Origin of the sequence: Prauserella alba, from assembly GCF_024171735.1 — a bacterium.
Taxonomy (GTDB): domain Bacteria; phylum Actinomycetota; class Actinomycetes; order Mycobacteriales; family Pseudonocardiaceae; genus Prauserella; species Prauserella alba.
The window spans coordinates 112,841-228,183 of sequence record NZ_JAMTCH010000003.1 but is presented as its reverse complement, the minus strand read 5'-3'; the positions used below and the strand labels follow the sequence as shown (position 1 = coordinate 228,183).

The window sequence follows — 115,343 nt, the reverse complement described above, 5'->3', positions numbered from 1 at the left end:
CGACACGGCCGTCACGCCGCGTTCGGCGAACAGCCGCTCGGCGGTCTCGATGATCAGCTGCCGCGTCGCGACGGCGCGCGACGTGCGTTCCACTCCGTTACCGGTCATCACGACTCAACACCTCCCGCCGGGTTCGCCGCAGCTTACGCGTCACACACCCGTCCCTCTCGAAGCGACAACATGCGGATGCAAAATTAAGGCATGTGACTGATTGCCGTCCGTCGTGACGACCGACGCACGGGGCGGCAGCATCGCGCTCCGAGTCTGACCTCGGACCGGACGGCGGACGACCAGCAGCGACGACCTCCCCGAACTGCAACACGGGCTCCGCAATCCGCAACACGGCCTCCGCAATCCGCAACACGCGCCCCGGGAAACGCAACACGGTGGCGGTGTGGCGCACGTCCGATTGACGCCTACCTCGACGGGCATCAAGATAGACGGATGTCGAAACAGCCGACGCGATTCGCCGTGTCAGCACCCCGCGGGACGCCCGGACCGCCGGCGCCGGCCGAGACCGCCGAACATTGCGGGACGTCACTGGCAGGCGACCCGTTGTCGCAGGAGCAGGCCACCGAACTCGCGCAGGCGTTCAAGGCGCTCGCCGACCCCGTGCGCCTGCGCCTGCTCTCCCTCATCGCCTCGCATGCCGGCGGCGAGGCGTGCGTGTGTGACCTGACCGGGACGTTCGACCTGACCGGGCCGACGATCTCGCACCACCTGAAGGTCCTCCGCGAGGCCGGGCTCGTGACGAGCGAGCGGCGAGCGACCTGGGTGTACTACCGCGCAGCGCCGGACGTCCTCGCGCGACTGTCCGCCGTACTCCGCCCCGCAGGCACGCCCGCGGAGTCTTCGGCCGAAGCGGGGGTCCCCGCATGACCGTGGACACGGATACGGCGACCGGTGACCGCGGCGTCGTCGGCAAGCTGTCCACACTGGACAGATTCCTGCCACTGTGGATCGCCGCGGCGATGGTGGCGGGCCTGCTCGCAGGCCGGTGGATCCCGGGGCTGAACACCACGCTCGAGGCGATCTCGGTCGGCGGCATCTCGGTGCCGATCGCGCTCGGTCTGCTGGTGATGATGTATCCGGTGCTCGCGAAGGTTCGCTACGACCGGCTCGACACGGTCACGCGCGACCACCGGCTCCTGTGGCCGTCACTGGTGCTCAACTGGATCCTCGGGCCCGCCGTCATGTTCGCGCTGGCGTGGGCACTGCTTCCGGACCTGCCCGAGTACCGCACCGGACTGATCATCGTGGGGCTGGCGCGGTGCATCGCCATGGTGATCATCTGGAACGACCTGGCCTGCGGCGACCGTGAGGCCGCCGCGGTGCTGGTGGCGCTGAACTCGGTGTTCCAGGTCGTCGCCTTCGGCGCGCTCGGCTGGTTCTACCTCGAGCTGCTGCCCGCCTGGCTCGGTCTGCCCACGGCGGACCTCGACGTGTCGGCGTGGCAGATCGTGGTGAATGTGCTGATCTTCCTCGGCATTCCGCTGCTCGCCGGTTACCTCACCCGCCGGTTCGGTGAACGCGCGAAGGGCAGGGCGTGGTACGAATCGCGGTTCCTGCCTCGTGTCGGCCCGCTGGCCCTCTACGGACTGCTGTTCACCATCGTCCTGCTGTTCGCGCTGCAGGGCGAGCAGATCACCGGCAACCCGCTCGACGTGGTGCGCATCGCGCTGCCCCTGCTGATCTACTTCGCCGTGATGTGGGCCGGGTCGTACGCGCTCGGGCGGGCGGTCGGCCTGAACTACGAGCGCACCACGACGCTCGCCTTCACCGCTGCGGGCAACAACTTCGAGCTGGCGATCGCGGTGGCCATCGCGACGTTCGGCGCCACCAGCGGCCAGGCGCTGGCCGGGGTCGTCGGGCCGCTCATCGAGGTACCCGTGCTCGTGGCCCTCGTGTACGTCTCGCTGGCGCTCCGCCGCCGCTTCGCCGGATCCACCGAAGCCACCGTTCCGCACCGGTCCGACCGGCAGTGATCCGCCGCAGGCAGAAGGAGGAGACCGTGTCCGACATTCCCGAGGTGCTGTTCGTCTGCGTGCACAACGCGGGCCGTTCGCAGATGGCCGCCGCGCTGCTCGACCACCACGCCGCGGGTCGCGTGACCGTCCGTTCCGCGGGCTCGGCGCCCGCCGAGTCGATCAACCCGGCCGTGCGCGAGGTGATGGGTGAGCTCGGGTTGGACCTGAGCAAGGAGTTCCCGAAGCCGTTGACGACCGAGGCGGTGCAGGCGGCCGACGTGGTGATCACGATGGGCTGCGGCGACGCCTGCCCGGTGTTCCCCGGCAAGCGCTACCTGGACTGGCAGCTGGCCGACCCCGCAGGCAAGGGTGCCGACGACGTGCGGCCGATCCGCGACGACATCGACCGCAGGGTGCGGGCGTTGCTGGCCGAGCTCGCGCCGACGCCGTGACGTCCCGCGCACCGGACGCGCCCGGCCGGCCGGCGACGCTGACCGGCAACCCCGGGATCAGCGCGCGGCCGGGGCGCCCTTCTCGGCGGGCGCGCTGCAGCACCCGCCGGCACCCTCGTCCGGCCGCTCGCCCACCTGCTCGTCGGCCTGCTCGTCGAGGAGACCGGAACCGCCGCAGACGCCGGTCTCGGGAAGGGTGAGTTCGACCCGTCTGGCGGATTCGGTGTCACCCGACAGTTCGGCGGCGATGCTGCGGACCTGTTCGTAGCCCGTCATCGCGAGGAACGTCGGCGCCCGGCCGTAGCTCTTCATGCCCGCCAGGTACACGCCCGGCTCCGGGTGGGCGAGTTCCGCCGCACCGTGCGGGTAGACGGTGCCGCAGGAGTGCACGTTGGGGTCGATCAGCGGTGCCAGCCGCACCGGCGCCTGCAGTGTGGTGTCCAGGTCGAGTCGCACCTCGGACAGCCACGACAGGTCGGGCCGGAACCCGGTGGCGGCAACGACCTCGTCGACATCCGACACGCGCCGCCTGTCCACAGTGACCACGTTCAGCCTGCCGCGACCGTCGCGTTCGACGACGTCGGTCCGGAACCCCGTCTCGACGGCGATGCGCCCCGCCTCGACGGCCGCCCGCGCGCGATCGCCCAGCGCACCCCTCGCGGGCAACTGGTCGGCGACGCCCCCGCCGAAGGTGTCGCCGAGCCTGCCGCGGCGCAGCAACCACGTGATCCGGGTGTCCGGCCGTTCGGCCGCGAGTTCGTCGAACATGATCAGCGCGGTCAGTGCCGAGTGGCCGCTGCCCGCGACGACGACGTGCCGTCCGGCGTAACGCTGCCGCAGCTGCGCGTCGCTCAGGTCCGGCAGGTGGTGGGTGATCCGGTCGACGGCGTCGCGTTCCCCCGCGGCCGGGAGTCCGTCGCCACCCAGCGGGTTCGGCGTGTGCCAGGTTCCGGATGCGTCGATCAGTGCTCGCGCCGTGATCCGTTCCTCACCACCGGCCGTGCGCACGTGGACGGTGAGCGGTTCGGTGTCCCGGCCCGCATCCACGACACGGTCCCGGCCGCGCCGTGCGACCCCGGTGACCTCGACGCCGAAGCGCACACGGTCACCCAGTGCCGTTGCCAGCGGCCGCAGGTAGTCGGCGGCCCATTGCGCCCCCGTCGGATACGCGTCGTCGTCCGGGCCGCGCCACCCACGGCCGTCGAGCAGTCGCCGTGCCGCCGGGGCCACGAGCTCGGACCACCGCGAGAACAGCCGCACGTGCCCCCATTGGGCCACGGCCGCGCCCGCGTGCTCGCCGCGTTCGAGCACGAGTGGTTCCAATCCCTGTTCCAGCAGGTCCGCGGCGGCAGCCAGGCCCACGGGACCCGCACCCACCACGACGACCGGCACCTCGTTCATCGACGCACTCCTCGTTCCGACGCTCACGACCCACGACTTTCATCGATGTGTATCGATCGATCTGCCGACGACAGTATCGATGCCGGTCGATGAAAGCAACCATCGATCGGCATCGATACACTCGCCGTATGCCGATCGCGCTGCGCCAAGCCCAGGTCCTGCCCACCGCGGATGCGAGCACGTACGCGGACTGGTTCGCGTGCCTCGCCGAGCCGGTACGGGTGCGCCTGCTGCACGCGGTCGCCACCAGCCCGAACGGCATCACGGTCGGGTCTCTCACCGAACTGCTCGGGACGAGCCAATCGACGTGTTCGTTCCACGTGCGCAAACTCGCCGACGTCGGGTTCGTCGAGACACACAAGGAGGGCACGAGCACGGTCGTCACCGTCAACGAGGCCTGCTGCAGCGGGCTCCCCCACGCCGCGGACGCCGTCATGGGCGCACTCGGCCCACGGCCCTGCTGCCCGGACGACCTGCCGGCCGACGTGACGGTACGGGCGCTGCGCGACGAGGACTGGCCCGCGGTGCTGCGCATCTACGAGGAGGGCATCGCCACCGGCATCGCGACGTTCGAGACGACGGTGCCCGGCAAGGAGTGCCTCGACGCGACCTGGCTGCCGGGCCACCGCTGGGTCGCCGAGATCGACGGCGAGGTGGCAGGCTGGACCGCTGCGACTCCCGCGTCCGCGCGCCAGTGCTACGCGGGCGTCGCCGAGACCTCCGTCTACATCGGAGGGGACCGCCGGGGACGCGGGATCGGGAAGGCGTTGCTGCACAAGCAGGTGACCGAGGCCGACGCCGACGGGCTGTGGACGTTGCAGACGTCGATCTTCACGCAGAACCGCGCGAGTGTCGCCCTGCACCACGCGGCCGGCTACCGCACCGTCGGCGTGCGCGAGCGCATCGCCCAGCGGGACGGCCGGTGGCACGACACGGTGCTGCTCGAACGCCGCTCACCGGTGAACTGAGCCGGCAGCGGGCCGGTGCGTGTCCCACGTCGGCCCGGCAGTCCGTTCAGCGGTGATCGCGAAAGCGATGGCCGCCCACGGGAGTCACGAGCCCCGGCGGGCGACGTCGTCGAGGCGCGAGCGCAGCGTCCCGGCGAACTCCTCGGCGTTGCGCAACCGTGAGCGCAGCTCGTCACATCGCTGTTCGGCGATCCCGGCGAACTCACGCAACCGCGCCTCCGGGTCCGGGACCTGGTCCCCCGGAGTGGCGTCCAGGATGGCAAGCAGCTCACGCATTTCGTCGAGCTGGAACCCGAGGGGCTTCATGCGCATGATCAACAGCAGCCGAGCCACATCGGGCTCGTTGTACAGCCGGAAGCCGCCCTGACTGCGCGCGCTGGGCACGACGAGGCCGACCTCTTCGTAGTAGCGGATGGTGCGCAACGACAGCCCCGTGCGCTCGGCCACCTCGCCGATCTGCATGTGCTCGGCCACACCACATCCTTCCCTCGGCCGAATTCCGACCGTAACGAGCCCGGCTCCGCACGCGCAGGCGCACGCGTCGTCACGAGATTACCGCGACGACACCGCAGGCCCATCGAGGTCGCCGTCCGGGAGCTGGGTCACATTCCGCGCAAGACTTCCCTTACGTAACGGTAGAGTCTTCTCCGTTCGGTACGAGCCCCGTCGACGCGGCTCCCTCCCCTTCCTTTCCGCACGCCTTCTGACGAAAGAAGCTGATGTCACTTCCTGCTGCCCTGCGCCCGAAACTCGGCCGCCCGGCCTGGCTGTCGCCGCGCATCCTGCGCACCGAGGCACTCTCCGGCCTGGTCGTCGCCCTGGCACTGATCCCTGAAGCCGTGTCCTTCTCGATCATCGCCGGGGTCGACCCCCGTATCGGCCTGTTCGCGTCGTTCACGATGGCGGTCGCGATCGCGTTCACCGGCGGCAGGCCCGCGATGATCTCCGCCGCCACCGGGGCGATCGCCCTCGTGGTCGCACCGCTGGCGCGCGAGTACGGCGTCGAGTACCTGTTCGCGGCCGTCGTCCTGGGCGGGCTGCTGCAGGTCCTGCTGGCCGGGGCCGGAGTCGCGCGGCTGATGCGGTTCCTGCCGCGCAGCGTCATGGTCGGCTTCGTCAACGCGCTCGCGATCCTCATCTTCACCGCGCAGCTGCCCTACCTGATCGACGTGCCGTGGCAGGTGTACCCGCTGCTCGCCGTCGGCCTCGCGATCATGGTCGGCCTGCCCAAGCTCACCAAGGCGATTCCGGCACCACTGGTGGCCATCATCGTGCTCACCATCTTCACCGTGAGCGCCGGCATCGCCGTGCCCACGGTCGGCGACCAGGGCGAGCTGCCCGACAGCCTGCCGATCCTCGGCATTCCCGCCGTGCCGTTCACCTTCGAGACGCTCACCATCATCGCGCCCTATGCCTTCGCCATGGCCCTGGTCGGGCTGATGGAGTCGCTGATGACGGCCAAGCTCGTCGACGACATCACCGACACCCACTCCGACAAGACCCGCGAGTCGTGGGGTCAGGGCATCGCCAACATCGTCACCGGCTTCTTCGGCGGCATGGGCGGCTGCGCGATGATCGGCCAGACGATGATCAACGTGAAGTCGGGGGCCCGAACCCGCGCCTCGACGTTCCTGGCCGGTGTGTTCCTGCTGATCCTCGTGGTCGCACTCGGCCAGATCGTCGGGCTCATCCCGATGGCGGCCCTGGTCGGCGTCATGATCATGGTGGCGGTCGGCACGTTCGACTGGCACAGCATCCACCCGAAGACACTCGTGCGGATGCCGAAGAGCGAGACGACGGTCATGGTCGCGACCGTCGGCGTGACCGTCGCGACCCACAACCTCGCCATCGGCGTGGTCGTCGGGGTGCTCGTCGCGATGGTGCTGTTCGCCCGCCGGGTCGCGCACCTGGTGTCGGTGGAGAGTGTGCTCGACCCCGACGGCACGACCAAGATCTACCACGTGACGGGGCAGCTGTTCTTCGCCTCGAGCAACGACCTGGTGTTCCAGTTCGACTACGCGAACGACCCGTCCGAGGTCGTCATCGACCTCTCGGACGCCCACATCTGGGACGCCTCCACCGTCGCCTCGCTCGACGCCATCACGACGAAGTACGAGGCCCGTGGCACCACCGTCACGATCACCGGCATGAACGACGACAGCGAGAAGCGTCACGCCACCCTGGCAGGCAACCTGACCGGCGCACACTGACCGGTCGGCGCCGTGCACCCCGGCGACCGGCGGCTGCCGGGGTGCACCAGCATGGTCATGTCGGGAACGCCCGAACGGCTTCCGACGCCCATCACCGAAAGTGAGCACGCGACCATGCGATTCCAGGAACTCGACTGGCAGCAGACCCCGATCGGCGAGCTGTCGCTGCGGGTGCGCCGGGACCCCGCGCTCGACCGCGAGGTGCACGAGATCAAACTCAACGACGAGTTCCTCATGTCCAGCCTGTTCACCGTGTCGGAGACGGAACTGGGCCGAAGCGCCGTGTCCCGGTTGGACGGAACGGATCTCGACGTGGCAGTCGGCGGGCTCGGACTCGGCTGCACCGCCGCCGCGGTACTGGCCGACGACCGGGTGCGCTCGCTGGTCGTCGTCGAGGCACTCGCCCCGGTGATCGACTGGCACGAACGGGCATTGCTTCCCGCGGGCGGGACGTTGGCCGCCGATCCGCGGTGCCGGTTCGTCCACGGCGACTTCTTCGCACTGGTCGCCTCCGACCAGGGGCTCGATCCGCACGAACCGGGCCGCCGGTTCGACGCCGTCGTCGTCGACATCGACCACTCCCCGCGGCACGTGCTGCACGAGAGTCACGCCGGTTTCTACCTTCCCGACGGTCTCGCCGCGCTCCACGGCCGGCTGCGGCCCGGCGGCGTGTTCGCCCTCTGGTCCGACGAGGCGCCCGACGACGAGTTCACCGCCGCGCTCGGTGAGCAGTTCTGCGACGTCACCGCCGAGGTCGTGACCTTCGACAATCCCCTCCGGCAACGCGAAGCGAGCAGCACCGTCTACCTCGCCCGCCGCCCGCAATGAGCGGCATCGGCCACCCCGACCACCGCGCCTGAGAACACCGCCATCGGAGAACCACCGCGGCGCCACTCGGGACGGGCAGCCTGGACGGCGTCCGCACCACGACGACGTTCCAAGGGGGCACTCATGCGCAAGCGTGCAGCGACAATGGCAGGCATCACCGGCCTGGCGTGGCTCCTCACCGCGGGAGCAGCGGGAGCCGCAACGACCGATCGGCCCGCGGCCGCACCGGTGCAGCCGGCGGCGAAGGTCTGCCACCTCGAGACCATCAACGGGGATCCGTACGTGTACAACTCATGGGGCGCCCCGACGACCTGCCGCGTCTCGTTCGCAATCGGGGGCCCCGCCGACCACTGCCTGAACGCCGAGGAGCGGCACCTGCTGCCTGCGGTGTCGGCCCCGCAGAGCACGTTCGCCCTGAACAATCCGGTGAGCTGCTGACACCACGAGCACGCCGGCCGGTGCCGACTCCCCGCCCCGGCACCGGCCGGTATCACCCCGGCAACCGTGCCGCACGGCCCATCACGCACCGCTGGTACCGCGACGGCGCCACCACTGTCGCCGCGACCGCGTGTGCGCGCGCAAGGCAGGGGCGTAGCGGTCCACGGCCGCCTTGACCTCTCGGACCGACGGGTTGACCAGCGCAGTCGGCCCCACGAACACCGTGGGCACCGTCTCGTTACCGCCCGCGGCCTCCCTGACACGCGCTGCCGCGGCGGGGTCCGCCCAGATGTCGACCTCGCGGATCGGCAGTCCCGATCGCCGCAGCCGGGGACGCAGCGCCATGCAGAACGGGCACCCCGGCCGCCAGTACACCTCGACCGCCTCCACCGCGGTGGCACCGTCCTCATCCATCCACTGCTCCGTTCCGTGCCTGACGACGTTCCGGGCCTGACGACGCCGCGGGCCACATCGTGACGCCGTACGGCGAGCTACGCACCGACGGCTCCCGGCCGCGACATCGTCACCTACCCAGCCTCGCACGACGCCCCGTCGTGGCCCGAGTGCCTCACGCCGAGATGTCCTCGAGGCGCTTGCCGGTCGTCTCCTCACCGAGCAGGGCGACGAGCGCGGCCGTGAGGCCGACGGCGCCGAAGACCGCGAACACCACCGGCGGTGTCGCACCCACGCCGACGAGCCACCCGACCACCACGGGCCCCAAGATCACGCCGATCCGGTTCCACGCCCCGCCGAGGCTGATGCCGAGCGCGCGCATCCGCGTCGGATACAGCTCAGCCGTGTAGAGGTACAGGCAGATGTTCACCGCGAAGATGAACACGGCCGACAGCGTCGCCCACAGGGCCACGGTGACACCGGTTTCGGCGCCGATGAGCGCCAGCACCACCAACAGCAGGCTGCCGAGGCCCAGCCCGCCGACCAGGCTGGCCCGCCTGCCGATCCGGTCGATGAGAAGCATGATCACGACGCAGCCGCCGAATCCGGCGAGGCTGGTGTACAGCGTGTACCGCAACGCCGTGTCGACGGGAACGCCGTAGATGGAGGTGTAGATGGTGGGAAGCCACGATGTCAGTCCGTAGTTGATGAAGTACCCGCAGAACCACAGCGTCGACACGATCGCGGTCCGGCGCCGGAAAGCCGGTCCGACGAGTTCACGGAAACGCCCGAGCGACTCGTTGCTCCCGGACCCCGTGACATCGGGCTCCGGCAGGGGCCGCCCGCTCGCCGATTCGACGCTGCGCTCGATCCACCGCATCTCCCGTTCCGCGCGCTCCAGGTCACCCCGGGTGGCCAGCCAGCGCGGGGACTCGGGCACATACTTCAGGATCGGCACTGCCATCAACGCGGGCAACGCACCGATCAGATACAACGCGCGCCAGCCGAAAGCGGGAACGACGACGGTGGAAACGACCGCCGCGGCTGCCAGGCCCGCGGGGAAGGCCAGCTCGTAGAGCAGGACGAACCGGCCGCGTCCCTTCGCCCTCGACAGTTCGCTGACGAAGGCGGCGGCGACCGGTACCTCACCACCGATGCCGAAGCCTTGGACGAATCGCAACGCGGTGAAGACCGCGAAGTTCGGGCTCACCATGAGAAGCAGGCTCGCCAATGCGGTGAGCAGGAGCGACGCGATGATGATCCGCTTCCGCCCGAGGCGGTCGGCGAGCACGCCGCAGCACAGGGCCCCGAGCAACATGCCCACGGAGCCACTGGTGACCGCGAGTGTCAGTTCGAATGCGCCCAGGTTCCACTCCTGCCTGATCAGCGGCATCGTGTAGGCGACGAGCAGCTGGTCGAAGCCCTCGAAGAACGTGACGATGCCGAGCAGGGTGAGGATCTTGCCTTGCCAGCGCGAGTTCGGGAGCCGCTCGAGGCGGGCGGCGATGTCGGCGGGTGTCGTGTGTGGGCGTGGTGGCAGGGTCGTCATGAAAGCTCCGTTGCTTGTCGGGATGACGATAAGACGGTTCGGGGCCGGCAGGTCAGCCGGTCGATTCGAGGAGAAACCGCCGGATCCGTTGTTTTCCCAGGTCCGGAGCGGTTCCGTGGTGTTGGCGGAAGAAGCCGTGTGCTGCCGACGGGACAGTCTCGACGGCCGCGGGCACCCTGGTGTCCGCGATGGCGGCACGCAGCCGCGGGACGTCGTCACCGGAGAGCCCGGTGTCGGCCTCGGCGACGATCCCCAGCCACGGGCTCCGCCTGTCCCGCACCAGGTCGATGAGCGGCGGCATACGCGGCACCGGGGCGGTGTCGGGCGGCCCCGGGCTGATCGACACGGCCGCGGCCAGCTCGTGGTTCCGGGCCGCCCAGGCCGCGAGGTAGCCGCCGAGGCTGAAGCCGACCGCCGACAGCGACCCCGGGACGAGCCGGCGCTGCCGGGCGAGATAGTCCAGCGCGCCGTCGACGTCGGTCCGCAACGTCTGCGCCGTCAGGCTCCGCAACGCGGGCAGAGCCGTTCCCGGCGAGCTGTAGGCCGTACCGCCGGTTTCGTAGTAGTGGTACGGGGCGACCGCGAGCCACCCGCCCTCTGCCAGCCACCGGCAGTACTGCTCGATGTAGCCGGTGAGCCCGAGGACGTCGTGCAACACGACGACGCCGCCCCGGATCGGCCCCGGCGGTTCGACGACGAACAGCGGAGCCGCGGTTTCCAGGACACGACGACGCCGGTTGGCAGGACCGTGTGAATGGTGGTGTCCGATATCGGTCGTGGGCGACATGAGGGGCCTCCCTACCGGGCGGGGACATGGACAGGGGGCACGAACGGGGTCGGCACGCTCAGCGCGGTGACGTCGACCTCGACGACGGCGGGGCCCCGCTCGGCGAGCGCCTTGGCGAACGCCTCGTCGAACCGTTCGGCCTTGTTGACCAGCTGGTGCGGCAGATCCAGCGATGCGGCCAGCTTGGCGAAATCGGGCGTGTGCAGATCCACTCCGGCCCGCTGCCCGGTGTGCGCCTCCTGCATGTTCCGCAGGACACCGTAGCCACCGTCGTTGAACAGAACGACGACCAGCCACGGGCGTTGCTGGGCCAACGTCGCCAGCTCGCCGAGGTGCACCGCGATGCCGCCGTCTCCGGCGAGCACCGCGGTCGGGTGGTCCGGCCGGGCCATGGCGGCACCGATTCCCATCGCCAGCCCCTGCCCGATGCCGCCTCCGACCGGGAACACATTGGTCTCCGGCCGGTAGATCTCCAGCAGGCGGTTGCCCCACTGGCTGGAGGGGATCGTGACGTCGCGCGCGATCACCGCCTCGCGGGGCAGCCGGTGCCGAAGCGACTCACACATCGGCGCGTACGGCCCGATCGCTTCGATCAGCTCTGCACGGACCCGCCGGCGGGTCGCCGGGACGCGCTCGCGCCAGCCGGGTGCGGTACCGCTCTCGCCCACTGTCTCCAGCAGCCGCGGGAGCACGGCGGCGGCATCGCCGACCACGCCGGCAGTCGCCGGGTAGGACCGGCCGATCGCTCGCGGATCGATGTCGATCTGCAACAGCCGCGAGGGCAATGCCAGCTCGTAGTGCTTCGTCTCGTTCGAACGGAAATGCGTTCCGATCGCGATGAGCAGGTCGGCCTCGGACAGCAGTTCGGCCGCCCCGGGGCTGCTGGCGAAGTTGCCGACCACCAGCTCGTGGTCCTCGGCGATCGTTCCCCGCCCCGAATTGCTGGTCACCACGGCCGCGTCCAGGTGTTCGGCCAGCAGGCGCACGGAGTCGCCCGCGGAGACGGCACCACCGCCTGCCCAGATCACCGGCCTGCGCGACGCGCCGAGAAGTTCGACGGCCGTGGCGACGTCGACCGGGTGGACACCCGTCGTGCCGTCCACCGAACGGTCCTGATCATCTACTGTGGACGGATTCGGGGCGGGCGGTTCGGCGGGCTGCTGCGCGTACTGGAGGTCGATCGGCCATTCCACACTGGCCGGACCGGATGCGGTGGCGGCCGCTTCGCGTGCGGCCTCCCACAGGACGGCAGCGGCCGCGCTCGCGGTCTCTATCCGCTCGGCATGAGCCGACACGGCTCGCAACATGCCCAGCTGGTCCCGGGTCTCGTGGATGACACCCCGTCCCGAATCGAGGTAGGCCGCATCGATCTGACCGGTGACGTGCAGGACGGAGCTGCTCGCGGTCTGCGCCTCGATCAGCGCACCCGCGGCGTTGCCGGCCCCGGTTCCGGTACTGGTCACCGCGATGCCCAGGCCGTTCGACACCCGCGCGTACGCGTCGGCCGCGTTCACCGCTGCGGCCTCGTGCCGCACCGGCACGAACAGGCCCGCGCGGGCGAGCGCGTCGACCAGCGGAAGATTGTGCACGCTGACCACGCCGAACACGGCGTCGACGCCGTGTTCGCGGGCGAGGCGCACCAGCAGGTCGCCACCATGGGGCATAGCGTTCTCCTCAACTACATGTAGCGGGCGACGCCGCCGCCCACATCGACGGTCGCGCCCGTGATGTAGGACGCGCGGGGGGACAGCAACGACACGATCGGATAGGCGACCTCCTCGGCGTCGCCGAGCCGCCCGAGCGAGATACCGCGGTCGGCCGCCAGGTGGGCGGACCACTGCTGGAACGAGTCCGCCGTGTCCGAGGACTCATAGCGGCGCCGCCACTGCCCGGTGTCGACCAGGCCGAGGCACACGGAGTTCACGCGGATACCGCCGGCGGCGAGTTCCTCGGACAGCGTGGCGCTGAGGTTGAGCAGCGCCGCGCGCGCCGCCGATGTCGCGGCCAGCCGCGTTTCCGGCTGGCGGGCCAGGATGGCGTTCACGTTCACCACGGCCGCCGAGTCCGAACGCGACAGCCACGGCACGGCGGCACGAACCGGGTTCAGCACTCCGAAGAGCTTCAGGTCCAGCTCGGCGCGCCACTGCTCGTCCGTCGTTTCGTCCCAGCGGGCGAGCAGCGACCTGCCCGCGTTGTTCACGACGCCGTCGATGCCACCGAAGCGCTCCCCGGCGTGTGCGACGAACTCCCGCACCGACGCGGCGTCGAGCACGTCGCAGGCGAACGTGGTGACACGTTCGGAACCGGGCAGGCGTTCGACGGCGTCGGCGAGCCGGGTGCCGTCACGTGCGCAGGCTGCCACGTTGGCTCCCTCTTCGAGGAGAAGCGCAACGGTGGTCAGGCCGACACCCGAACTGGCGCCGGTCACGACATAGGTTCGCCCGGCGAGGCGCAGATCCATCGTGGTCCTTTCGGTGCGGGCGTCAGTGGCAGACGAATCCGCCGTCGACCAGCATCGTCTGGCCGGTGATGTAGGCGGCGGCATCGGAGAGCAGGAAGGTCACCAGACCGGTCAGGTCCTCCGGCTGCTGCGCGCGATCGAGCGCCCGGTTCCGCCGGTAGAGCTCGTATCGCTCGGCCGGGATGGCGGCCGTGGCCTCCCCCTCGGTCAGGCCAGGGGCGACGGCGTTGACCGTGACGCCGTGCCGGCCCGCGTCGCGCGCCATGGCACGCGTCATCGCGACGACGGCACCCTTGGACGTCACGTAATGCGCCAGCCGCGGCGAGCCGTAGAACGCCGCGTCGGAGGAGAGGTTCACGATCCGCCCACCCTGCGCAGCGAGCTGGTCGTACAACGCCGCCGCGACGAGCCACGGACCACGGACGTTCACGGCCAGCACCCGGTCCCACTCCTCCGGCGGGATCTCGTCGAAGTACTTGCCTCCGACACCGTTGGCGAGGGCGGCGTTGTTCACCAGCCCGTACACCGGACCGATGTCGGCGGTTCGGCGCGCCAACTCGGCCACCGAGTCCGGGTCCGCGACATCGGTGTCGACGCGGTGCGTGACGATGCCGTCCTCGGTGAGTTCGGCGGTGGCCTCGGCCGCGAGTTCCGGCGAACGCTCGGCGACCACGAGGTGCGCCCCGGCCGCTCCGATCGCTTTGGCGAGTGCCAGGCCGAGCCCACGACCGGCTCCCGTGACGACGACGGTTCTGCCTTCGAGGGTGCTCATGACGTCCCTTCCGTACTGTTCGCGATCGCGTCGGCAACCGGTGGCCGCTCGGCTTCGGCGAAGAACTCCAGCAACAGCCGGTTGACCCGGTCCGGGTTCTCCTGGTTGGCCGCGTGCCCCGCGTGCGGCACGATCTCGAGCCGCGCGCAGGGAATCGCATCGGCGATCCGCCGGCTTTCGGCCACTCCCGTGACCCTGTCCTCGGCACCGACCAGCACCAACGTCCGGACGCGGAGTGCACCGAGCAGGTCACTGTGATCGGTTTCTGCCATCGACTCGGCGGCGAACCGGTAACCGGGCAGCCGAACCGTCGACATGATGCGCTCGACTCCGGTGCGCACCGAAGCAGCCGCACCGGGAGCGACCAGCCGGGGAGCTCTGCGACGAGCGAACTCCGCAGCCCCCGACCCGGCCAGCTCGGCCGGCCGCTGCCGCATCCGTGCGGCCGACTCGACGGTGAGCCCGGAACCACGGGTGGAGTCCGCCAGGGTCAGCGAGCGCACCAGCTCGGGGCGGTCCGCCGCCAATCGGGTGGCGATGACACCGCCCCAGGACACGCCGACGACGTGTGCCCGGCCGTGTTCGGCCAGGATCGCCGCCGCATCGCGCGCGTACCCGGCGATGCCGGGCGCGCCGTCCGGATCCGGCGAACGGCCGTAACCCGGCGCGTCCCACGCGATCGTCCGGTGAATGCGGCCGAAGGCCTGCAGTTGCGGGGCGAACGAAGCGCTGCTTCCGCCGATCCCGTGCAACAGCAGAACCGGCGACCCCGCCTCGCCCGCACACTCCAGGTGCAGCGCAGGTGCGTTCATCGGAACACCGTCCCGCCGGCGAGCGAACGGATGGCGCGCAGCACCGCGTGCGGCACGACGCCACTGGTCGTGGGCGTCTCGGCCGACGGATGGTTCCGTACCTCGAACCGGTAGCTTCCCGCACCGCCTTCGGCCGTGATGACGTGCGAGGTGAGCTCAGCGTTCGGATCTGCGACGACAGCCGCCTCGACGCGCTCCCAGTCCCCGACCGCCAACGCCAGCGACGCCGCCACGTTGGCCGACTTCGGGAAGGCGGATGCGATCGTGCGCGCGGAGCCACGCATCAGCTCGATCGGCTCACGTGCCGAGGTCAACCGCCGCGCCTCGGCCTCACTCATCCACGGCTGGATCAGCGAGACCGCGCGCTTCGTCGTCGTGAGCGTGGCACGGTCGAGGCCGCCCATACCGGTCGCGGCGACGACCATGTCGAGGCCGCCGATCGCACCGGTCGACAGCGACAGTTTCCCGCCGTCGGCCTCGGTCAGGGAGGTGAACAGCTCGTCGTCGACGAGTGCTCCGGTCGAGACGACGAGCAGATCGACGCCCGCCCGCAGCACCCGCGGGCCGTAGCTGCGCAGTGCCGGCTGCCCTGCGCACTCGACGACGAGGTCGGAGCAGCCGATCGCCTCCTCGAAGCCGATCACCGGCAACCCCGGCGGGTCGACGGGGTCGGCGTGGACGACGCCGACCAGATCGGCGCCCGCGACCGAGCCCGCCGCCAACGCGTGCGCGACGGCACCCCCGATCGCACCGCAGCCGAGGACGGCGACCTTCATGAGGCGATCCGTTCCCGGTAGCCGGGATCGGGTATCCCGGCCATGTACTCACGCACGTCCCGGGACGGCGGCCCTGCTGTCCCCCACAGGTCGGACAGTTCCGGGGTACGCCGCCACACCCGGCACAGCCACGAGTCCTCCTCGACCTGTTCGACCTCCGAGGTGTATTCGCACACGAGCCCCGCCGGATCGGCGAAGTACGAGAAGGTGTTGCTGCCAGGGCCGTGCCTGCCCGGCCCCCACAGCGGCGTCATCCCGTTGTGTTTGAGCCGGCCGATGCCGCGCATGAAATGATCGATCGAGGTCATCTCGTAGGCGACGTGGTTGATCGAGGCCCATTCCGCGGCATTGAACGCGATGACGTGATGATCGGAGTTGCATCGCAGGAACGCCATCTGGTGTTCCGACCAGTCGGAGATCCGCATCCCGAGAACCCGGGTGTAGAACTCGCACGCGCCGTCGATGTCGGCGGTGTTCAGCACGACGTGCGCGAGCTTGCGCGGAATGGCTGCGCGACCTTCCGGGTCACCAGGGGTCACGGCCTCGAGCTGCGCGACGAGCTCGACGAGCCGGCCCTCGGGGTCGATGAGCCGCAGCCCGTAGCCACCGCCGACCTGGTCGAGGTGACCGGGCTCGGTGAGCATGGGAACGCCCAGGTTCGCCAGCCTGCGGCCGGCCTCGTCGATCTCCTGCGGCGTCGCCACCGCGAACACGATCTTGCCGAGCGCGTTGTGATCGGCCCGGCGCAAGCCGAGAATGTGGTGTTCGGGTCCGGTACCCCGCAGCCAGGCCGCACCGTGGTCCGACTCGACCCGCTCGAGTCCCCACACCTCGGAGTAGAACTCGGCTGCGTCGTCGGCGTGCGGTGAGCAGAGCGTGACGGATCGGAGCGCGCGGAGACGAGCGACCGGTTCGCTCGCCTCGGGGAAAGAACGTAGCGCTGTCACTGTTGAGCCTCACATTTTGCGTTGCGGGACACGGTTCCTTCACAGGACACGGTCATCGGGCGTTCGCGGCCGCTCGAACGTCGGGCGATTCGGCCGCCGCCTCCAACTGCTTCTTCGCCGTCGCCCGCAACAACCGGCGCAGCCGCACCAGTGCGATGTCGTGCTGGTAGAGGTTCTCCCTGGCATAGGCATCCGGCGGCATGGCCTCGAGCATCGTGCGGTCCTGTTCGAGCACCTGCCAGTGCCGCTGTTCCAGCCGCATCCGGTAGAGGAAGCGCCAGCTGTCCCGCTGCCAGCCGCTGACGTTCCGGCAGCGCCAGAAGAACGCCGCGTGCTGGTTCTCGTTGATCGGAGTCGCGGTCGCCACGATCGTGAACGGGCCCCCGGGGCCTGCGGTGTCGGGGTACGGGATCTCGAGCCCGACCCACTGCAGTCCGGTGTCGACCCACTCCGACCAGTCGAAGTTGACTCCCCGCTGGTCGGTCTTCTCGAAGAAGAACCCGCGATCGGTTTCCCGTACCTGGAACATCGCTTCGCGTTTGCCCGCGGCCATGGTGTGGGAGTTGCGGTGGAGAAACGCGCCGTGCATCGGATCCATGAGGTTGTCGAGGGAGTAGAGCCACGGCGCGTCCCACTCGACGTAGCACAGGAAGCTGTCCCACTCGCCACCGGCGATCGGCTCGGGAACGTCGAGCTCGGGCGGTTCGGCGTCTTCACTGTCGCCGAACCACGCGAACACGGCCCCCGCCCGCTCCGTGACCGGGAACGTGCGCAACGCTCGGCGGCCCTCCAGCGCGCAGCCGGGGCTGCCGGGAACCGAGACCACCACGCCTGCGGCGTCGACCTGAACGCCGTGATAGTTGCAGGCCAGCCGGTCGCCCATGTGCACCCCGTGCGAGAGCCGGGCTCCCCGGTGCGGGCACCGGTCCTCCTGCACGTGGACCGTGCCCGCGGAGTCGCGCCACAGCACCAGCTCCTCACCGGCCCGCGACATCCGGGTCATCTCACCCGGCTGCACCCGGTCCGAACGGCACAGCGCGTACCACTTGTTCCGTGGCCCGAGCGCCACGCGCCCTTCGACCGTGTCCAATGTGTTCGTCATCGTTCACCCTTCGCGTGCGAGCCGGGCCAGTTCGTCCTGCAGTACGTCGTCCGTCCATTCGGCACCGCCCGCCGGGCGGACGCCGGTGTCGTTGAGCGCGGACACGACACCGGGGAGGTCGTGGATACCCCGCCCGTAGATCGCTTCGAGCTCGTCCGCGAAGGCCTCCTCGTAGCTGGTCGGGGGGCGCGTGCGGGTTTGATACGGGTTGAGTTCCAGTGGCATGGTCACTCCTCGGGTGCTGCTAGCTGATGTCGAGGACGAGTTCGGCGGAGCGACACCGGGAGACACACGGCAGGATCGTCTCCGCGGATTCCTTCTCGGCCGGGCTCAGCACGTGGTCGCGATGCTCGGGTTCACCGGAGAGGACCTTCGTCTCGCAGGTGCCGCAGATGCCTTCGCGGCAGGAGGTGGGCACGCCGACCCCAGCCGCCTCCAGTGCCTCGACGATGCTGGTGTGCTGCGGGACGGCGATGCGTGTCCCCGATCCGGCACAGACGACGTCGAAGGAGCTTTCCTCCGCCGGGTCGGGGCTTTCGGCGGGCTCGGCCCGGAACCGCTCGAGGTGCAGCTCCGGCGAATCGCCGAGCACGTCCCGCACCGCCGCGAGCATGGGTTCGGGACCACAGCAGTACACGTGTCCCCCGGGCGGCCGCCCGGCCAGCACGGACGCCAGGTCGGGTGGTCCGCCGCGCTCGTCGTCGCAGTGAATCGACAGCCGGTCCCCTGCGATCGCACACAAGTCGTCGAGGAAGGCCATTGTGGACCGGCTGTGGCCGCAGTACAGCAGTGACCACTCGGTGCCGGAACCCGACAACTGTTCGGCCATCGCCTTGATCGGTGTGATCCCGATGCCGCCCGCGATCAGGGTGACGTGCTCGGCCGGTTCGAGCGGGAAGTTGTTCCGCGGTCCGTCGACGTCGAGCAGCGCGCCGACCCGGAGGTCCCGATGCACGAACGCGCTGCCGCCGCGGGAGTTCGCCTCGTGCAGGACCGCTACCGTCCATTCCGAGTCACCGGCGGGACCTTCGCACAACGAGTACTCCCGCGATGTGCCGTTCGGCAGGTGCAGGGTGATGTGCGCGCCCGGCGTCCAGCCGGGCAGCGGTTCGCCGTCGATCGGGGCGAGGCGAAGCTCGATGATCCGCTCGGACAGCCAAGTCTGGCGCATCAGGCGCATCGTCCGGGTCAAGATGTCCTCCCGTTGACGGCTCCGCCGGAGCCGGATCCTCAGTCGCGGGTAACGCCGTAGACGGGCGAGGTCGTCGGATACGTGGGAAGTTGGGGTCGCTGCGTGCCGATGACCACGCAGAACAGGGCGTCGGAATCGCCGACGTTGCGCAGGCTGCGCGGCACTCCGGCCGGAACCCTGATCAGATCCCGGTAACCGAGAACCCGGCTGGCCGTTCGGGTCCCGTCCTCCGTGTCGTGCACGGTCACCTCGACCGAACCCTCGAGAACGTAGAAGACCTCTTCGACGTCGTGATGGGTGTGCTCGGGACCGACGCCGCCGATGGGGAGGCGCATGTTCGAGAACGTGAACCCCTCCGAGGGCAGGGTCTTGCCGTCGCCTTCGTGGTTCCCGGTCGCCCCGGAGCCGATGTAGCGGATCTGCGCACGGCGGAACTCCTCGCCCGCCTTCGCCTGAAACGCGAGCGTGTCCCAGTCCTCGATCCGCGTGTCACGGCTGGCGATGCACGAGTCGATGAGGCCGTCGAGATCGGCCGTCGCAGCAGTGGAGGTCATGCCGAATCCTTCCCGTAAAAATTTAGCTCTAAGCTAGTTCGCCATCGGTTTATAGCAACGCGCAGCCGCGGCAACAACCCCTTCGCCGTGAACAACTTGCGCGAGTCGGCGCATAAACTTCGTTGATCAGCGGATTTTCCGAGGAACTCGGCCTGATGCGCGGCGCTGATCCCGTGCCGACCTGAGCCACCGTCCCGGCGTCGAACCGTTCCATATAGCTTGCTTCGAAGATTTCTCTGTGCTTGAGTGAGCGCGCACGACGACCGCGGCGCGGTGTAGGAGACGAGATGGCCGAGGTACGAACTCCGACCCGGGACGGCATTCCCGACGAGATCCTCGTCGGCGGGGAATGGGTCACCGGCACGGGACCGGTACTGGAATCGATCGACCCCGCCAACGGCGAACCCGTCGCCCGGATCCGATCGGCCGGCCCCGCCGATGTCGACCGTGCCGTGGCCGCCGGCCTGACCGCGTCCGCCGATCCGAGTTGGCGGGACCGTCCACCCCATCAGCGAGCACGGATCCTCGCCAGGATGGCCGATCTGATCGAGCGGTACTCGGACGACCTGGCGCGGCTGCAAACCCGCGACACGGGCAAGACACTCGCCGAGACCACCGCACTGGTCGCCAGCGCGGCCGGGACCTTCCGGTTCTTCGCCGGGAGCTGCGAGACGTTCGAGTCGGAGGTGACGCCCTCACGTGGGCAGTACCTGTCGATGAGCGTGCACGAACCGATCGGCGTGGTGGCGGCGATCAACCCGTGGAACTCGCCGATCGCCAGCGACGCCCAGAAGGTGGCACCCGCACTGGCCGCCGGAAACAGTGTCGTGCTCAAACCCGCGGAGTGGACGCCGCTCGTGTCGCTGGCGCTGGGCCGGATCGCGACCGAGGCGGGGCTTCCGGCCGGACTGTTGTCCGTACTGCCGGGATCCGGATCCGAGATCGGTGACGCGCTCGTGCGGCATCCGGACGTGGGCAAGGTGTCGTTCACGGGAGGAACGTCAACCGGACGGGCCATCGGCCGGGTGGCGGCGGAGAAGATCATGCCGGTCGCGCTCGAACTCGGCGGCAAGTCACCCACGATCGTCTTCGACGACGCGGATGTCGAACATGCCGTTGCGGGCATTCTGTACGGCATCTTCTCGTCGTCGGGTCAGAGTTGCGTGGCCGGTTCGCGGATCTTCGTCGACCAACGGATGTACACGGACGTGCTCGACAGGCTCGTCGAGGCCACCCGGGCCCTGCGAGTCGGGTCAGGCACGGAGCCGGGCGTGCAGGTCGGCCCGTTGGTGCACCACGAGCACCGCGACCGGGTGGCGCAGCTGGTCGAGCGGGCACGCACCGAGGGCGGCCGGGTGCACTGTGGTGGCCGGATTCCGGACGACCCCTCACTCGGCGCGGGTGCCTACTATCTGCCGACGATCATCGACGGCTTGACGAACTCGGCGGCGACCTGCCAGGAGGAGATCTTCGGCCCGGTCGCCGTCGTGCTCCCGTTCACCGACGAGGAAGAGCTGGTGCGCGAAGCCAACGACACGGTCTACGGACTCGCGTGCGGTATCTGGACCTCGGACTACCGCAGGGCGTTGCGGGTCGCCCGGCGCATCGAGGCGGGCACGGTGTGGATCAACACGTACAAGCAGCTTTCCGTCGCGACCCCCTTCTCCGGAGTCAAGGAAAGCGGCCTGGGAACGGAGAAGGGGCGGGCAGGGATCCGTGCCTACACACGGCAGAAGAGTCTCTACTTCGGACTCAACGAGGACCCGCTGCCCTGGGCGGGCTGAGCCCGCGCGGCCCGTTCGAGCTCACTCGCTGCGCTCGGTCAGTTCGCACAGCTCCATCGAACGTTCGAGCCGGTGCAACAGGTGAGCCAGCTGTTTCCGTTCGCTCTTGGACAGGCCGACCAGCATCGCCTGCTCGTTGGAGAAATGCTCGTCGGCCAGCTTGTCGATCAGCGCCGCCCCTTCCTCGGTGAGCGCCACGTACACGATCCGGCCGTCATCGGTGTCCCGTTCACGGCGCACGAGACCGGATTTCTCGAGCTGGTTCACGCGTTGGGTCAGCCCACCGGTCGTCACCAGGGTTTGTTGAGCGAGCGCCCCCGCGTTGAGTCGCCCCTCGTCCGAGCTACGCCGGAGGGCTGCCAGGACGTCGAAGGCACCCATGCTGATCCCGTACTCGGCGAACGTCTCACCGATGAATGCTTGGTATCGATGGTAATTGCGATGCAGCCTGCCGAAGACGGCCAAGGCGGAGACGTCCAACTCGGGACGCGAACGTCGCCATTGGTCGGTGATCAGATCGACGGCGTCCGGCGTTGTCCAGGTGTCCTTCCGCGCCATGCGTACTCCTTCCGAACGGTTCGGCCCGATAGTTAGCTTAGCGCTAAGCTTAATTTTCTCACCGCACCGGGCTGCCGCCCGCACCGACCGGAGTTCGCACGGACCTGTCCGCACGGACCCGCCACTACGCGGGCGTGCCGGTGGCGGCGTCGAGGAAGTGCCGGACGAGCGCACCGGCCGTGGCCGGCAGGTACGCCAGGCGCACCGGCACCGGCGGCGCTCCGGCGAGCGGGACGAAGCGGACTCCGGAATGGTTGCTGCGGCGGGCCGCCACGACGGGCACGACGCCGATGCCGTGGTCCGCGGCGACGGTTTCGAGCCATTCGTCGTAGTTGGTGCAGGTCACGATCTCGACGGAGCGCTCGCCGCCGGGCCACGACCAGTTCCCGGTCGTGCCGGACACGGTGTTGACGACCAGCGGCCACATCGGGATCTCCTCCCAGCCGAGCCGCTGCCGGCCCGCCAACTCGGATCGGGTGGACACGGCGGCGATGCGGTCCTCGTCGAACAGCTGCACGTCCGCGGCGCCGCCGAGGTCGGGGTCGCCGCGCAGGAGCGCCACGTCGACGTCCGCACGGTGCAGCGCGGCCACCGGATCGTCTCGCCGCATCACCGTGACGGTGGCGCCGGTCGCGTTCTCGAACGCGGCAACGGTGTTCTGGGCCCACGGATCGGGCAGCAGCCAACTGAACCCGAGGCGCAGTGTCCGCTGGGCGCCGACCGCCGCGACGGCCTGCGCGAGCTCGCCGAGAACCCGTTCGGCACGGTCCAGGAACTGCTCGCCCACGCTCGTCACGCGGACGTGGCGGGTACTGCGCTCCAGCAGCCGCACCTGCAGGATCGCCTCCAACTGCTGGACGGTGCGGGACAGGACCGGTTGCGTGACGCGCAGTTCGGCGGCGGCGCCGGTGTACGAGCCATGCCGGACGACGGCGACGAACGCCCGCAAATGCCGCAGCTCTACATCCATGCCTGAGAAACATAGACGCACGGCAACGTGCATTTCACTCCGCCACCCCGACGTACTTAACGTGAACGGCGCCTGGCCGGGACGCCGGTAGGCCACGTCGCGGACTCGCGGCGGCACGTCGACGCCGGAGGTACGGATCGGTGGCAGCAGTGGACATCCACTCGGCACGGAGCGGCGCGCAGCACCGGCCGACCTGGCACGTGGTGGTGCAGGGCGGGTTCGCGCTGGCGGCGGCGATGGGCGTGGGCCGGTTCGTGTTCACCCCGATCCTGCCGCTGATGCAGGCGCAGGCCGGCATCAGCCCGCACACCGGCAACGCGCTGGCCACCGCGAACTACGTGGGATACCTCGCCGGTGCGGTCGCCGCCATCCTGGTGCCGCGGCTCGCGCGGTCGCGGCCGGCCCTACGGACGTGTCTGGTGCTGCTGACGGTCACGCTGGCCGGGATGGCGGTCACGACCGACACGGTGGTCTGGATCGGGATGCGCACGATGGCCGGTGTCGCCAGCGCACTGATCTTCGTGATCGCCTCGAACGCCGCACTGGAGCGGCTGCGCACCCACGCTCAGCACCTGACGGGATGGGTGTACTGCGGTGTCGGCGCCGGAATCGCGGTGTCCGGGCTGTGCGTGCTCGCCGTCGACGCGGTGGGCGGCTGGCGGACGGCGTGGTGGGTCGCGGCGGCGTTGACCACGGCGCTCGCTTCGGTGGCGTGGCGGCTGCCCGCACCGCAGACTCCGGCGGCGTCACCGGACACCGACACCGGCAACGGAAGCGGCCGCCGGTTGTTCGCGGCGCTGCTGGTCGGCTATGCCCTCGAAGGAGCCGGTTACATCGTCGCGGGCACGTTCCTCGTCGCGGCGCTGTCGCGCAACGGCCCGTCGTGGCTGGGTAACGGATCCTGGATACTGGTCGGGCTGGCCGCCGCACCGTCGTGCGCGCTCTGGGCCGCCGCGGCGCACCGCTTCTCGCGACCGGACCTGCTGATCGGGGCGCTGCTGCTCCAAGCGGTCGGGATGGCACTGCCGGCGTTGTTCGGTGGTGTCGCACCGGCGCTGGTGTCGGCGGTGTTGTTCGGCGGCACGTTCATGGGGGTCACCACCCTGACGCTCGCGACCGGTGCCCACCTGGGTGTTCCACGAGCCACGGCGCTGCTGACCGCGGGCTACAGCATCGGCCAGGTACTCGGACCGCTGGGCGTGGCGCCGTTGCTGACGCGGGGCTACGGACCCGCGCTGCTGGTCGCGGCAGCCCTCGCAACCGCGGCCGCGGCCGCCACCGCGCTCCTGCGGTTCCACTCCCCCGCAACCGGGCCTCCGAACGGTGGCCGCACCGGCGCTCACCGCGACTCCGAGAGCGCAACGGCGGGCGAACCTTCCCTCGGCCGCACCGCGACGTGAACGACGGGACCGTTCCCGGCCGATAGAGTCACCATCGTCCGGGCCGTCACACGAAAGGGACTCCACGTGCCGTCGTTCGCCCTACGCCGCACCGACTTCCACGGCCTGCGGGACGTCAGCGGCCTGCGCCTCAAGCTCTACGCCATCAGTGCCGACGGGGAGCCCACGGGCGAGGAGCTGCTGGAATCGGCCGTCGACACCGCGGGCACGATCCTGCCCACTGCTGCGGGCGACTGCGGGTTCGTGATCGTCCACCGCGGCGAGGACGCCGTCTGGCTGCTCGTGCACTGGTGGGACGGTGACATCCTCTGCCAGCGACTCCTCCGCGACGGCGAGAGCGGTTTCGTGCCCGCCGAGCCGCAGCTGTTCGCGTGTGTGTGGGAGCTGCACGTCATCGACCACGAACGGCGCTGCTGGGCCGCGTACGTGCTCGGGGCGGGCGACGTCGACGGCTACCTCGGCGACACGCTCACCGTACCCGCGGGCGCCGAGCTCACGACGAACTGACCCTCCGCAACCCCGGCTGCTCGCCCGTCACGCATCCGGGACCTCGGACGGCTCGGGGGCACACTCAGGTCAGCCGCAGCCCGGTGATGCAGGTCGGGTCGTCGCCGCTGCGCGTCGCGATACGTGCGGTTCCGGCCCTGCCCTCGTGCTCGACGGTCAGCGTCGCCTCGATACCCCGGGGAACCCACAGGCCGACGAAGCCGTTGTCGAAGGTCTTCCGGGTCTCGTCGACGAGTACGTCGCCGCCTGGACCGGTGAGCACGACCCGGACCGCCTCGTTGCCGAGCTCGCCCCGGCACGTGGTCAGGCTGTGGAAGTGACACTCGTGGGTCTCCTGCCGGTAGGGCGCGACGGAGACGTAGACCTCGTCGTCGGGCATCGGCAACTCGACCGCGCGTTCCCGCTCGTCGCTGAGGACGAGCGCGTCGGGCCGCACGGATGCGAGCAGGTCGGACGGGCGGTCGTCGACGTGCATCCGGTCCAGCCGTTCGATGATCTCGGGGGCGTCGAGTCCGGCTAGTTCGTGCTCGGCGAGCAGTCCACCGCCGGGGCTGCCGGCGGGCGGCGCGGACTCCGGACCAGGGCCGGAACAGCCCACGAGTACGAGTCCGGCGATCAGGACCGAGACGGCGGCGGTGGTCCGGTTCCGCCGCCGCGGCGCGGGATGAGCCATGCCGTCATCCTCGACGAGCGCCCGGCCGCGGCCGCAACCGGGTCACGAGTCAGCACACCGGTCGGCGGTTCTCGCCGACCGGCACGATTCACCACCGCCCCGCACCCGTGATCTGCGAACCGGCACGAGTACTGGACTACTACCCCCTAGGGGTATAGGGTATAGCAGGAGCGCCGCCGGAGACGACGCAGGGACTGCCGCGGGAACGCAGCGGCAAGAAGAACAGCGGCAACACAAACAGCGGCGACGACGCCGCGGCACAACACAGCCCAGCAACAACGGCGCAGCAACAACACGGCGCAGCAAGCACCCCGACAAGAACACGGCACAACAGCACGGCACCGGAGCGCGGGGGTCCGGATGCGACCTGCGGGGCCTGCGCCCTCGTACCACCCTCGATGAGGACACCGAAGGAAGTGACGAACATGAGCCACGAACCCTCGACGCGATCGCCCGAGGTGACAGCCCACGGGCATCACCACGAGTCGGGCCCGCACACCGGCCGCGGGTCCCACCACGACGGGCACGACGAGAGCCCCGCCGCCCAGGACCACAGTGGCCACGGCGGAGACCACGGCGATCATTCCGGCCACAGCGGCGGCCACGCCGGCCACGGCGGCCACGCCGGCCACGGCGGCCACGCCGGCCACGGCGGCCACGCCGGCCACGGCGGCCACGCCGGCCACGGCGGCCACGGCGGCCACGGCGGCCACGCCGGCCACGGCGGCCACGGCGATCACGTGGGCCAGTTCCGGCGGTTGTTCTGGGCCATGCTCGTACTGGCCGTCCCCGTGGTCGGGTTCAACGACATGTTCGCCGACCTCATCGGTTACCGGCTGCCCGACGCCGCATGGGTCTGGTGGGTATCGCCGGTACTGGGCACCGTCGTCTACTTCTGGGGCGGACGGCCCTTCCTCACCGGCGGCCTGGGTGAGATCCGCACCCGCACCCCCGGGATGATGCTGCTCATCGCCCTCGCGATCACGGTCGCCTTCGTCGCGTCCTGGGGCGCCAGCCTGCGGATCCTCGACCACGAGCTGAACTTCTGGTGGGAGCTCGCGCTCCTGGTGGTCATCATGCTGCTTGGCCACTGGCTGGAGATGCGGTCCCTGGCCCAGACCACGTCGGCGCTCGATTCGCTCGCCGCACTGTTGCCCGACGAGGCCGAGAAGGTCGACGGCGACCGTGTGGTGACGGTCGATCCCGCCGAGCTCGCCGTCGGGGACGTCGTCGTCGTCCGCCCCGGGTCGTCGGTACCGGCGGACGGGACGATCGTCGACGGCTCCGCATCGATGGACGAGTCGATGGTCACCGGCGAGTCCAAGCCGGTGCGGCGCGGCAGCGGCGACCACGTCGTCGCAGGCACCGTCGCCACCGATTCCGGGGTGCGCGTCGAGGTCACGGCGACCGGCGACGACACGGCACTGGCGGGGATCCGGAAACTCGTCGCCGACGCACAGGCCTCGTCGTCCCGCGCGCAGCGCATCGCCGACACCGCCGCTGCGTGGCTGTTCTGGTTCGCGCTCGGCGCGGCGGCGGTCACGGCGATCGTCTGGTCACTGACCGGACTGCCCGACGACGCCGTCGTCCGCACGATCACCGTGCTGGTCATCGCCTGCCCCCACGCGCTGGGACTGGCGATCCCGCTGGTCGTCTCCATCGCGACCGAACGCGCCGCCCGCGGCGGCGTGCTGATCAAGGATCGGCTGGCGCTGGAATCGATGCGCACCGTCGACGCGGTGCTGTTCGACAAGACCGGCACCCTGACCAAGGGCGAGCCCGCCGTCACCGCGATCGAACCAGCAGGCGACCGCGACGCCGGCGACGTACTGGCCCTCGCCGCCGCTGCCGAGGCCGACAGCGAGCACCCGCTCGCGAGGGCCGTGGTGAGCGCCGCCCGCACCCGGGAGCTGACCGTTCCCACGGCGTCCGACTTCTCCTCGTCGCCCGCGGTCGGGGTGAAGGCGACCGTGGACGGCGCAGTGGTCGAGGTCGGCGGCCCGCACCTGCTGGAACAGCGCGGAGCCGGGGAGATGCACGTCGCCGACCGGTGGCGCGGTGAGGGCGCGATCATCCTCCACGTCCTTTCCGACGGCGAGGTCATCGGTGCGCTGCGGCTCGCCGACGAGATCAGGCCCGAATCGCGCGAGGCCGTCGACGCCCTGCACGCCGCGGGCACCGAGGTCGTGATGATCACCGGCGATGCCAAGGCCGTGGCGGACACGGTCGCGGCGGAACTCGGCATCGACCGGGTGTTCGCCGGCGTCCGGCCCGAGGACAAGGCCGCCAAGGTGGCACAACTCCAGGAGGAGAACTACCGGGTCGCCATGGTCGGCGACGGCGTCAACGACGCCCCTGCGCTCGCCCAGGCGGACGTGGGCATCGCCATCGGCGCGGGCACGGATGTCGCGATCGGCTCGGCGGGCGTGATCCTCGCGAGTTCCGATCCGCGGTCGGTGCTGTCGGTCGTCGAACTGTCGCGAGCGACGTTCCGGAAGATGAAGCAGAACCTGTGGTGGGCTGCCGGGTACAACCTGGTGTCGGTTCCGCTCGCCGCGGGCGTGCTCGCACCCGTCGGGTTCGTGCTGCCGATGAGTGTTGGCGCGATCCTCATGTCCGCATCCACCGTCGTCGTCGCCCTCAACGCGCAGCTGCTGCGCCGACTCGAACTCGCCCCGGCGACGAGCGCCGCGAGGGTTCTCGAGCGTTCGAGGTGACCCGCCGGTGCGGCCGGCCCGGTCGGCGAGTGCTGCACCGCCACCGCGTCGCACGGCGGGAGCGGTCAGGTCGACGTGTCGACATCCAGGTACGCCGTGATCCAGTGGTCGATCCGGACGTCGCGGTAGATCACTCCCGCACGAACCGGATCCGGGAGACGCACGCACCTGCTGCCGGAGGTCGACGTCCGGTCGTCGGTGTCGCCGCTGAACACGACCCGGGTATCGGGCTCGTCGAAAAAGGTGATCTCCTCGGCCCGCACGGTGCTCCTGACCGACACGTCGGCCCTGCCCTCCGTCGTCACCGGCGCGACGTCCTTCCGGACGACCGGTCGCGCTGCCTACGCGACCGAGACGACGAGTCCCGCCCGGCGCCGCGCGTGCGCCGGGCGGGTTCTTGCTCGTCATCTCGCCCGCGGGACCCCCGGCCGCCTCTCCGCTGCCCGGTTTTCCGGTCGTCAGCGCTTCGATCGCCGGTACCGTCCCCGTCCTCGTCGCCGTCGTCCTCGTCGGATTCCTCGTCGTAATCGTCGTCGGCTTCCTCGTCGTAATCGTCGTCGGCGTCATCTTCCTCGTCGCCGGCTTCCGCGTCGTCGGTTCCGTCGACGAGATCGTGCGCACTGCGCCCCACCTGTTGGACGGTCTCCCCCGCGCCTTCACCGACGTTCTCGACGGCACCTCCGGCACCTTCGCCGACCGCGCGGGCGGCGTCGCCCGCTCCCGCACCCACCTTCTCGGCGGCTTCCCCGGCACCTTCACCGACACGCTCCACCGCACCGCCTGCGCCCGCGCCGACCTCCTTGACGGCTGAGCCGGCACCCTCGCCGACGTGCTCGACGGCCCCTCCGGCGCCCTCGCCGATCTCCTCCACCGCCGAACCCGCACCCTCACCGACCTCCTCCACGGCCCTGCCGAGGCCCTGGGTCAGCTGCTCGAGGATCTGGGGGTTGCGGTCGATCGTCGTCAGAACTCGGTCGAGGATGCCCGCGACGTTGTCCAGTCGGACGTCGAGCAGAGCCTGCGCCTCGACCCCCTTGATCTGGAGCGCCACCCGGCCGAGCTCGGCATCGACACCGACGTTGAGCTTGAGCAGGTCGAGCACCTCGGCCTGCAGTGACACCCTCGCCCGGAGATTCTCCACTTCCAGGCTGATCTCCTCGACCTTCACCACCGGGACGTCGAGGTGGACGTCGGGCTGTGCCGCGCCTCCCGCACGTGCCGCGACGGACTGCCGCGGCTCTGCTCCGGAGTCCGTCCCCTCGCCGTCGGCGTCATCCTGCTGCGATCGCTCGTCACTGCCGGCCATCCGTCCACCCCTCACTGCCACACCACCGGCGGAAGCGTCCACGTTTCGGTGCGGCCCGATCGCCGGGACATCCGGCGGGAACCCTCGACCCCGCATCCCGGTCTTCTCGTTCGCTCCCGGTTTCCCGTTCCTAGGTTCGGCTGCGGGCACCCGCCTGAAACGCCTGCGGCCGCTCGGCACCGGCTGCACTCGGCCGATCCCCGTGTCGTGGTGTGACGGCCCATGCCCGGGGGTAAGTCTGACCCGGAAGGCGGATCGAGAGCCGCCGGCAGGCGTGGCCCTTGAGCATCGACGGGCAGTCGCGTCGTCACCAGCAGGAGGCCGGGATGAAACAGGGACCTCGGATCGCCGCCGCGATGGCGGTCGGCTACACCCTCGGACGCACTCGCCGGATGAAACTGGCGCTCATGGCGGGCGGCGTTCTCGCCGGAAGGCGCATGGGAGACCGCAAGGAGCTGCTGTCCAAGGCAGACAACGCGCTGGCTTCCGCCACAGGGTCCGGTGAGTTCAGCGCGCTGCGCGACCGTCTCGTCGACGCGGCGAGGACGGCCGCCGTCGCCGCCGCGAGCAACAAGATCGATTCGCTGAGCGACAATCTGTCCGAACGCGCCGCCGATATCCGTTCCCCGCGAACCGATTCGCCGCGCGATGCCGACGACGGCGACACCGCCGAGACGGAACGCGACCAGGAGTCGCGCGGCGAGGAGAGCGGACGGGACGACAGCGGCGACGCAGCCGAACAGGAGTCGTCGTCCCGCGACGGGCAGGACGACGACGCTCCGGCCGAGGCACGGAAATCGAGCTCCCGCACACGTGCACCCCGCGAACCGGCCACTCCGAGCACGCCCGCGGCGGGCGGTGGCGGGGCGTCGCCGAAGAAACCGAAGAAGCCGAAGGCGTCCTCCTCGTCGCGGGGTTCGTCGTCGCGGGGCTCGTCGTCGCGGGGCTCGTCGTCGCGACAGCGCACATCGGGTGGCGGCGATGGGTGACGCCGAACAGCGCGAACGAGGGCCCGCCCGCGGCATGGTGGAAGAGCTGCCGCTGGAGCATCTGAAGGAAGCCGGCCAGGACCTGCTCGAAGCGGTGGTCTCGCGGACGGTCGGCTCGATCACCGACGCCGTCTCCGACCTGACGGGCCGGCTGACCCGCGTCGCCGACAACGGGGGTTCCGGCCTGAGCGCGGCACTCACGGGTGCGAAGGAGCTGGCAGAAGGCACATCACCGCTCAAGGCCGCGCTGAGTGCCGGGATCGGCGGGGCCAAGGACAAGGCCGAACGAGCCGTGGGAAGCGGAGGGAGCGGCAACGTGAAGGTCGTCAACATCGTCGAGGAGTGCGACGTGGGACTCCCGCTTCGCGTCGCCTACAACCAGTGGACCACGTTCGAGGACTACCCCGGCTTCACCAGGAAAGTGGAGAAGGTCGAGCAGGAGTCCGAGGAGAAGGTCCACTGGCGGGCGCGGATCTTCTTCTCCCACCGGGACTGGGAATCCACCATCGTCGAACAGGTTCCGGACGAGCGGATCGTGTGGAAGTCGACCGGCGCCAAGGGCTACGTCGACGGCGCCGTGACGTTTCACGAGCTCGCACCGACGATGACGCGCATCCTGCTCGTGCTCGAATACCACCCGCAGGGCTTCTTCGAGAAGACGGCGAACCTGTGGCGCGCGCAGGGGCGACGGGTGCGCTCGGACTTCAAGCACATCAAACGCCACATGATGACGCGCACCATCCTCGACCAGGACGAGGCCGAGGGCTGGCGCGGCGAGATCCGGGACGAGGAGGTCGTCAGGACCCACGAGGAAGGGCTCGACGAGGAACAGAACCGGGACGGGACGGCCCGGGACGAGGACGAACTCGACGACGCCCCCGGCGACGACTCCGATCTCGACGAAGGCGACTCCGACGAGGGCGACGCCGCTTCCGACGACAGCGACTCCGACAGGAGCGACTCCGACGAGGGCGAGCAGCGCGCAACCGCGCGGCGCAAGACAGCAGGGTCGTCGCGGTCGAAGTGAGGCGACCGCCGGCCGTCGTGTGGGACGCGGCGTCGGCGGTGGTGTTCAGTCGGCCAGCTCCGCGTGGGCGACGACCTTCGTGATGCGGGCGCGGACGAGCAGTTCGCCGGGGACCGCGTTGCGCTTCCCGAAGGTCTCCGCGTTCTCCTCCCCCATGTAGCGACCGCCGATCGTCGTCGCCCAGCCGAGCATCTCGTCGAGATCGTCGGACAGCGTCGCCTCGGCGGTGACGTGCACGTACGAGTACGGCGGGGCCTGGTCGTCGACCGTCATCGACAACCGTGGGTCGCGGCGCAGCGCCCGGCCCTTCACCGTCTCGGCACCGGTGTTGAACACGATCTCGTCACCGGCATCGCCCTCGTGGAGGACGAACCAGACCGGGGTGACGTGCGGCGAGCCGTCGGCGCGCACCACGCCCACCTTGCCCGTGCGCGTCCCGTCGCTCGCGAACCGCCACCATTCGTCGCGCGTCATCTCGTGCATGCACCGCAAGCTACCGCGCTCGGCGCCGGCCCGCCGGTCGGCGCCGACGCACCCCGACACCCGGCCCGGCGCCCGTCGATCATTTCTTTGCTTAGCACAAGCTATCAATTGTGGTGATTATTGTTTCCACTCACACGCGAGCAGTGAATCATTGTCGAGAATCTCTGCGTGCCGGAATTCGTCGTATGCATTCCGACACGCCTGGCTTATAGTGTCGGAATGTCCGCCGAGAAACGGCGCGCAACGGAACGGGCCGTCGAGCACGGCGAAGTACTCGACGGACTGTTGCGCCAACGCGACGACCTGCTGACCGTGCTGGACCGGGTGGTGGCGTTGAACGGCACGGCACGGCGCATCCGGGACACCCTCGGCACCGATTCCGGATTCGTCGCCGACCTCGAGAGTCCCGACGAGGCGGTGATCCGCTGGCTCTCGGGAAACCGCACCGACCAGTTGCGCAATCTCTCGGTGCCGATCGGCCAGGGCATCGGTGGCCGGGTCCTCGCGCTGGGCCGGCCGGTGCGCGTCACGGACTACGTGCAGTCGCCCACGATCACGCATCAGTTCGACGCCCAGGTGCGGGGTGAGGGCCTCGGCGCGATGGTGGCCGTGCCGATCCTCGGCTCGCGCGGCGGCGTGGAGCAGACGGTCGCCGTCGCCTACGCGGCCATGCGCAGGCCCGCCGATTTCGGCGACGACGCGGTCACGGCGCTCGAAGGCATCGCAGGGCGGGCCGCCAACGCGCTGCGCCTCGCCGACGCGGCCGAGGCGTGCCGGTCCGACGCCGTCGCCGGCGAACGGCAGCGGATGCGCAGCGCACTGCACGACTCCGTGGGCGCGCTGCTGTTCTCCATCGGCGCGCAGGTGCGCGATCTGCACGAGGCGATCCGGGACAATCCGGTGCTGGACCACCGGCTGCGGCGCCTGGAGGAGGACGTGTCGGCCGCGTCGAGCGCACTGCGCGAGTCCCTGCTCGCGCTGGCCGAGACCACGCCGGAGCGGGCGTTGCCGGTGGAGCTGGCCGAGCATGCCCGGTCGTTCGAGGCCCGCACGGGCGTGCCCGCACGGTTCGTACAGCTCGCGCCCGTACCGCCGATGGACGCCGAGCGCACCTCGTTGCTCGTCCAGGTGGTCCGCGAGGGGCTGCTGAACGTCGAGAAGCACGCGCGCGCCTACTCCGTGGTGGTGAGCCTCGGCCCGAGCGACGGCGGCATCCAGGTCGTGGTGGCGGACGACGGCGTCAGCGTCCACAACGGCGAGGGTGGCCACGACGGCCCGGAGGTCAGCACCGGCCTCGGGGTGCGGTCGCTGGCGCAGCGAGCGGTGCGCGTCGGCGGCAACGTCAGCCTGGTGCGCGACGACGACGGCGGCTGCACGTTGCGCGCCTGGATCCCCGACGTCGACGGTGCGGCGTCGTGACCGCCACCGTGCTCGTCGTCGACGACCACCCGGTGGTGCGCGACGGCGTCACGCTCCTGTTGCGCACCGACCCGACGTTGACGATCGCCGGAGCGGCCGAATCGGGGCACGCCGCCATCGAACGGGTGGCCGAGCTGCGACCGGACCTGGTCCTGCTCGACCTGCGGCTGCCCGACATGCTCGCGCCCGAGGTCGTGGCGGGACTGCGCGCCGCCCATCCCGGGGTGCGGGTCGTCGTGTTCACCGCTCACGGCGATCACCAGGGCGTGGTCGCCGCGCTCGAGGCGGGCGCGCACGGCGGGCTCCTCAAGGACGTCGCCGGTACGGACCTGGTCGCCGCGTTGCGCCGGGTGCTGCGCGGCGAACGGGTCATCGACCCGCGGATCATGCCCGACGCGGGGCAACGTTCCGACGCGCTCGCCCGCAGCGGCCTCACGCGCCGTGAATACGAGGTGCTGCGCCTCGCCGCCCAGGGGCGCACCAACCCGGAGATCGCCGACGTGACGGGGCTGACGCGCAACACCGTCAAGACGTACCTGCAGTCGGCGCTGCACAAGCTCGGCGCGCGCAACCGGGTCGAAGCGATCGGCAAGGCGAGCGAGGCCGGGCTGCTCTGACACCGGTTGTTGCCGGCATCGTGTCCGGTTCGTTGTGCACTGGCTCTCCACGTGGAGGTATGCGCCTTCCTCCCGGAGTCGCAGGATTACGCGTCACTGGCAGTGACGCCAGTCACTCGGCGGGAGGAGTGGCGTGCGCATCAACCCCCGGACCAGGGAGCGATCGTGCTGACCGTACGGAACCTGCGGGTGCGCTACGGGCGTTCCGTCTCCGCGCTCCACGGCATCGACCTGGACGTGCCCGACGACGGCGTGCTGGCAGTGCTGGGCAGCAACGGAGCGGGCAAGTCGACGCTGCTGCGCGCTGTCTCGGGCACGCTGGGGCTGCACCGCGGCTCCGTCACCGGAGGTGAGATCCACTACGACGGCACGCGTCTCGACAAGCTCGACCCGGCGGCCGTCGTGCGGCAGGGCGTCGTCGGTGTCCCGGAGGGGCGTCAGATCTTCGCGCGGATGAGCGTGGAGGAGAACCTGCGCGCCGGTGGGATCGGCGCGCGGTCGGCCGCCGAACGCACCGCGGCGAGCCGGCGTGTGCACGAGCTCTTCCCCGTGCTGGCCGATCGTGCGAGCCAGCGCGCGGGCCTGCTGTCCGGCGGCGAACAGCAGATGCTCGCCATCGGCAGGGCGCTGATGTCGAGTCCGAGACTGCTGCTGCTCGACGAACCGTCGCTCGGCCTGGCCCCCAAGATCGTCGAGCGGATCGCCGCGATCATCCGGGACATCCACGAGCAGGGCACCGCGGTGGTGCTGGTCGAACAGAACGCCGTCATGGCGCTCGGGGTCGCCGACCACGCCGCGGTGCTGGAGGTCGGCACGCTCGCGCTCTCGGCACCGGCGGACGAGCTGGCCGAGAGCGAGGACGTGCAGCGGCTCTACCTCGGCGGCCACGCGGAATCCGAGGCCGAGGCCGAGCGCCAGGTGGAGGCCGCACACGAGCAACGTTCGGCCAAGCGCAGGTTGTCGAGGTGGTCGGGATGAGCGGGGCCGAGCTCGCGGTCGAGAACGTGACGCTGCGGTTCGGCGGGTTGCGCGCCCTCGACGCCGTGTCGTTCGCCGTCCACCCCGGCTCGTTGCATGCGCTCATCGGACCCAACGGCGCGGGGAAGTCGAGCTGTTTCAACGTCATCAGCGGCCTGTACCGCGCGGGCGAGGGCCGGGTGCGGTTCGGTGAGCACGACATCACCGGCATCCGGCCGAACCGGCTCGCGAAACGCGGCATCGGCAGAGCGTTCCAGAACGCCGCTCTCTCTCCACAGTCGACGGTGCTCGACAACGTCATGCTCGGCAGGTACTCGCTCACCCGCGGCGGTTTCCTGGAGTGCGGGCTGCAGTTGCCGTGGGTGCGGAAGCAGGAGCGCAGGCACACCGAGCGGGCGGCCGAGATCTGCGAGTTCCTCGGGCTCGGTGCGGCGCTGCACACGCCCGCGGGCGCACTGCCCTACGGCGCGGTGAAGCGCGTGGACATCGCCAGAGCGCTGGCCGTCGAGCCCGCACTGCTCCTGCTCGACGAACCCGCGGCGGGCATGAACGCCGCGGAGACCGCCGAGCTGGCCGACACGATCCGCGAGATACGCGAGGAACTCGACATCTCGATCCTGCTCGTCGAGCACGACATGGGCCTGGTGATGGGTATCGCCGATCGCGTGACGGTCCTCGACTTCGGGCGCGTCATCGCCGACGGGCCGCCCGCCGAGGTGCAGTCCGACCCCGAGGTCGTACGCGCATATCTGGGCACCGACAGCAGTGACGGTACGGAGGCCGGGTAGTGGACACGTTCGTACAGCTGGTCGTCAACGGCCTCGGCAAGGGCGCGGTCTTCGCGCTGCTCGCCCTGGGCTTCGTGATCATCTTCAAGGCCACCGAGGTGGTCAACTTCGCGCACGGGTCGCTCGTGCTGTTCGGCGGTTACCTCGTCGTGGTCACCCGCGAGACGCTCGGGTGGGCCGGTGCCGCGGTCGTCGGTGTCCTGTCGGCAGGATTGCTGGCGCTGCTCGTGGAACGCCTGTTGCTGTCGCGGTCCAGGCTGGCCTCCCCGTTCAGCCTGGCGCTGTTGACCATCGGCGTGGACGTGATCATCACCGAGGAGATCGTGCGCAGGCTCGGCGTCTCGCTGCCGTTCATCGGCGACGCGTGGGACGCTCAGCCGCTCCAGGTCGGCGGCGTCACGATGTTCCGCACCCACCTGGTCGCGATCGTCGTGGCGACGGTGCTGATCACCCTGTTCTTCCTCGCCTTCCGGTACTCGAACTGGGGTATCGCGATGCGCGCGCAGGCGGAGAACAAGGAGGCGGCCGCCCTCTCCGGGGTGCGCAGCTGGGTCGTCACCTCGTCGGCGTGGCTGGTCGCGGGCCTGCTGGCGGGCGTGGCGGTGCTGTTCATCGCGACGCAGGACTTCTCGGGTGCCGGCCTGTCCAGGGGGACGCACTCGATCGCCCTCGCCGCGTTCCCCGCCGCGATCATCGGCGGGCTCGACTCCACCGCGGGGGCGGTGGTCGGCGGGCTCGTCGTCGGTCTCGTCGACGCACTGTCCACCGAGTACGTCTCGTTCGCCTTCGCCAAGAGCGCGGTGTTCCTCGTGATGCTGGTGGTTCTGGTCGTCCGCCCGTCGGGGCTGTTCGGGACGAAGGAGACGACCCGTGTCTGATCGCACCGACACCCTCGACGTCCCGGTCGCCGCACCGTCGCCGAAGCCGCGCCGGGACCTCGGCTGGTGGATCCGCCTGGCACTGTGGCTGGCCCTGTTCGTCGTGCTGCTCGCACTACCGCTGTACCTGGAGGCGCAGTGGCTCAAGGCCGGGCAGTACATGATGGTCGGCGCCGTCGGCGCGATGGGACTGACGCTGCTGACCGGACAGGCGGGGCAGCTGTCGCTGGCGCACGCCTTCTTCCTGCTCGCCGGTGCCACGTCCTACACCGTGTTGTCCGGGCCCACCGGTGATCCCGAACTGGTCGGCTTCGGTCTCGATCCGCTGCTCGCGCTCGTCGGCGCCGTCGCGGTCACCGCCGTGCTGGGACTGGCGTTCGCTCCCGTCGCCGCGCGGCTGCGCGGTATCTACCTCGGTGTCGCCTCGCTCGCGCTGGTGTTCCTCGGGCTCTACTTGGGACAGTCGGCCGAGTCGCTGACCGGTGGCACGTCCACCGGGAGGCCGCCCGCGTCGTTCGAGCTGTTCGGCTTCCCGTTCTCCAACGAGGGCGAGCTGGAGATCCTCGGCGTTCCCATTCGGGAGACCGAACGCGTCTGGTATCTGTTCCTCGCGCTCGTCGTGGTGGCGTTCCTGCTCGCGCGCGGCGCGGTCGGCGGCCGCATCGGCAGGGCGTGGCGGGCCGTGCGCGACAACGAGTCGGCCGCGGCGGCCATGGGCATCAGCGTGCCCGGGGTGAAGGCCGGCGTGTTCGCCGTGTCGTCGGCGTACGCGGGCCTGGCGGGTGTGATGACCGTGTTGTGGTTCGACATTCTCAAACCCGACGAGAGCGAGTTCGGCACCTACGGCATCAACGTGTCGATCGCCTACCTGGCGATGATCATCATCGGGGGCCTCGGGTCGGTCTCCGGGGCGCTCGTCGGAGCGGTACTCGTCAACGGCCTGCCGCAGGTGCTCGCGCTGTACTCCACGGATCTCGGCTGGTTCACCGGAACCGGCGAGAACGCCTTCACACCCATCCTGATCAGCTCTTTCGTGTACGGCGCGGCCATCGTGCTCGTCGTGCTCTTCGAACCGGGGGGCCTGGCGGCGATCGGCCGCCGAATCGCGGGACTCACGCGCCGTGGAAAGGATCCGACATGAGACGAACACTGGCGATCACGTGCGCTGCGGCGCTCGTACTGACCGCGTGCGGCACCAAAGGCGGTGGTTCCGACGGCGGCACCGAAGGGGCGGGCGGTGTGACGACGGATGTCGGCGTCACCGATTCCGAGATCACACTCGGCGTGATGACCGACCAGACCGGCCCGTTCAAGGCACTGTCGACCGGAATCACGCACGGCAACCAGCTGTGGGTGGAGGACGTCAACGCCGGCGGCGGCATCTGCGGGCGCGATCTGAAACTGGAGATCGTCGACCACGGCTACAAGGCCGACACCGCGAAGACCCTGTACCCGCAGATCGAACCGAAGGTGCTCGGGCTGGTGCAGCTCGTCGGGTCGCCGGTCACGGCCGCGTTGAGCGAGGACCTCGAAGCCGACGAGATGACGACCACCCCGACGTCGTGGTCCTCGGAGCTGCTGAGCAATCCGTACCTGATGGTCGTGGGGACCACCTACGACGTCGAGATGATCAACGGGCTGTCGTATCTGCAGGACGAGGGCATGCTCTCCGACGGCGACACCATCGGTCACATCTACATCGACGGCGAGTACGGCGCCAACGGGCTGCGGGGCGCGCGGTACTACGCGAAGCAACACGATCTGAACCTGAAGGAAGTCAAGATCACCTCCAGTGACAACGATCTGACGAACGTGGTCACCGGGCTGCGGGGGCAGGGCGTCGAGGCGATCACGCTGACCACGACGCCGACGCAGACCGGGTCGGTGGCCGCCGCCAACAAGGCGCTCGGGCTGAACGTGCCGATCCTCGGCAACAACCCGACGTTCGATCCGCTGCTGCACAACAGTCCCGCGGCCGGTGCCCTCGACAATCTCTACGTCGTGGCCAGCAGCGTGCCGTTCTCGGCGGACATCCCGAAGATGAAGGACGTCGCGCAGAAGTTCGACGCCGCGGGCTACACCGAGCCGCCGAACGCGGGTGTCCCCTACGGCTACGCGGTCGCCGAGGTGTGGGGCGCCGTGCTGGAGAAGGCGTGCGAGAACAAGGACATGACCCGCTCCGGCGTCCACGACGCGTTGCAGGAGACGACCTCGGCCGACACCGGCGACCTCGTCGCGGAGCTGGACTTCTCGACACCGGGCGCACCGGCGACCAGGGAGGTCTACGTGGCGAAACCGGACGCCTCCGTCAAGGGTGGCGTCACGTACGTCAAGCCGTTGTTCGAGTCCGAGGACGCGAAGAACTACAAGGCGCCGCATCAGGAATGACTCCGGCGCCCGGGGCCGTCTGCCCGACGACGACGGCGGCCCCGGGCCCGGTCACCGCGGCGCGGGCTGTGTCTTCTTCGCCGCCGTCGAACCGCGCACGACGAGCTCCGGCTGGAAGAGGTACTCCCCTGTCGGCACGCTGGCGCCCGCGATCTCGTCGAGCAGGGTGCGCACGGCGGCGGTGGCCATCGCGGGAACCTGTTGCTGGACGGTCGTCAACGGCGGGTCGGCGAACGCGATCAGCGGCGAGTCGTCGTAGCCGACCACGGAGAAGTCCCCCGGCACCGACAGGCCACGCTTGCGCGCGGCCCTGATCGCGCCCAACGCCATGAGATCACTGCCGCACACAACCGCGGTGCAGCCCTGCTCCAGCAGGTGCCACGCGGCCGAATGCCCACCTTCGACGGAGAACAGCGAATGCACGACGAGCGCGTCCGCGTCCTCCTCGCCGCCGACCGTGGGCGCCATCAGCTCCCGGAACCGGGCCGCCTTGCGCTGCGCGGGAACGAACCGTTGCGGGCCGACCGCCAGCCCGATGCGCTCGTGCCCGAGCGCGCGCAGGTGTGCCAGCGCGAGCTCGACCGCGGCCCCGTCGTCGTCGGAGAAGAACGGAGCCGCGATGTCCCGGGCGTAGCCGTTGAGGAACACCAGCGGCAGCCCGGACGCCACGAGCCCTTCGTAGCGGGCGTGACTCGCGGTGGTGTCGGCGTGCAGTCCCGACACGAACACGATGCCCGACACCCCTCGGTCCGTGAGCGTCTCGACGAACTCGTCCTCCGTGGCCCCTCCCGGGGTCTGCGTGCACAGCACCGACGTGTAGCCGCGCATGCTGAGCGTACGGTCGATCACCTGCGCGAACGCGGGGAAGATCGGGTTGTCGAGCTCCGGGATGATCAGCCCGATGAGCCCGGAGCTGCGCTGCTTGGTCCGGCTGGGCCGCTCGTAACCGAGCTCGTCCATCGCCGTGAGCACGGCTTGCCGTGTGGCGGGCGCCACACCCGACTTCCCGTTGAGCACCCGGCTCGCCGTGGCCTCACTGACCTTCGCCCGCTCGGCGATGTCGGTGAGGCGTACGGCGTCGAGGGGCTTGTCAGTCATCGAGGTCTCCGGTCCACCATGCCGCGCTCTCCGGCGGCAGGACGGTGGGGTCGGCGGTCGGGTCGGATGCGGCACTGGTCAACAGTAGTCGTCCCGGACTCTCGATCCTCGCGGGTACCGAGCCGAAGTTGATCGCGCAGGTGAACTCGCCCCTGCGGAACGCCAACACGTCCGGGCCGGATTCGAGCCACACCAGTCCGTCGCCGGGAATCCCGCGCCGCAGCCGCAACGCCTGGCGGTAGAGCTCGAACGTCGAATCCGGCACGCCTCGCTGCGCCTCGACCGTCAGGTCCGCCCACCGTTCCGGCTGCGGCAGCCACGGCGTGCCGCCGAAGCCGAACGGCGACGCCTCACCGGACCACGGGAGCGGGACCCGGCAGCCGTCCCTGCCACGGTCGGTGTGACCGGAGCGCTCCCACACCGGATCGGCGAGAACTTCGTCCGGCAGGTCGGTGACTTCCGGAAGGCCCAGTTCCTCCCCCTGGTACACGTATGTCGAGCCGGGCAGGGCCAGTGTGAACAGCGTCGCCGCACGTGCCCTGCGCAACCCGGCCTCGCCGCCGCCGAAACGGGTCACGTGCCGCTGCATGTCGTGATTGGACAGCACCCACGTGCTGGCCGCGCCGACCGCGTCCACCGCTTCGAGCGAGGCGTCGACGACCTCCCGGAACTCGGCCGCCGACCACTGCGCCTCCGCGTAGTGGAAGTTGAACGACTGGTGCAGCTCGTCCGGCCGCAGGTAGCGGGCCATGCGCTCGGCACTGCGCACCCACGCCTCGGCGACGCCGATGCGCATCCCGTCGTACGAATCGAGGATCTTCCGCCACTGCCGGTAGATCTCGTGCACGCCGTCCTGGTCGAAGTACGGCAGTTCCGCCTTCGTGAGCAGGCCGATCTGGTCACTCGTCCCGGTGTCGGGCAGCCCTGGTGCCTTGACCATCCCGTGGGCCACGTCGATGCGGATGCCGTCGACGCCGCGGTCGAGCCAGAACCGCAGGATGTCCTCGAACTCGGCACGCACTTCCGGGTGTTCCCAGTTGAGGTCCGGCTGGGCGGGGTCGAACAGGTGCAGATACCACTGGCCGTCGTCGACCTGTGTCCACGCCGGACCGCCGAACACGGACTCCCAGTCGTTGGGCGGACCGCCGTCACGGCCTTCGCGGAACAGGTACCGCTCGCGGGCCTCCGAGCCCGGCTCCGCACGCAGCGCCTCCTGGAACCACGGGTGCTGCGACGACGTGTGGTTGGGCACGATGTCGACGATGACGCGCAGCCCGTACTCGTGTGCCTCGCCGATCAGGGCCTCGGCGTCGGCGAGGTCGCCGAACAGCGGGTCGACGGTGCGATAGTCGGCGACGTCGTAGCCGCCGTCGGCCATCGGCGAGGCGTAGAACGGGGTCAGCCACACGGCGTCGATGCCCAGGTCGGCCAGGTAGCCCAGACGTGAGCGCACACCGTTCAGATCACCGACACCGTCGCCGTTCGCGTCGGCGAAGCTGCGCACGTAGACCTGGTAGATGACGGCGTGTTTCCACCACTGCGGATCCATCGAACTCCTAACTCTTGACTCCGCCGGCGGTGAGACCGGCGACGAGATGGCGCTGTACCAGGAAGAACACGGCCGCGGTCGGCAGCATCACGAGGACCGAACCGGCGGTGAGCAGGCCCCATTCGGCCTTGAAGTCACTGACGAACGTGGCCATCCCGATCGGCAGCGTGTAATGACCCTCGCTCTGCATGAACACGCTCGCGAACGCGACCTCGCCCCACGCCGTGATGAACGAGTAGAACACCGTCACCGAGATACCGGGCCGGGCCAGCGGGACGATCAGCCGCCAGAACGTGCCCAGCGGGCTGAGCCCGTCGATGCGGCCCGCCTCGTCGATCGAGACGGGAATCGTGTCGAAGTAGCCCTTGAGCATCCACGCGCAGTACGGCACGGCGATCGTGCACTGCGCGAGGATCAGCCCGCCGTACGAGTCGAGCAGGCCGAGGTCCGACATCACGTTGTACAACGGCACGATCAGCACGGCGGCGGGGAACATCTGCGTCACCAGGAACGTCCACATGAGAGGCCGCTTCCCCGGGAACCGCATGCGCGAGGCCGCATAGCCGGCACTGGCCGCGATCAGCACACCGAGCACGGTGGTGCCCGCCGCGACGACCAGCGAGTTGCCGAACCATGTCAGGAACCGCGTTTCGCCGAGAACCTGGGTGTAGTTGGAAACGCCCAGCGTGCCGAGCTTCTCCGGCCGGGTCCACGTCGCGCGGTCGGTCTTGAGCGAGGTGAGCGCGACCCACGCCACCGGGAACACGGCGATGACGCTGGCGAACACCAGTGTGATGTGCAGCCCCGCCGATGCCTTCCAGCTGCGCGTGCTCATCCGAACACCTCCTCGGACTGCTTGGCGAGCCAGCGCTTGTAGAAGAACGCGAACACCACCAGCATCGAGGCGATCAGCGCGCCGTACGTCGCTGCGCCCGAATAGTCACGGATGCCTTGGAACGCGCGCTCATACGCCTCCGTGACCAGGATGTTCGTGGATCCTCCCGGGCCGCCGCCGGTCAGCAGCGCGATCACGGGGAACTGGTTGAACGTCCAGATCGTGCCGAGCAGGATCACCGTGCCCGACACCGGCCGCAGGCCCGGCAGTGTCACTGCGCGGAACTGCTGCCACGCCGTCGCACCGTCCATTTCGGCCGCCTCGTACAGGTCCTTCGACACGGTCTGCAGCCCGCCGAGCAGCGCGACCATCATGAACGGCACGCCGAGCCAGACGTTCACCATGATCACCGAGATCTTGGCCGCCAACGGTTCGCCGAGCCAGTTGACGGCGTCGATGCCGAACAGTCCGAGCACCGAGTTGGCGACGCCGCCCTGCTCGTTGAGGATGAGCCGCCAGCCGAACGCCGCGACGAACGGCGGCACTGCCCACGGCAGGATCAGCAGCATCCGATACAACCCGCGCAGCCGCATCGCACGGTTGAGCAGCAATGCGAGCCCGAGACCGATCGTGAAGTGCAGTGTCACGCAGGCAACCGTCCACTGGACCGTCCACAGTAGCCGCGAGTAGAACGCACCGTCCGAGCCGGAGAGCACGTCGATGTAGTTCTCGAACCCCACGAACGAGTACGTCGCCGGGATCTCGTTGACACCGATCGTGCGGCCGCTGTTCATCTCGGTGGCATCCGTCAACGACAGGTAGATGCCTTTGACCAGGGGGAACATCACGAGTGCGCCGATCACGACCACCACCGGGGTGACCATGGCCCACGCGTACCAGTGACGCGTCAGCAGTCCGCGCACCCGGCGCCGGGGTGGCGGCACCGGCGGCGCCACCCCGGCCTGCGGGCGGGTAGTGGATGTCGTCATGACTGGAAGCCGGGCACTGCGCCCTTCGCCTTTCGCTGCGCCTGCTCAAGACCGTCCGCGACGGGCGTCTGACCGCCCATGATCTGCTCGTAGAAGGGCGTGAACATGTCGTAGAGATCGCCCGCCCCCGGTGCCGAGGGCCGCGGCTTCGCCGACTCCATCGGCCCCTGGAACTGGGAGACCACCTGGTTGTCCTTGACGCCCGGCATGTCGTAGACGGACTCCCGGGTCGGCAGCGTGCTGTTCTCCTTCGCCACCAGGGCCTGGCTTTCCGGCGAGTTCATGAACTTCACGAACAGGTAGGACGCGGCCAGGTCGGGCGAACCGGCGTACACCGTGAGGTTGTGGCCGCCGACGGGCCCTCCCCTGCCCTCGGGACCACCGGGAACCGTGGCGACACCGAGGTTTCCGGGGTCGGAGTACGCGCTGCCGGTGAGGATGTCCGACACCGACCACGGCCCGTTGAGCATCATGGCGACGTCGCCGCTCTTGAAGCCGTCGAGCATGTTGGTGTACTTGTTCGCGCTGGTGTCGGTCGTGCCGACACCGCGGGCGGACAGCTCCTTCGAGGTCTCGACCGCGCTCTTCATCGCGGGGCTGTCGAGGGTGATGCGCTTGGTGCCGGTGTCGACGACGTCGCCGCCCTCGCCGTAGAGGAACGGCAGGAGGAAGTACGAGTCGGCGTTGATGAAGATGCCGGTGGTGCCGGGCTCCTTCCGTTCGATCTTCTTCGCCACCGTCTCGACCTCGTCCCAGGTCTTCGGCGGTTCCTGCACGCCTGCCTCGGCGAAGAGCTTCTTGTTGTAGAGCAGGCTGAGGGTGTCGGTGACCTCCGGGACCCCGTAGGTCTTGCCCTGGTACTCGTTGCTCTTCATCGGCGTCGGCAGGTAGTCGTCGGCGCCGTCGAGCGCGGGCGTGCCGTCGAGCGGCTGGAGGTACCCGAGCGCGGCGAAGGTCGGCGTCCATCCGACGTCGGCACGCATCACGTCCGGTGCGCCGTCGCCCGACTGCGCCGCGGTCTTGAACTTGTCGTCGGCACCGTCGAAGGGCACGTTGACGTACTCGACGTCGATCTTCGGGTACTTCTTCTCGAATCGCTTGACCAGTTGCTTGAAGGCCGGCGACTCGTTGGTTGCGTCCGAGGTGTCCCACCACGTGACGGTGCCGGACACGGACTGCGGGTCGTTGGCCGCCTTCGCTGCGGCGTCGCTCTGGTCCGTGCCGCCCCCGCCGCAACCGGCCAGGGTCAGTGCGGTGACCGCGGCGAACGCCGTCGCCATGCGGGTCGCTGGTGTAGCTCGCGTCATGGTTCTCCTCGTTGAGACCGGTGGGGTCCGGAATTACCCGGGAGGCTAATCAGCCGATGACCGCTCCTGCAAGTACTTGCAGAAACTTTCAGTCACCTATGGAAAGCGACGGCGTCCTTGGCTTCGAGCGTGATCCGCGTCCAGCCGTCGGCGTTGACGGTGTACTTCTCGCACCCGTCGTGCACGTCGTCGCAGTAGGTTCCGGCAGGCAGGCCTGTGTCGAACCAGCGCGTGACCTCCTCGTCCGAGTTGTTGATGGTCACGAAGCCCTTGTCGCCGCGGTTGAACGCGATCAGGTTCGCGCCGTCACTCCACCAGTTCTGCACCTGCGTGCCCTTGACGGCGTTGTGCCAGCCGACCATGCCGAGGATCGCCGGGTCGTGGGTCGTGCAGGTCCACGCCTCGTCGCTGCAGTCGACGTCGGTGACGGTGCCGTCGGCGTTCGACGGCGGCGCCTGGTCGCGACCGGAAAAGGTGAATCCGGCGAACACCTGCGGCGTGCCGTGGTCCCAGGCCAGCGAGAAGACGTTGGCCAGCAGGTAGGTCCTGCCGTCCTTGTACGACAGGGTGCTGCCGTCGCGCTCGGTGTCGTGGTTGTCGACGAACGCCACCGAGTCGGCACTCGGCTGCATGCCCCACGACTCGCCGAAGGTCCGCAGGTCGGCGATGGTGCCGCGGAACTGCTCGGCGAGCTTGCGCCCGTAGGTGAATTCGAGCAGGTCACCGTTGCTGCGGTAATCGTCGAGGTCCACCGCACCACCCGGGATGACCTCCTGGTACACGTACGGATCGCCGTCCAGCCGGCTCGTGATCGCCGCGATGTCGCCCGCGGGGATGTGCTTGGCGGCGTCGATACGGAACCCGTCGACACCCATCGAGATCAGGTCGTTGAGGTAGCTCGCGATCTCGTCGCGCACGTACTCGTCGCCCGTGTCGAGGTCGGCGAGGCCGAGCAGCTCGCAGTTCTGCACTTCGGCGAGGTCGTCGTAGTTCTCCACCTCGCCGCTCGGATTCGGGCAGTCGTCGGGATGGTGGTGGAAGTCGCCGACCGAGTACCTGCCGTCGTAGGTGTACTTGTCCGGGAACGTCGTGCCGCCGTAGCCGGTACCACCGGAATCCTGGCCGGTCATGTGGTTGATGACCGCGTCGACGTACACGTCGACACCTGCCGCGTCACAGGCCTCGACCATGGCCGCGAAGTCGGCCCGGTCGCCGAGTCTGCTGGTCAGGTCGTAGCTGACGGGCTGATAGACGTCCCACCACGGATGGTTCTCGACCGAGGCCGACTCGGCGGGCGGCGACACCTGGACACCGCCGAAACCGCCGGGGCCCAGGTTGTTCGTGCACTCGGCCGCGACCGAGTCCCAGTTCCACTGGAACAGGTTCGCGATGACGTCCTCGTCCGGATCACCGGGAGGAGCGGCTGCGACGGGGCCGGCCGTTCCGGCGGTGAGACCGGCCGCGAGTATTGCCGTGGACAGGATTGCGGGCAGGCGGGATCGCACGAGACCTCCAGCGTTCGCAGGGAGCGGATGGCCGAGGAGCCCGGGTTCTCCTCGCTGAGACGCGCCTCGAGCACAGCAGAGTGACCGGCCGGGCAAGCGAAGTCAAGACTTGCATGAAAGTTTCATTCACCGTATACAGTCTCATCGGTATCCGGTTCGGCGTCCGGCTGCAGCATGCGGTGTCGTGCGGCCTTTCCGGCGCGTGGCCGGGCGGCAACGTCCGCAGGCGGCCGACCCGCGGCCGGATCCGACGTCGGCCGACGAGGTCCGGCGCCCACGGCGAAGGGTGATTTCCATGGCAGAGGTCAGTTACCGGCGCGCATCGCGGCTGTATCCGGGTTCACCCCCGGTACGGGCGGTCGACGAACTGGATCTGGCGGTCGCCGACGGCGAGTTCCTCGTTCTGGTCGGCCCGTCGGGGTCGGGAAAGTCGACGGCGTTGCGCATGCTCGCGGGACTGGAGGAGGTCGACGAGGGCGCCATCCACATCGACGACCGCGACGTCACCGATGTTCCGCCGAAGAACCGCGACATCGCGATGGTGTTCCAGTCCTATGCGCTGTACCCGCACATGACGGTCGCCGAGAACATGAGCTTCGCGTTGAAGCTCAAGGGAGAGTCCAAGTCCGCCATCACCGAACGGGTACGGCACGCGGCCGACCTGCTCGAGCTGACGCCGTACCTGGACCGTAAGCCGAAGGCCCTCTCGGGCGGGCAACGCCAGCGGGTCGCGATGGGACGGGCGATCGTCCGCGAGCCGTCGGTGTTCCTCATGGACGAACCACTGTCCAATCTGGATGCGAAACTGCGTATCGAGACCCGCGCCAACATCGCCTCACTGCAGGATCGGCTCGGCACCACCACGATCTACGTCACGCACGATCAAGTCGAGGCGATGACGATGGGACATCGCGTGGCGGTACTCAAGGACGGCACGCTGCAACAGTGCGACACCCCGCGCAACCTCTACGAACGTCCCGTCAACGCCTTCGTCGCCGGGTTCATCGGATCGCCGGCGATGAACCTGAAGACGGTCGCGGTCGGCGACGACGGTGCACATCTCGACGGGCTCAGTGTTCCGCTGCCGCGCGCCACGTTGGCATCCTCGGGTGACACCCTGACTCTCGGTGTCCGGCCCGAATCGTTGCGGCTGGCCGGTGCCGGCGAGGACGGCGCGGCGATGACGGTCGAGCTCGTCGAGGAACTCGGCGCGGACGCGTACGTGCACGGCACGGTGCGTGTCGGCAAGGAGCCCGAACGGTTCGTCGTCCGTGTCGACGGGCGCACCCCACCGAAGCTCGGCGAGACCGTCCAGGTCGCGATCACCAGCCCCGACGAGGTGCACGCGTTCCACTCCGACACCGGACTACGACTGCCGACCGGATGAGCGACCGCGTACCGCGCGGCGGACACGACGATCAGAGTCACGTCGAGCGGGGACCGTCACCGGGCGGAGATGGAGAAATCATCACAGAACGCTGAAGACCCGGACACAGTGAATAACAGCCGGTAGGCGCCGCGCGATGTACTGCGCAGGGCCGGACCACGGCCAGAAGCATGGCCGCGGGCCGAAGGAGAGATGCCCTCGATGACGGTGACGCAGCGGAACACGGCCGCAGCGCAGGACGGCCGGTTGAGCGTGGAACTGGCGTTCCCTCCTGCGATCAACTACGCGCTCGTGCACAACGACGTGCCGCTCGCACGCTATCTCCGAGTGGAGAACCTGACCGACGAGGACCTTCCCGGGATCGACGTGCGGGTCGAGCTGCTGGGCCCGGACGGACAGATCGCGACGTGGCATCGCACGATCCCCCACTTGCACGCCCGATCCGAGGTGCTCAGAGTCGACTTCGCCGATCTCGCTCCCGGCCCCGATGCCGTCGGAGCAGCCGACGAGGCGTATCCCGTGCACTACCGGGTCCTGGTGCGCGCCGGCGGCACACGGCTGCGGGCCGAGGCCCGCTCGCGTGTACTCGCTCGCAACGAGTGGTTCAATGCGCCGTCGTTGTACGAATCAATCGCGGCGTTCGTGCAGCCCAACACGGCCTCGGTCGACCACGTGCTGCGAAGTGCTCGTGACCTGCTCGAACGCGAGACGGGTTCGAGCTCGCTGGAGGGATACCAGGCGGGCCGGCAGCGCGCAGCACAGATCGGCGGGGCGGTCTACGAGGCGCTGCGCGCGCAGCGCATCAGCTACGTGGGTCTGCCGGCTTCGTTCGAAGACACCGGCCAGAAGGTGCGCACCACGGCCGACGTGCTCGGCGGCCAGCTCGGCAACTGCCTGGATCTGTCGGTCACGTACGCGGCCTGCCTGGAACAGGCGGGCCTTCATCCGCTGATCTGGATTGTGTCCGGTCACGCGTTCGCCGGCTTCTTCCTGGAAGAGGAACGACTTCCGGAGACAGTGTCGCTCGACCCGAACCACATGATCAATCTGATGGAGTCGCGGCGGGCGCTTGCCGTCGAACTGACCGGTATCGGCCCGGGAACCGGGTCGAAGGACTACGCCGAGGCTCTCCGTGCAGGAACGGCACAGTTCAGGTCACGCGAGCACCTGTACGGGATGGTCGACGTCGCGCTCACACACCGAACTGCCATCAAGGCACTCCCCTCTGATGATCGCCGCACGTCCTCGGGGCCGGCCGATGCCGAGGGGTCCGTGCAGTCGCATACGCTCGCGCTGCCCGATGAACTGGTGGGTTCGGGCACCTTCGACGTCGAACAGAACCTGGCATCGAGGGAGGACGCCACCGACCAGGCACCGGAGCGCATCAAACGGTGGCGCAAATCGCTGCTCGACCTGAGCCTGCGAAACCCCTTGCTGAAGCTGCCGGCACGCGGCAAGGGCCTTGACCTGCACGTGCCACACGACACCCTGGCAGCATTGGACGACCTCGTGCACAGCGGCAAGCCGGTCCGCATCGTCCCGGAAGACCGTGTCGGCGGTGTCCAGCAGCTGAGCGGTGTGAACACCGTCCGCGACCTGCCCGACGAAAGCGTCGCCGACGAACTCGAACGTGACCACCGCATCTACGGCCGAGTGCCGGACGGCCGCTACATCGCCAAGATGCGCGAATTGCAACGCGAGGCGCGCACGATCCAGCAGGAAACCGGGAGCAACTACCTCTATCTCACATTCGGCACCCTGGTGCACCCGGGAGCGTCCGGTGAGGCACACGCGCCCCTCTTCCTGCTCCCGGTGCGCATCGAGGGCGGCAGCGGCCGTTCCCCGTACACGATCGTCGCTGATGGTGACGAGATCTCCGCCCCGAACTACTGCCTCATCGAATGGCTGCGGGTGAAGCACGGGGTGCGGATTCCCGAACTCGAGAACCCACCGCTCGACGAGGACGGTATCGACATCGTGCGCTCGTTCGAGGCAATCCGCAGCAGCCTCGTCGAGAACGACCTGCACTACCGGTTGGACGAGCGGGCAAGCCTGCGGTTATTGCAGTTCTCCACCTTCCAGATGTGGCGTGATCTCACCGATCACTGGGAACGCTTCATGACCAACCCGATCGTGCGCCACCTGGTGACCAAGCCCGGCCACCAGTTCGCCGACCCGGCAGCCACCACCGACGACAACGCGTTCGACGAGGCCGCACTGCAGCTGCCGATCCCTGCGGACGGCTCGCAGATGCGTGCGATCACGATGGCGGCCAAGGACCGCTCCTTCGTACTCGAAGGCCCACCCGGGACCGGCAAATCGCAGACCATCACGAACCTCATCGCCCATGCGCTGCGCAGCGGCAAAAGGGTGCTGTTTGTGGCGGAGAAACAGGCGGCGCTGGACGTGGTCAAGCGCAGGCTGGGCACGATCGGTCTCAGCGATTTCTGTCTGGACCTGCACGGCCGCAAGCAGTCGTTGGCGAGCATCCGAGAACAGCTGAACACCGCGCGCGAACGCACGGTGCAGGACGACGAACACGGCTGGGCGGCCGCCGAGGCTCGCTATCGGCAGAACGTGCGAGCGCTACGGGACTACCCACGACGACTGCATGAGGAGAACGCGGCCCGGTTCTCCGCGTGGTCGGCCTATGCGGCGACCACCGCACACGGCGACGGCCCGACCGCGCCGGTGCCACCCGAGATCATGGGCCTGGACGAGCAGCGACGTCAGGCCGTGTCTGCAACCGTGGCAGAACTACCCGCAGCCGCCGAAGCCGCACGGCTCCGTGCGCAGCACCCGTGGTCACTCAGCGGACACCGTACGGTCGACACGCTCAAAGTCGCTGAGTTGACAGCCGCGGCCGACGAACTCGAGACGGTCCGTGAACTGTTCCACCGACTGCCCGAACAGCTGCGCTCCGAGCTCACCCAGCTGTCCTCCCCCGTGTATGCGGGGACGGCACTGCCTTGCGCACGACTTGCGCGGCAGCACAGGTTGCCGGGCCAGCAGGCCACCTCCGCGACGACGCGCGAAAGGTGGGACGCCGCGGTCGGCGAGCTGCTCGCCGAGCTGGAAGGATTCCAGCGTCAGCATGCGGCCGTCCTCGCGACGTTTCGTCCGGAGGCCTTCGCGCATCCGGATTTGCCCGCATGGGTCACCGAGGCCGGCAACACCAACAAGGGCCTGTTCGGCAAGAAGAAGAAGCGCCGGCGCCTGGCCGAGCGGTTGCAACCGCATCTGCGCGAGGGCACCACCCTCGACCCGGAGGCCATCCGGCAAACCGTGACCGCAGCGGCCATGGCGCGGGATCACGCAGCAGTGCTGCACCAGCGGTTCGTGGCCGTGCCGGGGCTGGAACTGCCATTCGAATGGTCCCCCGCACAGTCGGATGCGATCGCCGTGGTGGAGCGGCGGCGCGACGCCCTGGTCGCCGGCCGCGAGCTTCGAGCGCACTCCGCGGGTCTGTGGCAGGCGTTGCACGAGCTCGGCAGGCACGCGCCGGTGGCCGAGCTGGAGCGTTTCGTCAAGGCGTGGGGAAACTGGTTCCGCCTTCTCACTCCGGGCACCGAGGAGCTTCGCCGCTGGTGCTCCGGGCGATCGTGGCCGGAGGCGTGGAACGCCGACGGGCCGCGTTGGCGCGAGGAACTGCGAACCCACGGGCTGCTGCCACTCCAGCGGTGGGGCGCCGTCCTGGCCCATACGGATCTGCTGACGGGCGCCGGGCTCACGGACTTCTGCGAGCAGATTCTGACCGGGGCGCTGCCGGCGCACGAGCTGGAGGTCGCGTACCTACGCGGTCTCGCGGGAACGGCATTGCGCGAACGGCTGCAGACCAGCCAGCTCGAGTACTTCGATACGGACACGCACGAGCACCACGTCGACGAGTACCTTCGGTTCGGGGGCGAGCTCGAGAAGCTGCTGCCCACGCGGCTCGCGAGCGAGCTGCTCGCTCGGCGCCCGCGGCTCGACGGAGACCGGGAGTTCCTCCGGCACATCACGACTTCCCGTCGAGGTGCGAACCGGCTGTCCTTCCGCCAGCTGCTTGCCAAGTACCCGGACGAGATCACCGGGCTCACTCCGTGTTTCCTCATGAGCCCGGCGTCCGTGGCGAACTTCCTGCCCCCGGGAGCCGTGGAGTTCGACCTGGTGGTCTTCGACGAGGCATCGCAGATCCGCGTCGCACAAGCCGTCGGCGCTATGGGCCGCGCGCGGTCGGTGGTCGTTGTCGGCGACTCGAAGCAGATGCCGCCGAGCAGCATCATGGAAGCCGGCCACGGCGAGGGGGACGAGGAGGCCGCAGCCGTCGCAGACGGAGCCGACGATGCGGTACCGGCCGATCTGGACAGCATTCTCGAGGAGTGCGTCGAATCCGGATTAGACCGGGAATGGCTGTCCTGGCACTACCGCAGCAGCGACGAGTCACTGATCGCCTTCTCGAACCAGCACTACTACGAGAACAAGCTGCACACGTTGCCTGCGCCGGGAAGTTGGCCGCACGCCGGCATCACCTGGCGTCGTCTCGACGGCGCCTACGATCGAGGCGGCACTCGTACGAACGTGGTCGAGGCACGGGCAATCGCGGACCAGATCGCCGCGCTGCTCGCGGATCCCGTGACGTCCGAACGTTCGATCGGGGTGGTCACGTTCAACGTCCCGCAGCGCGACCTCGTGCTGAATCTCCTGGAGGACAGCGACGATCCGAACGTTCAATACGCATTGTCGCGGGAAGACGAGCCGCTGTTCGTGAAGAACCTCGAGAACGTCCAGGGCGACGAGCGGGACACCGTCCTGTTCACACTGGCGTTCTCCCGCAACCCGGACACGGGGCAGTTGCCGCTGAACTTCGGTCCGCTCAACAACGCCGGAGGCGAACGGAGACTCAACGTCGCCGTCACCCGTGCTCGGGAGCAGGTGATGTTGTTCAGCTCGTTCGATCCGCACGACATCGATCTGGCCCGGAGCAATGCGACCGGCATACGGCACCTGCGGGCCTACCTGGAGCTGGCCGCGGGCGGGTTCGATCAGTTCGGCGGCATCGAGGCGAGCGATCCACGGGCGGACGATCGCATTCTCAGTGAGGTCGCGGACGCGGTCCGGGCACGTGGGTACGAGGTCGCCACGAACGTCGGCCTGTCACAGTTCACTGTCGACATTGCCGTCCGGCACGCCGATTCCCGACGCTGGCAGGTGGCGGTGCTGTTGGACGGCCCGGAATGGGCGTCGCGGCTCACGGTGGCGGACCGGGACCGCGCACCACAGCTGCTCGGAGCGAAGATGCGGTGGCCGTCCACCGTGCGCGTATGGCTGCCCGCCTGGGTACGGGAACGTGCGGCTGTGCTGGAGCGCATCGACGAGGCGATCGCCAGGTCAGAGCCGGACGCCACAGCGGTGCGGTCGGATGCCGGTGTGGGTGGCGCGAAAGGGAGTGAGGCCGGGGTCCCCACCTCCGCCGATCCGGACGCGCCACCGGTGAAGGCTGCGGTTCCGACACTGCGCGAAGCGGCGGTCCAGGACGGACCCTACGGCGACTCGGACGGAGCGTCGCCCACGCATATACAGGCGCCGGGCAGTCTGCCCGCAGACCGCGAAGCCGTCGTCAACAGTGCGACCACCGAGGCGCCGCAACCCCAGCGCGCCGCCCTAGCGTCCGAGGCCGGCGTGCCCTTCGTGCCGTACGAGCCCAGGCCCGTAGGGGTGAAGGAAGACCTCGACCGACTCGGCTCCGACGCGGCCGTGCAGCGACAGCTCGAGGAGATGTTCGTCGAGGTCACCAACTTCGAGGGCCCTGTCGAGATCAACAGACTGGCGAAGAAGGCGCTGCACTGCTTCGGTCTGGGACGCGTGCGGGAGAACCGGGTACTCGAGGCGCTGGAACACCTTCCCTCGGCCCTGCGAACCGAGCGCAGCCCGGTCGGGATCCACGTCTGGCCGGCAGACCTGGATCCGCACACCTGGCGAGGCTTCCGCGAAACCCAACGGTCGAGCGACCGGGCGGTTCAGGAGATCGCCCCGCACGAGATCATCAATGCGATCCGCCACGCGTCCAATACCGGCGGACCGGGTGAGCGGGTTCTGCGCGAAGCCCTCAGATTGCTCGGGCACACCAAGATGACGGAGGCTGTCGAAGACCACATTGTCCGGGTGCTCGACTTCGGCGTCGGGGAAGGCCTTCTGCCGAGCAGTCTGGGGCGGCGATGATGGCGGAAGTGTCAGCTGAGGCACTGGACGCGGCCAAGGCCAAGGTCGGCAAGCCCGCCAAGCACACGTTGGCCGCAGTCCGGAGCTTCACGGAACGCGCCGAAGCACTGCTGGCCACGCCCGCGACTCTGCGGGCGAATGTCCGGCACCAGGTGGCGGTCCTCACCGATCAACGCGTGCAGGCAGAGCTGCAGCGCAGGCCGGTCGCCGAGCTGCGTGACCTCGTCGGGCGGGGCGCGCGGCTGAACACGGTGGCCGAAGCGGGCTTCGCCTCCGTGGCGCAGATTCTCGCCTCGGGCCCGCAGCGAATCCAGGCCGTGCCCGGGATCGGCCCGCAGACCGCACAACAGGTAGTCGGAGCCGCGCAGCGATTCGCGGCGCAGGTCACCGAACAGACACAGTTCCGATTCGACCCGGACCGAAAGGACCCGGCACAGGCACAGTTGCTCGCCACCCTCATGGCGCTGAGGCACGCCGACAGCGCGGTCACCACGTTGGAACCGCAGCTCCGCCAGCTCACCGCCCAAACCGCTCCCCTGGTGTCCGACGCGGAACCGACCACGAGCCGGCCTTCGATGCTGTTCCGCGGAAGCGCGAAGAAGCACGCCGCGCTGACGGCCCTCGCACAGTTGGACGCCGTGCTGGCCGATCCGCGGGTGGCGTCACTGCACCGGACCCTGGAGTCGCAAGAACGTGCCACCGACCCGAGCTCGTATCCCGAATGGCAGGCATGGGACGAGTACACGTCCGACGCCGCATCGTTCAACGCGTTACTCTCCACGCTCGGTGGTGCCGGCGAAGGTGACGACACGGAGGCCGCGCAGGGGTTCATCCCGGCCGAGCTGCGCCAGGAGATCAGCGCCGTCCCGTTGGACACAGGTCTGCTTACGGCGACGTTGCGCGGCTACCAGGCGTTCGGCGCCCAATACGCGATCCATCAGAAGTTCTCGATCCTCGGCGACGAGATGGGACTCGGCAAAACGGTGGAGTCGCTGGCCGTGCTCGCGCATCTTGCAGCACGGGGACAGCGCCGGTTCCTGGTGGTGTGCCCGGCAAGCGTCCTGGCGAACTGGACGAACGAAATCGCCAAACACAGTCGCTTGACCGCGCACACTCTGCACGGTTCCGGACGGGACGCCACCACGCGGACGTGGCTGCGTGACGGCGGCGTGGCGGTCACGACGTTCGACACGCTCGGCAGACTCGACGGGATCACCGAGGCTGACGTCGCGATGATGGTGGTGGACGAGGCACACCTGGCGAAGAACCCGACGACCAAACGCTCGCAGGCCGTCGCCGAGGCGGTGAACCACTCGCAGCGTGCGATGTTCCTGACCGGCACTCCTATGGAGAACCGGGTCGAGGAGTTCCGCAACCTGGTGTCGTACCTGCAGCCCGCGATCGCGAAGGGCATTGACGCCACGGACGCCGTGGCCGGGGCGAAACGGTTCCGGCGTGCCGTGGCACCGGTCTACCTTCGCCGAAATCAGGAGGACGTACTCACGGAGCTACCGGACAAGATCGAGGTCGAGGACTGGGTCTACTTCACTCCGGCCGACAACGCCGCCTACAACGCGACCGTGCAGTCCCGCAACCTAATGCAGATGCGTCAGGCCGCGTTCCACGCCGAGAACTCCGCGAAGCTCGAACGGTTGGCGGAGATCGCCGACGAGGCTTGTGAGGACGGGCTGAAGATGGTGGTTTTCTCGAACTTCCTGCACGTGCTCGACCGGATCGGTAACCAGCTCGGCTCGCGTGCGATGGGTCCGATCACCGGTTCCGTGCCGCCCCAGGTTCGGCAGCAGATCGTGGACGAATTCGCACGGCGCGACGGGCACGCCGTGCTGCTGCTGCAGATCGAGGCGGGCGGCCAGGGACTCAACATCCAGGCCGCGTCCATTGTGGTCATTGCCGAACCGCAGTGGAAGCCGAGCACCGAGGAGCAGGCCGTGGCCCGTGCCTACCGCATGGGCCAGGTCAGGAAGGTCCAGGTGCACCGGCTACTCGCGAAGGGCAGCGTAGACGAGCGGCTTCGCGAGGTTCAGGAGGAGAAGAGCCTGCTGTTCGCGGAGTTCGCCCGCAGGAGCGAGGCGAAGGAGGCGGACGCCCGCGCGGTGGACACACGCGAGCACCGCCCCGACAGCCTCGACGACAACGCTGTGCCTTTGGAACAACGCATCGTCATGGCCGAACAGCACCGGCTGGGCATCAGCTGACGGCGCCGCCGGGGACGGGATAGCCGAATTGGTCCAAACGCTTGCGCGCAGCGTTGATTTCCTGCTCTGTGAACAGCTCCTCGAACTGCGGCTGGGTGACAAGAGCTTCGACCGTGAGGTCGAGCCTGCCCCGCTCCCACAGCGCAGCGAAGCCATCCGACACAGCCGGTGAGCCGAGAAGTTTGCGGGCGGTTTCCAGAGGGCCGAGTTCAGAGAGCATGCTGCGGAAGTAGGTCGCCGCGTAGTTGGCCTCCGTCCGGCTCCGTTCGTGCAGCTCTAGCATTTCTGCACCAAACTCGGTGGCACTCTCAGATTCCGTGATGGACCCGTCCGGCTCCTCTGCGGCACCGTCATCCGATTCGACGCCAGCCGCACTGTCGCTCCTCCGTTGCACGAACCCGAGCAGCGCGTCGACCGAGGTGAACACCTCGTAGCCGAGTTCCTCGAGTCGCGGCAGATCAGCGGCCTCCGCGTCGAGTTCCAGAATCACCGGTTCACCCTGACCGGGCTGCAGTCCCTCGGGCCAGTAGGCCTCTGCCATCGCCAAGGCGCGTCCGGACTCCGGGTCAGCGATCTCCGTGTCGGTGATGGGCTTGACGCACCCGAGCCGGACCATCTCCTCGATCATGTCCCGTACCTGCGCGTCCCGAGCGTCGGTCTCGTCCCCGGTCGATACCGCGAGTGGCTGTAGTCGCTGGCCAGCGTGTTGCGATGTGCCCTCGCGAAGCTGGGACAGGAAGCCCTGCGCCGCGCCGGCGAGCAGTTCCTTGCGCGCTTCGAGGAAGTCTTCGTACCGATCGACGTGCCACAGTTCCGTATCCTGCGGGATCCATTGCGAAGCCAGCACCCCCGGATGCTTCGACTCCGCCTCGGGGAAATACTCGGCCGGGTTCCTCTTGCCCACGGCCAAGTTGCTGTTCTGGGTCAGGAAGCAGAAATTGGCGATCGAGTTAACCAAGCTGCGGGGGTACCCGGCTTCGTACAGGAGCGCCTTCGGGAAGATGTGATGCACCTGCAACGACGACAGTCTGCCGAGCATCTCCGCCTTCAGTTCAAGTCCCGTCCCGAGGTCGCGAGCCCCGTTGACCCGAGTCAGCAGATACAGCAGCGGGTAGAACCGCGATCCCGTCGTGGATCCGCCGAAATCATGCGGTTGCACGTCGAGATTTCCACCACGCCACCGTTCAAGTGAACGGATCAGGCCATCCACGCCCTCCCGCTGTGCGGTGTCGAAGTCGTGGTTGAGGTAGGTCTCTGTGGAACCGGCAAAACGCCCCCACAACGCCGAGTGCACGTACCAGTACAGAGCCTTGCCCTGTTCCTCACTGCTTGAGAACTGCCCGCCGTTCAGCGCAAGCAGCCGGCTGATCACCGGGAACGCCATGCGGCCCATCAACACTCGGTCATGGTCCAGGCCAAGACGGCTCGACACGACGTCCAGGCAGTGCCCGATATAGTCGGTCGAACTGGTCAGAGACTGACGGAACGTGGCCGCCGACACCGCGTCCAACGAGCTGAACTCGGCGCGGCTAGTGGCGACGCTCGTCGCGTTACGCAGCAGCCAATCCAGATTGAAGTTGAAGCCCGCCGATTCCCATTTCGCCAGGTGGTCACGCATGACGGTGCGGGCGTCCGGCCAGTCGGAACACAGCTTGGCCAGCGCAAGGTCGCCTTTCGTCAGCTTCGTGCCGCCCGAGTTGACACGGTTGAAGATGTCGACGACTTCGTCCGTCGACACGTTCTTCCCAGTGATCTTCTCCTCGTGGAAGTCGCGTTCGAGCAGGTTGCGCAGCCGCGTCAGGCGCTCCACGTAGGTCGGCAGGTTCTCCGGTTCCTTCTCACTGAAACCGCTCACGAACGCGGAGATGTCCTGTTGGAACAGCCGGGTCACTTCGATCCACCGATGGTCATCGGCCATGATGCTTGGTGCGTAGAACTTGAACTGCTCGTCGGCAACGTTGAAGTACAGGCCCGTGAACGCGTCTGGGTTTCCTTCGAAGAAGCGCGGCGGTTCACCCTGGATGATCCCGTAGAGCGAGGTAATCCGTTGCTGGCCGTCCAACAGGAGCAGGTGCGTGCCGGTTCCGGCCATGCTTCCTCGTACCGAAACGTCTTCAGCCGCCGTCTCCCACAGCAGCAGTCCGCCCACCGGGTGGCCGCGGTACAACGAGCGCATCAGACCACGCACCTGGTCGCGGTTCCAGACGTACCCACGCTGAAACTCTGGAAGCAGCATTGTGCCGGCTTCGACCTGGTCGATGATCATCCGCAGCTTGGCCATTGTTCGAACTCCTGTCTTGCCTTTCGTCTACGCGTCTACTGCCCGGAGGGCAACAAGCTGCTCCGACTACCGTGCCACGACACCACGAGTTGTTCCCGCGCCCGGGTGCACGCAACGAACAGCAGGCAGCGTTCCCGCTGGACGTCATGCCGATGGGCCTGTGTGTCCTCGTCGGGGGATGTGACCGCGTTGGGCGGCGGCATGTGTTGTTCGCTGACTCCGATCACCGCGAGACATCGGAACTCAAGGCCCTTCATCCGGTGCATCGTGCCCACTGCTACCGCATCTGCAGCATCACTGTCATTGGTCAAGGCACGCGCCGGTATCGATTCTGCGACGAGTGTGTTCACCGCACCGTCCACGAGCCAGTTCACACGCGCCGCCACACCGATCTCGGTTGGCTCCACCCCCGCATCGAGCCATTCCCGGACTTGCGTGCTCAGCGCGTCGAGCTCGGCGTTCCTCGTCCCATAACCGGTCCGTGCCGGTTGCACACCATGCATCTCCGAACGGCAGCCCGCGATGCTGTCCAGTCCGCCATCCATATCATCGATCGGTTCACCACGAACGACACCGAGACTCCACGCGAGGATCTCTGCCGTGGTCCGATAATTCACCGTAAGTCGGGTGGAACGTCCGGTGACCATGATGCCGATGTCCCGAAGGCTGACCCTGCTGTTGTAGATGCGCTGGTGGGTGTCCCCGGCGAGGAACAGGTCATCCGCGCCGGCCGGAACCGCAGCACGGAGCAATCGCCACTGGACGGGACTGAGATCCTGCGCTTCGTCGACGACGATGTGCCGGAATGGCTTGTCCGTTCGGCCGGCAAGCAGTTGCGCCGCGTCCGCACACACCGTCTCGTGTGTCGACCAGCCACCTTCGCGCAACTGGTCTTCGAACTCCCAAACGGCCTGCCACACCTGCGCTTTCTGCCGCGGGCCAAGCGCCCGTCCGCGCCCTGTCCGTTTGGCGGCGAGATACTGCTCGGCGGTCGTGATCTGCTGGGCCAGCACGACCTCCCTCCATTCCGTACGGAGGAAGGTGTCTGTGAACGGCACTTGTAGCCGGTCGATGATCGAACGCCACAGCTCGGCTTCCCGCTTGGTTTCCAGTAGGCGCGGCGCGCCGTACTGTGCCCGGAACACCTGGTGCGCGAGCTGATCGACGTTCTTGACCGTGACCCGGTTGCGGATCTCGTCGTTGTCGGAAAGCGTCGTCAACCCGGCCGACAACGACCCGGTCAACGTCGAGGTGAAGGTCGTCAGCAGCACAGGGCCGTCGCCGTGTCGCGCCAGATGACATGCCCGATGCAGCGCGACCACGGTCTTGCCGGTTCCCGGGCCGCCCGTCACCCGAGCCGGCCCTCGATAGCGCGCCTCGACCAGCTTGTGCTGCACCGGATGCAGGTACACCCGCCACAGAGCGAACGATTGGCGGAGGATGGCGAGGAGCTCTTCGGGCCCGTCAACTAGCACCACTCGGTCGGTGCTGCGGGCCACAGCGGCATCGAGATCGTCCGGGTCGAACCGTTCGCCGGCGATCACGTCACCCAGCTCGGTCCACACCTCTTCGGGAGTCAGCCCAGCGGCCAATCCCGCCAGCACATCCCACTGTGCGCCGGGCAGGAACGACCGAGCAGCGTCGAGCTGCACCTGGTCGGTCAGGGCCCGGGCGAACGCCAGTGTCTGCTCGTCGATTCCCAGTTTGCGCAGATCCGAGTCCTTGACGGCGTCGAACAGGTGCGACGGTGCGTGGGCCGCCATACCCGAGAGTTCCGGCAAGGCACCCTCGATCGCGGTGACGTCTCTGATCTCGATCCGCCCGGTGGCCGTGTTCACCGACGCTGTGCGGCGTTGCGCCCACTGATAGGCATCGTCGTGGGGCAGAACGGTGAGAAGCGTGTACGTTTCCCCGGAATCTGGCGCGAGTACGACACCACGCCAGAACTTGGTCAACCGGATCGTGCGGAACCGGGGATCCCGTGCATTCGACACCTTCTCCAGGTGCTGCCCCGCGTGTGATGACTGCTCGAACTTGCTGAAGGCTGCATCGACGCGTTGCTGGACGGCCTTCTCCAGGTTTGAATACTCACGCAAGAAGTCCCTGTCGATCGCCAACTGAGGCACTACTGTCTCCCCCTATCCGTCGCTGCCAGGGATACCGGCGAGCAGGTCTCGGATCTTCGGGACTGATGGATGCTGCTCACCATGCTCACGCACAAGGTCTTCTAGAAGACCACTCAAGGTGTCGGTGGCCTCGGCCCGCTGCCCCGCGCCGAGCTGCAGCAATCCGATCTGCCGACGCAGTTCGATGGGACGCGGATCAGCAGGGCCGAACACTCGCTGTTCGTCTGTCAGGAGTGCGTGCATCGATTCCAACGCAGCGGCCGTGTCGCCGGTCAGCGCGTGGCAGGTGGCGTGCTGCAGGCGACAGCGAAAGACCAGTTCGGAGTCGGGACCGTCGCGCTCCTCCAGGTCAGCCTTCAACGCCTGGTAGGCGGGTGCCGCGGTGCGGTAGTCACCGCCCTCGAACAGCACGTTCGCCCATTCGAGCCGAAGATCGATGACGTCCGGGTCGACCGGGCCGAACTCGGCGCGCGCGGACTGCACGGCGTTGCCGAGAAGTTCCGCCGCCTGGCTGTAACGAGCCTGTCGTACGAGCTCGCTCGCATCTGACCGAACTCGGTCCAGCTGGCTACGATCGGGCCGCGTGTGATTCGCGTGGCGCGTGTCGTTGGACTCCACTGCTGTCGACGCCTGAACAGCCGATCCAGGCGTATCGACCGGCGGGGAACCACGTTCGCTTGTGCCATCGGCGGAAAAGGTACGACTGACGACTGTTGCGTACATGCGCGCCGGGCTCGGCACCGCCGGTGGATGCAGCGCCCCTGGGACCGGTCCCAGATCGGCGACGAACGGCAGCAGCTGTTCGTACGCGGCCTGCGCTGAGGTCGGCCGGTTTTCCGGCTTTTTCGCCAGGAGCGCGGTCAGCACGGACTGCAGCCCAGCAGGAACGTCCGGCCGTATGGTGCGAGCCGACTCCGGTTCCGCGTCGACCTGCTTGTTCATCACCGCATATGAGGTTGAACCACTGAACACGTGTTGGCCGGTCAGCATCTCGTGGAGCGTGCAGCCGAGCGCGTACAGGTCGGTCTGCGGCCCGCTCAAAGCGGCCAGAACCTGTTCGGGAGCCATGTACGCGGGCGTACCGATCGTCTGGCCGGACCGGGTGATCTGCGACATGTCCGCGAGGTCCATTGCGACCGCGAGGCCGAAGTCGAGCACCTTGACGGTGCCGTCCGGTTCCAGCATCAGGTTGCTCGGTTTGAGGTCGCGGTGGACCAGCGAAGCCTGATGCGCCACGGCAAGCACTGAGCAGGTCTGTGCAGCGATTGCCACCGACCAGCCGATCGGCAGCTGCTCATGCTGGGCGAGCAGGTCGCTGACGCTTGTGCCATGCACACGTTGCATAACGAGGAAGGGGCGGCCGTCTTCGGTACCGACGTCGAACACTGCGGGAACCCCGGGATGTTGTAGCCGCGCGGTGATCCGGGACTCTCGCACGAAGCGCCTGATCAGGTCCTCATCTTCGACCCCGTCGGGGAATCTGACGAACTTGACCGCGACCTCCCGGTCCAACCGGGTGTCGCGGCCCTCCCAGACTTCACCCATGCCGCCGCGCGCGATGGGCAAACGCTGCAGCTCGTACCGCTCGTTGATCACCTTGCGCTGGGCCACGCGACCCTCCTATGCACAGTGACCCCGACAATTACCACATTACAGGTGGAATGATCTTGCTCCAATCGGGCAAACCACAGACTCACGATGCCCCCTGTGCGCCGACTGCCAACGGCTGCAAGACCCCACGGTTACGCAGTTCGAGGATGTGCTCAGCGGTCCTTGGAGGTGCGCTGCCACCTCGTACCAGCGTGCCGGCCTCGATGTTCTTCTCCACCCCGGATTGCGTGAGGTTGGCGCTGGAGACCAGCAGGACACGGCGGTCGGCGACCGCGAGTTTGGCGTGCAGCTTCGACCGCGGCTCTGTACGCCGCGCTACGGGCCAGTGCCACAGTCGTACTCCCGATATCCCTGCGAAGGCCGCGGCGGGCTCTTGACCGGCCAGCGCGCTTCCGGCTCCCTGCAAGGTCTCCACGACAACGGTGATCTCGACGCCACGTTCGACAGCGGCCGACAGTGCTTCCCGCAATGGTTCGTGGCGCCGGCCCGAGTACGTCATGAGCAGCAGCTCCGCTGTCGCCTCATTGACGACCTGGATCAGCGCCTGCGCGGTGGCCCGCACCGGAACGGAGTGCGTACTAGGACCGCTCCACACTGTTTCCACCGAGACCGATGAGCTTTGCTCGGCGTACCCGGCAGCAAGGCCACGCAGGAAAGCCGCTGCCTGTGCCGCGGGAACGCCTTCGTACTCCCGGACGCGCAGGATCGGCCGGGCGTACTCGCCCGCCGCATACCCGAGCTCGGCCAGCACGGCGTGTGCGGGCCAGCCCGCTCCGATCCGCGTCGCCAAGCCGCGTAGTGCCGCCGCACCGAGGTGAGGTGCGGCGGCGGTCGCGGTCGTCTCAAACGTGCTCACGGTGCCCCGGGGAACAACGACAGTTCGGGATCACTGATGGGGACGACGAAGCGGCGGTCGAGGAACCGGTTGCCGCGTTCACAGGTCGTCTCCGAGACGAACAGGCATACGTGGCACGCCGCGCCGTGGAGGAAGTCCGCAGGCGGCTGCGGCAGGCGTTCCGCGCAAAGCGGGTCGGACGAGCAGCGCATCGCGTCACGCAGGGCGCGGCGGGTGATCCGCACAAGTTGCTCGGGTTCGGCCTGGGAAACTAAGCCACCGAGCGTTCCTTCGGCATCCGGAACAGCGGTGTAAATGAGGATGCCACTACGCGGGTCTTCCTCTGTTCCTGCGTAGATCCGTTCTGACAGGCTGGCCGAGCTGTATCCACATTCGAGAGCGATGGTGCGGATGAGCAGGTGCGAGAGCGTGTGCAGTGCGATATAGCGTTCGCCGGGCCAGTACGCCATCGGATCGAACTTGCCGGGCAGCCGGTCCGAATAGCGGTTCTTACGGAACTGTTCGTAAGCCTCACGATGCTGGCGCATGGCCCGCGTGTCAGTCACCCGCTGTTCCCACTGGGCAAGCAAGTCTTCGGGAACACGCAGGAACACGCCCTCGCCGCGGACCTCGCTGGCAGGCACCCAGCTCGGCTTGTCCCGTGACAGTGGCGCGACCTTCACCAGCTTCGGGTCGTCCGGGTCGGGCGAATCGAGGCGAGTGAAACCGACGAGCGCACGCACTTCGCGCAGCTGCTCTGCCTGGATGACGTCCTCGTAGTAACCCTTGAGCGGAGCCGGCACACCATCGTCGAGGCGCCGTAAGGCGAAGTCGTCCATCGGATCCGCCAGCCGCTGCGCCGTGAACGCCTGCCATTCGGCGGTACGCAGATCCGGGTAGCCTTCTTCCGGCCCGTCGTCGGCCTCCTGCTTGGCCGCTCGTACACGCTCTACAGCCCCGCTGATCTCTTCGTCGCTCCAACGGGCGAGTTCGCGGAATGCGGGGACGTTGTCCCTGCCGAATTGATACATCGCTACCGGTAGTTGCGATACGGCGTCCCAGTGGCGTTCCACGATGCTGTCCAACTCGCTGCCGGTGGTTTCCGGCACCCACAGGGCCGACAAGGTCTGCGCGAACCATTGATTGGAAGCCCCGATCACGAGGACTTTGAGCGATATATCTGGACCACACCCAGCGGGGTCGAAAGTCCCGAGGTGCGGATGCCGCGCCCGGCAGCGCGGCAAGGTTTCCTCGCCGCGCTGCCCCATCGCCTGACGGATGTTGCGGCGGGAATCGCAACTGACACAGCGGATCCACACGTTCGCGCCGAGGTTGCCACCCTGGTCGTCCATCTGCATGCGCGGCTGAGGCGTCTTCGGGCAAGCCTGGCCAGAATGCACGAACTCGCGGTAAGGGAATTCGTCGAGGTGTCCTGCAGTGCAGGCCAACACGAACCTGGCAGGCACAGCCAACGGCCGCCCGGACTTCTTCTTGGCGCAGTCCCGGTGAAAGAACCGCGCGTCGTGCGGGCGGCGTGGTTTGGAGTTGTCGAACGTGAAGACCTGGGAATCGAGGGCGGCCAGCTCGTTGCACGCCGTACAGCGGAACCAGGATGGGAACGGCATGGTGGGCACCCCGACTCGGGACGCGGAGCCCGTTGGGTCGGTGTCAATGCCGTCCATCCAAGGGGCTGGACGGAGCTCGTTCACCTTGGGACCCGCGATCGCGCGGACCGCTCCGAGCAGTCGTGGCTCGGCGATCGGTCCGCACGCTTCGTTTCCTTCGACGGCGGAGTAGTTCCAGTCATCCAGACCGCGGATCAGTACCGAGAAGTTGGGCAGGTCAACGAGAGCGCCCACCCCGCTGGTGAACATCAAATGGCTGGGTCGCACGGCGCCGACACGGCGGCGATGATGTGTGCTCATCGGTTGCTTCCCCCATTCACGGGCGGGTTCCATGCCGCATCGCCGAGCTCATCTCCGGACGCATCCTCGAGATTCGTCTCCGCGGATGTCGAGGTGTCGGGCGGTCCGAACGACCATTCAGGAGCGTTGTAAGTGGGCGTATACAGCTCGTCGCCACCGGGAACGAGCAGGTTGATCTCGTTTTCGGTTTCACGCATCGAGCGCGCGACGGTGGTTTCCTGCCAGCGACCCTCGCCCGGGGCGTGCAGCAGGCCGGTGAGTAGCTGCTGTTTCGCGGTCTGATTCTCGTAGCCGAGCTGGGTCGAACGCTGCTTGTCTTGTTTCCACACGTCGGTCAGCGCAGCCAGTCGCTCGGCGAGGTAGTCGCGGCCACGTTGCCCGTAGACGATCTCGGCGCGGGTAAGCATCCTCTCCGCGATGGCGCGCACCAATGGCCCGTCGAGGTCGACCTGGTGTGCGTCCGCGTTGCGGGAATGGGATTCGACCGCGTGCCGGACCGCCGCGATGAACGCCGCGGCGGTGCCGCGGTCGAGCGAGCGCCGCGTGTACGGAGTCACGGACAGCGCTTCGACCTGGCGGTAGAAGGTGGCGTGGTAGTGCTCGAAGTCCTCGTAGTGGGCGAGGTCCCGGGGTCGTGTCCAGTTGTACAGCGTCACCACCAGCCCAGGTCGCCGCGGATCACGGCCGATCCGGGACGAGGCCTGGATGTACTCCGCGGTGTTCTTCGGCTGGCCGGTCACCATCATCAGGCCGAACCGGGAAACGTCGACACCCACCTGGAGCATCGACGTCGCCAGCACCGCGTCGACCGGAAGCCGGCCCCTGCGATGCCGGTCTCGCGAACGTTCGGCGAGCGGATGTGCGGCCGGGTCGTTCTGACCTCCGCGCGACGACTTGGTGCGAGCATTCAGCACCTCCCGCCAGTTGTCGGCAATGGCCCGGCGGCGGGCGCTGGTGTCGACGTCGGGGTCGAAACCGACTTCGAGGTGTTTCAGCACGTTACTGATCTCGCCGGACGAGATGCGCGACGTCAGTTCCTGCACTGTGAGCATGGACGTGGAGCCGCCGAGACGGTCGGAGATGCCGCGGATCCGGCCGTGACGCCGTACCCGCGTGGTGATGTCGTCGTCGAGGTAGCGGCGCATCCCGGCGAGTTCCCGGGTGGCGTTGAAGTAGCCGACCATCGTCATGTATGGGTCCGCGGGCCGGCCGTACATGTCGAACACGGTCTGCCCGGCGAGTAGCAGGATCTCTGCGATCCGGATCTCCGCGGACTTCAGGCGCACACCGTGCGCGCAGACACCGAGGTAGCGACGGCCGGGGTTGGTCTCGTCGACAGGCACCTGTCGGGAGAAGAACGTGTCCGACACATCGGTGACCTGTGGCGGAAAAATCTCCAGCCCGCGGGCGAAGACACCGCGGACCTGCTCGGCTGCACGTTTCGTCGTGGCGGTCGAGGCAACGATCTTCGGTGCGGCACGGTTGCCCGCGGGGGTCGTCCAGCTGCTCAACTCGTCCACGGCGGCTTCGAACAGCCCGACCGTCGTGCCGAGTGCGCCGGAAATAAGGTGCAGCTCGTCCTGGATGATCAGGTCCGGCGGCCGAAGTGGCACGACCGGCCGACTGGTGACGCCGGGGAGCTTGCTGGTCTTGTTGTGCCTGCCACCGCATTTGGCCTTAGGATCGAGGTCCTCGTGCCGATACCCGTGCCGTGAGCAGTAGTGGTGGACGCGGCCGAACAGCATGCCCGCGAAGCCCTTCCACGGCAGCTGCGCGAGCTTGTCCACGGTCGCGATGATCAGGCTCGGCACTAGCCGGTAGATCTCCTCATCCACGGTCAGGATGGGCAGTCCTTCCGGTGACTGCGGGCGGGAGAACGGGCACGAGAGCGAGCCCTCGGCGTTCGGACAGTACAGGTAGATGCGGCGGGCATCCGCGTCCGTGTGCAGGTCACGGTGTGCTTGGAGCGCCGCACCGCACCACGGGCACGCAAGCGTTTGCAGGACGTTGGCCCGCATTCCGCTGCCTGCTTCGCGGGCTTCCGCAATCTGGTCGGATGCTTCGTCCACCCAGTTCGGGGAGACGCTGCCGCCGACCCAGAGGCCGATGCGGAACGGCTCGGCGCCCCAGGTGTCGGGGTCTTCCCTGCGCAGCACTTCAGCGGCGCAGACGAGAGAGGCAGCGCGCTGAAACTGTTGCGCGGTGAGCAGCCGAAGGGTGTAGCGCATCAATACCGCGACCCCAGCCGCACCGTCACGCGCCTGTTCACCGCTTCCAACGGTGCCCTGCAAGCGGCGGATCGCGAACGTGAACGCCGTCAGTCCCAGGTATGCCTCGGTCTTGCCACCGCCCGTGGGGAAGAACAGCAGGTCGACAGTTGCGTCGCTGTTCGCTGCCCGTTCTGGGTGATCGACGTTGGCGAGCGACGGCAGGTTGAGCAGGACGAACGCAAGCTGAAACGGCCGCCATGAGGCGGCGCCGGCTCCACGCGCGTCGACCGTGGCCTTGGCGTCGGCGTAGCTGACGGCAGGGTCCTCGCGGATTCTGCCGACGTCGGTGTGCCGCCGTTGCGCGGCCATGGCCCGGTTGGCGAAGCGGAAGGCACGCAGTGCGTCGTCATGTCCAGGCGAGGCCGGGTCCGCCAGCAGCGTGATACCGGCTCGGATGCGCTCACAGGCACGGCGTGCGGTGAAGACGGCTGATTCGGCGGTCCTGCGCAAGTTGTCGGGGAGCTGTCCGATCTCGCCTTCGCGTTGGTCGAGCCACCTCGCGTAGCCGTCGACGAGCGGAGCGAGCCCGGTACGGAGCTGCGCCGGCTCGGCCTCGGCGAGGGCGTCCATGGACAGCTCGGTTCCGGCGAGCGGGGTGCCAGCGCCGCTGGGTGCCTCGGTGGCGGGCACGTTGTAGGTGGGCAGCCAGATGGTCTCCAGCTTGTAGGCCCGCCGAGCACCGGATTCGGCGTGCGGATGGACGGCGACATTATGTCCTGCGGCGTACTGGAGCTGGTTGCGGTACAGCAGGCGCAGGTGCGCTTCCTCAGCGTCTTCTCCGGGGTGGTCCCCGTCGAGGGGGTCGTCGATCGGGAGGAAGACGGCCTCGGCGCCATCCATCGCGGTGACCGTCAGCGTGGCCTGGAACAGCCAGGCGAAGTCGGTGCCGGAGCCTTCGGGGATCATCCGCCCGTTGACCAGGGTCAGTTCCAGGGTGCGTTTGGCACCGCGGGAACGGACCTTGGCAACCAGCTGCACGCCCGGCTCGCTGATACTGGCTGCCGTCAGTGGGACGGTGAAGGTGGACTCCCCCGTGAGCCTGACCTCGACGGTGTGGGAAACCGGCTCCCGACCCCACACGGTGCGCTTGTTGCCGTCCTCGTCGGTGCTGTCGCGCTTGTCGTACTCACCCCATTCGGCGGTGACCACCACGGTGTCGATGCCCTGCCCGACACAGCACGACAGACCCATGGATGAGGCCCAGATGCGCCCGAGGTTCTGGGGCGTGATCACTTCGGGCAGCTCGCCTGCCCCTTCCTCGCCACCGTCACCTTGCACTTCGGTGTCGGCGCCGGACATCGAGTCGGCCGCCTCGACGGTGGAACGAGGTTCGTACTTCGGCCCGAGCATGCCCACCAGGTACCGGTCGCGCGGGCCGCTGGAACCGCGCGGCAGCTCCTCCCACTCGCCGGCCCATGGGCCGAGGAGGTCTCGCTCGATCAGCTCTTGAAACTCGTCGCGGACCTGGTACGAACTCGCTGCCGCGAACTCCTGAGGCTGGTCCAGGGGTGATGCGGCCGATTGTTCGGCATGCGGCTCCTGCTTGGCGCCCGACGTGTCCAACGCGGTCTGCTCGCCGTTCGGGTTCGGGAACAACGGTTCGGACGGGTCAGTCACGGGTCTGTACCCCTTCATCGAGGATCGTCGTGCGGCCGGTCGTTGACCACGAGTTCGGGGACTGCGCCGTCTCGCCGGCCGCCGACCAGCGGTGCCGCGCTGACTCAACGCGCCTACTACCGACATATGGAGCCGCTAGGAAACGCTCATCCGGCGCATGCGGCCCGGGCCGGGCTCCAGCTTTCAACGGGTCCTCCCCCTGCATGCTCACTAGCATGCCCGCCATCTCATCAGTGAGCATGTTCATTGACCATGCCCACGTGCACTGCTCGTTCCACACCCGGTGTGCGGCCGGTCGATCGTCACGCGATCAGCCGACGACGTGCCGAAGCACTTCGACAACGCCGGCGGCAGCGGTGGCAGTCATGACCGCGGCCACGGCACAGCCGCCGCGTTTGCTCGTGGGGGCCGTGCTCGCGGGCACCCGCACCACGATGCGCCGTTCGTCCCAGTCGTCGTAGCGGTCGATGAACTGTTCCCGGTACTCCGCGGGGGTGAGTTCACGGGGACGCCAGTACTGGTGCCAGTCCGACCCGGCTGCCTGCTTCTGCGCCTCGCGTTCGGCGGTGAGCTGTTCGGCGACGACTTCGCCCTCGGCGTTCGCGAACAGGCCGCTGCTCGCCGCTGCAAGTTCTCCGTCCAGGATCTCGCGGGCCTTGCCCGGTGACACGACGTCGATACCCATGCTCTGGGCCTTGCCGATGCGAGGGTCGTCGTCAGTCGTGTGTGTGATGACCAGGTTGACGGTCTTGGTGACGTTGACGGCCGAGGTCGCGCCGTGGCCGACGGCGAAGTCCATGAGGTCGGACGTGTCCGCCGAGTCGTCGATGGCCAGCAGACGCCAGCCTTTGAGTGGGCCGTTGCGCCGTGCCCGGTCGGCGGCGGCTGCTTCCTCCAGGTCGCTGATGAGGTGCGATGAGGCGAGTTCCTTGGCCGCGCGCCGGAGCTCCCGCAATTCGGTCGTGGTGACCGTGCCGTCGGCCTCGGCTCTCGCTCGGGCTTCCGCCAGAAAACTCTCGTGGACGCGCCGCGCTGTAAGCTGCGTCAGGCCTGCGCGGGCGGCGAGCGTAGCCAGCTGCGTGGCTTCCTCGCCGACGACTTTCCCGTCGGCGAGGGCATGGCCGAGCATGGCCCGGTAGTCGCGGAGCCCGTCCTCTCGCGGTGCGGGCGGCTGCGGCATGTAGGGCAATCGTGCCGTGAGCGTCGCGAGCCAGCCTTCGGAGCCTTTACGGAGGCCGGCTGCGCGCGGAGCGATCGGGCCGCCGCGGGGCAGCTGCGGCAGCGACGTGGGCGCCGGCCCGGACCAGGCGAGGCGCTGCGGCGATTCTCCGATGAGCGCTGCCAGTACCGCTGCGAGCGCTCGCGCATCTCCGAGCGCGGAGTGGCTGGCCGGTGACCACTCGCCAGTCAGCAGGTTGACCATGCTGCCGAGGCGGTAGCCGTACTGGTCGAGCTGCACTCGAGTAGTAATCAGGGTGCACAGGCCCGGTACGCCTGTGGGTTTAATGCCCAGCCTGCCGAACTCGGCGTCCAGGAACTTCTCCTCGTACTCCAGGTTGTGGCTGACCACGATCGCGCCGTCGAGATACGCGAGAACGTCTCCGGAGATCTGGGCGAACGTCGGTGCCAGTTGCACGTCGACATCGGTGATGTCGTGGTATTCGTCGTTGGTGATCCGGGTTTGCGGATTGACCAGTGTCGAGTACTCGTCGAGCACCACCCCGTCACCGCGCATCCGCACGATCCCGATCTCGCAGACCCGGGCTCCCTCGGCCGGCTCCAGCCCGGTGGTCTCGAGGTCGATCGCCGCGAACGTCAAGCTCCGCGGATCGACACCCGGCGAGCGGGTCAGCTGGCCCTGAGCGAACACGAACAACCTCCATTGGCGGACGGGCGGGGTCTGGCGAGAAACGTCGCCGCTCCGGTGTGTCGACCGGCTGCGCGGCGGCGTTAGCGGCGATATTCGAAATCGGCCGAGCCTTTACCTCGCCGAGACCCGTTCCTCATTTCGCAGCGCCTCGTTAACCGCGCCTCTCCGTTCTGCACGAACGCGATCCCGGCAACCCCTGCTCCGAATTCGGACACCGTCAGAGGAGCGTGTCGCGAGCGTGGTGCTTCGCGTTGCGCTTGGGGCGACTCTTTCGCCCCGGCTGCGTCTCAGCTTCCTGTGCTGCGCGTTCGTGGTTGAGTTCGAGGAGGCTGTCCAGGATCTCGCGTTGGGCCGCGGGGCCGATCGTGTAGCGGGTCTCGCGGCCGACCGGGTGGAAACCGTGATCCAAGCCGCCGACCGCCTCGACCCGATCCTCCCAGCAGTAGGCGCGGATCGTGGCCGCGTCGATCTCCCGGTGAATACGCCGCAACTCCTCGATGTCCTCGTCCCGACAGTCCGGGTCGAAGACCAGGTTGTACGTCTTCGTCAGCCCCGCGTTGCGGGCCAGCATCACGTCCCGGCGATACGTGTCGAGACGTTCGCCCAGCTCACGCAGCTCATCGGTCAGCTCCGGCAAGGGGAACGTCTCGAACACATCCGACGGCGTGTAGCGAATTCGTGTCTCCAGAGTCGAGCCCCGGGACTTCGCCCACCAGTAGTGCGGCCCGCTCGACAACAACGCCAACATCGCCGCGTCCTCGGACGCAAACACGACCACAGCCTCGGAGATCACCTGGCCCGTCGGCACCATCACCGGCATCACCGTCTTACTCACCCGAGCAAGCACGACAACCCGCTCCAACCCGGCGATGGCCTCCACCAGATCAGGAGCCCGTTCCGCGTACTGCCACCATCGCTCCCGACGCACCTTCCGCTTGTTCTTGTCCCGATCAGGCTTCACTTCACGCAGAACCTGGTCGTAGCACTCCGGATACTCGCGCGCCCGGTCTTCGCTCCAGTCGTGGAAGTTGATGACCCAGCGACTGCCGGAGCAGTCCGGGCGGGAGTTCACGTCCTGCCCGTTCAGGTAGGGGAAGAGCACGTCCTTGTTGACGGGGTTCTGGGCGATGAGTTCCTGCACTCTGCCGGGTTCCATCGTGAACCCGAGACCGAGAACGTAAGAGCCGATAAACGAGATGCCTCGATTAGACGTCAGTCGTTGCGGCGCTCCGATAGCGCGTGATTCAGGATCAAGCGACGACGTGATCGCGGGGACGGCCACTCCGTCGGCGCGGCTGTCGGCGTCGTCTCCAAGCGGTTCACAGCTGGTCGCGATGATGCAGCACTCCAGCGCGACGCTCTTGGTCGGCCACTGCATGCTCTTCGTGGCACGGCGGATCGTGGTTCCGGCTGCGACGACCTGGTCGAGGCCGACTTCGCGGGTGTCGCCCTGGGCGAGCGTGTTGGTTGCGATCAGTCCGGTCTGGCCGGTGGGTTTGAGCAGGCTGTGTGCACGTAGCACGAAGTACGCCACGAGGTCCGCGCTGCCGCGGACGCCGTTGCCGATGGCGTGGATCAGGTATTCGCGGTAGGCGTGGCCCTGGGCGCTGGTGAGTTTCTGGCCACCGAGGTAGGGCTGGTTGCCGACGACGGCGTCGAATCCGCCTTCGTCGAAGACGTCGACGAACACCAGCGGCCAGTGCAGTGGCCGGCGTGGGAACCCGGTGTTGCCCTGGTCGGCGCGCAGCCAGGTGTCGGCTTGGTCGCGAGCGGGTTTCGTTTCGCCGTCGCGCATGACCTGGTTCGCGAGGTGTGCGGCTTCGACGGAGGCGCGGTTCATGCCTCGCGGCCCTTCGGGGGCTCTAGCCAGGAGCGCGCCGACGAGTGTGTCGGCGGCGATTCGTAGGTCGGCTGTGTCGTCGGCGGCTTCGCGGTCGAGTTTGCGTTTGTCGTCGAGCCAGTCCAGAGGACTGCCGAGCTGCGGGAGTTCGGCGATCCGGCGGCGGGTGTCGGCTGCCTTCTCGATGCGTGCCTGCGTGCTCGCGGTCCAGGCGAACAGGTCGCTGTGCAGGTCTCGCCCGGCGGCCGGGTCGAGGTGCATGCTGCGCACCTGTTCGATCGAGGTGACGCCAAGCAGCGAGTCGCCGGTTTTGAGTCGGTCGTCGAGGAAAGTGAACGGCTTGTCGCCGTCCATGGACACCAGCCACAGCGACACTTTGGCGATCTCGACCGCGGTGGGGTTGATGTCGACGCCGTAGAGGCAGTGTTCGATGACCTGCCTGCGCGCCTCGACGACGACCCGGTCTTCTTCGACGTCGCCGAGCGCCCGGGAGATCTTGGCTGCCATCGCGCGGTCGTCGCCGTCGCGTGCCCACGCCTCGACGAGCCGCTGGCCGAGGTAGCGGGCCGCGGCGACGAGGAACGCGCCGGAGCCCATAGCGATGTCCGCGACCTTGAGTTCGAGCAGCTCGTCGGCGGTCTTGGGGACCCAGCGGCTCTCATCGGCGGTCTGGATCGGGCCGACGCGATACACGAGGGGTTCGAGCGCGTCGCGGACGACGCGCTCGGCGAGGTCGCGAGGTGTGTAGTGCGTGCCGGTGTCCTGGCGTGCGACCGATTCGGTCACGAACAGCTCCCCCGGCAGGATGACCATCGGCAGTCCGCGCAGATCTCGGCGGATGAGGTTCGCGAACGGCAGGAGGCGGTCGCTCAGTGCGGCGTCACCGCGTGTGGCGGCGAGGAGCTTCTGGCGCTGTTCTTCGCGTTCGGTGGGTGACGGTGGGGCGAGTTTCCGTGCCAGGCCGCGGGCGGTGCCGATGCCGGTTTTCCGGTAGGCGTTGGCGATCCGCTCGGCCAGCTCAGCCACGTCGGCCGATTCGGCTGCGTACTGTTCCAGTTCGGAGAGCGGTGCTTCGTGTTCCGCGCCGGACTTGCCGGTGAGGCCCAGGTACACCTCGTCGGCGCGGAAGGCGTCGTAGGCGAGGAGGCCTTCGTAGGTGTAGCCGATCTGTTCGACGTCGAGTTCGCGGAACGAGAGTTTGCGACGTTCCTTGTTCTTGCCGGTACCGGTTTCGACGTATTGGACGGCGCGGAGGACGTGCAGGATGGTCCGGTCGTCGATGTTCGCGGGCAGCCAGGGGTGGCTGGTGGTATCGAAGAGTGACCCGTCGTGCGGGTACATCCAGAGCCGCTGGTGGTCGACGCCCCAGTAGACGGCTTCGAAGAGGGCGAGGAGCCGGTGCCAGGCGGCGTGGCTGTGTTCGAGATCGTCTTCGCTGGATTCGAGGGCTTGGGCTTCGAGGTCGGCGCATAGCCGGCCTGCGGAGTAGGCGGTGGCGTAGAGCTCGTTGTCCGAGGGGAGCATGCCGCGTTCCTCGGCGAAGAGCAGGAAGACGATGCGCATGAGGACCGAAACCGAGCCGCGGTAGACGGTGTCCGCGCCGATGTCCGTGATCCCGGGTTCGCCGCGTTCGCGCTGGACGGTGTCGGCGCGGCCGATGGCGGCGACGAGCAGTTCGACGGCTTCGCGTGCTTGTACGCCGAGGGATTCGGTGATTTCTTCCTGTGAGTCTTTGCTGGCTTCGAGGAGTGAGGGCAGGGTCTCGTCGGCGGGAACGCCGAAGAAGCGATGTCGTGACAGGAGCGACGTGAACGCGCGGACCACGTCCCGTTCGGCGGTGTCTGCCCAGCCGATGGCGTCGAAGGTGGCGGTGCCGGTGGCTCCGTCGTGTTGTGCCCAGACGAGGGTCCACCAGCGCCCGTCGGTGGTCAGGCCGAGGGGCACGTCGTGTGTGCGGCACAGTCGTGCCAGCCGATCAGTAGCGCTCGCGGCCCAGGCGTCGCCGGGCTGTCGTCCGGTGGGGTGGACGCCGGGTGGCGTCACGAGCCCCAGTAGCCGGATGGAATCCGGTTTGGCGGCGCCTCCGGGCTCGGTGAGGACGAAGCTGGGGACGATCGACGTGTCATGTTCCGGTACTGCCACGGCGAGTGGAGCAAGGTCGACGTCCTCCGCCCAGTGGAGTTCGTCGGCCCAGCCGAGGAGTCCTGCGAGCACGTAGTGGAGCCATGCTGGTTGGCTGGTCGCCGGATCGGCCTGCCAGTTGGCGTGGTGCTGCCGCAACGCGGTGCGGGTGCGCTTGTCGAGCGCGTCGAGCGTCGGCCACGCGGTGCGCAGCACGGGGATGGAGATAAACGGCCCGGTGATGTCGACGAGGTTGAGCCAGTCCCGGTGCTGCTGCGTACCTTCTGGAACTCGACCGCGAACCTTCCGTGCCGCTGCCATCGGCTCCCCCGTCCGCACGACCTTCGCTCGTTCAGACCACGATCACGCCGCCCCGATATCCGCCTATGCGACGATCTTGAGCACGCTATTCAGCTTTCCGGCCGCGGGAAACCGCTCGGAGAGGCACAGGGCTCCCTCGATTGCTGCCGCTGGGTGGTCATCAGCGTGGCCACTACCGCCAGAACGGTATTTCGCCTACGCCAACCGAATTGACCGAGGTAAAGTGCCGACGTTTGCAACCGTGACACCACCCGAGAACGCTAGCGGACTGGGCTGGACTCCGGGCAGCGCCAGCGCGTCGGGGTCAACTGACGCCGCCCGGATGTTCATGGTGATCACATGCACCGACGGTCACGTCTCGGCGGGTTCATGTCGCTGGGAGGCAGCGGGCTGATCTCCATTGCGCACCACATGCAGTCGCGCGTGTAGGTGCTGTTGTCGGCTTGCGCGATGCGGTCGGTGGTTTCGCACAGGATGCGCACGTACGTGCCCGGTGCGGGCAGGCCGCGGGCATCGGTCAGGTGGCGCACGCCGTCGAACACCGGCATGAAGCTGGGTAAGCCGTCGAAACACGGTGCAGCCGGGTCGATCAGCGATCCGGAGATCCTGCCGGTCACCATCCGAGCACCTCGTTCACGACCTCGGCGCAGGTGCCGTCGACATTGCGTAACCGGCTGCCGAGCATGTTCTTGCGTATCGCGGTGGCCCGGTCCGGACCGGTCACGTACACCGAGTCGACGTAGGCCGAACGCGGGCGCACGTACACGAGCACCTCGGGCGCAGCGGGGTTCCCGATCGGAGTTCCCTGCCATCCGGCCAGGACCAGTCGGGACAACGCGGCCATGTCGTCGGAGTAGTCGCTGGTCACGGGTCGGCTCCGGTCGTGGTATTTCGGGGTTCGCAGGACTTGGGCTGTCATCGAGCGGCAGCGATCACGCGGACCGCGCCTGGTCCAAATGACTGAGCAGGACGCTATGGCTGAGCGGAGTCAACGAGCCATAAGTTTGCTCTAGTTTGCTCACATTGCGGAGAACCTGCTCCGAGGTCTTGACCAGTCATAGCAGGTCACCGCACCATGAGAACTCTCGCGCAAATCAGCGCACGGCATGGTGGAGGGGTAGTGATGCAGATCAGGTTTCTCGGCAAGGAGACACAGGGCGGGGGCTCGCCGACCTTGTACGCGACCGACCGTGGCACGTATGTGGTGCAGGGATGGAAGGTCAGCGGGCAGGAGACGCACGTCGAGATACCGCACCGCTTGCTGGGACATGTCGAGAAGGGGAAGTGCCTGGGAGCACAACTCTCCGACACCGGGCGTGGGAGCTTCATCCTCTCGGGATCCCCAGTGACCGACACCGTAGCGTTGGGGCAGATGGACATCCCGGGCCACGAAACGTGCGTCGAGGTGCCGACGAAGAAGGAGGTGTGGGTCAGTGGAGCTGCTGCAGGGTGAGGCGTTCGACGCGCTCTTCTCGGCCTTCGAGCGCGACGCGTTCCACCTTGAAGTGCAGGACACCTATGACACTCCCGACGAGTCGGGGCCCTTTCAGCTGTTCCTGAGGGGCGAGCACGACGACTTCGGCTGGTTTCAGCCGTGGTTGGACCTGGTACGTCATGCCACGTCCGCCGGGCGGACGGTCCGGAGAACCCGAGTGGTGACGGTGCCCCACGCCGATTACACGCGGTGGGGCCTGACGGTCGCCGAGCACAACATCACCGCCGGGGAGGACGTTCGGTGGCTACCGCGTCACCTGGTCGATGCCGGCGACCTGTCGGCCGATGACTTCTGGCTCTTCGATGACGCGCTCGTGGTGTTCACCGTTTTCGAACCCGGTGGGCGGTTCGGCGGCGGTGCGACCACCAGAGATCCCGTCATCGTCAACCACTGCCGGGCCGTGCGTGATCGGGTCTGGCAGGCGGCGATTCCGCACCATCGGTATGTGGAGACTGAGTACGTCACCGCGTAGGACCGGATCTCGTGACGCATTCGCTCCGTGAGGCACGCCAAGCACTCGGCCAGCAGCTCCGCGACCTGCGCAAGGACGCGGAGCTGACCGGCCGCGGCTTAGCCGACTTGGCCGGGTGGCACAGCTCGAAGGTCTCGAAGATCGAGTACGGCAAGCAGACGCCGTCCGAGGCTGATGTCCGCCTCTGGTGCCGGTACACCTCAGCCGAGAGTCAGATTCCCGACCTGATCGCTGCGGTCCGCAACATCGAGTCGATGTACGTGGAATGGCGGCGGATGCTCAGCGGTGGCACTCGGCGCCGCCAGCACGCATCACGGCGACTCGAAGCCAACACGAAGCTGATGCGGTGGTATGAGCCCGTTCTGGTTCCCGGCATCCTGCACACCGCCGAGTACGCCACGGCCGTCATGCGCCGAGTGATCGACTTCTACGGAATCCCGGACGACCTCGACGCGGGTGTCGCCGAACGCATGGAACGTCAGACCGTCCTGTACCGCGGTGATCACCGGTTCCACTTCATCCTGGCACAGCAGGCATTGACCACGATGGTCGGCGACGTCGACACGATGATCGGCCAACTCGACCGGCTGTTGGCAGTGATGTCCCTGCCCAGGGTCGTCTTCGGCATCGTGCCGCACGACGCCGAGTACCGTGCACCGACGAATCAGTTCATCCTCTTCGACAACCGCCTCGTACACGTCGAGACGATCTCCGCGGAACTGACCATCAGCCAGCCCCGCGAAGTCGCTCTCTACCGCAAAGCATTCGACGAGCTTGCAGAACAGGCCGTCACAGGTACCGCAGCGCGAACTCTCATCACCGACGCGCTCGACCAGTTCCACCACGCTCGGGAACCGAGATGAGGGGCTGCTGAAGGAAGCTGTGACAGTGGTTAGGCCGCCGGGGTGGCGGTGTGGGTCATAATGGTTTCGTATTCGTTGGGGGTCAAGCGGCCGAGCCGGGTTTGGCGGCGTCGGCGGTGGTAGGTGCGTTCGATCCAGGTGACGATCGCGATCCGGAGTTCTTCCCGGGTGGCCCATGTGCGGCGGTTGAGCACATTGCGTTGCAGGAGGCTGAAGAAGCTCTCCATGGCGGCGTTGTCGCCAGCAGCGCCGACCTGGCCCATCGAGCCGCGCATGTGGCGGCGCCACAGGGCTTGTTGCACCTTCTTGCTGCGGAATTGGCCTCCGCGATCGCTGTGCAGCGTGCAGCCGGCGACGCGGCCACCACGGCGGGCGCCGGCCGATTCCAACGCGTCCAGGGCGAGCTGGGAGGCCATCCGGTCGGCGATGGAGTAGCCCACGACCCGGTTCGACCACACGTCCTTGACTGCGCAGAGGTAGAGCGTGCCCTCACTGGTGGGGTGTTCGGTGATGTCGGTCAGCCACAGGCGATTCGGCCTGTCAGTGGTGAACTCGCGGCGCACCAGGTCCTCGTGCGCCGCCGGCCCCGGCCGGGTCCTCTTCTGCCGCCGCTTCTTGCCGAACGCGCACCACCACTGGTTGTCCGAGCAGATCTTCCACACCGTCCGGTCCGACACCTCGATGCCCGTGGCGGTGACCTCGTCGTGCAACAGGCGGTAGCCGAACTTGGGGTCCTCGCGGTGAGCGTCGAAGATCGCGTTCGCCGCGTAGGCCTCGTCGTACTCGGTGTCGGTGACCGGCCTGCGCAGCCAGGCGTAGTAGTGCTGGCGGTGGAGCTTGAGCACCCGGCACGCCACCGCCACCGCCACCCGGATCGGGGCGTCGGGGGCGACCAACTCCCTTACGAGCGGGTAGAGCCTTTTCCCGGCAGGTTGCCCTGCGACAAGTACGCCGCCGCCCGGCGCAACACCTCGTTCTCCTGCTCCAACAGACGATTACGGCGCTTGAGCTCACGCAGCTCAGCCGCCGCATCCGAGGACACACCCGGCTTGGCACCGTCCTCGACATCGGCCGCGCGCAGCCACTTCTGCAACGTCATCGGGTGAACCCCGAAGTCGCTGGCGACCTGTTCGATCGTCACACCCGACTCGCGGTTACGCGCGACCCGGACCACGTCCTCACGGAACTCACGGGGATACGGCTTCGGCACAGTGGCATCCTTCCACGCCCACCTCTCGGCAAGCGAACTCAGATGTCACACATCGCTTCAGCAGGCCCCCGTCCTACCTGTTCACTCGCTTTCGCGAGGGTTCCACGCGATGGCCTGCGATTCGCCGGCCGAAGCTGGACTGCGGCGCGTGGCGACCGCGGCGACAAGTTCGATGGTGGTGTCGTTGAGAATGTAGGAAGCGCTGGCGCTAACCCACCTATACATGTCGTCGGGATCGTGCTTCTCAAGTTGCTTGTTGAGTAGGACGGTCCAAAAGAGTGAGTAGCCACGGTCTGCAAGGCGGTCGACGAGATCTCTCCGGAGGACGAGGGTGGAGGATGCGTTCGTCCCTGCGGTGGGGTCGACGACGGCGGGACCGATGACGTCAGTCCAGGTAAAGTCTTTGCCGTGGTCGAGCTTGAGGACCTCAAACAAGAGTCGGCTGGGCACGTGCCCGCTGATATCGGTGGTGTCATGAGAGGAACCGGTGCCGTTATATTCGGCGTTCGGGACGTAGAGCGTGACAGGAATGGGGACGGCACCATAGCGAGGTTCCGCTTCGCCGCTAGCGCGATTCCACTCGGCTGAGAATGGATGATTCGCGAGATGGCAATTGTAGAGTTCGGCATGCTCGGGCATCCACCGACCATCGTAGTCCTGGCCACCCCCTTCTGCGGCCCATGATTTGAGGGAATCAAGATCTTCGATCCGAACGATGTAGCTTCGAACCTGCATCCAGATGCTCAGGTTTGGTGGATTGAAAGCGGCTATCTCGGGCGGCAGTTCTTGCGCCCAGTTGGCATAGCGCACGAGGGAGAGCCAATGGGTGCCGTCGTAGTCTGTGAGAGCGATGAGATCGAGTGGGTCAGGCACCCCATCGATGTCGGACGGGTAGTCTTCCGTGATTTCTGCCGGGAATGTCGCAGCTGCCGGAGCGAACCAGGGCAGCGGCTTGTCAGGATCGGTAGTTTCACGGTAGATAATAACTGTCGGATCGATATCGTGGTAAAGAACCTGGTCGAGGCTGTAGTAGTCGAACGGGAGCGCCGCATCGTCCCAGCGATCCGTGAGTTGATAGTTATCGGCGAGCCGGCCTAAAAGTTCGTGCAAGGCAATCCACTGGTATTTCTTGCCGTACCGTTCGATATATCCTTCGTGACCCCCGCGGCGCCCGCCATCTAGGTTGGCGAATCGTTCCGGCGTCCAGCCGAAGTCTACGACGCGGCTGAAGATGGCGCGTTCCGCTTCACGTTCCACATCCTCGTAGTTCGGAACGTCGAAGTGCTCGATAGCCGGTTTAACGACGTACCGACCGAAGTCGCCGGTGATGCCAGTCAGCGACCGCAAGATTGACGAGTATGCGTAGTCTGGCGCGCCTGTCATCTCCTTAACCTGCTCATGCGGCAGGCATTCGACGGGCCATACCGATCCGTACGGCGGCGTCCAGTCTGGACCAGACCAACCGTGGGCTTTAGCAGCGTCCGCAATGCGCCGCAGGTAGTCACGGGTCGCGAGATGTACGGGCATGCCATCTGCGACGAGATCGGCAGCAGCGTCGGCAACGACGGTGATGGTGTCAGCGTCGTTGGAGCGGAGAGCGACCGAGCACGCAGCTGCGGCGAGACGTTCGACGACGTAAGGGTCGTCGCAGCCACGGAACGCCTGGACAGCCGAGGCAAGCCCTGACAAGTTGCGCTCCCCGACAGCGACGAGAGCCCTCGTTGCATGGTCGCGTACCCGGCGGTCGGTGGTGGTGAGCAGCCAGCCGATGGTTAGGCCGGATAGCCTTGCGAGCTCGTCGGGTAGGCGGTCGCTCCCCGGGCTCTTCGGCCGGGCCCAGTTGAGGAGAACCTTGACGGGGTGGTCGATGCTGATGTCGTATGCCCCCACGAGCCACTCGGACCAAGTTTTGTCCCTCTGCGCGAGCGGCCGGTTGAGGAGGAACCGGTGGAGACAATCAGCGTTCGTTCTGTGGTCGGGGACGCATGCAACCCGGAGCAGCGCCTCCCAAGCCTTGACTTCTAGTCCACCATAGGCTATGAGATTCGAAACTATCTCGGCTGTCCGATCGGTGGTGTTCTCGGGGGAGCGGAGTGCCAAGCCTTCGAGGAACGCATCCACCACCGGCCACTCGACGGCACCTTCTCCGTCACTAAATAGGTCGACAACTTCGACACCGAGCTTATCCGGGGCGAGGACTGCAAGCGCGCCAATTACGCCGTTCTCATACCAGTGGCTACCCGCTTCAAGAGCCTCGTACCAGGCGGCGAGCTCGGCCACCGACTTCTCTGCGAGGAGTTCCGCGCGCAGGACGTCACACAGGCGCTGGTAGGTGAAAACCACATGGTTATCCCTGGTCTCAAGCAACAGTCCCTCGCGGAGCATCCCGGCGAAAAGGCTCTTTGACCAGCCACGGTCGGGGAGGGCACCGTCAACAATCTGTTTGATCTGATTGCGTTCGTAAGGGCCCGGACCGAGTGCCGCAAGTTCCCGGGCGACGACTCTGACGAGGTGAGACGTGCTGTCGTAATCGCACCGGTCGGGAACTGCGAGCCGTTCGTTCACTGCTACAAGGAACGCATCGCACACAGTCGTGAGCCCCACTGTACCTAGCGTGAACCGGGTCTCGCCAAGCGTGCTTAGCGCCTCGCAGGCGAGTTTGAGAAACAGTGCGTTGCCGAACTCTGGGTTCAAGACCGGGAACGTGACGCTTTTGAGCCCATACTCGGCAACGTAGCGATCGACAGCCTCGGGAGTTGCCTCAGCGAAGCCGAGGTGTTCGACCCTCGGGAGTTCGTTCTCTCCCACGACCGCCTCAACGAACTCGGTTCGGCAGGATACGGCGAGCACGACGTTCGGATACCGATCGACTGCTCGTGCGAGTGCACGGAGTTCCGTGTTCCATCGACCGGCTTTGGCGCCCTCGTTGATGGCGTCCACCATCAGCATCGCTGAGCACCCGGCAGCCTCCGCGGCGGCGTCGAGAAGCTTAAGGATCTCATCGAGGTGTCCATCGATCTGCGTGAGCTTCCCTATTTGGGGAAGTAAGGTGCCCTCATCGAAATCCTGCCCGAGCAGGACGAGCGTCGGGTATCCCTGAGCGAGGCGGCGTGATGCAACGTCGCAGAACAAGTGGGTTTTCCCGACGCCCGCCCGCCCCGTCATGAGGAGCAGACCGCGCTCAGCGGCAACCGTGTCAGCGCTACGTAGCAACTCAAGCGCCGCCCAAGTCGCCTCCTCGGCCTTTAGCACGTTGCTGTGAACGGAGGCAGCCGCGCCAACGTAGTAACCGCCGTCACGTAGGTAGTCAGTACGCAACCTCGTTGAGACAGTGTCGAGTTCAGGCTCTACCGCTTCAATCTGGTCTGCAATGCCGGGTAACGGGCCAGTACCGCGAGCAACGTCGAGAAACTCTCCCAGCGCGACTTCTGCGCCGGTCAGTCTTTCGACGCATGTGTCCAGGTGTACCTGGAGGTCCGAATCGTCGGCGGGTGCCCGCCAGGTCGCCGACCGGGCAGACCGTAGGCTTGCGAGTGCGAGCTGAATTCTGTGGACGTATGCATCCGACCGACCAAGACCTTCGAGTGCACGGACCGCATCGACCTCGATGTGAAGCTCCGGAGCGTACCTCCGACCAACTTTGGAGATGACGTCATCGAGCCGGTGCTGCTGCTCGTTGGCTGACATAGCCGCCGCACCAAACCAATACCGTACTCGGCCTGCATTCTCGACCCGTGTCAGCTGATCACTGAGCTCACTTGCACCTACGTACAGGAACTCGACTTCATTGCCCTTATCCTTGGCGAGCTTCTCCCACTCTTCCTTCTTTTCCTGCCACCGAGTGGCTGCCGACTTTACTGGTCTACCATTTTGGACGGTGTCACCCGCCGGGAGGTCGTACGGCAGTGCAATGAAGTACCGCTTCAGGTTCGGCTCGGTTTCTAACGCTCGGACCACCGACTTACGCACTTGAGCGATCTCACTGTCGCCAAGCGCGAACAGGTACTTCGCTTGCCACGCCCACACATCGCCGTTCTCCAGGATCCCGGTGCCTTCACGGCCGCCATCGGGGTTCCCGAACCGGCGGAAAGTTGTCCCCTCGGGCCAGTCGATGAGGCCTGGAATGCCGTCTTTGATGACGAGGGAGGCCACCTCCTCGAAACCACCCGAGCGTGCAGCGGGGGACCCGTGCGGTCGGACCTGCCGGAAGTCGATATCCGGTACGGCGGGCGTCATCGTGCCACTCCGGTCATTGATGTCACATGCACCATCCCGTCTTTTCCGTACGCCGGGCCAGCCTTAAAGTCGTGTTCTCGGCAATTGCAGGGCACCTCGTGGCTTGCGATATCGGTAACTCGCAGTCGTGAGTGTTTAGACTCGCTAGAACGACGATAAACACTCACCAGAACTAGAAGAGGGTTTCTTCTTCGGCTTTTTTTGATTTCTTTTTGTCGTGGAGGCCCTGGGCTACTTCTTCGGCGTAGCGTTCGTGGTTGAGTTCGAGGAGGCTGTCCAGGATCTCACGCTGGGCTGCGGGGCCGATCGTGTAGCGGGCCTGGCGGACGACCGGGTGGAAACCGTGGTCCAAACCGCCGACCGCCTCAATACGGTCCTCCCAGCCGTACGCGCGGATCGTGGCCTTGTCGATCTCCCGGTGGATACGGCGCAGCTCCTCGATGTCCTCGTCGTGGCAGCTAGGGTCGAAGACCAGGTTGTACGTCTTCGTCAGACCAGAGTCGCGGGACAGCATCACGTCCCGACGATACCCATCCAGCCACTCACCCAACTCGCGCAGCTCGTCAGTAAGCTCGGGCAACGGGAACGTCTGAAACACGTCTGACGGAATATAGCGGAAATCCGACTTTAGCTTTGACCCGTATCGTATTGCCCACGAATGGTGGGATGCACTCGACAACAGCGCCAACATTGCCATATCGTCTTTGGCGAATACGATGAGCGCGTGTGAAAATACCTGATCGGTCGACACCATTGCTGGCATAGCAGTCTGACTCGTTTGCGCTATTACAACAACACGGTCCAACCCGTCTGTAGCCTGCACCATACTACGCCGATAGTCAGCGTACTGCCACCAGTACTTCCTGTGCGCCTCTCGATTGCGCTTGTCACGCTCTGGCTTCACCAATTTGCGGACACGCGCCATAGCAGCAGGATACCCATCCGCATAGTCCAGATCCCAATCATGGAAGTTTATTATATTTCTGGAGGACGCTAAGTTGCTACTCGTATTTAGATCCTCGCCATTCAAGTACGGATGTACCACTTCATCGGATACTCGATCTTGTGCAACTAACTCCTGCGCTTCGTGGTGGGACATCACGAATCCCATTCCATTTACGTGATGCCCAAGAAATGCGATCCTCGTGTTGCGAATCAGTCGATTCGGTTTTTCCGAGGTTCGTGAAAATGGATCCAAAGAAGAGTTTATACCTGAAACCACATTTCCATCAGCTACACATTCGGCACATTCACCTAATGGTGCACAACTAATCCAAACTATGCAGTATTCAAGTGCGGCCGACTTTGACGGCCACGGCGCAGCATTTAGAGAGCGCCTGATTGTCAGACCGCGCGCCAAGAGTTGATCAAGGCCAACTTCTCTGGTGTCACCCTGAGCGAGAGTATTGGTGGCAATAAGTCCTGACTGCCCACCCGTAGATAGTAATTCGTGTGCTCTCAACGAGAAGTATGCGATTAGGTCAGTATTGGTCCCTTTAACGCCATTTGCGATCGCCGAGGCGAGATACTCGCGATAACTACGCCCTAGGGTAGGCCTGAGTTTTGCGCCACCCAGGAACGGCGGGTTCCCGATCACCGCATCGAAACCATCTTGCTCGAAGACTTCCGGGAAGGCCAGCGGCCAGTGCAGGGTCTCGCGGGCGAGGTTTCCGTCCGGCAGGTCGGTGTCCAGCCATTCGCGCGCCTGTTTGCGGGCTTCCATCTCGGCGGTGTCGAAGCGACGGGCGTAGTCGGCGGCCGCGATGGAGCCCGCCGCCAGGCCACGGCCGCCACGGCCCGCATGTGCCAATGCAGCGCCTACCGCGAGGTCCGCGAAGATGCGGGCTCGGCTCGTCTTGAGGGCGGATTCCTCAAGGATCGCACGCTTCCGGTTTAAGCCCTCCAACGTCGAACCGTCGACCTCAGTGAGCTTGCGGCGGTCCTCAGCAACCTCGGCCACCACCGACCGGACGTTGGCCAGCAGCTGCGGGTCCAGGCGGTCGTGCAGCTCTCGGCCCTTCTTCGGGTCCATGTGCATGTACTCGAGCTGGTCCAACGACGTGATACCGAGCAGCGAATCACCCGCGACCAAGCGGTCGTCCAAGAACGTGAACGGGCGGCTCGGATCCATCGACACCAGCCACAACGACAGCTTCGCCATCTCGACGGCCATCTTGTTGATGTCAGCCCCATAGAGACAATGCTCGATGATCTCCCGGCGCGCCTCGACCACCACCGGATCGACATCCGCGTCACTGATCGGGGTGCTCGCCTGATAGTCAAGTACCCGGTCGTCGCCCTCACGGGTCCACGCTTCGAGGAGCTTGCCACCGAGATAACGGGCCGCAGCGACGAGGAATGCGGCCGACCCCATCGCGATGTCGGCGATCTTCAGCGACAGGATTTCCGCGCTGGACTTGAGCTTCCACTCGGTCCTGTCCGCCGTCTGCAACGGCCCCGGCTCATACACCAGCGGTTCGAGCGCGCCCTCGACCACTTCCTCGGCCAGCTCACGTGGCGTGTAGTGCGTGCCGGTGTTCTTCCGCAACGGCGAGTCCGTGACATACAGTTCGCCCGGCATGATCACCACCGGCAGCTCGCGCAGGTCCTGGCGGATCACGCCATAGAACGGCAGCAGCCGCTCCGTCAGCGCGGCATCGCCGTCAGTGGCGGCCAGGAGTTTGCGGCGTGCGTTCTCCAGCTCCGTCCCGGACAGCGGGGCGAGGGCCTTCTCCAGCGCCTTCGGCGTGCCGACCTTGTAGTCCTTGTACTCCTCAGCCAGCTTCTTCGCGAGCCCGGAGACATCGTCCGCACCCGCGGCGAGGTTTTCTAGCTCCCGCAGGCCGACTTCCTTCTCCACACCGGCCTTGCCGATCAGACCGAGCACCACGTCCCCGGCACGGAAACCGTCGTAAGCCAGCAGGCCCTCGTAGACGTAGCCGATCTGCTCCACGTCCAGCTCGCGGAACGAAAGCCTGCGCAGCTCCTTGTTCTTCCCAGTGCCGACCTGCACGTACTGCACGGCACGCAGCATGTGCAACACCGTGCGGTCGTCGATCGTGCGCGGCAGCCACGCGAACTGGCCCGGGTCGAACAGCGATCCGTCATGCGCGTGCATCGTGAGCTTCGGATGCTCCACGCCGTGATACACCGCGTCGAACAGCGCCAGCAGCCGGTGCCAGCGCTGCGAACTGTGCTCCAGGTCGTCCTCACTGCCCTCGCGGGCCTGCTGCTCCAGCACCTCACACAGCCGCCCCGCCGAATACGCATGGGCGTAGAGCTCGTTGTCCGCCGGGAGAAGCCCGCGCTCCTCGGCGAACAGCACGAACACGAGGCGCATCATCACCGAGACCGCGCCGCGATACACCTCGTGCGCCTCGACGTTGTCCAGCCCCTGCTCGCCACGCCCACGCTGAGCGGTGTCCGCCCGGCCGATCGCCGCGACCAGCAGCTCCACCGCCTGACGCACCTGAACGCCGAGGGCCTCGGTGATGTCCTCCTGCGAGTCCTTGCTCGCATCCAACAGCGTGACGAGCTTCTCGTCGTCCGGAACGCCGAAAAACCGCTGCCGATTCAGCAGCGACACGAATGCGCGGACCACGTACTCTTCCGACTTCTCCGGCCAGGACGCCGCGTCGAACGTCGCGGTCGTGGTCACCTTCCGGCGCGGCGCCCACACCAGCGTCCACCACCGGCCGTCGGTCGCCAGCCCCAGCTCCACCTCGTGGTGGCGGCACAGCTGCGCCAGCCGGTCCACCGGCGTGGCCGCCCAGCTCTCCCCCTTCACCCGGGCAGTCGGCGGCGAGCCGGTCGGGCACACCATCCCGAGCAGTTCCGTCGTCGCCGGCTTCGCGTCCTCGCCAGGCCGCACCAGCGCGAAATCCGGGACCACCCGGGTGTCGTGCTCCCCCACGTCCATCGCCAGCGTGTCCAGCTCGTCCTCACTGTGCCAGTGCAGGGCGCGTTCCTGCCCGCCGTCCCAGCCGAGCAGTTCGCCCAGCACGTAGCGGATCCAGACCTGCTGACCGGCATCCGGATCGGCCAGCCAGTCGGCGTGCGCCTGGCGCAGCCCCTCACGCGCGGTCTTGTCCAGCGCGTCCAGGCTCGGCCAGGCCTTGCGCAACACCGGCAACGATAGGAACGGGCCGCTGACCTCGATCAGGTTCAGCCAGTCACGGTGCTGCTGGGCGCTGTCCGGCGCGTGCGAACGACCGCCGCGTCCGCTGGTCCGGGAACTCATCGGATTGCCTCCCGCTTCGGCACGACGAACACCACCGCGATCGGGAAACGGTGTTCCTGCGGATCGCTGTAGCGGGCCGCGATCGCCTCCAGTTCGCGGTCCCGCTCGGTCGCAAGCTCATCGAGCCGCTGCTGCCACTTCTGCCTGTCTCGCCGCAGCTGGGCCAGCTCCTCCGCGGGCTTCGTGGCCTCGACGGGGAACAGCGCGTTCTCGTCGGCTTGCTCGTCGCCACTCAGCTTCGCACTCAGCGTCGCGGAGAACTGGTCGATCACCTGCGTGATGCGGGTGCGTTCCTCCTTCTCGCGCTGAGCGAGCCTGCGGGACAGCTGCTCCCACTTAGTGTTGCTGCGCCAGTCCAGCGTGTTCACCAGACCGTCCGACACGCGTGGCCAGCGCGCGGCCAGCCGCCTGCGAACCGGCTCGGACGCCGGCGTGCCCGAATCGAGCGCGCGGCCGAGCATCCCGCCCAGCCGGCCCAGGTTCTCCAGCCTGCGGAAACGGCCGTTCTCCGGAGCCCAGCCGCCCGCGTAAAGCACTTCCTCGTGCAGCCGGACGCCGTCGGCACCGACCAGGACATACCGCGAATACGCGCCGACCAGCACGTCCTCCAGCTCCGGGTCGTCGCTGACCACAGCCGTCGCACGGTGCAACCCGACGTCCTCATTGGACACGGCGGTCCGCAACAACCGCGTGGACATCGCGACCAGCGGATGATTCAGATGCGCCAGCACGACGTCGTCGCGGCCCCGCGCCACCTCCTGGTCGAACGTGACCGGCAACTGGCGCGGCTGCGCGTCCCGCGCGCGTTTCCCGTCCTCGCCGGTGCCCTGGAACTTCTCGATCAAACCCTCGGTGGCGCGCACCCACGAGCCGGTCATCGTCGGCACGTCGTACAGCCCCTCGGCGAGGTGCTTCTCGTCGCGGTGCTCGCGCAACGGCTGCTGGTTGGCCAGGTTCAGCGCGGTGTCCACCACGCGCTTCACCCTGCCGGGCGTGATACCGAGTTCACCGACGGTCTCCTCGAGCTTCGCTCGCAGCCTGCGCACCTGGTCGCGCACGTTCGACTCAGCGGCGACGCGCTGCTTGTCCCGCCCCGCGGAATCCACGTCCACCTTCAGCGACTCGCCGAGCATCCGGCGCTGCACGGCGTCGGAGAGCACCGCGTTGACCGATCCGAGGTCAGCCTCCATCTTCGAAACCTTCTTCGCCACCCGGGACAGGAACTCCAGGTCGGCCTCGTACGTGCCGACCGGCGCGTCCCAGCCGGTACCGACGAAATGCCGGATCTCCGGGGTCTCCTCCTGGCCGTACCGGTCGATGCGGCCGATGCGCTGTTCGAGCTTGTTCGGGTTGAACGGGATGTCGTAGTTCACGAGCCGGTGGCAGTACCGCTGCAGGTCGATGCCCTCGCTCGCGGCGTCGGTGGCGAGCAGGATACGCACCGGATGCTCCTCCGGCGGCTTCTGGAACGCCAGGCGCAGCTGCTCGCGCTCGTCCGTGCCGATACCGCCGTGCAGTTCAGCCAGGCGGTCGCCGGCGAGGCCTTCCTGGCGCAGCAGCCCGGCCAGCCACAGCTGCGTGTCCCGATACTCGGTGAACACGACGACCCGCTCGTTCGTCCACTTCCCGTCAGGACGGCAGATGGCGACGAGGTGGTCGAGCAGCTTGCGAGCCTTGGCATCCGGCTGCGCCTCGTGCGCGAGCGCCCAGTCGCGCATCCGGTTGAGCAGTGACGTCTCGTCGTCGTCCGCGTCCGGCTGCATGGGGCGAGTGCGGCCGAGCGCATCGTCCTCGGCCTCGGCCATGCGGTCGTCGTCGTAGGACGCGAGATCGTCGAAGAAGTCCTCCATCCACTCCGGGATGTCGTCCCCGCTCGCAACGGGCGCAGCGCTCTTGCTCTTCAGCGTCTCCAGGTAGACCTCGATGGTGTGTTTCAGCGCCGCCGGGCTGGAGAACATGCGTTTTTTCAACAACAGCGTCACCAGGTCGGTGGCCTTGTGCCCGCGCCGGGTGGTGAGCTTCTTCCGGCGCTGCTCGGCGAACCGGGTGAGCAGGTCGTGGATCTCGCGCTCGGACTCCGGATACTCGACCGGGATCGCCTGGGCATCGCGTTGCGTGAAGCGCGGGTTGCCATCGGCGTCGGTGATGTCGCGCTTGAGCCTGCGCACCACAGTCTCGGCCACGGCCGTCTCGTCCGCGTTGACGCCGCGGGCGAACCGCTGGTCATCCAGAATTTCGAGCAGCGCGGTGAACGAGGCCTGGTACCCGTTGTGCGGCGTGGCCGAGGCGAACAGCCGGTGCGTGAAATGCGGTGCGAGCTTGCGGATCAGCTTCGTCTGCTGCGAATCCACCGCGTACACCTGCTTCGGAGCAGCCGGGGCAACGTGGTGCGCCTCGTCGAGGATCAGCAGGTCGAAGGTGCGCGGGTAGGAAGGCCCTTCGGCGGGCAGCACCTCGTCCAGCAGACGCTGCGCCTTGGCGCCTCGCAGCCACGGCAGGCTGACGATTGTCAGCGGGTAGACGTTGAACGGGTTCGCCGCGCTGCCGTACTCGCGCCGCACCTGGGCACAGCGCTCCGAGTCGATGATCGTGAAGTCCAGGCCGAACTTCTCGGCCATCTCGTCCTGCCACTTGGTGGTCAGTCCCGCCGGAGCAACGATCATGATGCGCTGGGTGCGATGCCGCAGCAGCAGCTCCTGCGCGACGAGCCCGGCTTCGATGGTCTTGCCGAGACCCACGTCGTCGGCCAGCAGCAGGTTCACGCGGGGCGCGCCGACCGCGCGTGCCAGCGGTTCCAGCTGGTAGTCCTCGATGGCCACGCCCGAGCGGTAGGGCGCCTGAAGAGTCTGCGTGTCGGCCGAGGTGACCGCGGACCAGCGCACCGCGTCCAGGAACGCGGCGAGCTGCTCGGGCGGGTCGAAGCCCTGCTCGGTGACGTCCGGCAGCGAGCCGCTCGGCAAAACTTGCCTGCCCGGCTCGACCTCCCAGATCACCTCCAGCGTGTCGCCGAAGCGGCCGTCCTCGACACTCTGCAGCGACACCAGTGTGTTGCCCGCAGCGGCGTCGATGTCGCTGACGATCCACTTATGCCCGCGTACTGCGACCAATGCCCCCGTCGTGAGTTCGGCCGTGGCTCCGTCCGCCATGTATCGCCCCTCGCTCTCCGTACGCATACCACTCGGCAGCGCTCGCCTTGACCGTGACGCTATTACGTACGGGCCACGCACACTATTGCGCGAAGGGCCGCGCCCAAGGGATACGCCCACTACACCTTCGTCGAGAACATCCCCGGCGTAACGGCGTGAGCGCCCAATCGGCATCACAACTCAGTGACGAGGTCGCATCTTCGGAGTGACCAGGGGAGAGCGACAGTCGTGCACGGGCCCCGGCGCAGCGCATTTCCGCAGGTCTAGGACGTGTCCACGAGGAATCGAGCGCATCGTCCAGCGGTCATCGGCATAGCTGCCGGCCGACCGGCAGCTATGCCGATGCCACTCGTACGCCTGGACTGGGAAGTTGCCACCCAGCGACGTCCTCACGGTCAATCCCGGTGGCGGCGGACCGGGCCCGCTCGCAGATCCGGAGCACGTGACCGCGGGCCATTGTGGACACGCACCGGCATGGGCGTTACGCCCTCGGTGTCACCGGTGGCAGGGCGGGCGCGGTCGCCCTCGCCAGGTCGGGAACGACGCGCGTCGGACGCGGCACGTCGGCGACGGGCCCGCAGCAGCTCGTAGGCCGCCACGACGGCGGCCAGCTGGTCGGCATCGCCACCCGCGGCACTCGACCTACCGGTGGCACCGTCGGCATCCGCGGTGTCGTCGGCGTCCGCGGTGTCGGGATGCAGCTGCCGGACGCGCCGCCGGTAGGCCGCGGTGATCTCACGTAGATCCGCTCCAGGCGGAATGCCCAGGAGGGCGTACGGGTCGTCGCCGCGTTCGGCAGCCATCATCCCCACCTCTTCCACGACTGCGGCCCCGCCGCGACGAACCGGCCGTCGCCGCGGGGCCGCGGCGGAGCGCCGCATCGGCTGCGCTCAGGCGTTGATCTCCTTGCGCTCCTCGCCGCCGGTGACGGCGATCTTGCGCGGCTTGGCCTGCTCGGCCACCGGGATCCGCAGCGTCAGCACCCCGGCGTCGTAGCTGGCCTGCACCTTGTCGGCGTCGAGCGTGTCCCCGAGGAACAACTGCCGCGAGAACGTCCCACGTGGACGCTCGGCGACCTGCACCTCGTCGCCGTCGCCGTAGTCCTCGCCGCGTTCGGCCTTGACGGTGAGGACGTTGCGCTCCACGTCCAGGTCGATCGAGTCGGCGGAGACACCGGGCAGGTCGAACTTCACGACATAGTCCTCGCCCGAACGGAACGCATCCATCGGCATCGCAGCCGGACGCGCCGAGGTTCCGTTCTGCCCGAAGAACTGCTGCGAGATCCGGTCCAACTCCCGGAACGGGTCGGTTCGCATCAACATGGCCACTACCTCCTTCTCCGGTCGTCACAACTCACCGTGGCCACCTCCACCGGCGGCCTCACTATTGCTATCACTGGACTCAAGAAAGTTGTTCCAAATACCCAGCGGCCGACTCCGCCTGTTCCGATGGTTCTCGGCCGCAGTGCCGCCGTCCCTTCGAAACTCACGCCGGCGGTGGAGACCGTGTGCCGCGGGACGGAATCACGGAGCGACACCCCTGCGCGACTGTCCCCACTCCGGCGCGTAACCACATCGATCCTGCGTACACAGTCGTGGTCGGTTCCGTCCGGTGTCGCCGATCCGTCGTCATCAGCATCGTGAACCACTCCGAGACCGTCTCCCGGCCGACTACGGGTCATCCACTGCTTTCACCAGAATTTATAGCCATGGCTGAAACTTCTGTCAACCAATGACAGGAGATAACCTGAGCGTGGATGATGCCATCTGCCGCCGCGAGCTCGGAGTCACGGCGCTCGGCGGTCACAGTGTTGCGGCGAGGCGGGTTCCCTGGTCGATCGCGCGTTTGGCGTCGAGTTCCGCGGCGACGTCGGCACCGCCGATCACATGTGTGCGCGTCCCGCCTGCGCGCAGCTCGTCGGCGAGGTCCCGCACCGGTTCCTGACCCGCACAGACCACGACGTTGTCGACCGAGACGACAGTGGGCCGCTCACGCTTGGGCCCGTACGAGATGTGCACGCCGGCGTCGTCGATCCGCTCGTAGTTGACACCGGTGAGCTGCTCCACGTCCTTGGCCCTGAGCGCGGCGCGGTGGACCCAGCCGGTGGTCTTGCCGAGTCCTCCTCCGATGCGGGACGTCTTGCGCTGCATGAGGACCACGTGCCGCGGGGCCGGATGCGGGGCGGGCGCAGCGAGGCCACCCCTGCCCGTCTCGGGATCGGTGACACCCCATTCGGCCCGCCACGCGTCCAGGTCAAGCGTCGGCGACCGGCCGTGTGTCAGGAACTCGCTGACGTCGACGCCGATGCCGCCCGCGCCGATCACGGCCACGCGGTCGCCGACCGGGGCGCCCCCGCGCACCAGGTCGGCGTACGACAGCACCGAAGGGTGGTCGATGCCGGGGATGTCCGGGATCCGCGGTGTCACGCCGGTGGCGACGATGACCTCGTCGAAGCCGCGGTCGCGCAACTCCGCTGCCCCGGCCTTCGTGCCGAGGTGCAGCGTGACCCCGGTGAGCTCCAGCTGTCGCCGGTAGTAACGGACGGTCTCCGAGAACTCCTCCTTGCCCGGGATGCGCCGGGCGATCGCGAACTGCCCGCCGATCTCGTCCTCGGCCTCGAACAGGTCGACCTCGTGGCCCCGGGTGGCCAGGCCGACGGCTGCGGACAGTCCGGCTGGCCCCGCGCCGACCACGGCGATCCGCTTCGTCGTCCGGCTCGGCAGCAGGCGGAGCGTGGTCTCGTTGCCCGCGCGCGGGTTCACCAGACAGGAGGCCCGCTTGAGGGAGAACGTGTGATCGAGGCACGCCTGGTTGCACCCGATGCACGTGTTGATCTCGTCGCTCCTGCCCTCCCCCGCCTTCGCGACCCACAGCGGGTCCGCCAGGAAGGGGCGCGCCATGGAGACCATGTCGGCCTCGCCGCGGGTGAGCACCTCTTCGGCCACCTGCGGCATGTTGATCCGGTTCGACGCGGCGACCGGAATCGACACGTGCTTCCGCACCCTGCCGGTGACATCGGTGAAGGCGGCGCGCGGCACGGACGTGACGATGGTGGGCACGCGCGCCTCGTGCCATCCGATGCCGGTGTTGATGATCGTGGCGCCCGCCTCCTCGACGGCCTTCGCGAGATCGACGACCTCCTGCCAGGTCTGCCCACCCTCGACGAGGTCCATCATGGACAGTCGGTACACGATCACGAAGTCGTCGCCGGCGGCCCGCCGCACCTGGCGCACGATCTCGACCGCGAACCGGCGCCGGTTCTCTGCCGATCCGCCCCAGCGGTCGCTGCGTTTGTTGGTGCGCGGGGCGAGGAACTGGTTGATGAGATAGCCCTCCGAGCCCATGATCTCGACGCCGTCGTATCCGGCTTCACGGGCCAGCGCGGCCGAGCGGGCGAACGCGGCGATCTGCGCGCGCACCCCGCGATCGGTCAGGGCGCGCGGGCGGAACGGGTTGATCGGCGCCTTCACCGCGGACGCCGAGACCGACAGCGGGTGATACGCGTAGCGCCCGGCATGCAGCAGCTGCAGCGCGATCTTGCCGCCCGCCTCGTGCACCGCGGCGGTGACGGTCCGGTGCCGCCGCGCCTCCGCCCGCGTACTCATCTTCGACGCGACCGGGTAGAGCCAGCCGGTGCGGTTCGGCGCGAACCCGCCGGTCACGATCAGCCCGACGCCACCGCGAGCACGTTCGGCGTAGAACTCGGCCAGTTCGTCGACGTGCTTGGCCCGGTCCTCGAGGCCGACGTGCATCGACCCCATGATCACCCGATTGGACAGGCTGGTGAAGCCGAGATCGAGCGGTGCGAGCAGGTTCGGGAAGGCGTTCATGCGGGATCACTTTCGGGTTCGTTGTGGACGGTCGATCGGGGCGAGTGCGGGACGTTTCGCCGTTCGGCCGTCGCCGGACGAGCGGCCCCGGATGCGCCGTAGGAGCCAGGGCCCCACGAACTCGGCCGTCCACCTGAGGTCGGCTCCGGCGCGGCGCCACCCGGCCGGTGCGGGCCGCGGCGCGAGGGGGCGGGTCCATGTGGTGTCACTGCCGGGGAGCGCGAGGGCGTGGGCGACGGCGGCGGCCAGGCGCGTGTGGCCGAGCGTGTTGAGGTGCAGGCGATCGCCGCTCCACAGCCGGGGATCGGAGGTGACGGGGTGCGCGGACAGTTCGACCACGACGGCCCCGTGTTGCCGCGCAGCCGTCCGGACGCGCTCGTTGAACTCCCGGGTGCGGGTGGTGAGCAGGCGCCCCGCGGTCATGCGCAGCCCCGGGTCGGGGTAGGTGAACGTCACGACGGTGGCGCCGGTGCCGGCGAGCGCCCCGATGACGTGCTCGACGTGACTGCCGACCGCATCGGCGTCGAACCGCGGGCGGATCAGGTCGTTGACGCCGGCCATGACGGTGGCGAGGTCGGGCGCCAGCGCCAGCGCCGGCGTCAGCTGCTCGCCGCGAATCTCGTGGGCGCGACGGCCTCGCACCGCCAGGTTGGCGTAGCGCAACTGCGACTCGGAGGCGGCGAGCCGTTCGGCGAGGCGATCGGCCCAGCCCCGGAAGCCGTGCCGGTCGTCGCCGTCATTGAGTCCCTCGGTCTGACTGTCGCCGAGTGCGACGAACCGCCGATATCCGCGGGCGGGCACGTCGCCCTCACTGCGCGACATCGGCGCCCGCCCTGGCTCGCAGCACCGAGGCGGCCTCGGTGCACCACTCGCGGTTCTCACTCTCGAACCGCCGTCCCCGCAGGCACGTCAGGTAGGGGCCGACCTGTGCGCCGCGTGCCAGGTAGTCGGCTTCGTCGAGTTCCCCCCGCATCTTGTGCATGAGCTTGTCGAAGAGTTCGACCTTCGCACCCGCGATCGTGGCGCGTTCCTCGAGCTGGGCGATCAGCTCCGCCGCGTCGACCGCATCCGCCGCCGCGACCTTGACGAGCAGGTCGTCGCGGATGAACGACGGTTTCGACGGGGCGCAGGCGAATCGCCGCAGCTCGGCCAGACCTGTGTCGGTGACCGTGAACAGCCGTTTGTTCGGCCGCGCCTCCTGGACGACCTCACGGCCCGCCACGAGTCCGTCGGCTTCCAGCTTCGTCAGCTCCGCGTATAGCTGCTGCGGCAGCGCGTGCCAGAAGTTCGCCATACCGACGTCGAACGACTTGGCCAGCTGGTATCCGCTGTGTTCGCCGTCCAGCAGTGCCGCCAGCACCGCATGCCGCAGGGCCATCGCACATCCTCCCCGGTCGGTGTCCCGCCCCGCGGCACCATAGTCAATTTTCTGACTAATCGCATCCTTGACCACAAGCCGGGTGATGTCGGCGACGCCGGCGGTTTCGCCGGTCACTGCGGTCCGCCGATGTTCGGCGTCCCGATACCCCTGGCCACACGACCCCGGAGCGACGAGCCGAGACGAAGCGCGCGCAGTGCCGGCGCGTTTATGGAAACGGTTATCATTACTATTAGTGCAGAATCGCCGCGTCACCGCCGTTGAACTGGGGTTCCGAGCATGTCTCCGCCCCGCCTCCACCACGATCCGCTGGTGGAGTCCGTCACTCCCGAAGGAGTCGCATGACCGACGAGTACTCCGAATCCGCCGAGTTCATCGACCTGCTCATCGCCCCGTTCTGGACGGCGTTGCGACCGGTCCTCACCGAGGCACTCTCGTCGCGCACCGCCACGACGGCCGTGGACCTCGGCGCGGGGAGCGGGCACGGCACGCTGCTGCTCGCCGAGACACTGCCCGGTGCCGACGTCGTCGCCGTCGAACCCTCGGCAGGGCTGCGTTCCGCATTGCTGGCACGCGTCCACGGTGACGAGCGACTGCGCCGGCGCGTCACCGTGCTACCGGCCGCGTTTCCCGACGTCGCGCTGCCGGGCCGGTTCGCGGTGCTCATCGCGATGAACGTGCTCGGTCACTTCGACGCGGCCGGACGCGACCGGCTGTGGTCGCTGCTGGCGGCCCGCCTCGACCATGACGGGGTCGCGGTCGTGAACCTCCAGCCGCCCGCCGAGCCGGTGCCGGTGCCCGAGTCCGTTGCGGCGACGGCGCAGGTCGGGCGGCTGACGTACGAGGGAAGGGCGAGGGCCGAACCCACGGGGGACGGCACGCTCACCTGGTTCATGACCTACCGCACGCTCGACGGCGACACCGCGATCGACGAACGGGCCGTCAGCTACGCGTGGCATCTCGTCGACGAAACGGGCCTCCGCACCGAGGTCGCCGCCCACGGCCTGACGCTCACACCCACGGGCGACCCGCAACTCGGGGTCTACACGATCACCCACGGCTGACCCGCCGGTTCCCGGGCGCCGGCACACACCGCCCGGGAACCGGAACCGCCGCAACGTCCGTAAGGTGACGTCAACGGTTCCCAAGGTGCTTCACGGCGTTGCACCGTCCGAAGTCGCCCTCTCGATCTGTTCGCGAAGGATGTCTCCGTGCCCGGCATGGCGCGCGAACTCTTCGATCATGGCGAGGAGCGTCCACCGCAGACTGATCGTTCCTTCGCCGGGAACTTCCCTCGTATCGTCCAGCCGGAAGCGGCCGGCGATGACGCGTGAGCGCTCACTCGCGCGCTCGAACTCGACGATCACATCGGCCAACTGTTCACCGTCCGCCACGGCGAACGTTCCCTCGTCACGGGCCGCATAACCGTCGCATTCGGACTCGACGAGACCTTCCCAGAACCGTTGGAACCAGATGCGTTCAGCCGCCGCTGCGTGTTTGATCAGTGAGATCGGTGTCGTCAGCGACGGAACGAGCCGTCGGCGCGCGTCGGCCTCCGACAGCCCGCGTGCGGTCTCGACCAGAGCTTCGCGGTTGCGGTCGAGCGTGTTCTCGATGAGTTCTCGCTCCGCACCGGCTGTCACTCGCGGGGTACGCATGGTTCGGCTCTCCGTCCTCTCTGTTGCGGTGTCTTCTCGTGTTGCGGTGTCTTCTCGTGTTGGGCGGAATCCGTGCGATGCCGCCTCGGACATCGGTGTTGGCGCAGGCCGGGAGGGCTCTCGGGTTTCAGGGGCGGCCACCGGGGGGCCGAAGAGGAACCGGAAGCGGCGGAGAGGTCCGGGACGTCGGAGCGGCCCAAATGCCGGAGAAGGCACCGGGCCGTACGGCGCACCGATCCCGGTGCAGCGACGCGTGCGGCTCCACGCGGTGCGACACGGCGATGCGGTGCAACAGGCGATCCGGTGCGCACCGGTCAGACCGGGGCACTCGAGACCGGGACACATTGCGAGCCGATCCGGGTCCGGGTCAGAGCCGGGCCGCCGTCGCCCGGCGACAAGGATACCTCGGATCGCCCGACCGTCGCTCCGAGACAGCGGCGAGGGCAGTTGCCGTAGGTGGGATGCGGGTGGTTCCGGCCGACGGTCCGGGGTGCCTCATCGGCCTGCCCGGACGAGGTGACCGGCCAGGCGTTGCACACGCTCGGAATCGCGGATGCCGTGGATCTCCACGATCCTGCCCTCGACCACCCTGAAGGCCATGATCGACACGGGGCGGCCGCGCCGGGAGGTGACGACCCCCGGCAGGCCGTTGACGAGCACCCGGTGCAGATCGGCACCCCGGGCGCGCCGCGCCTGCTTGGCCACGGTCGCCGCTCCCCGGTACACCGCGGGCTCCCTGCCGGGGCCGTAGTCGGCGCGGAACACGACGTCCGGGTCGAGAACCTCCACGAGCGCCCCGAAGTCTCCGGAGTTCGCAGCGTCGTAGAACGCGTCGACGACCTCTCGCTGCCGACCGTGGTCCGGGTCGGCGGCGGGAGGTTCCGTGCCGCGCACACGTCGGCGGGCACGGCTTGCGAGCTGCCTGGCCGCCGCGGGGGTGCGGCCGACCAGTGGAGCGATCTCGTCGAAAGGCAGGTCGAACATGTCGTGCAGGACGAAAGCCAGCCGCTCCGCGGGAGCGAGCGAATCGAGCACCACCAGCAACGCCAGGCTCACCGAGTCGGCGATCAGCGCGTGCTGCTCCGGGTCGGCGTCGTCATCGGCGGCGAAGACGACCGGGTCGGGCAGCGGTGTGCCGACGGGTGCCACGAGGTCTTCGCGCCGGCGGCGACGCGACCTCAGCACGTGGAGGCATTCGCGGCCGACCACGGTGGTGAGCCACCCGCCGAGGTTGTCGATGTCGCCGGTCTCGGCGCGGCTGAGCCGCAGCCAGGCGTCCTGGACGGCGTCCTCGGCCTCGGCCAGTGACCCGAGCATGCGGTAGGCCACCGCCCGTAACCGCGGCCGATGTTCCTCGAACCGCTCGGCGAGCCACTCGTTCCGGTCCATCTGTCACACCTTCCCTTCGCACGGGCTCATGGGGAAGAACCCGCCGAGGGGCGGAATGTGACCGCACACGGGGAAGGACGGCGATCATGGCTGTGGCCGACGAGACCGATCGCCAGGGGACACCCGCCGACGAACAGCGGAACCGGTGGTGGCTGGTGGTCGCCGCGGGCCTGGCGGTGTTCATGGCATCGGTCGACATGAGCATCGTCAACGTCGCGCTGCCGGTGATCGAACGTGACCTCGCGATTCCCACCAGTGTGACCGAGTGGGTGGTGCTCGCCTACCTGTTGCCGCTGGCCGGCTTGGCGCTGCCCAGCGGTCGCTGGCTCGACGCCGTCGGCCACCGGCCGGCACTGGTGTTCTCGCTCAGCGGTTTCGCCCTCGCCAGCGTTGCGGCCGGGCTCGCTCCCGCTCTCGGATGGCTCGTCGCCGCGCGGTTGACACAGGGCATGTTCGGGGCGCTGCTGTTCTCGTTGGTGCCCGCACTGGCTGCGACGGCCGTGCAGCCCCATGCGCGGGGCCGCGCGATGGGACTGGTCACGACGGTCGGCCCGCTCGGCCTGATCAGCGGACCGGTCATGGGCGGGCTGATCGTCGACGGTCCCGGCTGGCCCTGGATCTTCTTCGTCAACGTCCCCGTGAGCGCCGTGGTCCTCGCGGTGGGGATGCGCCTGCTGCCGCACGGCACCGCATTGCGGACGCCCGATCGGGCATGGTTCACCGAAGCGCTCCTGCTCAGCAGCGCCGTCGCCGTGGTGCTGCTCTCGCTCACCTTCACCGCCGACGACGGACCGGCCTGGCTGCTGCTCGCGGTCCTCGCAGTTCCGCTCCTCGGTGGCTGGGTGCGCCTACCCAGCGCAACGCCGGTCCGGAAACTGCTGCGCACGACCGGAGAATCGGGTGCGCACGTCGCCCTGGCCGCGACGGCGACCGCGCTCGGCGTGGTCTTCTTCGTCATGCCGTTCTTCCTGCAACGGCCCCTCGGCGAATCCGTGTCGGCGGCCGGGCTCACGATCCTGGCCTTCCCCGCGGGCATGGTCGTCATGGGCCCGGTCGGCGGGTTCCTCGCCGACCGGTTCGGATCGCGACGGATGGCCGTCCTCGGGGCCGCCCTGTTCACGGTCGGCCTCGCGCTGCTGCTGCCGATGGACGACTCGTGGCGGCTCGCGGACGTGGCGTGGCGACTGCTACTGGCCGGATGCGGCAACGGGTTGTTCAACGCACCCAACATGACCATCGCGATGACCCACGCACCGCCGTCCCTGCTCGCGACCATCGGCGCCTCGACCAGCCTCGCCCGCCAGACGGGCTTCGCGCTCGGGCCCGCATCGGCCACCGTCGCCTGGGCACTCTCCTCCTACCAGCCGGCCGGGATACGCGCGGCCATGGTGCTGGCGACCGCCCTCGGCGCCGCCTCCGTCGCCGTACTCCTGCTCACGCGGAAAGGCGGCGGCTCACCACCCGACCCGGCCGACACCGCCCCTCAAGACACGACACGTCCCGCCACGACAACCGAGGAGGAATAGCAATGTCCGAGAACCCGCACGACCTGGTCAACGTTCGCTACCTGGTCGACGACGTCGAGGAGGCCGTTGCCTTCTACACCCGCCATCTCGGTTTCACCGTCCGGAGCACGTTCCCGCCGGCGTTCGCCGACGTCACACTCGGCGGCCTGCGGCTCTTGCTCAGCGGGCCCACCAGCTCGGCGGGCCGGGCGATGCCGGACGGTGCGGTGCCTGGCCCCGGCGGATGGAACCGGATCCACCTCGTCGTCGACGACATCGCGGCCGAGGTGGACCGGCTGCGCGGCGCCGGGCTCGGCTTCCGCAACGACATCGTCACCGGACCGGGTGGGCAGCAGATCCTGCTCGAGGATCCCTCCGGCAACCTCGTCGAACTCTTCCAGCCCGCAGACCGGCCGGACGAGATCCCGTGAGGAAAGCGGAGCCGGAACCCGTCGACGCCGCGTGCATCGTCCGCGAGTCCACCGGAATGCGAGCGACGACATGACATATTGACATGTCACAGTGTTCGGTTCAGGCTGTTCTCCAGGGAGGTTGCAGCTCCCCAGGGGAGGTCACCATGTGGCACACCGTGCTCGTCCTCGTCCACGCGGCGGCTGCGGTCGCCGCACTCGGTCTCGGCATCGCCGCTCTGCGCCGCCTGTCACTGTTGCGCGCGCACACCGTGAGCATCGTGATCATGGCGGCCCTGCTCCCCGTCACGATCGCCCTCCGCTGGGCCGAGCGTGAGGCGGCGACCACCGCGATCTTCTCCGCGCTCGCCGCACTCGGCGTCGCCATGATCGTCCGCGCTGTGCTGGCCGAGCGTTCCGCGCGACTGGGCCGCCGCAGGGCCGTGTTGTCCCACGTCGGTTTCAACCTGGTCGCGTTGGTCACCGGTTTCCTGATCGTGCCGGTGATGCGTTCCGGGCTCGGGACACTCGGCATCACAGCCACCGCGATCCTGGTGCCGGTCGCCGGCAGCCTCACGTTGCACCTGCTCCGGCGCCGGATCCCGGCCGACCCTGCGCCCGTGGACTGAGCGCGTGTTCACCGGGCATTTCGGCGCCGCGTTCGCCGCGAGAGCGGCCCGGGCGGCAGCGCGCGTCGCTCGCGTGCCACGTTCCCACTCTGCTGGCTCCGGCATGCCACGATGATCACGGTTCGCAGGCGAGGGAGTGGACGTGACAGTCAGCGCGACGGCGGGGGCCCTGCTCGGCCTCCTCTCGGAGAAACCGATGACGGGCTGGGAACTCGTCGAGGAGGCGCGGAGTCGGGTCGGCAATTTCTGGACGATCCAGCACAGCCAGGCCTACCGGGAACTCGCGGCGCTGGAACGTGACGGGCTCTCCGCGTCGACGAAGGAGGACGTACGGGGACGGCGGCGCTACCGCATCACCGATGCGGGGCGGGACGCCTATCTGGAATGGGTAGCGAGCACTCCCAAGGACGAGAACGTGCGGCTGCCGTTCCTGTTGACGGTGGCTTTCGCGGCGGACATCCCACCGGCCCGATTCGCCGAGCTGATCGACGACCAGCGCCGCCGGCACACCGAGCGACTCGAACAGTACGTACGCCGCCGCGACGAGCTCGCCGACGACGACTCGCCGCACGGTGGCGGACGGCGCGCCACCCTCGAACTCGGCATCGGCTACGAACGCGCCACCCTCGCCTGGCTCGACGAGCTCCCCGCCCACCTGGGCATCGACCTTTCCGGCTCGCCGCACGAGAGCTGACGCCGCGGCGGACCGGTCGTCAGCGACTTTCTCGCCCGGCGCACGAGCCCAGGACCCGAGCCCGGCCGCGTTGGTCCACTGTGGATCCAATTGCCAGGCACGCTCAATGGCGGGCCGTTCAGCCCTCTCGGCCGAAACCGCCGCGCGCCGTCGGGCCCGCTCACGCGGGCGCCCGGGCCGCCGATGACGACCCGGGCGCGACGCGCTCACCTCACGAGGACTCGCGCATATCGCGCATGATCGCGAGCTGAGCCTTCTGCGTGGACATCATGTCCTGGGACATCTGGTTCAACTCCTGGTCACTGCCGCCCAGGATCACGTCCCGCAACATCTCGACCGCACCCTCGTGGTGCGGAGTCATCAGGTCCAGGAACATGCGGTCGAACTCGGCCCCGGACAGCGTCGCCAGCCGCTCCATCTCGTCCCGGGTGGCCATACCCATCCGCTCGACCATGTCGGGATCGTCGAGCACGTCCTGGTAGGCAGTCTCCGCATCGGTGACCGGCAGGTCGTTGCGACCCTGCCAGCCCTGCATCATCCGGATCTCCAGGCCTTGCTCGATGCGTATGCGGTCGGCCAGCGCGGTGAGCTCGGCGTCCGCGGCGCGGTCCGGAGCCAGTTCGGACATGACGATCGCCTGGTGGTGGTGCGGGATCATCATGCGGGTGAACTCGGCGTCGGTGTCGTTGTACGCCGAGGTGGCCGCACTCGCGGTTCCCGCCCCGAGCAGACCCGCCAGCAGCACCATCAGCAGGGAGAGTTTCCGCAGGGACATCGCCTGCTCCTTCCGAACGGCCTGCCGCTGGGCCGGGTTGCAGGGCGGGCCCAGCGGCAGGACGCGATCACTCGGGGTACGAGTACTGGGTCTGCGGGTTGAGGACGTCCAGGTGGACCTGGCCGGCGTGGCCCATGCCGGGGCCGGTCACCTTCATGACGTCCAGACCGCGCGTCATGTCGCTGGAGTAGACATAACCGTTGTAGTAGTACGCCGACCAGGAACCGGCGACGGTCAGCTGATCCTCGTCGACCGGACCGCGGTCGAAGTAGCCGATCTCCTTCGGCGCGGTGGTGTCGGTGAAGTCGAAGACCGACACACCGCCCTGGTACCAGGACTGGACGTAGACGTTGCGGCCCGGAACGGGGATCAGGTTCCCGTTGTGTGCCACGCAGTTCTCGGTGTCGGTCTGGTTGCGCGGAATCTTGTAGTAGCTGCGGAAGTCGAGTTGTCGGTCGTCCCCGCTGCCGGTGATGTTGTAGATCGCGTTCGCGCCGTGCTTGGGACCGACCTCGTCGTTGCACGTCGGCGCACCGCCGCCGCCGAGCTCATCGGTGAACAGGACGTTCTCGCCGTCGTTGGTGAACGTCGCCGAGTGGTAGAAGGCGAAGTTCGGGTCCTCCACCGTGGTGATCACGCGCGGCTCCGCGCGGTCGGAGATGTCCATCAGCGCACCATCGCCCATGCAGGCACCGCCGGCGAGGTCGCGTTCGGGAAAGACCGTGATGTCGTGACAGCCCGCGGTTCCTGCCGCACCACCGTCGGGGAACAGCACCGGCTCGGCGACGACCTTCGCGTCGGCCGGACTGTCGGCCGGGACGTTGATGATCGAGATGGAGTCGTGCGGCGGCTGGCAGTTCGGGAACGCCGGGTCCGGGTTGTACGACGAGACGTAGAGGAACACGTCCTCGGTGTTGTCGTCCGGCACCATGGTGTGGGTGTGCGAACCACAGCTGGTCTTGATGCCCTTGAGGTAGCGCGGGTTCGCCTTGTCGCTGATGTCGAACACCCGCATTCCTTCCCAGGAATCCGGATCGTCGTAGGAACCCTGCTCGCTCTGGCAGGTGTCGTCGGTACGCGCGTAGTCCACCGACATGAACAGCAGGCTGCCGTCCGGGCTCACCGACACGTCCCCCTGCCCGCCCGGGCAGTGCACCTGGGTGACCGTCCTCGGCTTGTGCGGCTTGGAGATGTCGTAAATGGTGAAACCGTCGTAGGCGCCCTGGATGGCGTAGTTCTGATAGAAGGCCAGGTCGCTGTGCGTGGATTCCTCCAGCGGCCCCTGCCGCGGCACGTTGGCCACCGGGTGGACGTTGTTGCTGTGCTGCACGTCGTCACCGGGTGGTGCTGCGGCACCATCCGTTGGTTCTGCGTTGGCGGACGGCCCGATCAGGGCCAGTCCGGCGACGGCAGCGACCAAGCCGAGTGCGAGCGGCCCGCGGGATCGCCGTCGGCCACGAAACTTCAGCATTCGGTCAACCTCCCTGAAATCCCTGACTCAGGACCAGCCGGTCGAGTTGGAAGATCCCGAGATTTCCGGCGAGATCGTTACACGTCGGCATGAATTTCGGACAGTGCGTGATCGGCTAAATACGCAATGCGCAGGAGGCGCCGCGACCGGGCACCGCAATGCACGCTACGCCGGGTGGAGCACCGGTTCCGGCAACAACGGCGTACGTGGACTCCGACGTAGTGCACAGCGGGAGCAGGCGTCGGCGGACGACGCTCGTAACCAGGGCGAGGAAGCTGCGACGGCGGATCGACCCCGACGCTGGTCCCCACCCAACGCACCTACCCCCGGTCGGCAGGAGCACGCACCGTGGGGGGCCTGGGGGCTCGGCCCCCAGATTCAATCGGCGAAACGCAAAAGGTCCGCGCCTATGCGGACGCGGACCTCGCATGCGTGGAGCTAAGGGGATTCGAACCCCTGACCTTCTCACTGCCAGTGAGACGCGCTACCAACTGCGCCATAGCCCCGTGCTTATTCAGTTCGATGTGGTCGCGGTTCTCACCGCTGCCTGTGCGAAATAATGTACCCCATCGCCCGAAGGGCTCCACACAGGGGGTCCCCACGGTGGAGACGGCGAGCCTCGGACGCCCGTCATGCCTCGTCGCGCAGGTGGGCGCTGATCGGGAGCACGAGTGGGGTGCCGGCGACGGGGTCCGCCACCACCTTCGCGTCGAGGCCGAAGACGTCGGACAGCAGCTCCTCGGTGAGCACCTCGTCCGGTTTTCCCTGCGACACGATCCGGCCGTCGTGCATGGCGACGAGCGTGTCTGCGTAGCGGGCCGCGAGGTTGAGGTCGTGGAGCACCATGACGACGGTCGTGCCGCGTTCGGTGTGCAGGCGATACACCAGGTCGAGCACGTCCACCTGGTGCGCCAGGTCGAGGTAGGTGATGGGCTCGTCGAGCAGCAGCAGCGACGTCTGCTGCGCGAGCGTCATGGAGATCCACGCGCGTTGCCGCTGACCGCCGGAGAGTTCGTCGACGGCTCGGTCGGCCAGCGAGCTCATCCCGGTGACCGACAGTGCGTACGCGACGGCGTCCTCGTCGCCTGCCGACCACTGCCGGTACCAGTGCTGATGCGGTTGCCTGCCCCTGGCCACGAGATCACCCACTGTGAGCCCCGCCGGTGCGCTCGGGGTCTGCGGCAGCACCCCGACGGTCCTGGCCACGTCCTTGGTCGGCAGCTTGTCGATGCGTTTTCCGTCGAGCAGGACCGATCCGCCTCGCGGGCGCAGCAGCCGCCCCATGCCGCGCAGCAGCGTCGACTTGCCGCAGCCGTTGGGGCCGATGATCACGGTGACGGACTGGTCGGCGACGTCGAAGTCCAGGCCGTCGACGACGATCCGCTCGTCGTAGCCGAGCCGGACGTGTTCGGCCTGCAGTCGGGGTCGGGTCACGCCCGGGCCTCCTTGCGGGTTCGCAGGAACAGGAAGATCAGATACGGCGCGCCGAGGATCGCGGTGAGCACGCCGACCGGCAGGCCGGGTGCGACGGTCCGCACCGCGAGGTCGGCGCCGACGGTCAGCAACGCCCCCAGGATCATCGAGCCGACGATCGGCGGCTGCGGGCTACGGACCAGCCGCAGCGCGATCTGCGGTGTGGCGAGTGCGACGAACGTGATCGGCCCCGCCACGGCCGTCGCCACGGCGGCCAGCGCCGCGGCCAGCAGCAGCACCACCGCGCGCGCCCGGTCCACCCGGATGCCGAGGCCACGGGCCGTGTCGTCGCCGAACTGCAGTCCGCCGAGGGTGTGGACACTCGCGGCCGTCACCGGCACCAGCAGTGCCAACGCCAGCGCCAGCGGCCCGATCGCCTCCCAGCCGACACCCGCCAGGTTGCCGACGATCCACGTCGTCGCGCGCGTGGCGTCGTCGACGTCACCCACGGTGAGCAGCCAGTAGACGACGTTGTGGCCGATCGCGGCGAGCCCGATCCCCACCAGCACCATCCGGTAACTGTCCAGGCCGCGCCGCCACGCGAGCACGTACAGCAGCAACCCCGCGACCAGGCCACCGGCCAGCCCGGCCAGCGGCACGCCGAGTTCCGCGACGGCGCCGCTCACCTGGCCCGCCGAACCACCGAGCACGATCACCGACACCGCGCCGACACCGGCGCCCCACGTGATGCCGAGAATGTCCGGACTGGCCAGCGGGTTCCGCGCCACCGTCTGGAACAGTGCGCCCGCCAGGCCGAACGCCGCACCGACGAGGACGCCCGCCAGGGTGCGGGGCAGGCGGAGGTCGAAGATGATGCCCGTCTCGGCGTGATCGCCGCCACCTGCGAGGGTCCGCAGCACGTCGAGCACCGCGATGTCCGAACTGCCACGGCCGATGTTCAGCGCGGCCACGAGCACGAGCAGCACCAGGCACACCGCGGGCACGAGTGCCGACCGCGGCCGTAGCGACCACGCCAGCCGGCCGAGGCGCACCTGCTTGCGCCCGGGGACGGCCTCGATGTTCCGAACCGCACTCATATCCTGCTCAGCCCCCGCCGCCGGACCAGATAGATGAAACCGGGTGCACCCACGGCCGCCAGCAGAATGCCGACCTCCAGCGTGTCACCGGCAACGACCCGCCCGAGCACGTCCGCGAGGAGCACCAGCACCGCGCCGAGCAGCGCCGCACAGGGTACGAGCCACCGGTAGTCGGGACCGGTGAGCACCCGCGCGATGTGCGGAACGAGCAGCCCGACGAACGCGATCGGCCCGCACGCCGACACCGCGGCGCCGACGAGCAGTGTGATCGCGACGACGCCGAGCAGCCGGGTGCGGCCCACGTGTCGGCCGAGCGCGGTCGAGACGTCCTCGCCCAGGGCGAGACTGTTCAAGCCGGGCGTGTTCGCCAGCGCCAGCACGAAACCCACGACGAGGAACGGCGCCAACTGCCCCGCCACAGCCAGTTCCCGGCCCGCGATCGACCCCACGTGCCAGAACCGGTAGGTGTCCATGCCCTGGCGGCTGCCGAGCACGATGGCCGAGATCAGCCCGTACAGCAGCGCGCTGACGGCGGCGCCTGCCAGCGCGAGCGTGACCGGGGTCGCACCGCCGCGGACCGTGCCGAGCACGAACACCAGCACCGCCGCGATCAGCGCACCGGCGAACCCGAACCAGATGTACGAGCCGAGCGTCGTGACTCCGAACACGACCACGGCGGTGACCACGCCGAGTGCCGCGCCCTGGTTGACACCGAGCAGTCCGGGGTCGGCGAGCGGATTGCGGGTGTGGCCCTGCATCAGCGCACCACCGGCACCGAGCGCGAGTCCGGCGAGGACGCCGAGGACCGTGCGGGGGATGCGCAGCGACCGCACGATGATGTCGTCCTCACCACCGGTGGGGGCGACCAGCGCCTGCCATACCGCGTCGAGCGGCACCGGGTGCGCACCGTAGGCCAGGCTCGCCGCCACGGCGACGATCAGCGCCCCGACCAGCGCGGCCAGGCTCAGCAATCGCCGGCTGCGCCGCCGATGCAGCGCAGACCGGCCTGCCGGGGCAGGGTCCGCCGCGAGCGTGGCGTTCATCTCGTCCGCTCCTGAAATCGTCGCGCTGCCCCTTCCGCACGAAGCAGCGCTCGTTTATGGTCTCGAAGCCCGTTAGGGAAGCCTAACCGAAACAGAAAGGTGGGCAATGATGCTCTTGTCTCATCGGCGGCGCACGGCCGTCACGGCCGCGGCCCTCGGACTCGCGGCATGCCTGGGACTGACCGCCTGCGCGTCGGAGGAAAGCACACCGTCGAACGGTCAGGGGCAGTCAGGGTTCCCCCGCACCGTGTCCGACGCCATGGGCGAAGCCACCATCGAGAGCAAGCCGCAGAACGTCGCGGCGCTGGACTCGAGCTTCGCCGACGCCGCAGCCGCACTCGAAACCGAGGTCGTGGCGTACACGAAGTACCCGTCGTCGGACGGCATACCCGACTACCTCGGCGACGACCGCCGCTACCTGGAAGGCGGCAAGCAGGTCGGCGAACTGTCCTCGCCGAACGTCGAGGCGCTGTACGACATCGCACCGGACCTGATCGTGTCGGCGAAGATCCGCCACGAACAGATCCACTCCAAGCTGTCCAATGTGGCCCCGACCGTGTTCAGCGAGTCGACCGGCGCCACGTGGAAGGAGAACATCCGGCTGCTGGCCGAGGCGCTCGGTAAGGAAGACCTGGCCGAGCAGAAGATCACCGCCTACGAGAAGCGTGCGAAGGCGATCGGCGAGGCGATCAAGAAGAAGGAGGGCAAGACGCCCACCTACTCGCTCGTGCGATTCATCGAGGGCGAGCAGACCGTCCGGCTGTACGCGAGCGACTCCTTCCCCGCGATCGTCATGCGTGACGTCGGCCTCGAACGGCCGAAGGGGCAGCCGGACACCAAGGACGAGATCATGGTCGACATCAGCCAGGAGGACATCAGCAAGCTCGACGCCGACCGCGTGTTCGTCTCGTCCTACTCCGACCCCACGCAGCAGGCCGCGGATCCGCGCGAGAAGTTCGAGTCGAACCCGTTGTGGAACCGGCTGTCCGGCGAGATCACCGACGTCGACGACGAGACCTGGTACGTCTCGGTGAGCCTGCAGGGCGCGCACGCCATGCTCGACGACATCGCCGAGCAGTACGGCGTCGACCCGGCCCGCGAGTGACGCACGGAGCCGGGGCGGGCAGCGCGTTCCCGCCCCGGCTCTCGCCGTGCCGCCACCGCTCCGGCCGTCAACGGCCGTCGCGGGTCAGCTGTTCCCGGAGGTGAGCTGGTCGAGCCAGTTGTCGGTCAGCTGCACGATCTCGCCCTGGTGCGTGACCGTCGGCGTGCTGAAGCCCTTGCCGCGCGGCCCTTCCTGCATGAGGTCAGGGTTGCTGGCGGTCTTGTTGAACTCCGACTTCAGCTCGTCCTCGTACTTGCCGTTCCGGATGCCCTCGATGAAGGCCTGGGTGTCGATGTCGAGGTCACTGCCCAGCCGGATGAGCTGGTCGTCGCTGTAGCCGCGGCCGCCCTCGGCGGGCTGGTTCTGGAACAGGCTGTCGTGGAACTCGGTGAACTTGCCCTCGTCCGCCGCCAGCAACGAGGCGTTCGCCGCGTCGAGCGAGTACCCGGGTGGGTCCGACGCCTCGACCAGCATCGGCACCGGGTGTGTCCGCACCAGCAGCGACCCGTCGTTGACCTTCTTCTGGATCTGCTCGCCGAACCGCTCGTAGAACGACCCGCAGGCAGGACAGAGGAAGTCGGCGTAGACGTCGATCGTCACGGGAGCATCCGGGTCGCCGGTCTCGACGACGACACCCTCCCGCTTCTCCGGGTACTTCGACTCGGCGGGCTGTGCCACCGGAATCGTCTCGCCGACGGTCTCGTTCTTCGACGCATTGGTCCACAGCACACCGCCGACGACCACGGCGATGACCACCACGACCACACCGACGATCAGGCCGACACGCTTGCCGCTCATCCCCGCCGTCCCCCGCGCCTGGGCCACGACGTTCTTGCCCTGCTGCTGTTGCTGCTGCCGCCGCTTGCGCGCGCTGCGTTCCGCTCCGCCCACTGGGGTCCTTCCTCGCGTTTCGTCCCCTTCTAGGCTACGTAAACCGGGTAAAACCCCTGTCCAGGGAGGCGTGCATGCAGGTGCCGGAGCTGCCGGAACTGCCCGCCGGGGCGGTCGCGGACGACGTCTGCACCGCGCTGGCGGCCGACGGCGCGGCGGTGCTCGTCGCACCACCCGGCACGGGCAAGACGACACTGATACCGCTCGCCCTGGCCCGAGCGCTCGACCGGCAGAGAACGGCGGGCCGGATCGTCGTCGCCGAGCCGCGCAGGCTGGCCGCCCGCGCCGCGGCGAACCGGATGGCGGACCTGCTGGGCGAGCCGGTCGGCGAGACCGTCGGGTACGCGGTCCGCGGTGACCGCAGAACGTCCGCGCGCACCCGCATCGAGGTCGTCACGACGGGGCTGCTGGTGCGGCGCGTGCAACGGGATCCGGAACTGCCGGGCGTCGCCGCGGTGATGCTCGACGAGTGTCACGAACGCCACCTCGACGCCGACCTGCTGCTCGCGCTGCTGCTCGACGTGCGCGCGGGCCTGCGCGACGACCTGCGGCTGCTGGCGACGTCGGCGACCGTCGCCTCCGACCGGCTCGCCGCGTTGCTCGGCGACTGCCCCGTGATCACCGCCGACGCGCGGACCCACCCGGTGGAGGTGCGGCACTCCCCGCCCGTGCGCGGCGAACGCGCCGACGCCTGCGTCGCACGGACGATCACCACGGCGCTGGCCGAGACCGAAGGGGACGTGCTGGCGTTCCTGCCGGGCGCGGCGGAGATCGGCCGGGTCACGCGCGCGCTCGACCTGCCCGGCGTCGACGTCCTCCCGCTGCACGGCAGGCTCTCGGCATCCCGCCAGGACGCCGCGCTGACCGAGGGGCCGCGGCGGCGCGTCGTGCTGGCCACCGCGGTCGCCGAGTCGAGCCTCACCGTGCCCGGGGTGCGCGCCGTCGTCGACTCCGGGTTGTCGCGGGTGCCGCGGGTCGACCACCGCCGCGGGCTGTCCGGGCTCGTCACCGTGCGCTCCCCCAGGGCGATCGCGCAGCAGCGGGCGGGCCGCGCCGGCAGGCAGGCGCCGGGCGTGGCGTACCGGTGCTGGCCCGAGTACGAGACGTCGAGTCTGCCCACCTACCCCGAACCCGAGATCCGCACCGCCGAGCTGTCACGGCTCGCGTTGGAGCTGGCGTGCTGGTCGACGCCGGACGGCCGCGGCCTGTCATGGTGGGATCCGCCGCCGGAGGGTGTGCTGGCCGCGGGCGCCGAACTGCTGCGCACCCTCGGGGCGATCACCGGTGACGGCACCGTGACGGCGCGTGGTGCCCGGCTCGCGGACGTCGGCCTGCATCCGCGGCTCGCGCGGGCGTTGCTGGACGGTGCCGACGAGACGGGCTCCGACGTGGCCGCCGAGGTCGTGGCCCTGCTCGACGCCGGAGCCGCGGGTGCCGTCGACGTCGAGGAGGCACTCCGGGACCTACGCCGTTCCCGCTCGGCCGAAGCCTCCCGGGTGCGCCGCGAAGCACGCCGGCTGGCCGCGCTGACCGGGCACGAGCGGGGCGGCTCGGGGCGGGGCGGCTCGGGGCGGGACGCGCCGGAGGATGTCGCCGCGGTCGTGGCACTCGCCTACCCGGAGCGGCTCGCCCGCAGGCGGGACGGGTCGTCGCAGGTGTACCTCATGGCGAGCGGCACCGCGGTGGAACTGCCCTCCGGGAGCGGCATGGCTGAAGCGGAATGGCTGGCCGTCGCCGACGCCACCCGGGAGCCGGGCCGTGCCCACGGGATCGTGCGGTTGGCGGCACGTGCCGACGAGGAACTGGCCACCCGCATCGCGGCCAACCTGTTGACCGAATCCGACGAGGTCTCCTGGACCGACGGGGACGTGGCCGCGCGTTCGGTGCGGGCACTCGGTGCGATCACCCTCGCCGAACGCCGGTTGCCGGACCCCGACCCGCGGCGCATCCGGAAGGCCCTGCTCGACGGGTTGCGCGACGAGAAGCTCGGCGTACTGACGTGGTCCGACAGTGCCGTGCGTCTGCGACAGCGGCTGACCTTCCTGCACGCGCGACTGGGCCAACCGTGGCCGGACGTCGGCGACGACGCTCTGCTCGACCGCGCCGACGAATGGCTCGAACCGGAACTGTCCGCCGCACGCGGCAGGGCCGACCTGGCCCGCATCGACACGACGTCGGCGCTGCGCAGGCTGGTGCCGTGGCAGGAGGCGCGCAGACTCGACGAGCTCGCCCCCGAACGCATCGACGTGCCGTCCGGCTCCAGCGTCCGGGTGGACTACTCCGGTGACGACCCCGTGCTCGCGGTGAAACTGCAGGAAACGTTCGGCTGGCGCGCCACCCCGCGGATCGCGGGCGGCGCGGTGCCCGTCGTGCTGCACCTGCTCTCGCCCGCGGGCAGACCGGCCGCGGTGACGTCCGATGTGGACTCGTTCTGGGACTCCGGCTACGCGTCGGTGCGGGCCGAACTGCGCGGGCGGTACCCGAAACACCCGTGGCCGGACGATCCCCGCACGGCCACGCCGACCCGCGGGACGAAACGCAGCACGTGACCGCGCCGGCCCGGGCGGCAGTGGGACCGGCCGCCGCGGAGTGAGCGCTCCGGCCGAATCGCCGTCAGTCGTACAGCGACCGCTCCGGCCGGGCCGGCAACTGCGCCGCGAGCTCCGGGTCGTCCTTGTAGTGCAGCCCGAGGGTGACGGCTTCGCGGATCTGCTGCCGGTTCTCCCGCACGACCTCGGCGAAGAAGTGGTCGATGCGCTCGTCGGCGAGCACCTCCAGCACGATGCGGATCACCGTGTCGGTCACCGAGTGGACGATCTCGTCGTGGAACGGCAGTCGCGAGAACCGGCCTGCCTGCGGGTCGTTCCTGAGCTTCTCGGTGACGATCTCCCGCAGCATGTCCTGGTTCTGCGACAGCGACCGCGCGAGATTCTCCGGATAGTTTCCGGTCTCGAGGACCTTCACGACCTCGTCGAGCACGACGACGGTGATGGGTTTCTTGATGGCCTGCACGATCGTCGTCGAATACCGCTCGACGAGCTTCTGCGTGAACCGTTCCCCGAAGGCTCGGTCGGCGGTGCGCGCCAGCCGGACGACCACCACCACGATGCGCAGCAGCCGGAAACCTCGCAGCGCCGGGTGGGCGATCGGGATCATGCCGAGGATCTCGTACCACCCGCGGACCGGGAACATCTTCTCCCAGCCGGCCTTGTGCCAGCGCCACAGGAACTCGACCAGGAACACGCCGCAGATGGCGGTGTCGATGATGAAGATCGTGTGGGCCGTCTCCGCGGAGACGTCGACGAACAGCAGGTAGCACAGCAGCGCCACCGAGCCGACGGCGAGGACGAGCATCGCCAGGTCGACGAGGCTCGGCCGGCGCCCGGCCTGCGGCGTTCCGGTGGTCATGGCCGCACATTGTGCCACCCGTGATCACTCACAGGCGTGCACCGCAGCTGTCACTCTCCGCAGCCGACCCGTGCCCCCAGGGGCACTTTGGTGGCGTTGAGCGCCACCAAAGTGCCCTTGGGGGCGCGCCCGGGTCTCAGGTCGTTGTGGCCTGGATGAACGACAGCACCTGGGGTTGTGACACGGCGTAGGCGGCGACGCGTGGCCGGCTTCGCTCGCGCTGATCGCGCTCGCACCCGGGTCGACGCCGCTCGAGATCCGTCCGTGGCCCACGTCCCGTTACTGCACATCCCACTGTTGCGTGCCGGGGCTCCACGTTCCGGTCGAGATGTCGCGATTGAGGATCGGATCGAGCATGGCGGTCACGGTGCGGTGACCCGCATCGAGATCGTCGTCGAGTCCGACGGTCTGTGCCAGCTGGCGATACGGCGCGCGCCATTGTTCCGGAGGTGGCGACAGCGCACGCGGGGGTTCGTGTGTACCGCGCGCCGAGAAGATCGTCTCCATGGCTCGCAGCAGCTCCTGGGCATCGAGGGTGAACGTCTGCGCGATGAGGGCGAGATCGACGACGTCTTTGGCGCGACTGCTGCCCCGGCCGCCCTCGTATACCCGGGTGTAGGCGTGCAGCTTCTCCACAACCTGGACGACGATCGGGATCACCGGCACTGCGACTGGTGCGACATCGGCGAATCCCAGCACATGAGAGGTTGCCCGGATCTCGGTTTCAAGGTGCCGGACATCGTCGGGCCGCCCGACATCGACGACGAACCTCTCGAACAGACGGCCGGCCAGGCTTGCCGTGACCCGGAACCGGTGAGCACCGCCGAATCTGTCGGGTGGGTCGCCTGCTCGCTCGACGGCGAAGGTGAAGAAGTCACCTCGGTCCTCACCGGCCGCATCGATGAGGACATCGAGCAAGGCTTCGCCGTCGAGCCAGCAGCCCAGGTCGATGTCTTTGGTGGACCGTGCCTGGTCCTCCAGTCGCAGATCGAGCGCAAACCCTCCCTTGAGCACCCATTCCCCGGCCGCGACCTCGACGAGGCGAGCCAGAAAACGATCGAACACCACGCGCTTGCGATCTCGCGCGATACGCGCGCCGTCACCGTCGGCGCGCGCTTTCAGACGATCCTCCAGGGCGCGGCGGAATGCTGGGCCGGTCGGGTACCTCAAGCGTCCACCTGCTTCGTCGCAGCATCCAGGAGTTCACGCACACGCTTCGATCGGCCGGCGGACTGGTGCAGCCTCCTCCGCGTGGTGAGCCCACGAGCCAGGGCTTGCCGGATGGCCAGTTCGACCTGCTCGGGCTGCTCACCGTCGTGCAAACTGTCGATGATCGCGCGTTCCGGGCTGGTCACTGCCACTCCCGCAACAGTGCGAACGTCCCGGAGCGCAAGCGGTTCGCCCTGTGTGTGAATCCGTACTCCCGCACGTGATCGCTGCCCGCGTTTGGCGCGCGGCACCGACACATGCACCACATCCGGAATCACATCGGACAGCTCGTACAGTTCCAGCGCGCTGGCGTGCGACACCACTGCCTCCGCAGACCTCAGCGGCAGCCACGCTGCGACAACGTGCTCGACCGGACTCGACGGGAAGCGCCGAAGCCGGTACAGGCCCCGTCGCACGCGTTCGTACTGGCCGCCGGGCCGCGCGTGATGGCTCAGCGTGCTCAGGTCCATCCCGGCGTCCCTTGCCTGACTGGACGTGAAGTAGCCGGCCTGCGATTCCGCTATCCGATACAGCTGATCGTGATCCACGTCCGACATAACTAGGATTCTATCCCATTAATGTCGGACACCTCTTGTGGTCGGGGAGCTCGCGCTCGACCGAAGGCGCATCATGCCCTTGGACTCCCGCCCGCCGGTCCGGCCATCACTCTCCGCAGCCGACCCGTGCCCCCCCCCCCCCCCCCCCCCCCCCCCCCCCCCCCCCCCCCCCCCCCCCCCCCCCCCCCCCCCCCCCCCCCCCCCCCCCCCCCCCCCCCCCCCCC

Annotated in this window: 91 protein-coding genes and 1 tRNA gene (1 of these 92 cut by a window edge); 33 read left to right on the top strand and 59 right to left on the bottom strand. The window is 68.2% G+C overall.

The features are described from left to right. On the bottom strand, positions 1-108 hold the 5' end (the start) of the coding sequence (locus LY12_RS00980) for a TetR/AcrR family transcriptional regulator (RefSeq protein ID WP_253852642.1). The gene continues 546 nt to the left of window position 1, outside the view; the window shows 108 of its 654 coding nt (coding positions 1-108); the start codon lies at positions 106-108; its stop codon lies beyond the left edge, outside the window. A gap of 336 nt (positions 109-444) precedes the next feature. Here LY12_RS00980 and LY12_RS00975 point away from each other — a divergent pair, with 336 nt between their 5' ends. The 3 genes from LY12_RS00975 to LY12_RS00965 all read left to right on the top strand — a co-directional run bounded on the left by LY12_RS00975 (position 445) and on the right by LY12_RS00965 (position 2,419). After that, positions 445-879: an ArsR/SmtB family transcription factor gene (locus LY12_RS00975; RefSeq protein ID WP_253852641.1), complete on the top strand. Its 435-nt coding sequence runs from the start codon at positions 445-447 to the stop codon at positions 877-879. Continuing rightward, positions 876-1,985: an ACR3 family arsenite efflux transporter gene (gene arsB / locus LY12_RS00970; RefSeq protein ID WP_253852640.1), complete on the top strand. Its 1,110-nt coding sequence runs from the start codon at positions 876-878 to the stop codon at positions 1,983-1,985. Before LY12_RS00975 ends, arsB begins: the two co-directional genes overlap by 4 nt. A gap of 83 nt (positions 1,986-2,068) precedes the next feature. Continuing rightward, positions 2,069-2,419 carry an arsenate reductase/protein-tyrosine-phosphatase family protein gene (locus LY12_RS00965; RefSeq protein ID WP_253854773.1) on the top strand — a complete coding sequence of 117 codons (351 nt, stop codon included), beginning with the start codon at positions 2,069-2,071 and terminating at the stop codon, positions 2,417-2,419. A 57-nt stretch (positions 2,420-2,476) separates the two neighbouring features. Here LY12_RS00965 and LY12_RS00960 read toward each other — a convergent pair whose 3' ends face one another. Then, positions 2,477-3,820, bottom strand: coding sequence for an NAD(P)-binding domain-containing protein (locus LY12_RS00960; protein ID WP_253852639.1), 1,344 nt, complete (start codon positions 3,818-3,820; stop codon positions 2,477-2,479). A 128-nt stretch (positions 3,821-3,948) separates the two neighbouring features. Here LY12_RS00960 and LY12_RS00955 point away from each other — a divergent pair, with 128 nt between their 5' ends. Continuing rightward, positions 3,949-4,788, top strand: a complete 840-nt coding sequence (locus tag LY12_RS00955; protein WP_253852638.1) for a helix-turn-helix domain-containing GNAT family N-acetyltransferase — start codon at positions 3,949-3,951, stop codon at positions 4,786-4,788. An 84-nt stretch (positions 4,789-4,872) separates the two neighbouring features. Here LY12_RS00955 and LY12_RS00950 read toward each other — a convergent pair whose 3' ends face one another. Further along, positions 4,873-5,250: a MerR family transcriptional regulator gene (locus LY12_RS00950; RefSeq protein ID WP_253854771.1), complete on the bottom strand. Its 378-nt coding sequence runs from the start codon at positions 5,248-5,250 to the stop codon at positions 4,873-4,875. A gap of 257 nt (positions 5,251-5,507) precedes the next feature. Here LY12_RS00950 and LY12_RS00945 point away from each other — a divergent pair, with 257 nt between their 5' ends. The 3 genes from LY12_RS00945 (at position 5,508) to LY12_RS00935 (ending at position 8,264) form a co-directional block, all read left to right on the top strand. After that, positions 5,508-6,998 carry a SulP family inorganic anion transporter gene (locus LY12_RS00945; RefSeq protein WP_253852637.1) on the top strand — a complete coding sequence of 497 codons (1,491 nt, stop codon included), beginning with the start codon at positions 5,508-5,510 and terminating at the stop codon, positions 6,996-6,998. A gap of 51 nt (positions 6,999-7,049) precedes the next feature. Then, on the top strand, positions 7,050-7,826 hold the full coding sequence (locus LY12_RS00940; RefSeq protein WP_253852636.1) for a polyamine aminopropyltransferase: 777 nt from the start codon (positions 7,050-7,052) through the stop codon (positions 7,824-7,826). A gap of 123 nt (positions 7,827-7,949) precedes the next feature. Further along, the gene (locus LY12_RS00935) at positions 7,950-8,264 is read left to right on the top strand and encodes a hypothetical protein (RefSeq protein ID WP_253852635.1); all 315 of its coding nucleotides are present in this window, start codon (positions 7,950-7,952) and stop codon (positions 8,262-8,264) included. A gap of 81 nt (positions 8,265-8,345) precedes the next feature. Here LY12_RS00935 and LY12_RS00930 read toward each other — a convergent pair whose 3' ends face one another. The 13 genes from LY12_RS00930 to LY12_RS00870 all read right to left on the bottom strand — a co-directional run bounded on the left by LY12_RS00930 (position 8,346) and on the right by LY12_RS00870 (position 19,609). After that, a complete protein-coding gene (locus LY12_RS00930; RefSeq protein WP_253852634.1) occupies positions 8,346-8,678 on the bottom strand; it encodes a glutaredoxin domain-containing protein in 333 nt (110 codons plus the stop codon). Positions 8,679-8,832: 154 nt separating this feature from the next. After that, complete coding sequence (locus LY12_RS00925; RefSeq protein WP_253852633.1) at positions 8,833-10,206, bottom strand: MFS transporter; 1,374 nt, start codon at positions 10,204-10,206, stop codon at positions 8,833-8,835. Between the two features lie 52 nt (positions 10,207-10,258). Further along, complete coding sequence (locus tag LY12_RS00920) at positions 10,259-10,993, bottom strand: dienelactone hydrolase family protein (RefSeq protein WP_253852632.1); 735 nt, start codon at positions 10,991-10,993, stop codon at positions 10,259-10,261. A gap of 11 nt (positions 10,994-11,004) precedes the next feature. Continuing rightward, entirely contained in the window at positions 11,005-12,657 is a 1,653-nt protein-coding gene (locus tag LY12_RS00915; protein ID WP_253852631.1) for a thiamine pyrophosphate-binding protein, read from the bottom strand. Between the two features lie 14 nt (positions 12,658-12,671). Then, positions 12,672-13,454, bottom strand: coding sequence for an SDR family oxidoreductase (locus LY12_RS00910; protein WP_253852630.1), 783 nt, complete (start codon positions 13,452-13,454; stop codon positions 12,672-12,674). Between the two features lie 22 nt (positions 13,455-13,476). Continuing rightward, on the bottom strand, positions 13,477-14,226 hold the full coding sequence (locus LY12_RS00905; protein WP_253852629.1) for an SDR family oxidoreductase: 750 nt from the start codon (positions 14,224-14,226) through the stop codon (positions 13,477-13,479). Continuing rightward, on the bottom strand, positions 14,223-15,038 hold the full coding sequence (locus tag LY12_RS00900) for an alpha/beta fold hydrolase (protein ID WP_253852628.1): 816 nt from the start codon (positions 15,036-15,038) through the stop codon (positions 14,223-14,225). The genes LY12_RS00905 and LY12_RS00900 overlap by 4 nt, the downstream gene beginning before the upstream one ends. Next, a complete protein-coding gene (locus LY12_RS00895; RefSeq protein ID WP_253852627.1) occupies positions 15,035-15,814 on the bottom strand; it encodes an aspartate dehydrogenase domain-containing protein in 780 nt (259 codons plus the stop codon). Before LY12_RS00895 ends, LY12_RS00900 begins: the two co-directional genes overlap by 4 nt. Then, entirely contained in the window at positions 15,811-16,761 is a 951-nt protein-coding gene (locus LY12_RS26015) for a VOC family protein (RefSeq protein WP_253852626.1), read from the bottom strand. The genes LY12_RS00895 and LY12_RS26015 overlap by 4 nt, the downstream gene beginning before the upstream one ends. Positions 16,762-16,813: 52 nt before the next feature. Beyond that, complete coding sequence (locus LY12_RS00885; protein ID WP_253852625.1) at positions 16,814-17,863, bottom strand: Rieske 2Fe-2S domain-containing protein; 1,050 nt, start codon at positions 17,861-17,863, stop codon at positions 16,814-16,816. A gap of 3 nt (positions 17,864-17,866) precedes the next feature. Further along, positions 17,867-18,088 (bottom strand): recombinase-like helix-turn-helix domain-containing protein, encoded by a 222-nt coding sequence (locus tag LY12_RS00880; protein WP_253852624.1) that lies wholly within the window; start codon positions 18,086-18,088, stop codon positions 17,867-17,869. A gap of 19 nt (positions 18,089-18,107) precedes the next feature. After that, on the bottom strand, positions 18,108-19,034 hold the full coding sequence (locus LY12_RS00875) for a PDR/VanB family oxidoreductase (RefSeq protein ID WP_253852623.1): 927 nt from the start codon (positions 19,032-19,034) through the stop codon (positions 18,108-18,110). Between the two features lie 59 nt (positions 19,035-19,093). Further along, the gene (locus LY12_RS00870) at positions 19,094-19,609 is read right to left on the bottom strand and encodes a cupin domain-containing protein (RefSeq protein ID WP_253852622.1); all 516 of its coding nucleotides are present in this window, start codon (positions 19,607-19,609) and stop codon (positions 19,094-19,096) included. Between the two features lie 287 nt (positions 19,610-19,896). Between LY12_RS00870 and LY12_RS00865 the strand changes: the two genes are divergently transcribed. Then, a complete protein-coding gene (locus LY12_RS00865) occupies positions 19,897-21,393 on the top strand; it encodes an aldehyde dehydrogenase (RefSeq protein WP_253852621.1) in 1,497 nt (498 codons plus the stop codon). Positions 21,394-21,414: 21 nt separating this feature from the next. On the opposite strand, the gene LY12_RS00860 is transcribed toward LY12_RS00865, so the two are convergent. Together LY12_RS00860 and LY12_RS00855 are read right to left on the bottom strand one after the other, a co-directional pair. Then, on the bottom strand, positions 21,415-21,951 hold the full coding sequence (locus tag LY12_RS00860; protein ID WP_253852620.1) for a MarR family winged helix-turn-helix transcriptional regulator: 537 nt from the start codon (positions 21,949-21,951) through the stop codon (positions 21,415-21,417). Positions 21,952-22,075: 124 nt separating this feature from the next. Then, positions 22,076-22,921, bottom strand: a complete 846-nt coding sequence (locus LY12_RS00855) for a LysR family transcriptional regulator (RefSeq protein ID WP_253852619.1) — start codon at positions 22,919-22,921, stop codon at positions 22,076-22,078. A 140-nt stretch (positions 22,922-23,061) separates the two neighbouring features. On the opposite strand from LY12_RS00855, the gene LY12_RS00850 reads away from it, so the two are divergent. Both LY12_RS00850 and LY12_RS00845 read left to right on the top strand, forming a co-directional pair. Further along, positions 23,062-24,321, top strand: a complete 1,260-nt coding sequence (locus LY12_RS00850; protein ID WP_253852618.1) for a YbfB/YjiJ family MFS transporter — start codon at positions 23,062-23,064, stop codon at positions 24,319-24,321. Between the two features lie 66 nt (positions 24,322-24,387). Next, entirely contained in the window at positions 24,388-24,828 is a 441-nt protein-coding gene (locus LY12_RS00845) for a hypothetical protein (RefSeq protein WP_253852617.1), read from the top strand. Between the two features lie 64 nt (positions 24,829-24,892). On the opposite strand, the gene LY12_RS00840 is transcribed toward LY12_RS00845, so the two are convergent. After that, positions 24,893-25,501 carry a CueP family metal-binding protein gene (locus LY12_RS00840; protein ID WP_253852616.1) on the bottom strand — a complete coding sequence of 203 codons (609 nt, stop codon included), beginning with the start codon at positions 25,499-25,501 and terminating at the stop codon, positions 24,893-24,895. Positions 25,502-25,926: 425 nt separating this feature from the next. Here LY12_RS00840 and LY12_RS00835 point away from each other — a divergent pair, with 425 nt between their 5' ends. Next, a complete protein-coding gene (locus LY12_RS00835; protein ID WP_253852615.1) occupies positions 25,927-28,218 on the top strand; it encodes a heavy metal translocating P-type ATPase in 2,292 nt (763 codons plus the stop codon). 65 nt (positions 28,219-28,283) lie between these two features. On the opposite strand, the gene LY12_RS00830 is transcribed toward LY12_RS00835, so the two are convergent. Both LY12_RS00830 and LY12_RS00825 read right to left on the bottom strand, forming a co-directional pair. Then, positions 28,284-28,523 (bottom strand): hypothetical protein, encoded by a 240-nt coding sequence (locus LY12_RS00830; protein WP_253852614.1) that lies wholly within the window; start codon positions 28,521-28,523, stop codon positions 28,284-28,286. After that, complete coding sequence (locus LY12_RS00825) at positions 28,520-29,524, bottom strand: hypothetical protein (RefSeq protein WP_253852613.1); 1,005 nt, start codon at positions 29,522-29,524, stop codon at positions 28,520-28,522. The genes LY12_RS00830 and LY12_RS00825 overlap by 4 nt, the downstream gene beginning before the upstream one ends. Positions 29,525-29,850: 326 nt before the next feature. On the opposite strand from LY12_RS00825, the gene LY12_RS00820 reads away from it, so the two are divergent. After that, positions 29,851-30,513: a hypothetical protein gene (locus tag LY12_RS00820; protein WP_253852612.1), complete on the top strand. Its 663-nt coding sequence runs from the start codon at positions 29,851-29,853 to the stop codon at positions 30,511-30,513. Beyond that, on the top strand, positions 30,506-31,540 hold the full coding sequence (locus tag LY12_RS00815) for an SRPBCC family protein (RefSeq protein WP_253852611.1): 1,035 nt from the start codon (positions 30,506-30,508) through the stop codon (positions 31,538-31,540). Before LY12_RS00820 ends, LY12_RS00815 begins: the two co-directional genes overlap by 8 nt. Before the next feature lie 45 nt (positions 31,541-31,585). Here LY12_RS00815 and LY12_RS00810 read toward each other — a convergent pair whose 3' ends face one another. Continuing rightward, positions 31,586-32,023 carry a PPOX class F420-dependent oxidoreductase gene (locus tag LY12_RS00810; protein WP_253852610.1) on the bottom strand — a complete coding sequence of 146 codons (438 nt, stop codon included), beginning with the start codon at positions 32,021-32,023 and terminating at the stop codon, positions 31,586-31,588. A gap of 219 nt (positions 32,024-32,242) precedes the next feature. On the opposite strand from LY12_RS00810, the gene LY12_RS00805 reads away from it, so the two are divergent. The 7 genes from LY12_RS00805 to LY12_RS00775 all read left to right on the top strand — a co-directional run bounded on the left by LY12_RS00805 (position 32,243) and on the right by LY12_RS00775 (position 39,091). Beyond that, a complete protein-coding gene (locus LY12_RS00805) occupies positions 32,243-33,442 on the top strand; it encodes a GAF domain-containing sensor histidine kinase (protein ID WP_253852609.1) in 1,200 nt (399 codons plus the stop codon). Then, on the top strand, positions 33,439-34,059 hold the full coding sequence (locus LY12_RS00800; RefSeq protein ID WP_253852608.1) for a response regulator: 621 nt from the start codon (positions 33,439-33,441) through the stop codon (positions 34,057-34,059). The genes LY12_RS00805 and LY12_RS00800 overlap by 4 nt, the downstream gene beginning before the upstream one ends. 165 nt (positions 34,060-34,224) lie before the next feature. Then, positions 34,225-35,037 carry an ABC transporter ATP-binding protein gene (locus LY12_RS00795; protein ID WP_253852607.1) on the top strand — a complete coding sequence of 271 codons (813 nt, stop codon included), beginning with the start codon at positions 34,225-34,227 and terminating at the stop codon, positions 35,035-35,037. Continuing rightward, a complete protein-coding gene (locus LY12_RS00790; protein WP_253852606.1) occupies positions 35,034-35,825 on the top strand; it encodes an ABC transporter ATP-binding protein in 792 nt (263 codons plus the stop codon). The genes LY12_RS00795 and LY12_RS00790 overlap by 4 nt, the downstream gene beginning before the upstream one ends. After that, on the top strand, positions 35,825-36,703 hold the full coding sequence (locus tag LY12_RS00785) for a branched-chain amino acid ABC transporter permease (protein ID WP_253852605.1): 879 nt from the start codon (positions 35,825-35,827) through the stop codon (positions 36,701-36,703). Before LY12_RS00790 ends, LY12_RS00785 begins: the two co-directional genes overlap by 1 nt. Next, complete coding sequence (locus LY12_RS00780) at positions 36,696-37,844, top strand: branched-chain amino acid ABC transporter permease (RefSeq protein WP_253852604.1); 1,149 nt, start codon at positions 36,696-36,698, stop codon at positions 37,842-37,844. Before LY12_RS00785 ends, LY12_RS00780 begins: the two co-directional genes overlap by 8 nt. Beyond that, a complete protein-coding gene (locus tag LY12_RS00775; RefSeq protein WP_253852603.1) occupies positions 37,841-39,091 on the top strand; it encodes an ABC transporter substrate-binding protein in 1,251 nt (416 codons plus the stop codon). Before LY12_RS00780 ends, LY12_RS00775 begins: the two co-directional genes overlap by 4 nt. A 51-nt stretch (positions 39,092-39,142) precedes the next feature. On the opposite strand, the gene LY12_RS00770 is transcribed toward LY12_RS00775, so the two are convergent. From LY12_RS00770 to LY12_RS00745, 6 genes are all read right to left on the bottom strand, one after another. Beyond that, positions 39,143-40,189, bottom strand: coding sequence for a LacI family DNA-binding transcriptional regulator (locus LY12_RS00770; RefSeq protein ID WP_253852602.1), 1,047 nt, complete (start codon positions 40,187-40,189; stop codon positions 39,143-39,145). Next, positions 40,182-41,738, bottom strand: coding sequence for a glycoside hydrolase family 13 protein (locus tag LY12_RS00765; protein WP_253852601.1), 1,557 nt, complete (start codon positions 41,736-41,738; stop codon positions 40,182-40,184). Before LY12_RS00765 ends, LY12_RS00770 begins: the two co-directional genes overlap by 8 nt. A gap of 7 nt (positions 41,739-41,745) precedes the next feature. Next, a complete protein-coding gene (locus tag LY12_RS00760; protein WP_253852600.1) occupies positions 41,746-42,573 on the bottom strand; it encodes a sugar ABC transporter permease in 828 nt (275 codons plus the stop codon). Then, complete coding sequence (locus tag LY12_RS00755; protein ID WP_253852599.1) at positions 42,570-43,562, bottom strand: carbohydrate ABC transporter permease; 993 nt, start codon at positions 43,560-43,562, stop codon at positions 42,570-42,572. The genes LY12_RS00760 and LY12_RS00755 overlap by 4 nt, the downstream gene beginning before the upstream one ends. Then, the gene (locus LY12_RS00750; protein ID WP_253852598.1) at positions 43,559-44,869 is read right to left on the bottom strand and encodes an extracellular solute-binding protein; all 1,311 of its coding nucleotides are present in this window, start codon (positions 44,867-44,869) and stop codon (positions 43,559-43,561) included. The genes LY12_RS00755 and LY12_RS00750 overlap by 4 nt, the downstream gene beginning before the upstream one ends. Positions 44,870-44,961: 92 nt before the next feature. Then, positions 44,962-46,374, bottom strand: a complete 1,413-nt coding sequence (locus LY12_RS00745; protein ID WP_253852597.1) for an alpha-amylase — start codon at positions 46,372-46,374, stop codon at positions 44,962-44,964. Between the two features lie 295 nt (positions 46,375-46,669). On the opposite strand from LY12_RS00745, the gene LY12_RS00740 reads away from it, so the two are divergent. The 3 genes from LY12_RS00740 to LY12_RS00730 all read left to right on the top strand — a co-directional run bounded on the left by LY12_RS00740 (position 46,670) and on the right by LY12_RS00730 (position 56,178). Beyond that, entirely contained in the window at positions 46,670-47,761 is a 1,092-nt protein-coding gene (locus LY12_RS00740) for an ABC transporter ATP-binding protein (RefSeq protein WP_253852596.1), read from the top strand. Between the two features lie 201 nt (positions 47,762-47,962). Next, a complete protein-coding gene (gene proA / locus LY12_RS00735; protein WP_253852595.1) occupies positions 47,963-53,962 on the top strand; it encodes an anti-phage protein ProA in 6,000 nt (1,999 codons plus the stop codon). Then, a complete protein-coding gene (locus tag LY12_RS00730) occupies positions 53,962-56,178 on the top strand; it encodes a DEAD/DEAH box helicase (RefSeq protein ID WP_253852594.1) in 2,217 nt (738 codons plus the stop codon). The genes proA and LY12_RS00730 overlap by 1 nt, the downstream gene beginning before the upstream one ends. Here LY12_RS00730 and LY12_RS00725 read toward each other — a convergent pair. The 10 genes from LY12_RS00725 to LY12_RS00680 form a co-directional block, all read right to left on the bottom strand. Further along, positions 56,171-58,459: a GmrSD restriction endonuclease domain-containing protein gene (locus LY12_RS00725; RefSeq protein WP_253852593.1), complete on the bottom strand. Its 2,289-nt coding sequence runs from the start codon at positions 58,457-58,459 to the stop codon at positions 56,171-56,173. The genes LY12_RS00730 and LY12_RS00725 overlap by 8 nt on opposite strands. Positions 58,460-58,494: 35 nt before the next feature. Further along, entirely contained in the window at positions 58,495-60,585 is a 2,091-nt protein-coding gene (locus LY12_RS00720; protein WP_253852592.1) for a UvrD-helicase domain-containing protein, read from the bottom strand. Positions 60,586-60,597: 12 nt separating this feature from the next. Continuing rightward, positions 60,598-62,196, bottom strand: coding sequence for a serine/threonine-protein kinase (locus LY12_RS00715; RefSeq protein WP_253852591.1), 1,599 nt, complete (start codon positions 62,194-62,196; stop codon positions 60,598-60,600). 82 nt (positions 62,197-62,278) lie between these two features. After that, positions 62,279-63,052 carry a DISARM system phospholipase D-like protein DrmC gene (gene drmC / locus LY12_RS00710; protein WP_253852590.1) on the bottom strand — a complete coding sequence of 258 codons (774 nt, stop codon included), beginning with the start codon at positions 63,050-63,052 and terminating at the stop codon, positions 62,279-62,281. Next, a complete protein-coding gene (gene drmB / locus LY12_RS00705; RefSeq protein WP_253852589.1) occupies positions 63,049-64,956 on the bottom strand; it encodes an MrfA Zn-binding domain-containing protein in 1,908 nt (635 codons plus the stop codon). Before drmB ends, drmC begins: the two co-directional genes overlap by 4 nt. Then, entirely contained in the window at positions 64,953-68,843 is a 3,891-nt protein-coding gene (drmA, locus tag LY12_RS00700; protein WP_253852588.1) for a DISARM system helicase DrmA, read from the bottom strand. The genes drmB and drmA overlap by 4 nt, the downstream gene beginning before the upstream one ends. A gap of 310 nt (positions 68,844-69,153) precedes the next feature. Further along, the gene (locus tag LY12_RS00695; RefSeq protein WP_253852587.1) at positions 69,154-70,713 is read right to left on the bottom strand and encodes a 3'-5' exonuclease; all 1,560 of its coding nucleotides are present in this window, start codon (positions 70,711-70,713) and stop codon (positions 69,154-69,156) included. A 217-nt stretch (positions 70,714-70,930) separates the two neighbouring features. Beyond that, complete coding sequence (locus tag LY12_RS00690) at positions 70,931-74,995, bottom strand: Eco57I restriction-modification methylase domain-containing protein (protein ID WP_253852586.1); 4,065 nt, start codon at positions 74,993-74,995, stop codon at positions 70,931-70,933. 335 nt (positions 74,996-75,330) lie between these two features. Beyond that, the gene (locus LY12_RS00685) at positions 75,331-75,615 is read right to left on the bottom strand and encodes a hypothetical protein (RefSeq protein WP_253852585.1); all 285 of its coding nucleotides are present in this window, start codon (positions 75,613-75,615) and stop codon (positions 75,331-75,333) included. Beyond that, complete coding sequence (locus LY12_RS00680; RefSeq protein ID WP_253852584.1) at positions 75,609-75,863, bottom strand: hypothetical protein; 255 nt, start codon at positions 75,861-75,863, stop codon at positions 75,609-75,611. Before LY12_RS00680 ends, LY12_RS00685 begins: the two co-directional genes overlap by 7 nt. A gap of 255 nt (positions 75,864-76,118) precedes the next feature. Here LY12_RS00680 and LY12_RS00675 point away from each other — a divergent pair, with 255 nt between their 5' ends. From LY12_RS00675 to LY12_RS00665, 3 genes are read left to right on the top strand one after another with little or no spacing between them, the layout of a single operon-like run. Next, positions 76,119-76,448, top strand: coding sequence for a hypothetical protein (locus LY12_RS00675; RefSeq protein ID WP_253854769.1), 330 nt, complete (start codon positions 76,119-76,121; stop codon positions 76,446-76,448). Beyond that, positions 76,429-76,962 carry a DUF6879 family protein gene (locus tag LY12_RS00670; RefSeq protein WP_253852583.1) on the top strand — a complete coding sequence of 178 codons (534 nt, stop codon included), beginning with the start codon at positions 76,429-76,431 and terminating at the stop codon, positions 76,960-76,962. The genes LY12_RS00675 and LY12_RS00670 overlap by 20 nt, the downstream gene beginning before the upstream one ends. 11 nt (positions 76,963-76,973) lie before the next feature. Continuing rightward, on the top strand, positions 76,974-77,825 hold the full coding sequence (locus tag LY12_RS00665; protein ID WP_253852582.1) for a helix-turn-helix domain-containing protein: 852 nt from the start codon (positions 76,974-76,976) through the stop codon (positions 77,823-77,825). Between the two features lie 29 nt (positions 77,826-77,854). Here the strand turns inward: LY12_RS00665 and LY12_RS00660 are convergent. The 9 genes from LY12_RS00660 to LY12_RS00620 all read right to left on the bottom strand — a co-directional run bounded on the left by LY12_RS00660 (position 77,855) and on the right by LY12_RS00620 (position 95,865). Beyond that, positions 77,855-79,035 (bottom strand): IS3 family transposase gene (locus LY12_RS00660; protein WP_253852581.1). Its coding sequence is split into 2 segments (ribosomal slippage): positions 77,855-78,748 and positions 78,751-79,035, totalling 1,179 coding nucleotides; the frame shifts between segments, so codons are not numbered across the junction. Between the two features lie 81 nt (positions 79,036-79,116). After that, positions 79,117-83,271 carry an NACHT domain-containing protein gene (locus tag LY12_RS00655; protein WP_253852580.1) on the bottom strand — a complete coding sequence of 1,385 codons (4,155 nt, stop codon included), beginning with the start codon at positions 83,269-83,271 and terminating at the stop codon, positions 79,117-79,119. A 172-nt stretch (positions 83,272-83,443) separates the two neighbouring features. Next, entirely contained in the window at positions 83,444-87,511 is a 4,068-nt protein-coding gene (locus LY12_RS00650; protein WP_253852579.1) for an Eco57I restriction-modification methylase domain-containing protein, read from the bottom strand. Next, complete coding sequence (drmD, locus tag LY12_RS00645) at positions 87,508-90,657, bottom strand: DISARM system SNF2-like helicase DrmD (protein ID WP_253852578.1); 3,150 nt, start codon at positions 90,655-90,657, stop codon at positions 87,508-87,510. The genes LY12_RS00650 and drmD overlap by 4 nt, the downstream gene beginning before the upstream one ends. Before the next feature lie 395 nt (positions 90,658-91,052). Then, complete coding sequence (locus LY12_RS00640; RefSeq protein ID WP_253852577.1) at positions 91,053-91,460, bottom strand: J domain-containing protein; 408 nt, start codon at positions 91,458-91,460, stop codon at positions 91,053-91,055. A gap of 87 nt (positions 91,461-91,547) precedes the next feature. Then, positions 91,548-91,979, bottom strand: a complete 432-nt coding sequence (locus tag LY12_RS00635; RefSeq protein ID WP_253852576.1) for an Hsp20/alpha crystallin family protein — start codon at positions 91,977-91,979, stop codon at positions 91,548-91,550. Positions 91,980-92,459: 480 nt separating this feature from the next. Continuing rightward, positions 92,460-94,487 carry an NADPH-dependent 2,4-dienoyl-CoA reductase gene (locus LY12_RS00630; RefSeq protein ID WP_253852575.1) on the bottom strand — a complete coding sequence of 676 codons (2,028 nt, stop codon included), beginning with the start codon at positions 94,485-94,487 and terminating at the stop codon, positions 92,460-92,462. Between the two features lie 6 nt (positions 94,488-94,493). Then, positions 94,494-95,309: an SGNH/GDSL hydrolase family protein gene (locus tag LY12_RS00625; RefSeq protein ID WP_253852574.1), complete on the bottom strand. Its 816-nt coding sequence runs from the start codon at positions 95,307-95,309 to the stop codon at positions 94,494-94,496. Then, complete coding sequence (locus tag LY12_RS00620) at positions 95,296-95,865, bottom strand: PadR family transcriptional regulator (RefSeq protein WP_253852573.1); 570 nt, start codon at positions 95,863-95,865, stop codon at positions 95,296-95,298. The genes LY12_RS00625 and LY12_RS00620 overlap by 14 nt, the downstream gene beginning before the upstream one ends. A gap of 341 nt (positions 95,866-96,206) precedes the next feature. Between LY12_RS00620 and LY12_RS00615 the strand changes: the two genes are divergently transcribed. Then, positions 96,207-96,929: a class I SAM-dependent methyltransferase gene (locus LY12_RS00615; protein ID WP_253852572.1), complete on the top strand. Its 723-nt coding sequence runs from the start codon at positions 96,207-96,209 to the stop codon at positions 96,927-96,929. 90 nt (positions 96,930-97,019) lie between these two features. Here the strand turns inward: LY12_RS00615 and LY12_RS00610 are convergent, their stop codons facing one another. Beyond that, a complete protein-coding gene (locus tag LY12_RS00610; protein ID WP_253854767.1) occupies positions 97,020-97,523 on the bottom strand; it encodes a DinB family protein in 504 nt (167 codons plus the stop codon). A 495-nt stretch (positions 97,524-98,018) separates the two neighbouring features. After that, positions 98,019-98,912 (bottom strand): sigma-70 family RNA polymerase sigma factor, encoded by an 894-nt coding sequence (locus tag LY12_RS00605; protein ID WP_253852571.1) that lies wholly within the window; start codon positions 98,910-98,912, stop codon positions 98,019-98,021. A gap of 86 nt (positions 98,913-98,998) precedes the next feature. Here LY12_RS00605 and LY12_RS00600 point away from each other — a divergent pair, with 86 nt between their 5' ends. From LY12_RS00600 to LY12_RS00585, 4 genes are all read left to right on the top strand, one after another. Continuing rightward, positions 98,999-100,438 (top strand): MFS transporter, encoded by a 1,440-nt coding sequence (locus LY12_RS00600; protein WP_253852570.1) that lies wholly within the window; start codon positions 98,999-99,001, stop codon positions 100,436-100,438. Between the two features lie 2 nt (positions 100,439-100,440). Continuing rightward, complete coding sequence (locus LY12_RS00595) at positions 100,441-100,848, top strand: VOC family protein (protein ID WP_253852569.1); 408 nt, start codon at positions 100,441-100,443, stop codon at positions 100,846-100,848. Between the two features lie 146 nt (positions 100,849-100,994). Then, on the top strand, positions 100,995-101,456 hold the full coding sequence (locus LY12_RS00590) for a hypothetical protein (RefSeq protein ID WP_253852568.1): 462 nt from the start codon (positions 100,995-100,997) through the stop codon (positions 101,454-101,456). A gap of 142 nt (positions 101,457-101,598) precedes the next feature. Further along, positions 101,599-102,150, top strand: coding sequence for a PadR family transcriptional regulator (locus LY12_RS00585; protein WP_253852567.1), 552 nt, complete (start codon positions 101,599-101,601; stop codon positions 102,148-102,150). Between the two features lie 211 nt (positions 102,151-102,361). On the opposite strand, the gene LY12_RS00580 is transcribed toward LY12_RS00585, so the two are convergent. The 6 genes from LY12_RS00580 to LY12_RS00555 all read right to left on the bottom strand — a co-directional run bounded on the left by LY12_RS00580 (position 102,362) and on the right by LY12_RS00555 (position 107,949). Beyond that, positions 102,362-102,925, bottom strand: coding sequence for a DUF305 domain-containing protein (locus LY12_RS00580; RefSeq protein WP_253852566.1), 564 nt, complete (start codon positions 102,923-102,925; stop codon positions 102,362-102,364). A 67-nt stretch (positions 102,926-102,992) separates the two neighbouring features. Beyond that, the gene (locus LY12_RS00575) at positions 102,993-104,396 is read right to left on the bottom strand and encodes an LVIVD repeat-containing protein (protein ID WP_253852565.1); all 1,404 of its coding nucleotides are present in this window, start codon (positions 104,394-104,396) and stop codon (positions 102,993-102,995) included. Between the two features lie 433 nt (positions 104,397-104,829). Further along, a tRNA-Ala gene (locus LY12_RS00570) sits at positions 104,830-104,902 on the bottom strand. Positions 104,903-105,026: 124 nt separating this feature from the next. Continuing rightward, positions 105,027-105,830 carry an ABC transporter ATP-binding protein gene (locus LY12_RS00565; protein WP_253852564.1) on the bottom strand — a complete coding sequence of 268 codons (804 nt, stop codon included), beginning with the start codon at positions 105,828-105,830 and terminating at the stop codon, positions 105,027-105,029. Continuing rightward, complete coding sequence (locus tag LY12_RS00560) at positions 105,827-106,906, bottom strand: FecCD family ABC transporter permease (protein ID WP_253852563.1); 1,080 nt, start codon at positions 106,904-106,906, stop codon at positions 105,827-105,829. Before LY12_RS00560 ends, LY12_RS00565 begins: the two co-directional genes overlap by 4 nt. Further along, the gene (locus tag LY12_RS00555; RefSeq protein WP_253852562.1) at positions 106,903-107,949 is read right to left on the bottom strand and encodes a FecCD family ABC transporter permease; all 1,047 of its coding nucleotides are present in this window, start codon (positions 107,947-107,949) and stop codon (positions 106,903-106,905) included. The genes LY12_RS00560 and LY12_RS00555 overlap by 4 nt, the downstream gene beginning before the upstream one ends. A 106-nt stretch (positions 107,950-108,055) precedes the next feature. On the opposite strand from LY12_RS00555, the gene LY12_RS00550 reads away from it, so the two are divergent. Further along, positions 108,056-109,054 (top strand): ABC transporter substrate-binding protein, encoded by a 999-nt coding sequence (locus tag LY12_RS00550; protein ID WP_253852561.1) that lies wholly within the window; start codon positions 108,056-108,058, stop codon positions 109,052-109,054. Positions 109,055-109,138: 84 nt separating this feature from the next. Here LY12_RS00550 and LY12_RS00545 read toward each other — a convergent pair whose 3' ends face one another. Beyond that, a complete protein-coding gene (locus LY12_RS00545) occupies positions 109,139-109,945 on the bottom strand; it encodes a DsbA family protein (protein WP_253852560.1) in 807 nt (268 codons plus the stop codon). A gap of 74 nt (positions 109,946-110,019) precedes the next feature. Between LY12_RS00545 and hrpB the strand changes: the two genes are divergently transcribed. Continuing rightward, positions 110,020-112,494 carry an ATP-dependent helicase HrpB gene (gene hrpB, locus LY12_RS00540; protein WP_253852559.1) on the top strand — a complete coding sequence of 825 codons (2,475 nt, stop codon included), beginning with the start codon at positions 110,020-110,022 and terminating at the stop codon, positions 112,492-112,494. Positions 112,495-112,558: 64 nt separating this feature from the next. Here the strand turns inward: hrpB and LY12_RS00535 are convergent, their stop codons facing one another. From LY12_RS00535 to LY12_RS00525, 3 genes are all read right to left on the bottom strand, one after another. Next, positions 112,559-113,353 carry an ion transporter gene (locus LY12_RS00535; RefSeq protein ID WP_253852558.1) on the bottom strand — a complete coding sequence of 265 codons (795 nt, stop codon included), beginning with the start codon at positions 113,351-113,353 and terminating at the stop codon, positions 112,559-112,561. A 279-nt stretch (positions 113,354-113,632) separates the two neighbouring features. Beyond that, positions 113,633-114,523, bottom strand: coding sequence for a nucleotidyl transferase AbiEii/AbiGii toxin family protein (locus LY12_RS00530; RefSeq protein ID WP_253852557.1), 891 nt, complete (start codon positions 114,521-114,523; stop codon positions 113,633-113,635). Continuing rightward, entirely contained in the window at positions 114,520-115,119 is a 600-nt protein-coding gene (locus LY12_RS00525) for a type IV toxin-antitoxin system AbiEi family antitoxin domain-containing protein (RefSeq protein ID WP_253852556.1), read from the bottom strand. Before LY12_RS00525 ends, LY12_RS00530 begins: the two co-directional genes overlap by 4 nt. Positions 115,120-115,343: the final 224 nt, after the last annotated feature.

What these genes read in the sequence shown, in the direction of transcription:
- LY12_RS00975 (WP_253852641.1), top strand. Translation starts at nt 445, where the DNA reads ATGTCGAAACAGCCGACGCGATTCGCCGTGTCAGCACCCCGCGGGACG.
- arsB (WP_253852640.1), top strand. Translation starts at nt 876, where the DNA reads ATGACCGTGGACACGGATACGGCGACCGGTGACCGCGGCGTCGTCGGC.
- LY12_RS00965 (WP_253854773.1), top strand. Translation starts at nt 2,069, where the DNA reads ATGGCCGCCGCGCTGCTCGACCACCACGCCGCGGGTCGCGTGACCGTC.
- LY12_RS00960 (WP_253852639.1), bottom strand. Translation starts at nt 3,820, where the DNA reads ATGAACGAGGTGCCGGTCGTCGTGGTGGGTGCGGGTCCCGTGGGCCTG.
- LY12_RS00955 (WP_253852638.1), top strand. Translation starts at nt 3,949, where the DNA reads ATGCCGATCGCGCTGCGCCAAGCCCAGGTCCTGCCCACCGCGGATGCG.
- LY12_RS00950 (WP_253854771.1), bottom strand. Translation starts at nt 5,250, where the DNA reads ATGCAGATCGGCGAGGTGGCCGAGCGCACGGGGCTGTCGTTGCGCACC.
- LY12_RS00945 (WP_253852637.1), top strand. Translation starts at nt 5,508, where the DNA reads ATGTCACTTCCTGCTGCCCTGCGCCCGAAACTCGGCCGCCCGGCCTGG.
- LY12_RS00940 (WP_253852636.1), top strand. Translation starts at nt 7,050, where the DNA reads ATGGTCATGTCGGGAACGCCCGAACGGCTTCCGACGCCCATCACCGAA.
- LY12_RS00935 (WP_253852635.1), top strand. Translation starts at nt 7,950, where the DNA reads ATGCGCAAGCGTGCAGCGACAATGGCAGGCATCACCGGCCTGGCGTGG.
- LY12_RS00930 (WP_253852634.1), bottom strand. Translation starts at nt 8,678, where the DNA reads ATGGATGAGGACGGTGCCACCGCGGTGGAGGCGGTCGAGGTGTACTGG.
- LY12_RS00925 (WP_253852633.1), bottom strand. Translation starts at nt 10,206, where the DNA reads ATGACGACCCTGCCACCACGCCCACACACGACACCCGCCGACATCGCC.
- LY12_RS00920 (WP_253852632.1), bottom strand. Translation starts at nt 10,993, where the DNA reads ATGTCGCCCACGACCGATATCGGACACCACCATTCACACGGTCCTGCC.
- LY12_RS00915 (WP_253852631.1), bottom strand. Translation starts at nt 12,657, where the DNA reads ATGCCCCATGGTGGCGACCTGCTGGTGCGCCTCGCCCGCGAACACGGC.
- LY12_RS00910 (WP_253852630.1), bottom strand. Translation starts at nt 13,454, where the DNA reads ATGGATCTGCGCCTCGCCGGGCGAACCTATGTCGTGACCGGCGCCAGT.
- LY12_RS00905 (WP_253852629.1), bottom strand. Translation starts at nt 14,226, where the DNA reads ATGAGCACCCTCGAAGGCAGAACCGTCGTCGTCACGGGAGCCGGTCGT.
- LY12_RS00900 (WP_253852628.1), bottom strand. Translation starts at nt 15,038, where the DNA reads ATGAACGCACCTGCGCTGCACCTGGAGTGTGCGGGCGAGGCGGGGTCG.
- LY12_RS00895 (WP_253852627.1), bottom strand. Translation starts at nt 15,814, where the DNA reads ATGAAGGTCGCCGTCCTCGGCTGCGGTGCGATCGGGGGTGCCGTCGCG.
- LY12_RS00885 (WP_253852625.1), bottom strand. Translation starts at nt 17,863, where the DNA reads ATGACGAACACATTGGACACGGTCGAAGGGCGCGTGGCGCTCGGGCCA.
- LY12_RS00880 (WP_253852624.1), bottom strand. Translation starts at nt 18,088, where the DNA reads ATGCCACTGGAACTCAACCCGTATCAAACCCGCACGCGCCCCCCGACC.
- LY12_RS00875 (WP_253852623.1), bottom strand. Translation starts at nt 19,034, where the DNA reads ATGCGCCAGACTTGGCTGTCCGAGCGGATCATCGAGCTTCGCCTCGCC.
- LY12_RS00870 (WP_253852622.1), bottom strand. Translation starts at nt 19,609, where the DNA reads ATGACCTCCACTGCTGCGACGGCCGATCTCGACGGCCTCATCGACTCG.
- LY12_RS00865 (WP_253852621.1), top strand. Translation starts at nt 19,897, where the DNA reads ATGGCCGAGGTACGAACTCCGACCCGGGACGGCATTCCCGACGAGATC.
- LY12_RS00860 (WP_253852620.1), bottom strand. Translation starts at nt 21,951, where the DNA reads ATGGCGCGGAAGGACACCTGGACAACGCCGGACGCCGTCGATCTGATC.
- LY12_RS00855 (WP_253852619.1), bottom strand. Translation starts at nt 22,921, where the DNA reads ATGGATGTAGAGCTGCGGCATTTGCGGGCGTTCGTCGCCGTCGTCCGG.
- LY12_RS00840 (WP_253852616.1), bottom strand. Translation starts at nt 25,501, where the DNA reads ATGGCTCATCCCGCGCCGCGGCGGCGGAACCGGACCACCGCCGCCGTC.
- LY12_RS00835 (WP_253852615.1), top strand. Translation starts at nt 25,927, where the DNA reads ATGAGCCACGAACCCTCGACGCGATCGCCCGAGGTGACAGCCCACGGG.
- LY12_RS00825 (WP_253852613.1), bottom strand. Translation starts at nt 29,524, where the DNA reads ATGGCCGGCAGTGACGAGCGATCGCAGCAGGATGACGCCGACGGCGAG.
- LY12_RS00820 (WP_253852612.1), top strand. Translation starts at nt 29,851, where the DNA reads ATGAAACAGGGACCTCGGATCGCCGCCGCGATGGCGGTCGGCTACACC.
- LY12_RS00815 (WP_253852611.1), top strand. Translation starts at nt 30,506, where the DNA reads ATGGGTGACGCCGAACAGCGCGAACGAGGGCCCGCCCGCGGCATGGTG.
- LY12_RS00810 (WP_253852610.1), bottom strand. Translation starts at nt 32,023, where the DNA reads ATGCACGAGATGACGCGCGACGAATGGTGGCGGTTCGCGAGCGACGGG.
- LY12_RS00805 (WP_253852609.1), top strand. Translation starts at nt 32,243, where the DNA reads ATGTCCGCCGAGAAACGGCGCGCAACGGAACGGGCCGTCGAGCACGGC.
- LY12_RS00790 (WP_253852606.1), top strand. Translation starts at nt 35,034, where the DNA reads ATGAGCGGGGCCGAGCTCGCGGTCGAGAACGTGACGCTGCGGTTCGGC.
- LY12_RS00775 (WP_253852603.1), top strand. Translation starts at nt 37,841, where the DNA reads ATGAGACGAACACTGGCGATCACGTGCGCTGCGGCGCTCGTACTGACC.
- LY12_RS00770 (WP_253852602.1), bottom strand. Translation starts at nt 40,189, where the DNA reads ATGACTGACAAGCCCCTCGACGCCGTACGCCTCACCGACATCGCCGAG.
- LY12_RS00765 (WP_253852601.1), bottom strand. Translation starts at nt 41,738, where the DNA reads ATGGATCCGCAGTGGTGGAAACACGCCGTCATCTACCAGGTCTACGTG.
- LY12_RS00760 (WP_253852600.1), bottom strand. Translation starts at nt 42,573, where the DNA reads ATGAGCACGCGCAGCTGGAAGGCATCGGCGGGGCTGCACATCACACTG.
- LY12_RS00755 (WP_253852599.1), bottom strand. Translation starts at nt 43,562, where the DNA reads ATGACGACATCCACTACCCGCCCGCAGGCCGGGGTGGCGCCGCCGGTG.
- LY12_RS00750 (WP_253852598.1), bottom strand. Translation starts at nt 44,869, where the DNA reads ATGACGCGAGCTACACCAGCGACCCGCATGGCGACGGCGTTCGCCGCG.
- LY12_RS00740 (WP_253852596.1), top strand. Translation starts at nt 46,670, where the DNA reads ATGGCAGAGGTCAGTTACCGGCGCGCATCGCGGCTGTATCCGGGTTCA.
- proA (WP_253852595.1), top strand. Translation starts at nt 47,963, where the DNA reads ATGACGGTGACGCAGCGGAACACGGCCGCAGCGCAGGACGGCCGGTTG.
- LY12_RS00730 (WP_253852594.1), top strand. Translation starts at nt 53,962, where the DNA reads ATGGCGGAAGTGTCAGCTGAGGCACTGGACGCGGCCAAGGCCAAGGTC.
- LY12_RS00725 (WP_253852593.1), bottom strand. Translation starts at nt 58,459, where the DNA reads ATGGCCAAGCTGCGGATGATCATCGACCAGGTCGAAGCCGGCACAATG.
- drmB (WP_253852589.1), bottom strand. Translation starts at nt 64,956, where the DNA reads ATGAGCACACATCATCGCCGCCGTGTCGGCGCCGTGCGACCCAGCCAT.
- LY12_RS00690 (WP_253852586.1), bottom strand. Translation starts at nt 74,995, where the DNA reads ATGGCAGCGGCACGGAAGGTTCGCGGTCGAGTTCCAGAAGGTACGCAG.
- LY12_RS00685 (WP_253852585.1), bottom strand. Translation starts at nt 75,615, where the DNA reads ATGGTGACCGGCAGGATCTCCGGATCGCTGATCGACCCGGCTGCACCG.
- LY12_RS00675 (WP_253854769.1), top strand. Translation starts at nt 76,119, where the DNA reads ATGCAGATCAGGTTTCTCGGCAAGGAGACACAGGGCGGGGGCTCGCCG.
- LY12_RS00655 (WP_253852580.1), bottom strand. Translation starts at nt 83,271, where the DNA reads ATGACGCCCGCCGTACCGGATATCGACTTCCGGCAGGTCCGACCGCAC.
- LY12_RS00650 (WP_253852579.1), bottom strand. Translation starts at nt 87,511, where the DNA reads ATGAGTTCCCGGACCAGCGGACGCGGCGGTCGTTCGCACGCGCCGGAC.
- drmD (WP_253852578.1), bottom strand. Translation starts at nt 90,657, where the DNA reads ATGGCGGACGGAGCCACGGCCGAACTCACGACGGGGGCATTGGTCGCA.
- LY12_RS00640 (WP_253852577.1), bottom strand. Translation starts at nt 91,460, where the DNA reads ATGGCTGCCGAACGCGGCGACGACCCGTACGCCCTCCTGGGCATTCCG.
- LY12_RS00635 (WP_253852576.1), bottom strand. Translation starts at nt 91,979, where the DNA reads ATGTTGATGCGAACCGACCCGTTCCGGGAGTTGGACCGGATCTCGCAG.
- LY12_RS00630 (WP_253852575.1), bottom strand. Translation starts at nt 94,487, where the DNA reads ATGAACGCCTTCCCGAACCTGCTCGCACCGCTCGATCTCGGCTTCACC.
- LY12_RS00625 (WP_253852574.1), bottom strand. Translation starts at nt 95,309, where the DNA reads ATGTCGCGCAGTGAGGGCGACGTGCCCGCCCGCGGATATCGGCGGTTC.
- LY12_RS00620 (WP_253852573.1), bottom strand. Translation starts at nt 95,865, where the DNA reads ATGGCCCTGCGGCATGCGGTGCTGGCGGCACTGCTGGACGGCGAACAC.
- LY12_RS00615 (WP_253852572.1), top strand. Translation starts at nt 96,207, where the DNA reads ATGACCGACGAGTACTCCGAATCCGCCGAGTTCATCGACCTGCTCATC.
- LY12_RS00610 (WP_253854767.1), bottom strand. Translation starts at nt 97,523, where the DNA reads ATGCGTACCCCGCGAGTGACAGCCGGTGCGGAGCGAGAACTCATCGAG.
- LY12_RS00605 (WP_253852571.1), bottom strand. Translation starts at nt 98,912, where the DNA reads ATGGACCGGAACGAGTGGCTCGCCGAGCGGTTCGAGGAACATCGGCCG.
- LY12_RS00600 (WP_253852570.1), top strand. Translation starts at nt 98,999, where the DNA reads ATGGCTGTGGCCGACGAGACCGATCGCCAGGGGACACCCGCCGACGAA.
- LY12_RS00595 (WP_253852569.1), top strand. Translation starts at nt 100,441, where the DNA reads ATGTCCGAGAACCCGCACGACCTGGTCAACGTTCGCTACCTGGTCGAC.
- LY12_RS00590 (WP_253852568.1), top strand. Translation starts at nt 100,995, where the DNA reads ATGTGGCACACCGTGCTCGTCCTCGTCCACGCGGCGGCTGCGGTCGCC.
- LY12_RS00580 (WP_253852566.1), bottom strand. Translation starts at nt 102,925, where the DNA reads ATGTCCCTGCGGAAACTCTCCCTGCTGATGGTGCTGCTGGCGGGTCTG.
- LY12_RS00575 (WP_253852565.1), bottom strand. Translation starts at nt 104,396, where the DNA reads ATGCTGAAGTTTCGTGGCCGACGGCGATCCCGCGGGCCGCTCGCACTC.
- LY12_RS00560 (WP_253852563.1), bottom strand. Translation starts at nt 106,906, where the DNA reads ATGAGTGCGGTTCGGAACATCGAGGCCGTCCCCGGGCGCAAGCAGGTG.
- LY12_RS00555 (WP_253852562.1), bottom strand. Translation starts at nt 107,949, where the DNA reads ATGAACGCCACGCTCGCGGCGGACCCTGCCCCGGCAGGCCGGTCTGCG.
- LY12_RS00550 (WP_253852561.1), top strand. Translation starts at nt 108,056, where the DNA reads ATGATGCTCTTGTCTCATCGGCGGCGCACGGCCGTCACGGCCGCGGCC.
- hrpB (WP_253852559.1), top strand. Translation starts at nt 110,020, where the DNA reads ATGCAGGTGCCGGAGCTGCCGGAACTGCCCGCCGGGGCGGTCGCGGAC.
- LY12_RS00535 (WP_253852558.1), bottom strand. Translation starts at nt 113,353, where the DNA reads ATGACCACCGGAACGCCGCAGGCCGGGCGCCGGCCGAGCCTCGTCGAC.
- LY12_RS00525 (WP_253852556.1), bottom strand. Translation starts at nt 115,119, where the DNA reads ATGTCGGACGTGGATCACGATCAGCTGTATCGGATAGCGGAATCGCAG.